The organism is Bradyrhizobium sp. USDA 3650 (assembly GCF_054057395.1).
The window spans coordinates 6,320,387-6,431,222 of sequence record NZ_JBSRZG010000001.1 but is presented as its reverse complement, the minus strand read 5'-3'; the positions used below and the strand labels follow the sequence as shown (position 1 = coordinate 6,431,222).

Genomic DNA, 110,836 nt, shown 5'->3' with positions numbered 1-110,836 from the left:
GGCAGGCCGGCATTCCTGCGCTTGCGGCCGAGGTCGAAGGCACGAGCCGCGTACTCGACACGCCCGCAGCGCGCCTGATCACGCGCGGGCACGAACGGCCGTTACTGCTCGAGGAGGTCGAGGACCTCGCGACATCGGAGGCGCTCGTGGTGGACACGTTCCATCACGCGGTTCGCAGGCGAGGCATCCTCGTGCCGCTCGGAAGGCGGCCGGTACTGTTCGCGCTCGCCCGCATCCTGGCGCAGGCCTGGCCCGCCGATGTCTCGCGCGAAGCGTTGATCACCGGCGCGTTTCAGGCAAGGCATGTCGATGAATCGCATCGCGCCCGGCTGCGCGTCGAAATCGGGCGGCTCCGCACCAAGCTCGAGCCTCTCGCCGATGTCCGCGCGACCAGCCAAGGATTTGCGCTGACGCCGCGCAACACGCGGCAGGTTCTCGTCCTCGCACGCCCCGTCGAGGAAAAGCACGCCAATGTGCTCGCCTTCCTCTCCGATGGCGAGCCCTGGTCGAGCTCGGCGCTCGCGCTGGCGCTGGGAACGAGCGCGCGCACCGTGCAACGCGCCCTCGAAGAATTGGCACGATCGAACAAGGTGCAGTCCTTCGGACACGGGCGGGCGCGGCGCTGGATGACGCCGCCCGTCCCGGGTTTCCCGACAGGCTTGTTACTCCCCGGACCGCTCATGAAGACGTAAGGTGGAATCCACACCACAGGGACCGAGCAGATGAAACGTTCAGCCGCCGAGATCGTCAGGGAATACGGGCCCTATGCCGGCGTCGAAGCCGTGCACGGCGTCACCTATGACGGCGCCCATGTGTGGTTCGCATCCGGCGACAAATTGAATGCGGTCGATCCGGCCGATGGCAAGATCGCTCGCTCCATCGATGTCGCCGCGCATGCGGGAACGGCGTTCGACGGCCGCCACCTGTTCCAGATCGCCGAGGACCGCATCCAGAAGATCGACGCTGCGAGCGGCAGGGTGCTCGCCACCATCCCCGCACCCGGCGGCGGCGGCGACTCTGGATTGGCATGGGCCGAGGGCTCGCTCTGGGTCGGACAGTATCGGGAACGCAAGATCCATCAGGTCGATCCCCAGACGGGAAAAATTCTCCGCACCATCGAAAGCAAGCGCTTCGTCACCGGCGTGACCTGGGTCGACGGCGAGCTCTGGCACGGCACCTGGGAAGGCGAGGACAGCGACATCAGGCGGATCGACCCCGAGACGGGCAAGGTGCTGGAGCAGCTCGACCTGCCCGCCGGGACCATGGTGTCAGGGTTGGAGTCCGATGGCGGCGACCGTTTCTTCTGCGGTGGCGGAGATCGCGGCAATGTGAGAGCGGTCCGCCGTCCGAAGCGCAGCTAGGGTGTGCCATGACGAATGCGCGGCAATTGCGCGTTCGCAGCCGTTAATTTGTTTGCCCCAATTCCACCCCATCGGTGGGCTCTAGCGCCCTCCTCGCCTGCCCTGTAGACTTCTGCCCGGGCGGCCTGGGGGATTGATGCGACTGACGCTGAACTTGAAAACTGTCCTGATCGCCGTCGCGGTGCTCGCGGCGTCGTTTTTCATCAGCCTGAAGGCGATGGACTGGCTGTCGCCGCGAGCGACGAATTCCGCACCGCCGGTCGCGCAATTGCCGCCGCTGCCGCCGGTTTCGAAGAGCTCGATCGTGGTGGCACCGGTCGCCATCGCTCTGTCGGCGATCCGCGAGCAGGCCGAGAAGGCCGCTCCGCGCAATTTCGCCGGCAAGGCCGAGAACCCGATCTCGCAAATCCTGGAGAACGCCGACATCGGCTGGTCCGCCGTACGCGGGCCGATGGCAACTGCCGGCGACAGGGACGTGCTGACAATCTCGACGCCGCTCACGGGCAAGCTGAACGTGACGGGCTCGCTCTCGTCGAAAGCCACCGGCGCGCTCGGCGAGGCGCTCGGCAGCGTGCTCGGCGGCAATGCCGCGAAACAGATCGGCGCGGTCAACATCAAGAATTTGAACGCCAGCGCCGAGATCAAGGGCAACGTCGTCGTCACCTCGCGGCCGAAGATTGCGGCCAACTGGCATCTCGAGCCCAATCTCGGCGCCCAGGTCAACCTTGGCGACACCAACCTCAACATCTCGGGCGCCAAGGTCAACGTGCCCGCGCAGGTGAAGCCGCTGATCGACAAGACCGTCGGCGAACAGATCAACGCCGTCTCCGAACGCATGCGCAATGATCCGACCTTGCGGGAGAACGCGAAGCTGCAATGGGCCAAGGCCTGCCGCTCGATCCCGCTGCAAGGCTCGGGCTCCTCGGCCGCGCTGCCGCCACTCTGGCTGGAGATGAAGCCGATCCGCGCCATCGCGGCGCAGCCGCGCGTCGACGCGCAGGCCGTGACCCTGCTGATGGGCCTGGAAGCCGAGACGCGCGTCACCTCCACGCCGACCAAGCCCGACTGCCCGTTCCCCGACAAGATCTCGATCGTGCCGCCGACCGGCACCGGTGTGAACATCGGCGTACCGATCGACGTGCCTTTCACCGAGATCAACAAGCTGATCGCGGCGCAGATGGTCGGCCACACCTATCCCGAGGACGGCTCCGGTCCGGTGGACGTCACCGTCAAGAGCGTCAACGTGATCCCGTCGGGCGAGCGCCTCCTGATCTCGCTGCTGGTGCGCGCCAAGGAGAAGAAGAGCTGGCTTGGTCTCGGCGCCGAAGCGACCGTGCACATCTGGGGCCGGCCGATGCTCGACCAGGCGCAGCAGACGCTGCGGCTCGCCGACATCCAGCTCGCGGTGGAGTCCGAGGCGGCCTTCGGCCTGCTGGGTGCCGCGGCGCGCGCGGTGGTGCCGCAGATGCAGCAGGCGCTGGTTCAGAAAGCGACGGTCGATCTGAAGCCGATTGCCGCCAATGCACGCGAGAAGATCGCCGCCGCGATCGCCGACTTCCAGAAGAGCGAGGACGGCGTCAAGGTCGATGCGAAGATCGACAGCCTGACGCTGGCCGACATCGCCTTCGACTCCAAGACGCTGCGCGTGATCGCGGAAGCCGGCGGCTCGCTGAATGTGTCCGTGACGAAATTGTCGGGAATGTAGCGCGCCGCCTTCCCTCGACGGCCCGCGTCGCCGCTTGCGCCGCTGGCAATCTGGTCGGAGGATGCTAAGCTGTTCCTCGCACCCCGGGGACGAGGTGCTGACAGCACTGGTGCTGACAACGCGAGGACGACATGGAAGCCGGCATGGTCACGCCTGCGCCGGCGCTGGTGCGCTTTTCCGGCATTCAGAAAACCTACGATGGCGAGCACCTCGTGGTGAAGAACCTCGATCTCGACATCAGGAAGGGTGAGTTCGTCACCCTGCTTGGTCCGTCGGGCTCGGGCAAGACGACCACGCTGATGATGCTGGCCGGCTTCGAGGTTCCGACCCATGGCGAGATCTACCTCGCGGACCGGCCGATCAAGAACGTGCCGCCACACAAGCGCGATATCGGCATGGTGTTCCAGAACTATGCCCTGTTTCCGCACCTGACCATTGCGGAAAATATCGCCTTCCCGCTTTCAGTTCGCAACACGAACAAGGCCGAAGCGCAGGATCGTGTCAAAGCGGCATTGCGCATGATCAAGATGGAAACCCTGGCGCAGCGGCGGCCCGGGCAGCTGTCCGGCGGTCAGCAGCAGCGCGTGGCGCTGGCCCGCGCTCTGGTTTTCAATCCGCAACTCGTGCTGATGGACGAGCCGCTGGGCGCCCTGGACAAGCGCCTGCGGGAGCAGATGCAACTGGAGATCAAGCAACTGCACGAGACGATGGGCATCACCGTCGTCTACGTCACCCACGATCAAAGTGAAGCGCTCACCATGTCGGACCGCATCGCCGTGTTCAACGACGGCATCGTGCAGCAGATCGACAGGCCCGACGCGCTGTATGAGCATCCGGTGAACAGCTTCGTCGCCCATTTCATCGGCGAGAACAACGTGCTTTCCGGCACCGTCGAGACGGTCGAGAAACAATATTGCCGCGTTGCGCTGGCGGGCGGCGGCGCCGTGACCGCACGAGCGGTCAACGTATCGGGCGCAGGCGCATCGACCTCGCTGTCGGTGCGGCCGGAGCGGATCGCTATTATCCCGAATGGCACCTCCAGCGACGAACCGAACCGACTGCCGGCCAAGGTGCAGAACACCATCTATCTCGGCGACCACGCGCTGGCCGTGCTCGACGTCGCCGACAACAGGGAGTTCATGGTCAAGCTTCAACCGGGGACTCATGACAGCCTTAGACATGGCAACGTAAGAGCTGGCAGCCTTACACCCGGCGATGACGTATTCATTACCTTCCGCCCGGAGGACTGCCTGGCGCTCGATCCCGTCTGATCCAACCATGCAGCGTCTCGCCAATGCGGGCGGACCTGCATCGACCAAGCTCAACGCAAGTCACGTGAAGAAGGAACAAAGACCATGCTGAAGCGCAAGATTGTCCTGGGTTTCGCCGCGGCACTCACCGCCAGCGCGGCGCTGGTCACGGTCGCGCAGGCGCGTGACCTCACAATCGTGTCGTGGGGCGGCGCCTATCAGGATGCCCAGAAGAAGGTCTATTTCGAGCCGTTCAAGAAAGCGGCCGGTGTGCCCATGAACGACGAGTCCTGGGACGGCGGCGTCGGCGTATTGCGCGCCAAGGTGCAGGGTGGTGCCGCCACCTGGGACGTCGTCCAGGTCGAGAGCGACGAACTGGCGGTCGGCTGCGAGGAAGGCCTGTTCGAAAAGCTCGACTATTCGAAGATCGGCGGTGAGGCCGCCTATATCCCACCGTCAGTCAATCCTTGCGGCGTCGGCGCCATCCTCTACGATTTCGTTCTCGGCTACGACAAGGACAAGCTCAAGGAGGCTCCCAAAGGCTGGGCCGACTTCTTCGACACCAAGAAGATTCCGGGTAAGCGTGCCTTGCGTCAGGGCCCGAAGACCACACTCGAGATCGCCCTCATGGCCGACGGCGTCGCGCCAAAGGACGTCTACAAGGTGCTGGCGACCGACGAGGGCGTCGAGCGCGCCTTCAAGAAGCTGGACACCATCAAGGGCGACATCGTCTGGTGGAAGGCCGGCGCTCAGCCGCCGCAATTGCTCGCCTCCGGCGAGGTGGCGATGACCTCGGTCTACAATGGCCGCATCGACACCGCGAACAAGAACGAGAAGAAGAACTTCGGCATGGTGTGGGACGGTGCGCTGTTCACGCTCGACACGTGGGTGATCCTGAAAGGCAGCCCGAACAAGGACGCGGCCTATAAGTTCCTGGATTTCGTCGGCAAAGCGGAGAACCAGTCGAAACTGTCGGAGAACATTGCCTACGGCACCTCGAACAAGGACGCAGCCGCTTTGCTCGCACCTGCCGTTCTGAAGGATTTGCCGACAGCGCCCGACAACATCAAGAATGCGGTCGAGATCAACGTTGCCTTCTGGCTCGAGAACATCGACCGCCTGACCGAGCGCTTCAACAAATGGGCCGCGAAATAGCGCGCTCCGCAGGGCTCGACCGAAGGTAACACCAATGACGGATGCGCTCTTGACCGGCGCCGATGCGTCGACCGAGGTGCCGCTCAAGCGCCGATTGCGGCGGGCGGAGCGAGCACGCCAGGTCAAAGCATTGGCGCTGGTTCTGCCGCTTCTCGTCTTCCTGCTCTTCACCTTCGCTGGGCCCATCGCCGGCATGCTGTGGCGTGCCGTCGATGACCGCGAGGTGCGTCTGGTTCTGCCTCAGACCATCGCGGCCCTCGCCGGTTGGGACGGCAAGGATCTGCCGGACGAGAAGGCCTACGCGGCGCTGGCGGTCGACATCATGGCGGCGCGCGCTTCCGGCACCATTGCGATTGCGGCCAAGCGGCTCAATTACGCGCTGAACGGCTTCCGCACGATCCTGACCACCACCGCACGCAATCTGAAGACGGCGCCCGAGCCCGGCACGGCCAGGGAGACGCTGGACAAGATCAATCCCGCCTGGCGCGAACGCGCCACCTGGACCACGATCAAGGAAGCCAGTGGTCCCGTGACCGGCTTCTATCTTTTGTCGGCGCTCGACCTGACGCGGAACGTGGACGGCACGATCGTCGCAGCTCCGCCGGATCAGGCCATCTACCGCGACGTGTTCGCCCGCACCTTCCTCATCAGCCTCAGTGTCACAGTGCTTTGCCTGATCCTCGGCTTCCCGGTCGCTTACTTGCTGGCGGCGCTGCCGCCCGGCCGGTCGAATCTGCTGATGATCTTCGTCCTGCTGCCTTTCTGGACGTCGCTGCTGGTCCGCACCTGCGCCTGGATCGTTCTGTTGCAGGGCAAAGGCGTCGTGAACGACAGCCTGCTCTGGCTTGGCATCATCGACGAGCCGTTGCGCCTGATCTACAACCGCTTCGGTGTCTGCGTCGCCATGACCCACGTCCTCCTGCCGTTCATGATCCTGCCGCTGTACAGCAGCATGAAGGCGATCTCGCCTGCTTACATGCGTGCCGCCGCCTCGCTCGGCGCGCCGCCGCTCACCGCGTTCCTGCGGATCTACCTGCCGCAAACCCTGCCCGGCATCGGCGCGGGAAGCCTGCTCGTCTTCATCCTGGCGCTCGGCTATTACATCACGCCGGCACTGGTCGGCGGCGCCGCCGACCAGATGATCAGCTACTTCATCGCGCTCTACACGACCGAGACGGCCAATTGGGGCCTTGCGTCGGCGCTGGGTGCGGTGCTGTTGCTCGCCACTATTCTGCTCGCGCTGGTCTACGGAAAGCTCGTGCAGGGACAGCAGGTGACGGGAGGGATGAAGAATTGAGCGACAATTCCTCCATCCGGACGCCGAGCCAGCGTATCGCGTGGACCGCGACCATCGTGATTTCCACGCTGGTGTTCATCTTCCTGATCGCGCCGATCCTTGCGATCATGCCGCTGTCCTTCAGCTCGGGCTCGTACCTCACCTATCCGCTGCCGGGCCTCTCCCTGCGCTGGTACGACGACTTCATCAATTCGCCGCGCTGGATGAATTCGCTGAAGAACAGCATGATCATCGGTGTGGCCTCGACCCTGCTGTCGATGGTGCTCGGCACGCTGGCGGCGCTGGGGCTGGCGCAGTGGAAGAGCCGGTTCAAGCCGCTCGTGCTGGCTTTCGTGCTGTCGCCGGTCGTTGTGCCCGGCGTCATCACCGCGGTCGGCCTGTATTTCTTCTTCGCGCCGATCGGACTGACCGGCAGTTATCTCGGCTTGATCCTGGCTCACACCGCGCTGGCGACACCCTTCGTGGTGATCACGGTCGGCGCTACGCTGCAGAGCTTCGACACCAATCTGGCGCGCGCCGCCGCCTCGCTGGGCGCCTCGCCGCTTGATGCGTTCCGCCGCGTGATCCTGCCGCTGATCCTGCCCGGCGTGGCGTCGGGGGCGCTGTTCGCCTTCGCGACCAGCTTCGATGAGGTGGTGATCGTGCTGTTCATGGCAGGTCCGGAACAGCGCACCCTGCCGCGCGAGATGTTCAGCGGCATCCGCGAGAACATCAGCCCGACCATCACGGCAGCGGCGGTGATCCTGACGACGGTATCGGTCATCCTGCTCGCCACATTGGAAGGCCTGCGCCGGCGCAATGAACGGCTGAGGGGCAGCGCGTGACTTTCTTCCTTCTCCCCTTGCGGGAGAAGGTGGCGCGAAGCGCCGGATGAGGGGTTGCTTCAGCGAGTTCAAATGCATGAGATGTACGCGCGGAGAGAACCCCTCACCCGTCTCCCCGCTTGCGGGGAGAGGGTAAGAACACCGCCGCGCCCTGCTTATTTCTCAACCCTCCTCGCGCATTCCGGGCTTTGCTCCCGCGACCGATTGTCGTTAGAACGGCTCCCGCAACAAAGCCCAAACAACAACGCTGAGGGAGAAAAACAAAATGCAAAAACTCATCGCCGCGGTCGCGGCCGGACTCGCTCTCGCCGCCACGTCAGGCGCCGCCCAGGCGCAGATTTCCGACGACGTCGTCAAGATCGGTGTGCTCACGGACATGTCGAGCCTCTATGCGGACGCGACCGGCAAAGGCTCGCTCGCCGCAGTGGAGATGGCGGTCGCCGATTACGGCGCCAAGGTCGCGGGCAAGCCTGTCGCAGTGGTCTCCGCCGATCACCAGAACAAGCCCGACGTCGGCGTCAACATCGCCCGCAACTGGTACGACAACGACAAGGTCGACGCGATCTTCGACGTGCCGACCTCGTCGGTGGCGCTGCCGATCTCGGCGCTGACGCGCGAGAAGAACAAGATCCACATCAATTCCGGCGGCGGCTCATCCGACATCACGGGCGTCGCCTGCTCGCCCAACACGGTGCACTGGACCTACGACACCTATGCGCTGTCGAACGTCGCCGGCAAGGCCATGGTCAAGCGCGGCGAGGACACCTGGTTCTTCGTCACCGCCGACTACGCCTTCGGCATGGCGCTGCAGCGCGACGCCGCCAACGTTGTCAAGGAAACGGGCGGCAAGGTGCTCGGCGAGGTTCGCCATCCGCTCAACTCGTCGGACTTCTCGTCCTTCCTGCTCCAGGCCCAGGCCTCCAAGGCCAAGGTGGTCGCGCTGGCCAATGCCGGCGGCGACACTACCAACGCGCTGAAACAGGCGGCCGAGTTCGGCCTGACGGAGGGCGGCCAGAAGATGATCGCCTTGCTCATGGAGATCACCGACGTTCATTCGCTCGGCATCAAGTCTACGCAAGGCCTGATCATCACCGACGCGTTCTACTGGGACACCGACGAGGAGACGCGCGCGTTCTCCAAGCGCTTCAACGAGAAGGTCGGCCACATGCCGACCATGATCCAGGCGGGGCTCTATTCGGCGACCATGCATTATTTGAAGGCGATCGACGCCATCAAGACCGACGAGGCACCGAAGGTGATGGAACAGATGCGCAAAACGCCGGTCAACGACTTCTTCGCCAAGAACGGCAAGATCCGCATCGACGGCCGCATGGTCCACGACATGTATCTGTTCGAGGTCAAGAAGCCCGAGGACTCCAAGGGCGAGTGGGACCTCTACAAGCTGATCGCCACCGTGCCCGGCGACGAAGCCTTCCGCCCGCTCGACAAGGGCGGCTGCCCGCTGGTGAAGGGAAATTAGGGATAGATAACGGGCCGGCATCAATTCCTCATCCTGAGGAGCGCGTCTTCGCGCGTCTCGAAGGATGAAGGCCCGGCCGGTGGCCTCGCCCTTCGAGACGCGCGCAAAAGCGCGCTCCTCAGGGTGAGGGTCGACACCTCGCAATGACGGAAGGCGAAAAAACACACGACAGCGCGCCCGGCAAAAACCGGGCGCGCTTCGTTTAGCCGTTCAGAACCGCATTACTCCGAGTACTTGAACTCGGGCATGTTCTTCAGCTCATCCTTGCTCGCATTGAACACGGCGTGGTCCGGATACCATTTCGACGAGGACGACGCGGTCGTTGTCGTCGCGGGCTTGTTGTCGGTGCCGGTCGCGGCACCCGTCGTGGTGGTCGCCGCGGGCCGGTTGGCTGCGCTGTTCGGGTTGTTCCCAGCAGCGCCGGTATAGGCCACCGCCTCGTTGACGAACTTCAGCTTCTCATAGGGCACGGCAACCAGATGCTCGCCCAAGCCGAGGAAGCCGCCGACGCCGATCACGGCGATCTTGATGTTGCCGCTCTTGTCCATCAGCAGATCGTTGATCGAGCCGATGTTCTCGTTGGCGTCGTTATAGACCTTGATGCCGTCCATCTTGGACGTACGCCACTGTCCCGACGCGGTCGTGGTGGTCGTTGAGGCGGCGGCAGCCGGCGCCTTGTCGGTTGTGGCGGTCGGATTTTGCGCGAACGCAACGGTTGCGAGCAGTGCGGTACCGGCGAGACCGGCCGCGATCGATTTCATCAACATATTGTCCTCTCCTTCAGCAGAAAACTCGTGCGGAGAAAACAGCTCGGATCAGTCCCAGTTCCGCGCGTGCTGCAATTTCGTCGCGTGCTGCGCGAGCATCGGAGCCGCGTGCGATGGTTCCTAAGTCACTCAGGAACATTTTGCAGCGCACGATTCCCCTCGACGATCACGCGGCGCGCGATCGCGATCGCGCATGGCGGCGAGATCCGGAAAATTGTGCAGCGGTTTTCCGAATGATCCTGCCCGAAGAATAAACCTCAGGCCGCGAGCGGCGGGTGCTCGAGGGCGGCCTCGTCGAAGATCGCAATCGCCTCGAAGCGATAATTGCAGGCGTGGCACGTCCAGAGATAGGAGACGCGCCCTTCGCCCGGCTCGATCCAGTCGGGCGTCGGGATCAGCGTGCCGCATTGGGCACAGGGGTTGTTTCTGGGCAAATCGTGTTCTGACATGTCGCCGCTGTGGGCTTTGACCATGGTTGATTTTGTCATGGCACCTCTCCCGATTCGCTGGCCGTGACATACTCGCTTTCGTGCGCCCATGCGAATAGACAGGCTTGCTGTCGCGAGTTGTCCGCCTGAGGAAACTCTGGCGCCAGCATTGAGCCGTCACAGCGGCTTGGCGCCGCGAAAACGTTAAAGGCGGCGTTTGGTCACATCATCGCCGCGTTCGCGAGGCCTAAACGGCAGCCGGGCGCAGGCCTTCAATCAGTCTCAGGGACCTCCGGGATATCTGATGAAAATTTTACATGTTGCCGCGCTGCTCGCGGCCGGACTGACATTGCCGCAGGCCGCATTCGCGGGCCAGGCGGAGTACGCCGAGATGGTGGCGGCCCATGCGCGCGCCAACGGCGTGCCGGAGGCGCTGGTGCATCGCGTCATCATGCGCGAGAGCCGCTATCAGCCCGGCCTGGTCGGCCATGGCGGCACCATCGGACTGATGCAGATCAAGCTCGCGACCGCCCGCGGGGTCGGCTACACCGGCGACGCCGCCGGCCTGCGCGATCCCAACACCAACCTCACCTATGCCGTGAAATATCTCGCCGGCGCCTATCACGCCGCCAATGGCGACCATAGCCGCGCCGTTCGTTATTTCGCCGGCGGCTATTACTACGCCGCAAAGCGGCAGCGGCAGGAGGCCGTGCAGGTCGCCAACATGGGCGAGGCCAATATGGGCGGCCCTTGGCTCGAGCCAAACGGCAATCCGCAGCCGATGTTCGGCAGCGTCCCACATCGCAAGCTCGCCCAGCGCGTCCGCAACGCCCGGGCCCAGGCGCCCAAGTAAACGCCCAGGTAAACGCCCAAGTAAGCGCGGTTCCCACCAAGCGCGTTGACCACCCAGCCCTGCTGGCATACATTAGAGCCGTTCCGAGGGGTGCTCCGAGGAGGAGCTGAGATACCGCTAAATGGGCAAATCCGCCCAGGACCGCGGTGACCCTTTGAACCTGATCCGGGTCATGCCGGCGAAGGGACAGGGATGTTGCAGACGACCAAGCGACCGGATTCCCCGGTATCCATCATCGGCGCAGGCATTGCCGGCGCCTGGCAGGCCTTGCTGTTCGCGCAGGCCGGCCACGCCGTCACCCTGCACGAGCGCGGTGACGCCGACATGACCGATGCCACCAGCCATTGGGCCGGCGGCATGCTCGCGCCCTATTGCGAGGCGGAAGTCTCCGAACCCATCATCAGCCGCCTCGGCCTGCGCTCGCTCGACATCTGGCGGCGCGAATTGCCCGACACGCCCTTCAACGGCTCGCTGGTCGTCGCCCACCCGCGCGAGCGCAACGACTTCGAGCGTTTCGCCCGGATGACCGAAGGCCATCGCCGGCTCGATGCCGCCGGCCTTGCCGAGCTCGAGCCGTCGCTCGAAGGCCGCTTCCGCGACGCGCTGTTCTTCCCGACCGAGGGCCATGTCGAGCCGCGCCGCGTGCTGCCGAAACTGCACGAGCGCATCCGCGCCGCCGGCGGCACCATCAAATTCGAAAGCGACGTCGCCGCGGCCGAACTCGCAAAACTTGATCCTAAAGGCATCGTGATCGACTGCCGCGGCCTTGCTGCGCGCGACGAGCAGCCGGAGCTTCGCGGCGTCAAGGGCGAGATGATCCTGATCGAAACCGCCGAGGTGCAGCTCGCGCGCCCGGTGCGGCTGATCCATCCGCGCTGGCCGCTCTATGTGATCCCGCGCGAGGACAATCTGTTCATGCTGGGCGCGACGTCGATCGAGGCCGAGGACACCGGCGTCAGCGTGCGTTCCGCGCTGGAGCTGTTGGGCGCGGCCTATGCCGTGCACCCCGCCTTCGGCGAGGCCCGCATCGTCGAATTCGGCTCCGGCCTGCGCCCCGCTTTTCCGGACAATCTGCCGCGCATCGGCATCCGCGGCAACACGATCAACGTGAACGGCCTCTACCGCCACGGCTTCCTGATCGCGCCGGCGCTGGCCGAACTGACGCTTGGCTTTGTCGAGCGCGGCCAGATCGACAATGAGGTGATGCAATGCGCGTGATCGTGAACGGCGAGCAGCGCGAGATCAATTCGGCCAGCGTGGACGCGCTGCTCAGCGAGCTCGACTACGAGGGCACCCATTTCGCGATCGCGCTGAACTACGATGTCGTGCCGAAGAGCCGCTGGGCCGAAACCGCGCTGAAGGCCGGCGACGAGATCGAGATCATCACGCCGCGGCAGGGAGGGTGATGTGAACGATGCAATCGCCTTTCTTCACCTCGCCCCGCTTGCGGGGAGAGGTCGAAATTCGCGCGAGCGCGAATTTCGGGTGAGGGGGACTCTCCGCCAGTCCGTCTCTCACCTCCTTTGCGGATACAGCCCCTCACCCCAACCCTCTCCCCGCAAGCGGGGCGAGGGAGCAAACCGCGAAGCGCGGAGACACTGATGGTCAATTTTTACGGCAAGACCTTCCCCTCCCGCCTCCTCATCGGCAGCGCGCTCTACCCCTCGCCTGCGATCATGCAGGCGGCGATCCGCGCCTCGGGCTCGAACATCGTCACGGTGTCGCTGCGGCGTGAATCCGCCGGCGGCAAGACCGGCGATGCGTTCTGGAATCTGATCCGCGAGCTCGACGTCACCGTGCTGCCGAACACCGCCGGCTGCCGCAGCGTGCGCGAGGCGGTGACGACGGCCAAGCTGGCGCGCGAATTGTTTGCGACATCCTGGATCAAGCTCGAAGTCATCGCCGACAACGACACGCTGCAGCCCGACGTGGTCGGACTCGTGGAAGCAGCAAGCATCCTGATCAAGGACGGCTTTGAAGTGTTCCCCTATTGCACCGAGGATCTCTCGGTCGCCAACCGCCTGGTCGACGCCGGCTGCAAGGTGGTGATGCCGTGGGCCGCGCCGATCGGCAGCGCAAAAGGCATCACCAACCGTGACGCGCTCAAGCTGATGCGCGAGCGGCTGCCCGATATCACGCTGGTGGTCGATGCCGGCATCGGCGCGCCCTCGCATGCGGCGCAGGCGCTCGAGCTCGGCTACGACGCCGTGCTGCTCAACACCGCCATCGCCAAAGCCGCCGATCCCGTCGCCATGGCCAACGCCTTCCGCCTCGGGATCGAGGCCGGCCGCGCCGCTTACGAAGCCGGGCTGATGAACGCCCGCGATTTCGCCTCCCCTTCCACCCCTGTCGTTGGGACACCGTTCTGGCATGCCGTATCCTGATCGCAACGCGTATCCTGATCGCTTTTATCCCGTCGTCGACAGCCTCGCCTGGGTCGAGCGCTTGACCAGGCTCGGCGTCGGCACCATCCAGCTGCGCGCGAAAGATCTCGACGATTCGCAATCGCTGCAGATGGTCACCGACGCGCTGGCGATCACCGCGGGCACGCCGGCTAAGCTGGTCGTCAACGATTATTGGCGCGCGGCGATCGTCGCCGGCGCAAAGTATCTACATCTCGGTCAGGAGGACCTGGCCGACGCCGACCTCGCGGCGATCCGCGAGGCCGGCCTGTCGCTCGGCGTCTCAACCCATGACGAGGACGAGCTGGACACCGCGCTCGCCGCCGAGCCCGATTATGTCGCGCTGGGCCCGATCTTCTTCACCACCCTCAAATCGATGCGCTTCGAACCGCAGGGCATCCCAAAGATTACGGAATGGAAGAAGCGCATCGGCACCATCCCGCTGGTCGCGATCGGCGGCATCAAGTTCGAGCACGCCGCGGAGATCTTTGCCGCGGGCGCGGATTCCATCGCCGTCGTCAGCGACGTCACCCAGAATGCCGACCCCGATGCGCGGGTGCGGCAATGGCTCGGCCTCTCCGCGGAGGCGGCGTGATGCGCACTCTCTCGACCCCTCATTGCGAGGAGCACTTGCGACGAAGCAATCCAGACTGTCTCTGCAGAGAGATTCTGGATTGCTTCGCTGCGCTCGCAATGACGGAGCAAGAATTCACCGCCCTCGCCCAGACGCACACACATACGAATTAAACCGGAGGATCCCATGAACATCCGCTCCAATCCCGACAAGACCGTCCCCGCCGTCACCACCGGCCCGCTGCCCTCGTCGCGAAAAATCTTCGCCTCGCCCGATGCCGCCCCTGATCTGCGCGTTCCGCTGCGCGAGATCATCCTCTCTGAGGGCGCCGGCGAGCCGAACCTGCCGGTGTACGACACTTCCGGCCCCTACACCGACCCGAGCGTGACCATCGACGTCAACGCCGGTCTCGCGCGCGGCCGCAAGGCCTGGGTGCTAGAGCGCGGCGGCGTCGAGGAATATCAGGGCCGGCAGATCAAGCCGGAGGACAATGGCAGCGTCTCCACCGACAAGGCCGCGCGCGCCTTCTCGGCCTATCACCAGCCGCTGCGCGGCCTCGACGGCCACAAGATCACCCAGCTCGAATTCGCCCGTGCCGGCATCATCACCAAGGAAATGATCTACGTCGCCGCGCGCGAAAATCTCGGTCGCAAGGAGCAGCTCGAACGCGCGGAAGCGGCCCTTGCCGATGGCGAAAGCTTTGGCGCCGAAGTCCCCGCCTTCATCACCCCGGAGTTCGTCCGCAGCGAGATCGCGCGCGGCCGCGCCATCATCCCCTGCAACATCAATCACAGCGAACTCGAGCCGATGATCATCGGCCGCAACTTCCTCACCAAGATCAACGCCAATATCGGCAACTCGGCGGTGACGTCATCGGTCGAGGAAGAGGTCGAGAAGATGGTGTGGGCGATCCGCTGGGGCGCCGACACCGTGATGGACCTCTCGACGGGCCGCAACATCCACACCACGCGCGAATGGATTTTGCGCAACGCGCCGGTGCCGATCGGCACCGTTCCGATCTATCAGGCGCTGGAGAAGTGCGACGGCGATCCGGTCAAGCTGACCTGGGAGCTCTACAAGGACACGCTGATCGAGCAGTGCGAGCAGGGCGTCGACTATTTCACCATCCACGCCGGCGTGCGCCTGCAATACATCCACCTCACCGCCAGCCGCGTCACCGGCATTGTGTCGCGCGGCGGCTCGATCATGGCGAAGTGGTGCCTGGCGCATCACAAGGAAAGCTTCCTCTACACCCATTTCGACGAGATCTGCGATCTCATGCGCAAGTATGACGTCTCGTTCTCGCTCGGCGACGGCCTGCGTCCGGGGTCGATCGCGGACGCCAACGACCGCGCGCAATTCGCCGAACTGGAAACTCTCGGCGAACTCACGAAGATCGCGTGGGACAAGGGCTGCCAGGTCATGATCGAAGGCCCCGGCCACGTGCCGATGCACAAGATCAAGATCAACATGGACAAGCAGCTCAAGGAGTGCGGCGAGGCGCCGTTCTACACCCTAGGGCCCCTGACCACCGACATTGCGCCGGGCTACGACCACATCACCTCCGGGATCGGTGCGGCCATGATCGGCTGGTTCGGCTGCGCCATGCTCTGCTACGTCACCCCGAAGGAGCATCTTGGGCTACCCGATCGCAACGACGTCAAGGTCGGCGTCATCACCTACAAGATCGCCGCCCACGCCTCCGATCTCGCCAAGGGCCATCCGGCCGCCCAGCTGCGCGACGACGCGCTGTCCCGCGCCCGTTTCGACTTCCGCTGGAGCGACCAGTTCAACCTCGGCCTCGACCCCGACACCGCCAAGAACTTCCACGACGAAACCCTGCCGAAGGAAGCCCACAAGGTCGCGCATTTCTGCTCGATGTGCGGCCCGAAATTCTGCTCGATGAAGATCACGCAGGACGTGCGGGACTACGCGGCGACGCTGAATGATCCGAACGGCGTGGGAATGTCGATGAGCGGCACGGCCGAGGACGGCATGGCCAAGATGAGCGCGAAGTTCAAGGAGATGGGCAGCAGCGTTTATCTGGATGCGGAGAAGGTGAAGGAGAGCAATCGGGTGTTGTGAGCGGGCCCGTGCGAATTCTGGGGGCGACGGTCGTCGCCCCCAAAGTTGGAAACGCAATACGAACAGCCCATGCGGTTTGAAATACTACCAGGACTACCACCGTACGGACCTCCGGCCATCTCTCTGACCGGGCGCGGTGAGCGCGAATTTCGGGAAGGTTTGGTAGTCCGCTTCTATCCCAACGATTCCGATCCATGGATCGGCAATTTCGTGGGAGGCATCTTCGATTACACCACTGTGCTCGATCATCCCAACGGAAGGGACGTGATCGTTGTCGCTCGCGGCGATACTTGCATTATCGATCCGGAACACCACGCCATTCGAGATCGCATTGCAAGTGACACTGCGCGTGCAATTGCCCTACCGGCTCTTGGATTAGTCGTTTTCCAAGGGTCGGTCGATTTCAGCGCGGTTCGGTCAGATAATTGGCGATGGAATAGTCCGCAGATTTCGTGGGATGGCTTCCGCAAGATAGATGTTCAAGAAACCATACTCACCGGCGAGGCATGGTCTCCCATTGGAGACTCTTGGATATCATTCAGCCTCGATCTTTTGACAGGACACTGCACCGACGGAGTTTATGAATTGGATGCGGCTCGGGCGGTGCGTGTGACGCGCAAATCGGACTAGCACGCGTAGCCCGGATGAGCGCAGCGACATCCGGGTCTTCTGTCCCGCATATCGCTCCGCTCATGCGGGCTACAGCTACGGATAATTGACGTGCCCGCTTCCACCCTCCACCGCCTCCCCGACCAACTCCGCCCCAACCTCCGCCTCGTCTTCGTCGGCACCGCCGCCAGCACGCGCTCGGCGGAGCTCGGGCACTATTACGCCCATCCCGGCAACCGCTTCTGGCGCGCGATCCATGAGGCCGGCATCACGCCGCGGCGCTATCAGCCCGGCGAGTTTGCGGCGCTGATCGAGCTCGGGATCGGCTTCACTGATCTGTCCAAGTCGGGCGCCGGAATGGATCACCAGATCGCGGCTGACACGATCGACGTGCCGGGGTTCAGGGCCAAGATCGAAAAATGCCGGCCGAGGGCGATTGCGTTCACGAGCAAGAAGGCGGCGAGCTTGTTTTACGGCAGGCCGTCGGCCGCGATTGCGCTGGGGCGGCAGCCGCGGGATGAGAGTTTGCCTGAGGTGTTCGTGCTGCCCTCGCCGTCCGGCGCTGCGTCCGGGCATTGGACATTGGAGCCGTGGCAGGATTTGGCCGAGTGGATCGGCGAGCTTCAGGAAAACGATCTCAACACCGGTTGATAGGTTTTGAGACTCACATCGTACCCTGCTTCCCAAGGAAACCGTCCCTCGCGATCCGGCCATACGATCTGAAGGCAGGGAAACGGCCGCAGCAATCTTGCATAGAACCAGATCGCCGTGCCGAGATAGGCTTCGTAGGCCCCGAGCGGCACCTCGACGAAGCAGACCTTACGCTCGAGCGGAAGGTCGTCGCAGACGTCGCCCGCGACGTAGCGCCGTCCCGCCGCGGCTCGGTCGCGAACGGCGTTGATGACGGCGCAAGCGTCTTTGGAGTCGAGCCCGAACAAGACGAGTGCGGCGTGCGCGTAGTTGAGGTAGAGGCCAATCGAGAAAACATAAGCCGGCGTGTGCGCCTCAGCGGCGATGCCCATCAGATGGCAGCCGTGTTCCCGAACGTTGCGGAACAGTATCTCGTCGGGAGCCCCGTCCGGCTCGGGCCATACGAAACTATCCAGCATGGGCGGGGTCTCGCACCTGGCGTTCGCGGGGTGGGTGGGCGCAGCGTAACCCACCACCTCGCGTCTGCAAACGACATCCTTCAGCGCCTCACCCCGCATACGCCTTGTCCAGATCCGCAATCACGATCTTTCTCATCTGCATCATCGCCTGCATGACGCGGTTCGCCTTGCTGCGGTCGGGGTCGCCGAGGTAGCGGCCGAGCGCTGATGGGATCACCTGCCAGGACAGCCCGAACTTGTCCTTGAGCCAGCCGCAGCGGGATTCCTCGCCGCCGTCGGCGGTGAGCCTGTCCCAGAAATAATCGACTTCCGCCTGCGTCTCCACGCTGATGAAGAACGACACCGCCTCGTTGAACTTGTATCGCGGCCCGCCATTGAGCGCATTGAAGCGCTGGCCTTCGAGCTCGAACACCGCCATGAAGTCGCTGACGGTCTCAACCTTGGCGTTGGGGAACACCGATTTGTAGAAGGCGACGGCCTCCGGCACGTTGTTGTCGAACCAGAGAAACGGCGTGATGGAGGTCATGAATGGATATCCTTTTGCCTCGGGCGGGCGCGCGGGGCGGCGCGCCGATGTTCCAAGGACGAGGCAGGAGGCAACGATCCGACGGTGGCGGCGGGATTTTCTTGTAGCCCGGATGAGCGACAGCGACATCCGGGGCCGGCGGCTGCCCCGCATATCGCTATCGCTCATGCGGGCTACGGGGTCCACGAAACGCATTAACCTGTCGGAATCCACTCATTCCATTCGTCCTCCGAACGCAAAACGCGATCAACCCCGGAGCCCCTACATGCCCACCATCACCGCCTTCGCAAACTCGCCCGACCGCGGCAAGGGACAGGCGCGCGACATCCGGGTGCGCTGGGCGCTCGAGGAGGTCGGCCAGCCGTACGACGTGCGTCTGATTTCGTTCGCGGACATGAAGGCGCCCGCCCATCTCGCGCTACATCCGTTCGGGCAGATTCCGACCTATGAGGACGGCGACCTCATCCTGTTCGAGTCCGGCGCGATCGTGCTCCATATCGCGGAGCGCCATACCGGGCTGCTGCCGACGGAGCCGAACGCCCGGGCGCGCGCGATCGCGTGGATGTTTGCCGCGCTGAGCACGCTGGAGCCGCCGATCGTCGAGCTCGGGATGGCCATGCTGTTCGAGCGCGACAAGAGCTGGTACGCGGAGCGGCTGCCGATGCTGCAGGATCGCGTCCGCGTCAGGCTCGGCGAATTGGCTCGTCGCCTCGGCGATGCCGACTGGCTCGACGGTGCGTTCAGCGCCGGCGATCTCATGATGGTGACGGTGCTGCGCCGGTTGAACGCGTCAGGCCTGCTGGAGGAATATCCAGATATCGCCGCCTATGTGGCTCGCGGCGAAGCACGGCCCGCGTTCAGGCGGGCATTCGAGGCACAATTTGCGGTGTTCACCGCCGCATCGCGTTCGTAGGGTGGGTTAGCCCCGCGGCTGCGTCGTCATCGGCTAACCCACCGTCGCACCGTCACGTCTCTCAGGGCACCTTGAACTGCTTGCGCGACGTCGCACCGATCACCTCGATGCCAATGGTGCCGCGCAGATGGGAAATATCCAGGCTGACGTGATAGGGGGCTTGCCTGGGCAATCCGATGCCGCTTTGACATCCGACGACCTCGATGCCCCAGTATTCCGGTTGTCGGATGTAGATCAGCGGCACCAATTCGACCTTCATCGTCACCCATGGCTTCACGCCGCTGACGATCAGGATGAACGTATTGGGCACGATACCGGGAACCACCTCTGCATCCGTAAACGATATGAGCCTGCAAGTGCTTGAATGAGGTAGCGCTTCCAGCTCCTTGAGATCACTCTCTTTCATGGAAAGCTCCTGCTGAAATCGATGACCATCGGCTGTCATCGCCTCACAGTCTAATTCAATCTTTGATTGTATACAATGGGCGCCGCGCCTCGAACAGCTTTGAGCAGTTCATCGCGTCACACGGTGAGATCCCGATAGTTGGGGAACGCCGCCCTACAGAGCATCTCGAATGTGAGGCCGAGCAAATTCGTGTACTGATCGGGCATTGCTTCTGCCGCAAAGCCCCCGCATGCTATCTCCGCAGATCGATGGGGAGCCGCCCATGCTGACCCTCTACTCCTATCCAGAGCTGTTCGGCGTCGCCGACAACAACGGCTACGGCCTCAAGGTCTATGCCTTCCTGAAACTCGCGGGCGTGCCGTTCGTGCATGAGCACGTGTTCGATGCCTCCGCCGCGCCGCGCGGGCAGCTGCCCTATATCGTGGATGAGGGCAAGACGATCGGCGACAGCGAGACCATCATCGCGCACGCGACGGCGAAATACCGCCTGACCATTGACGCGGGGCTTTCACCGGAGCAGCGCCGCACCAATCATTTCGTCACGCGCATGCTCGACGATCTCTATTGGGTGATGTCGTATTCGCGCTGGAAGGACGAGCGCTATTATCCCGCGTTCCGCGACGCCTTCATCGCGCAGCACAAGCAGATCGACGCGGCGGGGTTCGAGAAGGCGAAAGCGTATAATGCGCAGCGTTATCATTTCCAGGGCATCGGCCGCTACACGCCCGAGCAGGCCTATGCGCGAGGGCTCGCCGATCTGCAGGTACTGGCGGAGATCGTGCCGGCGAACGGCTTCGTGCACGGCGCGGCGCCTGCTAGTTACTTTCCGATCCCGACGCCGCTGAAGGCCTTTGTCGATGCGCATGAAAACCTCGTCGCGCATTGCGAACGGGTGCATGCGATGGTGACGGGAACGTAGCTCGGATGAGCGACAGCGACATCCGGGGCTGAGGGTTGACCCGCATGTCGCTCTCGCTCATGCGGGCTACGAATTGAGCTGATCGCCCTACCGCATCGTGATCGCAAGCCCGCTGAGATCCGCATTCGCCATCAGGCCGACCTGCGTGCCGGACAGCTCGAGCACGGCGCCCTTCTGGTTGGTCAGCACGATCGCACGGGCGCCGCGCCCCACTGCGATGCCCGCACCGGCGGCGCCGTAGACGCCGGCGATGTCGGAGGGCCGGTTGATGTTGGAAACGCGGCCGCGCAGCACGGTCTTGGAGCCGCCGAAGACGAGGCCGTAATCGAGCCCGCCGGTCGAGAGCGAATAGGCGCGCCCGCGGTAGTTCAGCACGCCCGAGCCGCCGGAGCCGCCGATGATCCAGCCCGCCTTGTAGATCGTCAGCACCACGGTGCCGCCATCGGCCAGCGCCGAGGTCGAGAGGCCGGCAAGCGCGGCAATGCCGACCAGCGCGGCGCGAAGGGTCGATGCGAACTTCATGGGGGTCTCCGGGGGCTATTCTTCAAGGAGGGAAACGAATCAGACGCAGCGAATGTATCCGATGCATCGCGGCGGCAACATGATGGGCTGCGCGTGAGTCGCGGTCTGTAGCAACGCGCTCAAATGTCATCGCCCGGTTTAACCGGGCGATCCAGTATTCCAGAGAGAGCGATGGTGAACCGAGACGCCGCGGCGTACTGGATGCCCCGGTCGAGCCGGGGCATGACGGCAGAGTCTGCTCACGCGCCATCATGCCATTCTGCCCCTGTTTTGCCCGACGGAGCAACGATTATTTTGCTTTTCCCGAAGTTAAAAAGAAAGCTCAATGGTTTCCGCCGGATGCCTACTGTGCATGGGGTTGTTTTCGCGTTTTTTGTTGGAGGCGCCCCGAGCTGCCGTTACGCTGGCGCGTCCAGCCGTCCATCCGAGGTGATCCCATGCCGATCCAGCATTTCGCACCCCCGCCGCACGTCAAGGCGCCGCCGCTATCCTTTGCCACGCGCGCCGGCGATCTCCTGTTCGTCTCCGGCATTCCCGGCTTCGACGCCAGTGGCGCGCTGCCCGATGGCTTCGAGGCGCAGTTCGCCAACGTCGCCGTCAACATCAAGCGCGTGCTGGCGGAGGCCGGCGCCGAGATCCGCGATCTCGTCAAGGTCAACGTGCTGCTGACCCGCGCCTCGGACGTCGCCGCCATGAACGCGCTCTATGCCGGCGCCTTCGGCCCGCCGCCCTATCCCGCCCGCACCACCTGCGTGGTCCACGCGCTGCCCGATCCGAAGATGCTGATCGAGATCGAGGCGGTGGCGTCGCTGGCCAAGGGGTAGACGTGTGCTCGTCCGGCGATAGTCAAGGAATAAGGATCGTTCGAACAGCCGACCAACGGCTGACATATCCGTGAACGGTCGCCGCCCCGCTTGCCAGCCGCACCATTTTGCCGCACCAGTTTCCGTGTCACGTTCCCATCAGGAGATATTTCATGCGTCGCGTTCTCGCCCTCTGTGCCGTTGCCGGCATCGCCACCTCCGTGTTCGCCGTGCCGGCCTCCGCGGCGGTCGGCTATTACGTGATCCGCTGGGACAACACCGGCATCTGCCAGGTCTGGAACGAGGACCTGAAGTACAAGCCGTTCCAGTGGGGCGTGTCGACCTACAAGGTCGTCAGCAAGCCGCTCCCGACCTTCACCGCCGCCTCGGAGCTCCAGATCAAGCTGCGCGGGGAGCGCCGCTGCACGCTCTAGGCGTGAGGCGACAGACCGGATTTCAAGGGGCGGATCGCGCGAGCGAGCCGCCCTTTTCTTTTTGGACGCGCCATTGGTTGTTTGGCCGAGATCGCGCATTTCCGCGCACCCGCTTTGAACCTGGCCAGCTGGCGGACCTACTCACATCTTGTTCGGGGCGCCCCCCATCCTTGCCCGCTTGTTTTGCCCACTCGTTTTTTCACCTCGCGGCCTTGGAGCCAATCGATGCGCGCACCGACGACAGCGACGGTTCTGGCCGCATCGCTGCTGATCGCCGCAACGGCGAACGCACAGGCCCCGCAATCCTTCCGCGTGATCTCGCCGGTGTTCGGCCAGTTGGTCAGCTTCGCGATGCCGTCGAATTTTTCCGCGGTGTTCGAGAACACCAAGGGCGGCCACTACATCCGCGAGGCCGTGCTGAAGGGTGAGACGCCCGACCGCTGGACCGAGATGATCACCGTAACAGGCGAGAAGGGCATGACGACCACTCCCGGTTCATCGCCGGAGAAATTCGCGGGCTCGATCGCAGGCGGTTTCAAATCCGCCTGCCCCGACAGCTTTGCGGCAAGGTCGCTTGGCGCCACCGCGTTCGGCCGCTTCGAAGGTTTCGTCGCCGTGATCGGCTGCGGCCGTGTCGACAGCGGCCCGACCCGGCACAGCGAGACCGCGCTCCTGGTCACGCTGAAGGGCACGACCGATTATTACACGATCCAGTGGGCCGAGCGCGGCCCCGAAACCGACGAGCCGCCGGTGAACAACGACCGCTGGCAAGTGCGTTTGCGCGCGCTCGGCCCGATCGAGCTCTGCCCGATCGTAGCAGGCGAAGCCGCGCCCTATCCAAGCTGCGTGAACAAGAGCTGAGCCCTCTCGACTCCAAGTCCGACGTCCGTAGCCCGGATGAGCGAAGCGATATCCGGGAATTCAACCTCCGCCGGGTCAGCCTCCCTCGGCCCGCTCACCGAAAGCAATCCCACTTTCGCCGGCATCACCCGCCCAGTCTTCCGACAGCAATCCCGCCCGCACATATCGGGTGAAAGGACGAATGCGGCCAATCACAAACGCGCTGGACGTAGCGATGCTTGACGGGGTTGAAGTGAATGTAATCCACGTGGCGGGCGAAATCATCTTCGCCGCGAACCGTGTGCTCCCAGTAGCGTCGTTGCCACAGAGCCAATTCTCCATTGGAGTGGCGGGCGACGTCGATACCCGCATGCAGTAGTGTGCTGCTGAAATGCCCCTTGATCCTTCGCCAACGGCCCGCGAAATCGGCGTCATGCGGCGGGAGGCTCATGACGACGTGCAAATGGTCCGGAAGGATCACGATCGCATCGACCTCAAACGGGCGCTCCCTGCGAGCGGCCCGGAAGGCATCGCGCAGGGCGTCAACGTTTTCGGTCAAAATGGTCGATCGGCGGTCGAAGAGCGCTACAGTGAAAAAATAGGTACCGCCGGGAAGAAAGTTTCTGCGATACAGAACCATGGGCTAGACCCGTCCCGGATGTCGCTTCGCTCATCCGGGCTACAGGGTAGCACATGTGCCCTCACGCGTCCTTGTACGCGCGGGGATGGATCAGGAGATCGCGCGCGGCGGCGAGATCGATGAAGGCTTGCGCGCTGCCGCCATGGTCGGGGTGCATGCCCTTGGCGGCGCGGCGATAGGCCTGGTTGATGTCCTCGCAGGTGAGCTGCACCGCGAGCGGCAGGCCGAGCACCTTGCGGGCGCGATCCTCGCTGGACAATTTTTTCGGCGCAGCATTGCGGCGCCCGAAGCGCGGCGCGGTCAGATCGTGAACGACATCGAGCACCACGCCGAGACGGCGCCGTGCCGCCAGCGTGACGCTGTGATCGTCATTGTCCACGGCCTGGCGCAGCACAGGAAGCGCCTGCTCGGCAGCCTGACGCAGCATGGTATCGGTGCTCATCCGCGCGATCTCGGTCACGAGACGGCCGGCCTCGGCCCAATCGGCGCCGTCCGCCGACCGCAGGCGTTCGAGTGCGAGTTTCCAGGATTCAAGCCGTTCCATCATGCGCGCAACGTTTAGCAAGCAAGATCATTATGCCAAGGCCGCCGTTTCCGACCCCTTAATTTCGAGTTAGCCTTTCATGAAACTTCGAAACGAATCCTGAAGGAAATTGTCACAGCTGCGCGCAGACCGCATCGCGGTCGTTACGCCCCCGCCGCCAGACCCGGCACGGATCAGTTGAACTGATAGGCGAGACCGAAAGTCGCAACGTGGGTGCGCAGTGTGACATCGAAAGTATCGACGGTGTTGCTGGGCGCGAAGTGCGACGTTCGGCCGATTGCGTAAGTCGACGTGCCGAAATCGGCGAAGCGGTATTCGGCGCGCGCCAGCCAGTGATGGCCCAGCGCCCTCTCGAGGCCACCGCCGAGGGTCCAGCCCAGTTTCGTCGTGGAGTTCGCTATCACCGACGGCGATAAATTAAACAAGGTCCGGCAGGGCGTGCTCCCGCAGGTCGAGATCACCTCGTCATGCTGCCACGCCGCACCGCCGCTCGCGAATAGCAGCGTCGCCGGCGTGACCAGGAAGCCGAGACGCGCGCGCAGGCTCGCGTCCCATGTTGACTTCACCACAAGGGAATCGGCGCTCTCGTGGAAGGTGCCGAACGCCGGCGACACCGGATATCCGCTCAGCGTGACGGTCCGGTCGGCAAAGCCGGCGTCGCCCTCGATGCCGGCGACCCATTTGGGCGCGAATTGCCAGTTGACGCCGGCATAGGGACTGGTGCGGAAGGCGGTGCCGTTGAACGGCACGGTGTTCTTCTCGAGCGGGATCAGTGCAACGCCAAACAGTTCCGACGTTGCCGCCGTATCCACCTGCTGCGCGCGGGCACCGAGACCAAGACCGAGATAGGGGCCGGTCCATGACATCGCGATCGGCGCTGCCTTGGTGATCATCGCTGCCTGCGCTCCTGCCACGATCGGGTCGCCGAACTTGTAGGCCAGGCCGAACGAGGCGGCGTGAGTCTGGATCTTGAGATCGAATTTGTCCTCGGTCGAATTGAAGCCCGAAGCGGGCACGGCAGTTCGAGCAATGGTGAACGGTGCAGCGCCAAAATCGGCGTAGCGATATTCGGCGCGCGCAAACCAATTGCCACCCAGCGCGGTCTCGATGCCGCCACCGACGGTCCAACCAACCTGGATAGACGATGCGGAAATCACGGCGGGCGAAAACGTGAAGCCGGGACAGTTGGCGCAGTTCGAATTGATGTAGCTACGCTGCCAGGCGATGCCACCGGTCGCATAGGCCAGCGTGGCAGGTGTGAGCAGGAAGCCGAGACGGGCACGTAGGCTGGCGTCCCACTCGGTCTTTGCGGTCAGGCTGTCGGGCGGCAAGGCGAAGCGGACGAAGCCGGGGGAGAAGGCCAGCGACTGGCGCGTGGTGGACTGGTCGGCGAAACCGACATCGCCTTCGAGGCCCCCAATCCATTGCGGCGCCAATTGCCAGTTGAAGCCGCTAAAGGCACTGGTGCGGAAGCCCAGTCCGTCGAAGGACGCGCTTGTCGGCCGGCCGTCCGCCAGATTTTGCGGGGCGCCGGCGGCCGTCTCCGATGTCGCCGTGGCGTCCGTGCGCGAACCACGGAAACCAAGCCCAAGACCTGCATAAAATCCACCCCAGAGCGACGTGACCGCCGATGGGACCTTGTACGTCGGCGCGCCCCCGATATCCGCCGCCAAGGCAGGCACCGTCGCTGCGAACGCGATCAGAGCCGCGCTTGCGCCCCTCAGTTTCTTCATGCCCAATATCCCCGTCCGCGCGGAATCGCCGCCGCCCCAAATATTCGAGACAGATGTGACGCTGACGGCGCCAGATTTCTTGGACCCAAGCGACGGCGGATCAGACAAGAACGAACTGGCGATGTTCGTGCCGTGCCGTGGCATCTTTGCCACGTCCATCGGAAGTCACCGCGCTCCCCCGATTGCATAAGGCGTCAGCGCGGCATGGCGTTTCTGCCGCCTTCGTTTTCAACTAGTCTTGCCGGCAACGTTGAAAAACCCCAGCCAAGGAAACGCCCATGCCTCTCCTCCAAAACCATCTCGCCGTCATCACGGGCGCCGGATCCGGTATCGGCCGGGCCATCGCTGCCGGCTACGCCCGCGAGGGCGCGCAGGTGGTGCTGCTCGACGTCAACGCCGACACGGTCGCGGAAGCCGCCGAGGAGATCCGCAAGTCCGGCGGCAAGGCCGAGAGCTTTGCGCTCGACGTCACCAAGCGCGACGACTGCTTTGCGCTCGCCAGGCAAGTCGCCGACAAGGTCGGGCAGGTCTCGATCCTCGTCAACAATGCCGGCATCACTCGCCGCAATGCCTTCACCGCGGAGCCCGAGACGGTGGCGAAGGACTGGAACGACATCATCTCGCTCAACCTCAACGGCGTCTTCAACATGACGCAGGCGTTCCTCAGCCCGTTGCGCGCAGCCAAGGGCCGCATCGTCAATATCGGCTCGATCCAGTCCTTCGTGCATCTGCGCACGCCGAGCTCGGCGGCCTACACCACCTCGAAGCACGGCGTGCTCGGGTTCACCAAGGCGCTCGCGGTCGAGCTCGGCAAGGAGGGCGTGCGCGTCAACGCGATCGGGCCGGGCTTCATCGAGACCAACATCAATGCCAATGTGCGCGCGACCAATCCGGCGCTGGTGCAGGCCTTCGTCGATCACACCCCGCTGGCGCGCACCGGCAAGCCCGAGGACATCGTGGGTCCCGCGATCTTCCTTGCGTCGGACATGTCGGCCTACGTCACGGGAACGATCGTAATGGTGGACGGCGGATACCGGACGGTGTGAGCGGGATGATGCCTGCTTGGTAACGCGGGGTATGCTCGCAGGAACATGCAATCCGTGCCAATCGCGGCGATGCGGCGGCATTCCCAAGGTCAATTGGTGCGATCGCCCCGCGGTTAACCTTTCGTTAACCAAACCCGCCCACCGTAGATTTACGGCTTGGGGGTCGTTTGTTCTCGATCCGCTTCCAAAGAGGGAGGCGGGCGTTGATCGGGGAGTGTGTCGATGACCACTGTTCATGTCGCTGCGTCCGAGCCGGGCGCATATTTCCTTTCACCGAACCAGATCGTTCCGCTGCTGATCGGCGCGACCGTCGACGAGGTCGAGCGTGAGCTCGTGCTGCAGACGCTCGCCCGTTGCGACGGCAATCGCACGCGCGCCTCGCGCGTGCTCGGCCTCTCGGTGCGCACACTGCGCAACAAGATCAGGCTCTACGCCGCCTCCGGCATCGAGGTCCCCGCCTATCACGACTAGCGCGTGACGTGCGGCCGATTGGTGTTGATCATGCCCAGGCGCGAGCCCGGCGGAATTGCCGCTGTCGTCAAACGCCGCTAATTAGCTTGCTTCCGGTCAAGGGAGCAGCGGCGTGGCAGACGAACAAAAACGGCAGGGACCTCAGGGACCTCAGGGACCGCGCGGACGGCAGGGCGAACCGGGGCGGCCGGGACCGCAGGGTCATCCGGGCAAGCGCGGGCCGGATGGGGCGCGCGGCAAGCCAGGACCTCAGGGCAAGCCGGGGCCGATCGGGAAGGCCGGACCGCTGGGCAAGCCCGGTCCGCAAGGCAAGCAGGGCGAAGCCGGACCGCGCGGGGCGGCCGGTGCACAGGGACCTGTCGGACCGCAAGGGCCGGCGGGGCCGCAAGGCCCGCGTGGCGAACCGGGGCCGCCCGGCCCATTGCCGTCGATCGAGCAGGTGCTGCCCTGGCTCGATCAGCTGTTCGACGCCTGGGACGAGCGGCGCCGCCAGCGCGAGCATGAAGCCGCCGAGCGCGAGGCGCTGGAGGCCGCGGTGCAGGAGACCGACGACGCGCCCCTCGGTGACGAAGACGAGGACAGCGAAGGCGATCACAGGAAGAAGAAGAAAAAGAAGAAGCACGGCCACAAGGAGTGACAGACGAATCTATTTCGTTCCGTTCTCGCGTCGCGGCAGCATGCCCATGCGCTCGAACTGCCAGCGCATGGCGCGGTACCAGAGATAGCCGACCGCTGCGCCGCACAAGGCCAGGATCACGACGTTCGCGCTCGAGAACGAGCCGCTCCACCACGTCATCCACGCGGTCCACAGCAACGTGAAAACGATGGCACCTGCTTTCAGCGGAAGAAGGGGGCGGGTCATGGTGGTGCTCCGGCGTGTCAAAAGCCCGGCGAACATCATCGCGCGTTGCGACCGCTTTCACCGTGAGCCAGATCACGGAACGGACCTTCGAGCCGCCTAGCCGAACCGCAGCCGCGAACGCTCCTTGGCCTTTTCCGCCTCGACCTCACGGTCGCGCGCCGGGGCATGGGTGTGCAGCGACGTCAGGAGTTTTCGCGCAGCCTCCGAGACCTCCGCCACCGCACGATCGAAGGCCGCCTCGTTGGCCTGCGACGGCTTGTTGAAGCCGGACAGCTTTCGAACGAACTGGAGCGCGCTGGCGTGGATCTCATCCTCCGTCGCCTCCGGCTCGAAGTTGAACAGCGTCTTGATGTTGCGGCACATGCAGTCTCTCCTGACCTTTCCCTCGAGGACGAATGGCGAAAACGAAATCCTACATCCTTCCGGACGGTTCTGCTAAGTTCCGCCGCAACGCGGCCGCCGACCAGAGCCGCACGGGGGAAATAGACATGAAAGCTTCCTGCGCGGCGCTGTCAGCCATCCTGTTCTCCGTCTCGTTGACGGCCATCTCGACGTCCGCATGGGCGGCCGATTATCCGGCGCCGAAGCAGGGCGACTGGATCGCCAGGGATTTCAAGTTCCACACCGGCGAGACCATGCCGGAGCTGAAGCTGCACTACACCACCGTGGGTGAGCCGAGCGGCCAGCCGATCCTGGTGCTGCACGGAACCGGCGGCTCGGGCGCGAGCATGCTGTCGCCCGCCTTCGCCGGCGAGCTGTTCGGCGCGGGGCAGCCACTCGATGCCTCCAAATATTACATCATCATCCCCGACAATATCGGCCATGGCAAATCGTCAAAACCGTCCGACGGGATGAAGACGAGCTTCCCGAAATACGATTACGACGACATGGTCGAAGCCCAGTATCGCCTGGTCACGGAAGGGCTCGGGGTCAAGCACCTGCGGCTGGTCATCGGCAATTCGATGGGCGGCATGCACACCTGGCTGTGGGGCGAGAAATATCCGAAGGCGATGGACGCGCTGATCCCGATGGCCTCGCAGCCGACCGAGATGGCGTCGCGCAACTGGATGCTGCGGCGGATCATGCTCGACACCATTCGCAGCGATCCCGACTACAATGGCGGCAATTACACCGGCCAGCCACGCATGATGAAATACGCCATCACCGCCTACGGCATCGCGAGCATCGGTGGAACGCTGGCCTATCAATCGCAGGCGCCGACGGCGGCGAAGGCCGACAAGATCGTCGACGAGCGGCTGGCCACGCCGATCGCGGCAGATGCCAACGACTTCGTCTACCAGTGGGAGTCCTCGCATGACTACAATGCCGGCGAGAAGCTCGAGGCCATCGAAGCGTCGCTGCTGCTGATCAATTCCGCCGACGACGAGCGCAACCCGCCCGAGACCGGCATCACGGACGCTGCGATGACGCGGGTGAAGAACAGCAAACTGTATCTCATCCCTGCCAGCACCGAGACGCGCGGCCACGGCACCACCGGAAACGCCAAATTCTACAGCGAGCAGGTCCGGCAATTTCTGCAAGCCGCGCCGCAGCAAACGATCGAATCTGCACGCCGCTGATTTTGCATCGCATCAACGGCCGTCTGGCCCGCATATTATTTGAGCATGCATTACGCTGACGGCTCGGGCTTAATCGCGTCGATATCCGAATCGACGCGCGGCACAATCGCACGCCGATGGCACGACACGCGATGAGGAGGATCGCATGCACAGGCTCGCACTGTGCGTTTGGCTGGCCACGCTGACGAGCGCCGCGTTCGCGTTCGACAACGGGCAATATGATCACGTCCCGCCCGACATCCGCGCCTGGTTTAAGAGCGTGATCGCACCGAACGGTGTGCCCTGCTGCGACGTCTCCGACGGCCATCGCACGGAGTACGACGTGCGCAGCGGTGCCTATTGGGTGCCGATCGAGGGACAATGGATGGAGGTGCCCGAGCGCGCCATCATCCGCGACCGCGGCAATCCGGTCGGCGAGGCCGTTGTGTGGTACGTTCGTCACCGCGGCGCCGTCATCATCAGTTGCTTCGTGCCGGCCGATGCGGTGTAGCGCGCGATAGCGCCTTGGCACCGCGCGTGCTAGTTCGGCCGATGGCTCCTGCGAACGACCGAACGCGCGCGATCATGCGCTTTGTGCTGGCAGCGTTCTACATCGCGGCCGGCATCGCGCATCTCCGGGTCCCCGACAAGCTGCTTGCGATCACGCCGGCCTGGGTTCCGTTTGCAACACAGCTGATCCTCATCACTGGCGTTTGCGAGATCGCAGGAGCGGTTGCGCTGGTGACGAAGCCGCTGCGCTGGTGGGCGGGCGTGGCGCTCGCGCTCTATGCGCTTTGTGTGTGGCCGGCCAACATCAAGCACGCCCTGGAGGGCATCGACCTTTCGCCCGTCCCCAACAGCTGGCTCTATCACGGGCCGCGGCTGGTGCTGCAGCCGGTGCTGATCTGGTGGGCTTTATATTGTGCCGGCGTGATCGATTGGCCGCGGCGGCGTGACAAGGGGGATAGCGATCGCGCCGGGAGATGATATTCTCAGACATTCCACCAGGGAGACCTTCGTGACTGATCTTTGCGCCGAAGACCTCGCCACCATCTATGCCCGGCCGAGCCCGCGCGTGATCGCGAAAGCGCGCCCCGCGATCGATGCGCACGCGAAAAAATTCATCGAGATGTCGCCGTTTTGCGTGCTCGCGACGTCGGGAGCCGATGGCAGCGTCGATGCCTCACCGCGCGGCGGCGGCGTTGGCTTCGTCCACGTCGCCGGCCCCAACCAGCTGCTGATGCCTGATCGCTCCGGCAACAACCGGATCGACAGTTTTCGGAATGTGGTGGAGGGCTCGGGCTTCGTGCATCTGTTGTTCTTCGTCCCCGGCATCGACGAGACGTTGCGCGTCGGCGGCCGCGGTACGCTGTCGGCGGATCCGAACCTGCTCGCCTCGATGGTGGAGTTTGGCAAGGCGCCGCGCGCGGTGCTGAACGTCGCCGTCAGCGAAGTCTATTTCCACTGCGGCAAGGCCCTGATGCGCTCGAAGCTGTGGTCATCCGAGAAAGTGCCGCGCTCGGTGATGCCGAGCATCGTCGAGGTGGTCCACGAGCAGACCGGCCTTGGTGAACCGCAGAGTCAGGACGTGGTGGAAGCGCTCTACAAGACGCAGTTGTAGCTGGCGTCCTGGACTGTCGTCCCGGCCTGGCGCGCAATTGCGCATCAGACCGGCACGGAGTTTGTGGCAGCGCTAACGCGCCGAACTAGTGCCCCTCGCCCTCGAGCCCGCCAACGTGCTTCTGGGTATAGAGCTCGAGGCCGATGCGGCCGATCAGGTCGAGCTGGGTCTCGAGGAAGTCGATGTGGTGCTCCTCGTCGCTCATCAGTTTCTCGAACAGGTCGCGTGTGACGTAGTCCTTGACACTGTGGCAGTAGGTCGCCGCTTCCTGGTAGAGCGCCCGCGCGCTCATCTCGGCGGCGAGATCGCACTCGATGATCTCCTTGACGTTCTGGCCGATACGCAAGGGATCGAGCACCTGCATGTTCGGGAAGCCGTCGAAGAACAGGATCCGCTCGGTGAGCTTGTCGGCGTGCTCCATCTCCTCGATGGACTCCTTGCGCCAGACCTTGGACATATCCCGCAGGCCCCAATTGTCGAGGAAGCGGTAGTGCAGCCAGTACTGGTTGATCGCAGTCAGCTCGTGACGCAGTGCCTTGTTGAGATAGTCGATAACTTTTGCGTCGCCCTGCATGATTCACTCCAGCTCTTGCAGTCCAAATCGGCCGTAAACCGAATTTAGAACGCTTCTAAATGAGTTTGAAGACTGGAGCAACCGGCTACGGGGACGCAGCCGGGGAAAAGCTCAGTCAGGGTTGCGGAAGATTTCAGCAGGCCGCGAGGGCGAACTCGGCCGGCTGGGCCGTCTCGTCCTTGGCAGCCACACTGTGGTTGTGCGGGCAGCCGGAGCAGCAGGACGAGGCACAGGGGCCGAGCGCTTCGTCGATAATGGTCTTGATCGTCCGGGCGCAGCGGCCGCATTCGGCGCTACAGCCGAGACATCCATAGACCTGCTTGGCATGGCGCACGGCGTCGTCGGACTCGGCGACGGCGGCGCGGATGTCGTCATCGCTCAGCACGTTACAGGAACAAACGATCATGGAAGCGGCAGGCCCTTTGGTGATGCGTCATCATCGATATTTAAGGGGCCCGCCGGATGCAAAAGGAAAAAGCGGAATTTGAAGCTATTCCAAACTAGCCCGGAAACAGCCTAGAACTGCTCTAAAATAGGTCATTGCGCTGGATCAAGATTGCGGCGGACCTAATCGCCCCCGCCTCCTCCGCCACCATCGCCGCCGCCGCAATCCCCGCCACCACTGCCGCTATCGCTGCTGGAACAGCTGCCGCCGTCGGTCGCGCTGCCGGAACTGTCGCTGGAAAACCAGCTCCCGAACGAGAAGCCGTCGCTCGTCCCCGTGGAGGTGTCGCCGCCGCCATCGCCCCCGGCGCGGGAGCGCCGCTGGCCGCGGTTCTGGAGATGGGTGATCCAGCCGTAGCCAATCGCGGAGACGATCCCGGCAGCGATCAATGCATTTATCATCGCGTTGCCCATCATCACCCTCCCCTGGCTGAGCTGCGGTCCACGTTAATTGGTCGCCCCCGGCAAAGGTGCCGTTCATTGATCATTCAATCGAAATATGGAACTTTACCCCCAAAGAGCTCCCGCGTGTTTTGCTCGAAAGGTCAGTCAATGAAGAAGTCGCTCCTAGCAATCGCTGCCGTCGCCGCTCTGGCCCTTAGCGCCGTCACACCAGCCCAGGCGCAACGCGGCGTCGCCGCGGGCGTGGCGGCCGGGATCATCGGCGGCGCCATTGTCGGTGGGGCGCTGGCCTCTCCGCACTATTACGGGCCCGGCCCTGGCCCCGGCTACGCATATGGTCCGGGATATAGCCCGGGCTATTATCCGCCGCGCTACTACGCGCCGGGCCCGGGCTACGTCGCCGACGAGTATTACGGCGACGGCTGCGTCTGGCAGAAGCAGCGCTTCTGGGACGGTTATGCCTGGCGCGTCCGCCGCGTCAGAGTCTGTGGCTGAAGTCGCCCCAAGCCGGCTCATTCCAGATGCGCCGTTCATCTCGGGGCCTGAAAAAGACCGCTTTTTCTCGTCACAGCTCCGTGCGCGTTTACCGCGGATTGACCATTTGCGCGCTTCCTAGCTGCAAGGCCAATTCCATCAGAGTCTGCGTGAACCTTTGAACCCCGGACGCTCCTAACAAGGAGCATCCATCTCTCAGGAGAGCCAAGAGTATGAAGAAGACTTTAGTTGCCGCCCTCACGGTTGCGACGATCGCCGGTTCGCTGGTGACCGCCACGCCGTCCGCCCAAGCCCATGACGGCGTCGGCGCCGGCATCGCAGCCGGCCTGATCGGCGGCGCGATCGTCGGCGGTGCCATCGCATCGAGCCGTCCCGCCTACGGCGGACCGGTTTATGTGGCCGAGCCTGGCCCGCCGCCCCCGCCCTGCTACTGGCAGCGCCAGCGCTACTGGGATGGCTACGGCTGGACCGTCCGCCCGGTTCGCGTTTGCTACTGATCTGATCGCACGGCGCTCATGAGCACCGCGATCGAAGCCCGGCCGAGCACCTCGGCCGGGCTTTTTTCTTTTGGCTGGCCCTGCGCCTATCGCGTCGCCTGGATCGAGCGCAGCACCTCTTCGCTCGGCCAGCAATCGACCTTGAGGCCTGCGGACTTCTGGTAGGCACCGAGCGCAGCGCGCGTCTGCATGCCGGCCTTGCCATCGATCTTGTCCTTGTAGAGCCCGACGCGCGTGAGCCCGCGCTGCATCGCCTCGACGTCCTTTGTCCGCAATTGCTTCGAGGCAGACCATGGTGTCGCGAACGGTTGCGGGCTCGTCATGCGGTCGGCGAGATGGCCGACGAACAGCACGTAGAGATCGGAGAAATTGTACTCCTTGATGACGAAGTAGTTCTTCGTGGTCAGGAAGGACGGGCCGTAGATGCCTTCGGGTTGCAGCAGCGAGGCAGGCTGCGCCTGCTCGGCGGCAGTGAGCTTTTGTCCACGCACCGGCACAAAGCCTTCGCGCAGCCACTGTCCGATCGGCTTCGTCACCTCGGGCACGCCAGCGGTGCAATCGACCTTGGCCGGTGCCTGCACCTCGTAAGCCCAGCGCACGCCGCTCTGCCAGCCCTTGTTGACGAGCTGCTGCGCGGCGGAAGCCAGCGCATCGGGCACCGAATGCCAGATGTCGATGCGGCCGTCGCGGTCGAAATCGACGCCGTGCTTGTAATATTCGGACGGCAGGAATTGCGTGAGCCCGGTCGCGCCGGCCCAGGACGAGCGCATGTCCTTGCGTGTCACTACGCCGTCGCCGAGAATTTTCAGCGAGAGGATGAACTCGTTGCGATAGGTGTCCTTGCGGCGGCCGACATAGGCCTGCGTCGCCAGCACACGGACGAGATCGTAGGGAAGTGTGTAGCGGCCATAGTCGGTCTCGCGGCCCCAGATCGCCAGCATGACGGTGGCGGGCACGCCCGAGCTCTTCTCGATCTCGGTCAGGGCCTGACGATATTTTTGCAGCAGCCGCTGCCCCTCGCCGGCGAGCCGCGCGATCGAGGCTTCCCTGACGTAATCGGCCGGCACCTGCACGAACTCGGCCTGCGACGGCGCACCGGTCGCTGGGCGCCCCGGCAGGATCAGATCCGGCAGCTTGTAGTCAGGCTCGAGGCCGCGCGTCTCTCGCTCGAACGTCGCGCGCGACACGCCGGCGGCCTCCGCCTCCGGCCACAGCGAGGCGATGAACTGCGTGAAGGCGGCGTCGGCAGCGCGGGCGGGCGACAGGCCGCAGGTGATAGCGATCACCGCAGCTATGAGCACCCGCCGCATCATGCTGAGATCACCGCGTCAGCTTCTTGTACTTCACGCGATGCGGAATGATGCTGTCCTGGCCGAGGCGGCGCATCTTGTCCTTCTCGTAGTCCTGGAAGTTGCCCTCGAACCATTCGACATGGCTGTCGCCTTCGAAGGCCAGGATGTGGGTCGCGATGCGGTCGAGGAACCAGCGATCATGGCTGATGATGACCGCGCAACCGGCAAAGTCTTCCAGCGCCTCTTCGAGCGCACGCAGGGTGTCGACGTCGAGGTCGTTGGTCGGCTCGTCGAGCAGCAGAACGTTGGCGCCGGATTTCAGCATTTTCGCAAGGTGCACGCGGTTGCGTTCACCGCCGGAGAGCGCGCCGACTTTCTTCTGCTGGTCGGCGCCCTTGAAGTTGAACGACGAACAATAGCCGCGTGAATTGACTTCCCTCTTGCCGAGCAGGATCAGCTCGTTGCCGCCGGAGATCTCCTCCCACACGTTCTTGCTGCCATCGAGCGCGTCGCGCGACTGGTCGACGTAACCGAGATGAACGCTCTCGCCGACCGTGATGGTGCCCTTGTCCGGCTGTTCCTGCTTGGTGATCATCCTGAACAGCGTGGTCTTGCCGGCGCCGTTGGCGCCGATCACGCCGACGATACCGCCGGGCGGCAGCTTGAAAGTGAGATCGTCGATCAGCATGCGATCGCCGAAGCCTTTGCTGAGCCCTTCGAAATCGACCACGTTCTGACCTAGGCGCTCGGCCACCGGAATCGTGATCTGCGCGGTCTGTGTCTGCTTTTCGCTCGCCTGTTTCAGCAGTTCGTCATAGCGCTGATAGCGGGCTTTGGATTTGGCCTGGCGGGCTTTCGGGGAGGACGCGATCCATTCCTGCTCGCGGGCGAGCGTCTTCTGATGCGCCGCGTCCTCGCGGCCCTCCTGCTCGAGCCGCTTCTGTTTCTGCTGCAGCCAGGACGAGTAATTGCCCTCGTAGGGAATGCCCTTGCCGCGATCGAGCTCGAGAATCCAGCTCGTGACGTTGTCGAGGAAGTAGCGGTCATGGGTGACGATCAGGATCGCGCCGGGATAGTTGCGCAGATGGCCTTCCAGCCACGACACCGATTCCGCGTCGAGATGGTTGGTCGGCTCGTCCAGCAGCAACAACTCAGGTTGGTCGAGCAGCAGCTTGCACAGCGCGACGCGGCGGCGCTCACCGCCGGAGAGTTTCGACACGTCGGCATCGTCGGGCGGACAGCGCAGCGCGTCCATGGCCTGGTCGACCTTGCTGTCGAGATCCCAGAGGCCCTGGGCCTCGATCTCGTCCTGCAGCTTGGTCATCTCGTCGGCGGTCTCCTCGGAGTAGTTCATCGCCAGCTCGTTGTAGCGATCGAGGATGGCCTTCTGCTTGGCGACGCCCAGCATGACGTTCTCGCGCACGCTGAGTGCCGGATCGAGATGCGGCTCCTGCTCGAGATAGCCGACGCGGGCGCCCTGGGCGACCCAGGCCTCGCCGTTGTACTCCTTGTCGAGGCCGGCCATGATCTTGAGCAGCGTCGACTTGCCCGAACCGTTGACACCGAGCACGCCGATCTTGGCGTCCGGGTAGAAGCTCAGATGGATGTTATCGAGCACCTTCCGGGTCGGGTAGCTCTTGGTCAGGCCCTGCATGAAATAGATGAACTGGCGCGCCATCGGTCCCGAAAACCTTCGATTTGAGGAAATTTGCTTGCCGCCGATGTAGCGATCCCGCCCCCAAAGGGCAATGTTTTCCCTCCGTTCACCACGGATCAATACGGGACGGACACCATCCCGCCGCCGATCGGGACAATTGAAACCATCTTTTAATAAATCAGGCCAAAGCTCGTTTTCGCGCGGAAACAGCGCCACCCGCTCAGAATGATCGGGGAGCACAGCGAGACAGCGTCATGGCCATGATCGAGACCCATTCCCTTCCCGTTCCGGCGGAAGCCGGCAGCGCCTCCGCATTTGCCTCGGAGATCAAGGGCTTCTGGAAGCGTTTCTTCGCCACCGCTTTCAATCCCTACCGGCCCGAACTGCACTACATGCGCGGCCCCGGCCCCGCCTGGCGCGCCAAGCACGGCATGAATGCGCCGTTCCGGCTCAAGCCCCGCGACCTCTGAGCCTTTATCAGCTGTCGGATTTTTGAAGACGCGAACGGCTTGCGCACGGTCCTGATTGCGCGCAACCATGGCCCGGTTCCACCTCTCGCCATGGAAGAACGCTGATGACGCGGCTGCGCTGTGCAATTCTCGACGACTATTTCAACCTCGCCCTCGACGTCGCCGATTGGCAAAGCCTGTCCGACCGGATCGACGTCACCGTGTTCAGCCATCCCTTCGCCTCCGAGCAGGCCGCGGCGAGCGCGCTGGCCGACTTCGAGATCGTCTGCGCGATGCGCGAGCGCACCGCGTTCCCGAAGAGCCTGTTCGAGAGCCTGCCGAAGCTGAAGCTGCTGCTGACCTCAGGCATGCGCAACGCCTCAATCGACATGGAGGCCGCCACGGCGCGGGGCGTCACGATCGGCGGCACGCAATATTCACGCGATCCGACTGCGCCCCTCACCATGGGCCTGATCCTGGAACTGACCCGTGGGATCGGCCGCGAGAACGCGCGCATGCATGCGGGCGAGCCCTGGCAGACCTTTGCCGGCGTCGAGATCGAGGGATTGACGCTCGGCGTCGTCGGGCTCGGCAAGCTCGGCAGCAAGATGGCTGGCATCGCGAAGGCGTTCGGCATGAACGTGATCGCCTGGAGCCCGAACCTGACCCCGGAGAAGTGCAAGGACGCCGGCGTCGGCTACGCCACCAAGGAGGAGCTGTTCGCCAAGGCCGATATCGTCAGCATCCATGTGGTGTTGAGCCAGCGCTCGCGCGGGCTGGTCGGGGCTGCCGATCTCGCGCGGATGAAGCCGACGGCCTTCCTCGTCAACAGCGCGCGCGGGCCGATCGTGGACGAGCAGGCGCTGCTCGAGGCGTTGCAGCAGAAGAGGATTGCAGGCGCCGGCATCGACGTGTTCTCGGTCGAGCCACTGCCGACGGACCATCCCTTCCGCAAGCTCGACAACCTCGTGCTGACGCCGCATCTCGGCTACGCCACCGAGGACGGCTTGCGCATCCATTACGGCCAGATGGTCGAGGCGATCGACGCCTTCACCAAAGGCAGAGAGCTGCCGCGCAAGCTGGCTTGAAGCCTCAGGCCGCCGAGCGGTGACCGGCGGGCTGCTGTGCCGCATCGGCAAAGCCATCGCGCCAGGAGGCATGCGCCGGCAGCCAGCCGAGCTCGCGCTTGGCCTTGGCGTTGGATGCTCCGCGCACCTCCGTCATCATCACAACCATATGCTCGCCCGCAAGCAGGCGCCCGAGCCAGGCGGGAATGTGACGCGGCGGCTTGGCACCAAGCAATTCGGCCAGCGCGGGCAACCAATCCTTCACCTGCGCCGGATGATCGTCGACGATATTGTAGATGCTGCCGGCGCGTCCGCGTTCAAGCGCGGCGAGCGTGGCAGAGGCGGCATCTTCGGTGTGAATGAATGACCACGTGCCGCTGGCATCGCCGATCACCGGCACACGCCGATGGCGTAGCTGGTCGATCATCGCCGGCGAGAGCGTGCCGGTGCCGCGTCCATAGAAGAATCCATAGCGCAGCACGACGCCTTCCGGCTTCGTTGAAGCGGTGACGCTTCGCTCCAGATACCGGATTGCCTCAAGCGTGCGTCGCAACTCTCGCGGCGGATGCGGGTCGAACTCATCGGTCTCGGTCTTCACCGTTCCCCCGGCGCGACTGAAGGTCCAGCCGCAGAAGCTTTGCGCGATGAAGCGCTTGGCGCCGGCCTCGCGTGCGGCATTCAGCAGAATGTCGGTTCCGCGGGTGCGGAGCTCGTTGGTTCGCGCGAAAGTCCGGTCGAAATGCCGGAGGTCCGTGGCGGCCGCGAGATCCGTCATCTGGTGGATGACGGCGTCGGGCTTTGCCGCAATCACCGCAGCGCGCATGCTGCCGGCATCGAGGCCGTCGGCCACGACCGGCTCTGCACCCAATCGCCGCACAAGGTCTGTTTTTGCCGCACTCCGTGTCGTGCCGATCACCGAATGACCCGCGGCGACCAGCGCCGGAACAAGATACTGACCGACCGCGCCGGTCGCGCCCGCAACAAAGATGCGCATCCTGTGCTCCTCAATTCGTTGCAATCCTCCCGGACGTAGTCGAGGTGCGGAGCGGTTCAAGCAAGGCATGCACATGCGCAAGCGAGACATGCGCGCATGCGTCAAACGACGACGGCGCGTGACCGAAGTTCACGCGCCGTCATCAGATCAATTCTTGCTAGATCAATTCTTGCGAGGCCGGTTCAGCGCACGGTGACGGGCGCGGGCAGCGGCGGCACCACTGTCGGCTGGGTGCCTCCGACCGGGCCGGCCTGCGCGGCCATTGGCGCGGGGCCGGCAGCGCCGGGCACGGGCGCGGCGGATGCGGTCGCAGTTCCCGGCGGCGGACCACCCGGCATCACGACCACGCGGGTGCCGACCTTGACGCGATCGAACAGGTCGGAGACGTCCTCGTTCAGCATGCCGATGCAGCCGGACGACACGAACTTGCCGATCGTCGAGGGCTGGTTGGTGCCGTGGATGCGGTAGACGGTCGAGCCGAGATACATCGCGCGGGCGCCGAGCGGATTGCCGGGACCGCCGGCCATGAAACGCGGCAGATAGGGCTGGCGCTCGATCATCTCGGTCGGCGGATGCCAATCCGGCCACTCGGCCTTGCGGGTGATCTTCTGCACGCCGGTCCAGGTGAAGCCGTCGCGACCGACGCGGACGCCGTAGCGGATCGCACGGCCGTTGCCGAGCACGTAATAAAGGTAGGTATTCGGGGTATCGACGATGAGCGTTCCGGCCGGCTCCTTGGTCGCCAGCGAGACTTCCTGGCGGCGCAGATTCTGCGGCAGCTGCGCCGGAGCAGCGTCAGGCTGCTCCTCGGGCGGGAGCGAGGCGATCGCCATCGGCCGGCCGTCGGCACCCACGGGCGGCTGCCCGGCCTGGACCGTTCCGGTCGCGCCGGGACCACCGACCGCCTCGGGCGGACGCAGGCCGTCACTGCCGGGCGCCTGTGCCGGACGATCGGCGTAGATCACCGCGGGCGGGCCGGCGGGGCGGCCATAGCGCGGATCGTCGGGCGACGTCACGGGACCCTGCGGCGCGGCCGAGTAGACGGGGGCGCCGGCCGGACGGCCATAACGGGGATCATCGGGCGACATCACCGGCCCCTGCGGCGGCGCGGCGGAATACACCGGGGGAGCGCCTGGCGGACGGCCGTAGCGCGGATCCGGGCCGGGCGGCGGCAGCGCTGCCTGCGGCATCGCATCGTCTTCATCGTCCATAGCGTCGAAATTCGGCGCGCGGTCGCCGGGCCGATATTCGGCCGGCGCGCCGTAGCTCGGCGCCTGCTGGACCGGATAGCTCTGGGCCTGCGCGAGCGAGGTTCCCGCCGCAGCGACTGTTGCGGCAGCGCATATCGTCAGAAAATGTTTGATCATCATCGCTCTTGTATAGTCCCCGGGCCCCGTCCGGACCGTTAATGGCCAGATGACGGAAGATAGCGGCACATTCAAGACATGACAGGCGGATTTGTGCCTGATTTGCCGATTTGTGATCCGCAAGACTACCGTTGCCTGCTTGCATCAGGGGACGAAAATCAGCCCACGCCCGAGATCGCTGGACTAGTCGGCTCCGTTTTTTACGGAACGGCACGGAATCGTTGCGGTATGTTCGAATCAGCCTGATTCGCCTCCGCTTTGAGCTTCGATCCCCGCGTGGCGAACGCGGCAAGCAGTACCGTCACCGCGTTCAGATGGCTCATGGGCCCTGGCCACTTCGCCGCCGGGGCGGAAATTCGCAATCCCTCGATGCTTCCCGGCTTTCGCTTTCTGTTTGCCGCGATCCTGCTGTCAGCCTCCATCCTGGTATTCGGCCTGGGCGCCGCCGCGCTGCTGCGGGGCGAGCCACGAGCAGTATGTCAGCAACCCCTCCTGGCGGAATGGTCCGCAGGAGCAGGTGTTTGCACAAGCTCCCGAGCCGGCCCAGCCGGTGCTCGCGGTCCTGCGCGCCGAGCCGGAAGCAGCCACCGATCCGACACCATCGCTGCGCGATCAAGTCCCGACCATCGCGCTGCCGATGAGCGAGCCCGAACAAGTGGTCGCGCTGACGACTGAGACCGACGGTCAGCCGCAGGCCGCTGCACCTCCGGCCGACGTCCCGGCCGAACCGGCCAATGTCGAGGCCGAGACCAGGGCCGAGAGGACGACGGACGCCGCGGCGCCGGCCTCAAGCAACACGCTTACTCCGGCCGACGCCAGCGCATTCATCGCAGAGACCAAGCCGGTTTCGATTGCTCTCACGAACAAACCAGCACCTGCCGCCCCCAGCGGAGCCTCGGCTTCGTCCACGTTCGACATGGCGAGCGCGAAGTTCGCCGCATTGAACGACCCGGCGACCACGGCCTGGAAGGATCCGCCGGCGAAGGCCAAGGCCGACTCTAAGGCCGACAGCAGTTCGCAGGAGAAGGCGACCAAGCCGCGGGCGCATCGCGTGAAGAAGCGCCGCCGCATTGTCCGGCGTCCGCCGCCGCCGGTTCAGCAACTCGATCCGTTCGGGCAGCCGCAACCCACGCTCGCCGCAACGATGCCCCGAGCGCGCTGACCCCTCTTCACCTCTCCCCGCTTGCGGGGAGAGGTCGGAATTCGCGCGCAGCGCGGATTCCGGGTGAGGGGGTTACAGGTCCCTCGAGAATGTCATGGTGTGGAGAGAAGCCCCTCACCCCAACCCTCTCCCCGCAAGAGCGGGGCGAGGGAGCGCACCGTCCTCGCGGCTTTACGCCGGCCCCGTCGCGACCGGCGGTCCCTTTTCCTGCCCCCATTCCGACCATGAGCCGTCGTAAAGCGCGGTGTCGGTGATGCCGAGGCGATAGAGCGCCAGCGTCAGCACGCCGGCAGAGACCCCGGAGCCGCAGCTCGTCACGATCGGCGCATCGAGCCTGACGCCGGCGTTGGTGAAGGCAGCGCGGAGATCATCGAGCGGCTTCATCGTGCCGGTCGCGGCGTCGAACAGGAGATTGTAGGGTACGTTGCGCGCGCCCGGGATATGGCCGGAGCGGATGCCCGCGCGCGGCTCCGGCGCCCGTCCCTCGAACCGGTCGGCGGCGCGGGCGTCGATCACCTGCTCGGCCTGGCTTTCGACGTTGGCGATCAATTGCTGCATGCTGCGCACGCGCTTGGAATCGTAGCTCGCCTTGAATGTCGCGGGCTTCGGCTTCGCCTCGCCGCTCTCGACCGGACGCCCCTCGGCGCGCCACTTCTTCAGGCCGCCATTGAGGATGCGCACATTGCCGTGGCCGAAAGCCAGGAACATCCACCACGCGCGGGGAGCGGCGACCCAGCCGCCGGCATCGTAGATCACGACGGTGTCGGCATTGGAGATGCCGAGACGACCGACGTCGCGGCCGAACTGCTCGGCGCTCGGATACATGTGCGGCAGCGGGTTGGAATGGTCCGAGACCGCGTCGACGTCGAAGAACACCGCGCCCGGCAGATGCGCGGCGAGGTAATCATCCTTCGGCAGCGGCAGCACGCCCGGCAGCTTGAAGCTGGCGTCGAGCACCTTGACGTTGGCATCGTTGATGTGGGCGGCGAGCCATTCGGTGGAGACGAGGGGATCAGTGGGGGTGGTCATTAGGGTGCTCCGGCGGTTGTCCCAGTCGTCATGGCCGGGCTTGTCCCGGCCATCCACGTTCTTCTTGCGGCGAAGACGTGGATGCCCGGGTCATCTAGCGCGAAGACGCGCTTCGCGCTTTTGCCCGGGCATGACGGAGTGTGTGGCGAGAGAGGTATTCACCTCACCCCTTCTTCTTCGGCTCCCACTGCTCGACGGGGCCGCCGGCGTCGCGCCAGGCGGCGTAGCCGCCGGCGATGTGGGCGACGGGCTTGAGGCCCATGTCCTGCGCGGTCTTGGCAGCGAGCGCAGAGCGCAAGCCGCCGGCGCAGTGGAAGACGAACTTCTTGTCCTCCTGGAACACCGGCTTGGCATACGGGCTCTGCGGATCGATCCAGAATTCGAGCATGCCGCGCGTGCAGGCGAACGCGCCGGGGATGCGGCCGTCGCGCTTGATCTCGCGGGGATCGCGGATGTCGACGATGACGACGTCGCCGTTCTTGGAGATCTCGATGGCGTCCTTGGCGGTGAGCGTCTCGATCTCGGCATTGGCCTCGTCGATCAGCGCCTTGATGCCGCGGGTGATGGTCTGGGGCACGTGGTTCTCCCTCTTGTTGTCATTCCGGGGCGCGCGGAGCGCGAGCTAGTGCGTCAATTCCTTCATCGCACCCTCGAGCCCCTCGATCGTGATCGGGTACATGCGGTTGGCGAAGATGCGTTTGATGATGGTGGTGGATTCCGAATAGTCCCAGTGCTTCTGCTGCACGGGATTGAGCCACACCGAATGCGGATAGGTGCGGATGATGCGGTCGAGCCAGACCGAGCCGGGCTCCTCGTTGACGTGCTCGACCGAGCCGCCGGGCACCATGATCTCGTAAGGGCTCATCGAGGCGTCGCCGACGAACACGATCTTGTAGTCGTGCGGGTATTTGTGCAGCACGTCCCAGGTCGGGGTGCGGTCGGTGAAGCGGCGCTTGTTCTGCTTCCACACGCCCTCATAGAGGCAATTGTGGAAGTAGAAATACTCCATATGCTTGAACTCGCTCTTCGCGGCCGAGAACAACTCCTCGACCTGCTCGATATGCGCGTCCATCGAGCCGCCGATGTCGAAGAACACCAGCAGCTTCACCGCGTTGCGTCGCTCGGGCCGCATGTGCACGTCGAGATAGCCGTGATTGGCGGTCTCGCGGATGGTGGTGTCGAGATCGAGCTCGTCAGGCCCGCCGGTGCGCGCGAACTTGCGCAGGCGGCGCAATGCCACCTTGATGTTGCGGATGCCGAGCTCGACATTGCCGTCCAAATCTTTGAACTCGCGCTTGTCCCACACCTTCACGGCGCGGTTGTTGCGGTTCTTGTCCTGGCCGATGCGAATGCCTTCGGGATTGTAGCCATGGGCGCCGAACGGCGAGGTGCCGGCCGTGCCGATCCACTTGCTTCCGCCCTGATGGCGGCCCTTCTGCTCCTCGAGGCGCTTCTTCAGGGTCTCCATGAGCTTGTCCCAGCCCATGGCCTCGATCTGCTTCTTCTCTTCGTCGGTCAGGTATTTCTCGGCGAGCTTCTTCAGCCACTCCTCGGGGATCTCGGCCCCCTCCATGGCGTCGAGCAGGCTTTCCAGCCCCTTGAAGACGGTGCCGAAGACGCGGTCGAACTTGTCGAGGTTGCGCTCGTCCTTCACCAGCGAGGTGCGCGAGAGATAGTAGAAATTCTCGACCGAGTAGTCCGCGAGGTCGGCGTCGAGCGCCTCCATCAGCGTGAGGTATTCGCGCAGCGTCACGGGGACCTGCGCATCGCGCAGAGAAGTGAAGAATTGCAGGAACATGGGTAACAGATCGCCCGTCGGGGGGAGAACGTCAAGGGGCGGAGGCCACGGCTCTGCGCTGGACCGGGAGGCTTTTTGCTCTAGAATTGGCGGTCTCACGGGGTTGTTTTGGGGACGTTTGCAATGGGAATTCTCGCAGCGCTCATCATTGGCGCGATCGCAGGCTGGCTTGCCGGCAAGATTGTCCCTGGGGCGGGATTTGGGCTGATCGGCAACATCGTCGTCGGCGTCATCGGTGCGCTCGTGGCGAGCTGGATTCTGCCTCAGCTGCATATCCAGCTCGCAACCGGCACGGTCGGGGCCATCGTGGATGCCACGATCGGCGCGGTGATTGTGCTCGTCATCCTTTCGCTGATAAAACGGGTCTGAAAGCCTGACCGAACCAGGAACGGCCGCCACGCGCGGCCGTTCCCATGTCGCGACCGGAGCCATGTCTCGGCCGGCGACCAACAAGGACGCGCAATGAAATTTACCGGCACCAAGGACTATGTTGCGACCGACGATCTCAAGGTCGCCGTCAATGCCTCGATCGTGCTGGAGCGCCCGCTGCTCATCAAGGGCGAGCCCGGCACCGGCAAGACGGTGCTGGCGGAGGAAGTGGCGAAGGCGCTGAACGCTCCGCTTCTGACCTGGCACATCAAGTCCACCACCAAGGCGCAGCAGGGCCTCTACGAATACGATGCGGTCTCGCGCCTGCGCGACAGCCAGCTGGGCGATGCGCGCGTGTCCGACATCAAGAACTACATCAAGCGCGGCAAGCTGTGGGATGCCTTCACCGCCGAGCAGCGCCCGGTGCTGCTGATCGACGAGATCGACAAGGCCGACATCGAATTCCCGAACGATCTTTTGCTCGAGCTCGACCGCATGGAATTCCATGTCTACGAGACCGGTGAGACGATCAAGGCCAAGCAGCGCCCGATCATGATGATCACCTCCAACAACGAGAAGGAGCTGCCGGACGCTTTCCTGCGCCGCTGCTTCTTCCACTACATCAAGTTCCCCGATGCCGACACCATGACCCGGATCGTCGACGTCCACTTCCCCGGCATCAAGAAGCGGCTGGTCGAGGAAGCCTTGCGCATCTTCTTCGAGGTCCGCGAGGTGCCCGGGTTGAAGAAGAAGCCCTCCACCTCGGAGCTCCTGGACTGGCTCAAACTGCTGCTCAACGAAGACATGAGCGTCGAGCAGCTGCGCGAACGCGACCCGCGCAAGCTGATCCCGCCGTTGCACGGTGCGCTGCTCAAGAACGAGCAAGATGTGCATTTGTTTGAACGGCTGGCGTTCCTGAGCCGACGGGAAGTATAGGCGCTAGCCCAATCCGCATTGCGGGCGAGCCATCGGACAATCAACCGGTGTCGTCCTGGCGAAGGCCAGGACCCATACCGCGTGATCTATCGAAAAGACACCGGCGCATGTACCGCCCACCACACCACTTCCTGGGGTAATGGGTCCTGGCTTTCGCCAGGACGACGGTGGAGAGACATTTCCTCAACCTTTCCGCATCGTCATTGCGAGCGCAGCAAAGCAATCCAGAATCCCTCCGCGGTGACAGACTGGATTGCTTCACTGCGCTCGCAATGACGGAGCAAGACAACGCGCTCAGGTGCCCCGGACGCGCTGCAGCGTGAAGCGCTGCTGCGCAGAGCCGGGACCTAAGAGGCGAACCAAGGTCGCGTGAGATGGGCCCTCCGGCTCTGCAGTGCACAGCTGCACCGGGCGCTGCTTCGCATCGCTGGGGAAGCGGTGCGCTGCGTCCGGGGCACGAGACCTTGCTACGCCACCGCCGCATCCGGCACGCGCGCGGCTTCCATTGGCTGCTTGCCGCGGATCAGGTCCGAGGCGCGGTCGGCGATCATCATGGTCGACGCATTCAAATTCGCCGAGATCATGCGCGGCATCACGGAGGCGTCGATGACGCGCAGGCCTTGCAACCCGTGGACGCGGAGCTGGTCGTCGACCACCGCCCAGGTCGAATCCGCCGGGCCCATGCGGCAGGTGCAGCCGGGGTGGAAGGTGGTGGTGCCGCGTTCGGTGGCGGCGGCCAAAAACTCGTCGTCGGTGTTGATGTCAGGACCCGGGAAATCCTCGTAGGCGTAATAGGGCGACAGCGGCGCACTCTTCAAAAGCCGGCGCGCCAGCTTCATGCCGCCGACGATGACGCGGCGGTCGAGCTCGGCGTCGAGATAATTGGTCTGGATGATCGGCGGCGCGAACGGATCAGACGAGCGGATTCGGACATAGCCGCGGCTCTCGGGGCGCTGCTGCCAGGAGGCCACCGTCATGCCGGGTTCGTCCTCGAGCTGGCCCTGTACGCCTTCCTTGTAGCTCGCCGGTGTGAAGGTGAGCTGCAAGTCGGAGCTGTCGGCGCTCTCGCCGGAATGCCAGAAGCAATAGACCATGGTCGGCGACAGCGACAGCAGGCCTTTGCGCGCGGTCGCCCATTTCATGGCCTCGACCCAGAGACGCCAGCCGCGACGAAGCTCGTTGATGGTCCTGATGTCTTTGACGCGCGCGACCGTTCGCGGGGCGTAATGATCCTGCAGGCCTTCGCCGACCGGAAGCGCGTGACGCACGGCGATGCCGTGGGCCTGCAACAGATCCGGCGAGCCGATGCCGGAGAGCTGCAAGAGCTGCGGCGAATTATAGGTGCCGCCGGAGAGGATCACTTCCTTGTTGGCGCGCACTTCCACCGGCGTTCCGCCAGAGCCGCCCTTCATGTAGCGCACGCCGACGGCGCGCTTGCCCTCGAAGATGATCTCGGTGGCGTGCGCGTGAGTGTGGACATGCACGTTCGGCCGCTTCATCGCGGGCTTGAGGAAAGCGGTGGCGCCGGAGACGCGCAAGCCCTTGTCGATGGTGCGCTGGCAATAGGAGACGCCTTCCTGCTTCGCACCGTTGTAATCGGTGTTGCGGGGGATGCCGAGCGAGACCGCGCCTTCCATGAAGGCTTCGCAGAGCGGATCGCGCCAGTTCATGGTGGTAACGGTGAGATTGCCGTCGCGGCCGCGGTAGACGTCCTCGCCCCCGCCGACGCGCTTCTCCAGCCGCCGGAAGTAGGGCAGCACGTCGGCATAGCCCCAGCCGCGATTGCCCATCTGGGCCCAGGTGTCGAAATCCATGCGCTGGCCGCGATTGTAGATATGGCCGTTGATCGAGGACGAGCCACCGAGCGTCTTGCCGCGCGGCGCGTAGATGCTGCGCCCGCCGGTCCAGGGCCCGACCTCCTGCTGGTAGGCCCAGTTGATGCTCTTCATGTGGAAGGTCTTGATGAAGCCGGCCGGCAGATGGATGTAGGGATGCCAGTCGCTCGGGCCCGCCTCGAGTACGCAAACGCTGGTAGCAGGGTCTTCGCTCAGCCGGCTGGTGAGCACGCAACCGGCGGAGCCCGCGCCGACGATCACATAATCAAATCTGTCCATGGTGCCTCGGCCGCCTCTAGCGCGGCTTGTCGTTGAGTTGATAATTCAAATGCATTCGCACGGTCGGCCATTCGGCCGCGGTGATGCTGTAGACCACGGTGTCGCGGAGCGTGCCGTTGGGCGCGACCTGGTGGCTGCGCAGGATGCCGTCCTGCTTGGCGCCCAGACGCTCGATGGCGCGGCGGCTCTGGTGATTGAAGAAGTGGGTGCGGAATTCCACCGCGATGCAGTCCAGGGTTTCGAAGGCGTGGGTGAGCAGCAGCAGCTTGCACTGCGTGTTGAGCGGGCCGCGCTGCGCGCTCTTGCCATACCAGGTCGAGCCGATCTCGACGCGACGGTTGGCGGCATCGATGTTCATGTAGGTCGTCATGCCCACGATCGTGCCGCTGCCATCGAACACGGTGAAGGGGAGCATCGAGCCCGCAGCCTGAAGACCGAGCCGGCGGTCGATTTCCTTGCCCATGTTGTCCGGCGTCGGAATCGCGGTGTACCAGATGGTGGAGAGCTCGCCGTCCTTCACGGCCTCGATCAGCCCCTCGCGGTGCTGATGCGACAACGGCTCCAGACCGGCATGCTGTCCGCGCAGGGTGATGGGATCAGGCCAGGGCATTGCGGGTCTCTCTCTGTTGTCATTGCTAGCGGAGCGAAGCAATCCAGGCAGTCAGCTCCTCATCCTGAGGAGCGCGGCACCGCGTCTCGAAGGATGAAGGCCCCGCTGGTGGCCTCGCCCTTCGAGACGCGCGCAAAGGGCGCGCTCCTCAGGGTGAGGGTCTGCCGGATTGCTTCGCTCCTCGCAATGACGGCTTGGCTCACTTGTTCAAAAAGTTCAACGGCAAACCGCCACGCGGCCAGTCCATGGCGATCAGTTCGCCCTTGCCTGAGAGCGTGATGTAGGCGGTCTTGAGCTCGGGGCCGCCGAAGGCGATGTTGGTGGTGACGCGGTCGCCGGTCGGGACCTGCTCGACCAAGATGCCATCGGGCGCGATCACCGAGATGCAACCGGAGACGAGGGTGGCGACGCAGACATTGCCGTTCGCTTCGACCGCCAGCGAGTCGAACATCTGGTAGCCGCCGAGGCCGCAGATCGGCTTTCCCCGCTCGCCGCGATAGATCACGTCGCGCGGCTTCAGCGTGCCGGGCGCGGAGAGCTCGTAGGCCCAGAGCCGGCCGGTGGGCGTCTCCGCGATGTAGACGGTGGCCTCGTCCGGCGACAGGCCGATGCCGTTTGCCGGCAACACGCCATGGACGATTTCGACGATCTCCTTCATGCCGGGCTTGAGATAATACATGCCGCCGACGTCCATCTCGCGCGCGCGGCGCTTGCCGAGATCGGAGAACCAGAGGCCGCCCTGCTTGTCGAACACCAGATCGTTCGGCCCGCGCAGATCGTGCTCGCCGCATTTCGTCACGACGGTCTCGATCTTGCCCGATTGGAGATCGACGCGCTGGATCGAGCCGCCGAGATAATCGTCGGGCTGCGGACCCGGCATGATCATGTTGCGGGTCGGGATCCAGGAGAAGCCGCCATTGTTGCAAATGTAGATCTTGCCGTCGGGGCCGAGGGCTGCGCCGTTCGGGCCGCCCGGAATCTTCGCGACGATCTCCTTGCGGCCGTCGGGATGGATTCGGGTCAGGCGCTGGCCGCGGATTTCCACCAGCACCACCGAGCCGTCCGGCATCACGACCGGCCCTTCGGGAAATTCGAGGTCGGTGGCGAGAACGCGGACGTTGGACATGGGGGACCCTCCCGGCTGCTTGTTATGACTTGCACGGGATGTCCGTAACGGCCCCACACGCAAGATTGCCTGCGGTTATGACAAAGTCGCCGGGGCTTGCCAAGCAAGCGGGATGGTATGCCAGCGTTGCGCGCTAATCGCGCACGGGTATCCAAATCTCCAGGCCGCCATTGCCGGTGGCGGAATCGAATTTCTCGTCGTAGCATTCGAAGTTCGGCGCATCGGCAGCCTTCAGGCCGGAGGCCGGCAGCCACTGATTCCAGATCGCGTTGACGGTGCGTCTGATCGAGGCGACGTGGTCGGCGTGGGTGAACACCGCATAGCGCTGCTCGGGGATACGGATACGGCCGAAGCGGCGGGGCAGCTCGGAGAAATCGCCCACCTCGACGCCGGCAATGTAGTCGAAATTCCCAGCATCGTCGCCGTTGCAGCAGACGCCATAGGCGACCGGTCCAACGCGCGCGGGAATGTCGGCGACCTCCTGGTGGAAGCGCTGCCACAGTCCAGGAATGGCCGCGCCGTTGTCGCAGGAGATGCGCTCATTGATGCCTGCGACGAGGAAGGCCTTTGTGGTTTCGAAGCGCGGGGCGGCGAGTTTGTCTGCGATGGTTGAATCCATGAGGATCGGCTCCTGAAGCTCGAGATGGCCGGTGCATTGCGCGGCGCGCACCGCTTCGGGCGTGGTGCCGAACTGGTCGCGGAACGCGCGAGTGAATGCTTCGTGCGAGCCGTAATCCGCCTCCAGCGCCAGCGAGAGGATGTCCGGCGCGCCGTTCGCAAGGCTGCGCGCCGCTTCGCTCAGCCGCCGCGCACGCACGTACCGCATCACCGGCACGCCGGTGGCTGCGGCAAACGCGCGCACGATGTGGAACCGCGACACGCCCGATATCGCAGCGATCTCGTCGAGCGTCATCGGCTCGGCCAGATGGCTCTCGACGTACCAGAGCGCGCGCTGGGCTGGGTTCATGGCGTTTCTCGTTCGAAGCGCGACCATGATGCACGGAAGTCCGCGGGCTTCGCTTGATCGGCGTTGCGGTCCCGCAAGAGGATAACGCCGGATCAGCCACTGGCAACCTCCGGGCGTTCATGGCTACACTCGGGACGTCCTTGAAACCGCTCACGAGAAAGCTGGAGGAACCGCGTCATGAAGATCACCGATGTGCGGGCGCACCATATCCGCATCCCCTATGACGCCGGTGTCGCGAGCTTCCGTCAGGGCGCCTCCGCCATCACCGCCCTCGACATGGTGATGGTCGAGGTCAGCACCGACGCCGGGCTGACCGGCTGGGGCGATGCCTTCGCCTATGTCTGCCCGCGCACCACGCGCAGTGCCGTCGAGGAAATGATCGCACCGCAGGCCCGTGGGCTGGAGGTTCCCGATGCCGCCGGCATTCCTGCGGTGATGGAGCAGATCCAGCGTAATCTGCATCTGTTCGGGCGTTACGGCATCACCATGTTCGCGATCTCCGGGCTCGACATCGCGCTGTGGGACCTCGCCGCCAAGATCAAGAGCGTGCCGCTGCACCGCCTGCTCGGCGGCACCCGGCGCCCGGCCATTCCGGCCTATGCGAGCCTGTTGCGGATCGGCTCGCCCGACAATATCGCCGCCGAATGCAAGAAGGCGCTCGCGCTCGGCTACGGCGCCATCAAGCTGCACGAGACCACGGCGCCGGCGGTGTTTGCCGCACGCGCGGCGATCGGACCCGGCATTCCGCTGATGGTGGACATGAACTGCCCGCTGTCAGGCGAAGAGGCGATCGCGTTCGCCAGGACATGCCGGGACGCGCAGCCGATGTTCCTGGAGGAGCCGGTCTGGCCGCCGGAGGATTTTGCGGCGCTCGCCGAGGTCCGCAGCAAGGGCGGGCTCGGCGTCGCCGCCGGCGAGAACGCCTGCACGGAATATCAATTCCGCCAGATGATGGATGCGGGCGCGGTCAGCCACGCCCAGCCGTCGGTGACCAAGGTCGGCGGCATCACGGAATTCCTGAAGGTTGCGGCGCTCGCAGATTGGCTCGGCGTCAAGATCGTTCCGCACTCCCCGTATTTCGGCCCCGGCCTGCTGGCGACCTTGCATCTGCTGGCGGGGCGCGACGACGGCTTGGTCGAGATGTTTTACCTGAAGCGCGAGGCCTGCCTCTGGGGCGGCCGCGCCGATGTCGATGCCACCGGCCATGTCGCGGTGCCGACCGGACCTGGGCTCGGCTATGAGCCCGACCGCAGCGTGATGGAGCGATATCGCGTCGCCTGAGCACGGCGCCTATTTCGCCGCATCCTTCGGCGGCGGCGCATCCTGTTTCTTCTTCACATCCTCCGCGGTCTTCGCCTGCGCGGCTTGGAGATCGCCGAGCATCTTCTGCAAGCCGGCCACGGTCGTCTTCAACGCATCGATCTGGCGAGCCGCGGCGTCCAGCTTTTGCTGGTGATCGAGGTTCAGCTTGGTGATCGTCTTCTGCAGGAAATCGACGTTGCTCTGGAGGCAGCTGGTGCGGCGCTCCATGGTCTTCTCGACGGTGCAGATCTCGATGCCGGGCACGTCCTGCGCGCGGACCGGCGCGATCGCCAGCGTGGCGAGCAGCAACATCGCAAAACAAACGCCGGTGCTTCGAAGCAGCATGCAGGTTCCTCGTCAAATCAATCACGGCAATGTGCGCTTTTTGCACGTAGCCTGTCGAGGCTACCACACTGGCACCGCATTCTCGCGTTGAGCTTGCAGCTGTTCCCTCGGACGGGGAGCGATGATCTGCACGCGGAGGAAATGGGCGCTCCTTCCGCGGCTTTGTTTAGGGGAGTTTTTGATGGCAACGCGCGACAGACGACTGGCGGAATTCGACGGCGCCGGAGAACCGCCGCCTGGCCTTGCAGTCGAAGTGCTGTGCGAGGACCACAGCGGGACTTATCAGCTGCCGTTCGCCTGCCGCTATGTCGAGGGACGCTGGCAGAACCACACGGCCGGTGTCGCGGTCGAAGCTACCGTCATCGGCTGGCGCGTCCCACGCATGAAGCATTCGGGCGTGGCCTGAGCACTGATTTCTGTCTCAAAATGCAACGGGGCCGCGTCCCGGCTTAACCTTCGGAACGCGGCCCGAACGAATCACGTCCGAATCAGCCGTAGGGCCCCGTACGCGCCTGTTCACGGCTAGATGTCGCAACCAGCCAGCGCGCGCACACAATATCTGCGCAGCGCGTGAGCCAGCCCAGCCGGCCACGGGCGTCAAAAGTTAACGGCTTCAATGACATGACTGCGGGGGTGCGGCGGTTGGATGCTCGCTCCCAAAACAGGCAGATGGCGCCCGGCCTGCCTAATATTCGACCTCGAGCTCCTCGATCTCAGCCGGCTCGTCCTTTGCCGCCGCGATCCATTCCTTCATCTCCGGCATGGCCATGATGGTATCAGCATAGGCCTGAAGCTGCGGCTCGAGCTTGACGTTGTAGGTCACGAAGCGCGTCACCACCGGGGCGTACATCGCATCAGCCATGGTGCGGGTCTCGCCGAACAGGAAGGGCCCGCCCGATTTGTCCAGGCAGTCGCGCCAGATCGCCCAGACGCGATCGATGTCAGCCTGCGCGCGCGACCAGATCTTGAAGCCGGGGAAGTGGCCCTTCAGGTTGACGGGCAGCGAGGCGCGCAAGGTGGTGAAGCCGGAATGGATTTCACCGCAGATCGAGCGGCAATGCGCGCGCTGGACGCGATCCGCGGGCAACAGCCCGGCATCCGGCATCGCCTCGTTGAGATATTCGGCGATCGCCAGCGTATCCCAGACGATCGCGCCGTCGTGCCGCAGGCACGGCACCAGGATCGACGACGACAACAGCAGGATTTCGGCGCGCACCGACGCGTCGTCCGGTGCGGTGACGATCTCCTCGAAATCGAGCCCGGAAAATTTCGTCAGCAGCCAGCCACGCAGCGACCAGGACGAATAGTTCTTGCTGCTGATGGTCAGTGTCGCCTTCGCCATATGGCCTTCCCTCACGCCTGTGACTTGCACCCGCCCGGACTCCGGAGTGCGCACCGCCTGTGCTTCCCGCGAAAAGAGCAGCAAGCGACGTGCCAATCTCGAGGACAGCCCATCTCCGGTTTGGCTCCGATATTGCATAGCAGCACGGGGACAGGTGGGCGTTTCAGTATGATGTCGATGTATTATCAGGCCTTTCAGAACCATATGGACCTGACGGCGCCGTGGCGGTCGGGAGCCTCCTCCGCGCTCAAATTCCTCAATCTGGTGCCGCAGGGCTTGTCGGATCAGGTCGTCGGCCGTCTCTCGGCCGCGCTGGAGCTGATCTCCCGCTCCACCCTCACCTACCACCGCCCCGCCTACGGCATCGACAGCGTCATGGTCGGCAATCGCGAGGTCGCCGTGACCGAGGAGATCGCTTACGCGACCCCGTTCGGCTCGCTGTTGCGTTTCAAGAAGGAGGGCGTGGGCGAGCAGCCGCGCATGCTGCTGGTGGCGCCGATGTCCGGCCATTTCGCGACACTGCTGCGCGGCACCGTGAAGACGCTGCTGCAGGATCACGACGTCTACATCACCGATTGGCACAATCCGCGCGACATTCCCCGCAGCGAGGGCCGTTTCGGGCTCGACGACTACACCGAGCATCTCATCGACTTCCTCGGCCAATTGGGCCCGCGCCCGCATATGGTCGCGATCTGCCAGCCCTCGGTCTCGGCGCTCGCGGCCGCCGCGATCATGTGCGAGGGCAACCACCCTTCGCGGCCGGCGACGCTGACGCTGATGGCCGGGCCGATCGACACGCGCATCCTACCGACCAGGGTCAACGAATTCGCTAAGAGCAGGCCGATCGATTGGTTCGAGCAGAACCTGATCAACTACGTGCCGATGCAGTGCCGCGGCGCGCTGCGGAAAGTCTATCCCGGCTTCGTGCAGCTCACCGCCTTCGTCTCGATGAATCTCGAGCGCCACATCAAGCAGCACATCGATCTCGCCGATCACATCGCCAAGGGCGAGAAGGAGAAGGCGGCCAGCATCAAGACCTTCTACGACGAATATTTCGCCGTGATGGACCTGCCGGCGGAATTCTACATCGAGACCGTGCGCGACGTGTTCCAGGAGCATCTTCTGCCCCAGGGCAAGCTGATGCATCGGGGACGTCCGGTGGACACCAAGGCCGTCAGCCGCATGGGGCTGATGACGGTCGAGGGCGAGAAGGACGACATCTGCTCGATCGGCCAGACGCTGGCCGCGCAAGACCTCTGCACCGGCGTGCGCGCCTATCGCCGCGTCCACCACATGCAGGCCGGCGTCGGCCATTACGGCGTGTTCTCGGGCAAGCGCTGGAACAACGAAATCTATCCGCTGCTGCGGGATTTCGTGCACGTGAACTCCTAAAGCCGCGCCACATTTCTTCAGCAGGATCGGACAAGGCAGCGCGGCTTTGGGAAAGACGCCGGCGCTGCACCAGCCCTAACACACGGACATGCCGCTCGCGCCGGAGGCCAAGCCATGTCCGAACTCCCCCTCGCTGTAACACCCGCCGCGATCGTCGATGCATTGAAGGCGGTCGCAGGCAATCCGCCAAAGGTGCGTGCGAGCTTCGCCAAGGGTCGATGCGTGCGCGGGACCTATGCCCCGTCCGACCGCGCCGCAGAGATCACGCGATCGCTGAGCTTCACCAAGCCCTCGCGCGTGCTGGCGCGCTTCTCCGTTGGCGGAGGCAATCCTGGGGTGACCGACACCAACGACCTCGTGCTGCGTGGCTTCAGCTTCAGGCTTGGCGACGACGCGCATCGCTCGGACATCCTGTTGGAAAGCGCTCCGGTGCATTTTGCGCGGACACTCGACCAGATGCTCGCCTTTCTCGAGGCGCGCATTCCGGGCGCGGACGGCGAGCCTGACATCGAGAAGGTCCGGGCTTTTTCCGCGGCCAATCCTGAAACGCTGAACCAGGCGAATTACATCGCGGCACACCGGCTGCCCGGCAGTTTTGCCGGCACGACCTATTGGGGCGTGCACGCCTTTCCCGCGACGAACGCGAACGGCGAGACCCGCTTCATCAAGTTCAAGGTCGCGCCTGTCGGCGGCGACGTCACCTTGAGCGAGGACGAAGCGAGGGCGAAGTCGGCCGATTTCCTGCATGACGATCTTGCGCGGAGGATCGCAGCCGGCGATGTCCGCTTCAACGTGATGGCCTTGCTCGACTGTCCCGGCGATCCCACCATGGACGTGACCCTGCGATGGCCGGACGAGGACAACCGTGAACAGGTGCGGCTCGGGACCATCGTCATCACCAGCCTCGAGGCCGATGAGGCCTGCGACGGCTCCATCTTCAATCCGGTCAATCTTGCCGACGGCATCCGCCATCCGCCGGACGAGATCTTTGCGGCGCGCCGCACGGCCTACACGATCTCGCTGGCGAAGCGCCGGTAAATCTAAGCCTTGTCCCGTCCGCCATCCGTTTCGCGGCGCCACGCGCCCGGACTGACGCCGACGATGGACGAGAACACGCGGGTGAAATGGCTCTGATTGGCAAATCCGGCCGAGATGGCAATCTCGGACAACGGCAGGTCGCGGACCGACATCAGTTGCTTGGCCGCCTTGACGCGCTGCTGGAGCAGCCATTGATGCGGCGGCAGGCCGGTGGAGATCCGGAATGCGCGTGAGAAGTGGCTGACTGACAGGCCAAGCTCGGTTGCGATCAGCTGTAGCGCGATCTTGCCCGAGAGATCGGAATCGAGCCGGTCACATGCACGCTTCACCTGCCATGGCGCGAGACCGCCGCGGCTGGGTTCTGCGGCTGGCTTCAGCCCACCATAGGTCTGGGCCACATGGGCGGTGAGCGCGAGCATCATGTGATCGACGAAAAGCTGGTTGGTCTCGTCGGGCCGACGCAGTCCGTGCTGCAACGAGGCGCCAACATGTCGAACGACCGCGTCGTCATGACCGACACCGGGCTCGTAGCTGAGCTCGCCAACCCGCGGCCCGCCCGGATGCATGGCAACACCGTTGAGCGCCGAGCGCGGCAAATAGAAGAAGAGCGAGTGAAACGGCTTGTCGATCACATAGCGCGGGTCGCGCTTGAGGTCGTACAGATAGGTCGCACCTGCGCGAACATCCGCCTTGGTGACACAGCGGCCCTCCTCCCAGCATTCGCAATCCGGATAGTCGCGGAGTTTCAGGCTGAGGAGATAGGCATCTTCCGCAGCCAGCGAGCCGGAAATATCCGGTGTCGGATCGTCGTTGCGGACTTCGGTGACCGCGAGCTCGGCGCTGTGCAGCGAACGCGTGATCAGGACCGGTGCTTGCTCCGAGCGAAGGCCCTGCCCGAGCCTCTGCCCGTAGACGCCTGCTTGTGTCATTTCAGTAAATCCATCCGTAAAGGCACGTCTTCGCCGGCCTTCCCGAGATCCGCGCATTATCGGAGATCGCCGGCCGACGGTCCAGCTGCAGCGCATAACACGAAGCTGCTGCGGTCGGCCGTCGCACCGGGTCGCGACGCGATGATTTCATTGTGATTTCAGCGTGATGTCACAGGCCGGGCTGGGCGAAGGACAACACCGTTGACCTGCCCGACAGATTGCTGCACGATTCCATCGTGCATTTTGGAAATGATTTTACGGCCTGCGCACGTCAGTTGGACCATTCCTCGCCCCAGACCTGGACGACGTGGCCCGGCGACACCTCGCGATATTGTCGAACGGGCGGCTGGTAGTCGGGCGCGCGTACCGGGCTTCTGATCTCGTCGTTCGCTACCTCGCGCCTGGTGCCGCGGCGCGCTGGATCGGGCACCGGCACGGCCGCCATCAGCTTCTTCGTATAAGGATGCTGCGGATTTCCGAACAGGGCCGCGCGCGGACCGGTCTCGACGATCTCGCCAAGATACATCACCGCGACGCGATGGCTCATCCGCTCGACCACCGCGATATCGTGGGAAATGAAGAGATAGGCAAGGCCCATGCTGGCCTGAAGGTCCAGCATCAGATTGACCACCTGCGCCTTCACCGAAACGTCGAGCGCCGAGACCGCCTCGTCCGCGACGATCAGCTTCGGTCCGAGCGCGAGCGCACGAGCAATGCAGATGCGCTGGCGCTGACCACCGGAGAATTCGTGCGGAAAGCGCGCGGCCATGTCGGCGGTGAGACCAACGCGAACGAGCAGGTCGGCGACCTTCTCCCGCGCCTGCGACGCCGTCGCGAGCCCGTTGGCGAGCAATGGGGCCGCAATCGCCGTACCCACCGACATGCGCGGGTTGAGGCTCGCGAACGGATCCTGGAACACGATCTGCATCTGCTTGCGAAAGTCACGCAAGGTGCGGGCATTCATCGCCAGCACATCCTGCCCGTCGATCAGAACGGTGCCACTGTCCGGCTCCGTCAACTTGAGAATGGAGCGGCCCGTCGTCGATTTGCCGCAGCCGGATTCGCCAACCAGCGCAAGCGTCTCGCCGGCGCGCAAGGTGAAGGAGACGTTCTCGACCGCATGGACGCGGCCCGAAACCTTGCCGAACAGGCCCGAGCGAATTGGAAAGCGCGTCGTGAGGTTGGAGACTTCGAGCAGCGGTCGCTCGGCAATCGAGACCGTATCGGGCGTCTCCGCCGGCTCGTCCGAGGTCCCCGTCATCTTGTCGACGATCGGAAACCGCATCGGCCGCGTCCGCCCGTCCATCGAGCCGAGGCGTGGCACGGCCGCGAGCAGTGCCCTTGTATAGGGATGCGAAGGGGCTGCGAAGATGCGCGAGGTCACGTCGGTCTCCACCGCCTGGCCGCCATACATCACCACGGTGCGGTCCGCGATCTCGGCCACCACGCCCATGTCGTGGGTGATGAAGAGGATCGACATCCCCTCTTCCTGCTGAAGCTCCTTCAGAAGCTCCAGGATCTGGGCCTGGATCGTGACGTCGAGCGCGGTGGTCGGCTCGTCCGCGATCAGCAGCCTCGGCTTGCAGGCCAGCGCCATCGCGATCATCACGCGCTGGCGCATGCCGCCGGAGAAGCGATGCGGATGCTCGTGGAAGCGCGATTTCGCCGCAGGTATCCGCACGCGATCGAGCAGGCGAATGGTCTCGACCTCCGCCGCCGCGCGCGACAGGCCGCGGTGCTGGATCAGTGCTTCCGCAATCTGGAAGCCGATGGTCAGCACCGGATTGAGGCTCGTCATCGGCTCCTGGAAGATCATGGCGATGTCGTTGCCACGAACATCCTTCATGCTCGCCTCGGGCAGCGTCAGCAGGTCGCGACCGGCAAGCCGGACGCTGCCTTCGACTCGGCCGTTCTCCTTCGGAATGAGCCGCATGATCGAGAGCGCGGTGACGCTCTTGCCCGAACCGGACTCGCCGACGATCGCCACGGTTTCCCCCGAGGCAATATCGAACGACACGTCGCGGACGACGGGACTCCATTCCCGCTCACGTAGGAAGGACGTCGTCAGGCCGGAAACCGACAGCACCGGCGACTGCGCGTTGGCAGCGACTTGATCAGCTCCGCTTGCGCCCATGCTCATGCCGGTGTCCTAATAGCCACGACTACGATCGACACGCCCAGGCAGCTCCTCGCCGCGACGGTGGCGCGCAATCACATCCAGCACGAAATCGACCGCCGTATCCGGCGTGGTCATGCTGGCATTGTGCGGCGTGACCAGGATGCGCGGATGGCTCCAGAAAGGGTGACCCGCAGGCAGCGGCTCCGGCTCGGCGACATCGAGGACGGCACCCGACAATGCGCCACTGTCGAGCGCCGCGAGAAAGTCGGCTTCGACCAGATGCGGGCCACGCCCGACGTTGACGAGCGACGCGCCGCGCGGCAGGCGCGCGAACAGATCCGCATCCAGGATGCCGCGGGTCTCGTCGGTCAGAGGCAGCAGGCAGACGAGAATGTCGGTCTGCGCAAGGAAATCCGGCAACGTCTCCATGCCCGCATAACAGGTGACGCCGTCGATCTCGCGCGGCGAGCGGTTCCAGCCGAGAAGCGGAAAGCCGAACGCCGTGAGGCGTTCGAGCACGGCCTGGCCAAGCTGGCCAAGACCCATCACGCCGACGCGACGACGTTTGGCCGGCGTGATCCGGATCTCGCGCCAGACTTGCGCCTTCTGCTGGCCGATGAAGTGCAGGAGATCACGATGCAGGGCGAGCACCGCCATGGTGACGTATTCGACCATGGTCTCCGCGATGCCCGGCTCCAGCATGCGCACCAGCGGAATGTGCGGCGGAACTTTTGACGCGTCGAACTGGTCCACACCCGCACCGACCGAGAAGACGAGCTCGAGGTTTGGGAACGTCGTCGCGATGTCGTCCGGCGGCACCCACGCCACGAGATAGCGGACGTCGGCGGGATCGCCGATGTCGGGCCAGAGCCGGAATGGCACTTCGGGCGCGCGCTCGGCGAAGAAGCCCGCCCACTCCGCGCCGCGAACCATGTTGGCCTTGTACAGAACCGTCATGCCGCAAGATCCTCAGAACGGGCTGACCGGCGCGAGCCGGCGGCCGTCGATCAGGCGCTTGTGGCTGTAGGCCGCGGGATCGACCAGCGGCGTCGCGCCCGTCACGATGTCGGCGGCGAGCTTGCCGGCCGCGGGACCGATGCCAAAGCCGTGGCCGGAGAAGCCGGTGGCCAGGAAGAAGCCGGGCATGGCGTCGACCGGCGAGATGACCGGAATGGTATCTGGCGTGCAGTCGATCGTACCGCCCCAGGCTTCCGCGATCTCGATGTCCTTCAATTCAGGGTTCGACTTGATCAGCGAAGCCAGCGCGGCATTGACCAGCGACATGTCAGGCGCGGGATCGCGCACCCGCTCGGTCTCGAACGGTGACGGCTTGTCCAAGCTCCAGCTCGTGCCGCGCATGAGCTGGTCGAAGAAGGATTTGCCGAACGACAGTTTCAACCCGTTCTTGCGATGACGATAGGTCGGCCAGAAGGTCCGCGCGTAGCGGAACAGATCGGGCGACAGTTCGACCGTGCCGCGATTGCGCAGCGCCAGTGTAAAGCCGCCGTCGAGGCGGCGGCGGATGCAATAGAAGTCGGTGCCGAGCGCGCCGGAGGTGATCTCCGGCCCCGGTGTGGTCCGGCACGCGGTGGCGTTGACGAGGCCGATCGGCAGCTCGATGCCGTGGCGTCGGCAGAACAGCGACGACCACGCTCCGCCGGACAGCAGCACCGATTGCGTGCGAATAGTGCCCTTCTCGGTGACGACGGCGCTCACCCGTCCGCCTTGCGTCTCCAACCCACGCGCGGCGCAGCCCTGATGAATGGTGACGCCGTGTTTTCGCGCGGCGGTCGCAAGCGCCGGCACGGCCATCGAGGGCTCGGCGCGCCCGTCGCTCGGCGTGTGCAGGCCGCCGACCCATGTCTCGGCATTGCCGGGCAGACGCACGGCGACCTCCGCCGGCGTCAGGACCGTGGAGTGCACCTGCATCTCGCGCGCCGTTGCAGCCCATCGCTCCCAGCTGGCGAGTTCGTCCTTGCTCTTGGTCAGGAACAGCACGCCGGTACGGCGGAAGCCGGCATCGACACCGGCATCGTTCTGCATGTCTTCCCACAGCCGCAGCGCCTCACGGGCCAGCGGGATCTCCTCGCGCGCGCGGCCCTGCTGGCGGCACCAACCCCAATTGCGGCTCGACTGCTCGCCGCCGACATGGCCCTTCTCGACCAGGGCGACGGAGAGGCCCTTCTTCGCGAGATGATAGGCCGCGGAGACGCCGATGACGCCGCCGCCGATGACGACGACATCCACCTGCGCCGGCAGGCGTTCGTCACTGTTTATACGGGTGAGCGGCGGGGACATGGGACACTCCGGAGATTCAGTTCGATCGAGACAGCTCGGCTCGTCGCTCGTTTGCAGATCATGGGATGTTCATTCGCGGATCGAGCGCGTCGCGCAGGCCGTCGCCAAGGAAGTTGAAGCTCGTCACCGCCAGCGTGATGGCGAGGCCCGGCGCAATCGCGAGCCAGGGCGCGCTGGTGAGATAGATCTGCGCGTTGTTAAGCATGTTGCCGAGGCTCGCGGCCGGCGGCTGGATGCCGTAACCGAGATAGCTGAGATAGGATTCCAGCAGAATTGCCTTGGCGACGTTCAGCGTCGCCGCCACCACGATCGGCGCGACCGCGTTGGGCACGAGCTCGCGGAACATGATCCGCAGGTTCGAAGAGCCGAACGCGAGTGCAGCAACCGCAAACTCACGTTCCCGCAGCGAGCGCACCTGGGCCTCGACGACGCGGGCCACCCACATCCAGGCGGTTGCCGCGATCAGCACGGTGGTGGTGACGAAGCCGGGCTCGATGAGCGCCGCGAGCGCGAGCAGCAGGAAGATGGTCGGAAAGCACAGCATGGCATCGACGAGCCGCATCAGCACCGCGCCGACCACGCCGCCATAGAAGCCGGCGAAGGCGCCGACGACGATGCCCACCGCCATCGCGATCACCATCGCTACGAAGCCGATCGACAGCGAGACACGCGCGCCCATCATCAGCCGCGCCAGCACGTCGCGGCCGAGCTCGTCGGTGCCGAGGATGTGCGCGCCCGACAGCGGGGGTGCGAACCGCTTCATGACGTCGATATAGGTGTCGTCGAACGGCAGGAGGTACGGGCCGAATGCCGAACCGAGGATGAGAAGCAAAATGATCAACGCGCCCGCGAGCGCAAGGCGATGCCGGCGGAAGCGCCGCCACGCCGCCTGGCCCGGCGCAACTTGATCGGTGGAGAGGGCGGCAGTCGTCATCCCTAGCCCACCCGAATGCGCGGATCGACGACGGCATAAAGGATGTCGGCGAGCAGCGACCCGATCAGCACCATGATCGCCGAGAACATCAGGATGCCCATCACTACCGGATAGTCGCGGTAGCCGATCGAATCGAGGAACAGTCGGCCCATGCCGGGCCAGGTGAACACGGTCTCGGCGACCAGTGCACCACCGAGCAGCGTCGGAAACTGAAGGCCGCCCACCGTGATCATCGGCAGCAGCGCGTTGCGCAAGGCGTGAACCGTAAGGATGCGCCATTCCGGCATGCCCTTGGCGCGCGCGGTGCGAATGTAGTCCTGATTGATGACTTCGAGCATCGAGGAGCGCATGAAGCGGCCCCACATCGCGGTCTCCACCAGCGCCAGCACCAGCGCCGGCGCAATGAGATGATGGAGCAGATCGAGCGGCGAGCCGTCGCCGACGGTCTGCCGGTTGCCGGCCGGCAGCCAGCCAAGCTTCACGGAGAACACGTAGATGGTGACGAGGCCGAACCAGAAGGTCGGGATCGACAATGCGATCATGGCGCCGACGGTCGCCAGCGAATCGAACAGCGAATACCGGCGCAGCGCACCGAGCACACCGATCCAGCAGCCGAGCAGCACCGCGATGATGGTCGCAGTCGCCATCAGTTCCAGCGTGGCGCCAAGATGCGAGGAGATCACCGCCAGCACCGGCTCGCCGTCGCGATACGAGCGGCCCCAATCGCCCCGCAGCATCCGGCCGAACCAGTCCAGATACTGGATCGGCAGCGAACGATCGAGGCCAAGCTGCCGGGTGACGCGATCGAGATCCTCCTGCGTCATCTGCGCGGACGCGGCGAATTGCGAGAGCGGGCCGCCCGGCGCCAGATGCAGGATGGCGAAGCCGATCGCGGACACGATCACCAGCAGCATGATCGCCTGCGCCAGGCGATTGGCGACGTAAGGGGCCATCTCAGGCGATCTCGCGCACCTGAACCATCAGGCCCAATACCATTCGCGGATGTTCCAGCAGTTGATCGACATGTTGATGTTGGGGCGGAAACCTTGCAGCCCTTCCTTCACGCCTTCGGCGATGAAGCCCTGGAACAGCGGCAGGATCGCGAGGTCGTCGCGGACGAGCTTTTGCAGATTGCCATAGGTCGTCTTGCGCTGCGCCAGATCGAACTGCTTGGCACCTTCGGCGAGAAGCCGATCCGCCTCCGGGTTGCGATACTGATAGGTGTTGTAGCCGCGGCCACCCTTGGCAGGGATGGCGCCGGAGCCGAAGCGGGGCGTCACGTCGGGGTCGCTGCCGAGCATGAAATTCACCCCCACGATCACCGAGTTGAATTTCGATTGCTGCCAGAAGTCGCCCCAGATCACGGCGGCCGGCATGTTGTTGACGCGCATCGCGGCACCGATCGCGCGCCAGTCCTGGATCAGCAGCTGCTGGGTCTGCTCGCGCACCGCGTTCCCCGACGTCGTGGAATTGGCGAATTCGAGCTTGACGCCGCCCTTCTCGCGCACGCCGCCGGCGCCGCGGACCCAACCGGCCGCATCGAGCAGCGTGTTGGCCTTGGCCGGATCGTATTTGTGCTGCGGCAGTCCCTGCTGGAACGACCAGGCCTGTTGCGGCACGAAGCTTTCGGTCTGCGTCGGCAGGCCGTAGTTCAAGGCATCGATGATCGCCTGCTTGTTGATCGCGAGATACAGCGCCTCGCGCACGGTGCGGTCCGCCAACGCGCCGAACTCCAGATTGGGCGCAATGTGCTCCACCGACGACGTCGAGGAGACGAAGATCTTGCGCCCCTTCAGCGTCTTCGCCTCCTGGACGAAATTCGGCAGAATGCCTTGCAGGCCGGTGTAGTCGACCTGTCCGGTGCGGAACTGGGTGTAGAGCACGGTCAGGTCCGGAATGTACTTGAACACCACCCGTTCGACGTACGGCCCCTTGCCGTGATAGCCGGTGTGAGCATTCAACTGAATGTGGTCGCCCGGCACGCGCTCGCCCCAGCGGAACGGTCCGGTGCCGACGGGTGCATTGTGGAACGGCGAGGCGTTCGGATCGGTCACCTTCTCCAGGATGTGCTTGGGCACGATGAAGGTCAGCGATCCCAGGATCGACATGTAGGGCGAATAGGGAGCTTCCATGCGCCAGTGAATCTCGTCGGGCGCGACGACCTTGATGTCCTTCACGAGGCTATGGCCGACCCGGCTGCGCGCGCGGAAATCGGGATTGTTGATCAGCTCGAGCGAAAACTTCACGTCCTCGGCCGTGAACGACGTGCCGTCGTGCCATTTCACGTCGCTGCGGAGCTTGATCTTCCAGGTCAGGCCGTCGGCCGACAGGCCGCCGTTCTCGAGGGTCGGGACTTCGCGGGCGAGGTCGGGAACGAACTTGCCGTCGGGATCGATGAACCAGAGCGGCGAGAACACCTGCCACCAGATACCCTGATCGACTTCGATGCCCGGCATCAGGGGATGAAAGACCGTCGGCTCCTGCGACAGCGCCGCGATCACCTGCCCGCGCGGCTTGTCGGGCGGATTGGTCGGGCGTTCGGTCTGCGCAAATGCGGCGCCCGAAAGCGTCCATCCCGCCGCGGCGCCTGCGCCGAGCTGAAAGATCTGACGGCGATTCGGATTGCCGAGATGCAGTGCTCCAACGCCGAACTTCCCGGTGTCGTCCGCCATGACCACTCTCCGTTTTCGCACGCGGCACCGTCTCCCGCGCCCCGAGATCCCCGGCAAAGGGACAGGAGTGGGCTTTAGTGCTTCTAAATTTTTCTATCAAAAGTTCATCACGACTAAATACAGCTGTCAATCGTATTGCTAGGATGCGCGACCTTTTCACTCCGACTGAAGCTTCGGACCATCGTTGTCCGGGGCTGAGATGATGCACGGGAGAGCGACATGGATGGTCGCGGCGAGATCAACGATCCGAAGGATGCTCCGGCGATCGAGGCCGACGATGCGGTCGACCAGCGCCTCGGCGAGACCGTGCGGCTGCTGCGGCAACGTGCAGGCCTGTCGATCCAGGACGTCGCCAACAAGACCGGCCTCTCCAACGGCATGATCAGCCAGCTCGAACGCGCGCGTGCCATGCCGTCGATACGCACGTTGCGCCTGCTCAGCATCGCGCTCGACGTTCCCATCTCCTATTTCTTCGAGACCACCGATCCCGCCGACGTGCAGCGCTACATCGTGCGCAAGAACAGCCGGCGCCTGCTGCGGCTCACCGCCAGCGGCGTCGTCAAGGAAGCGCTGACGCCGGCAGACAAGGGCCAGCTCGAACTCTACGAGCTCACGCTCAATCCCGGCGCCTCGTCCGGCACCGACTTCCTGCAGCACACCGGCGAGAAGGCGGGCTATATCCTCTCGGGCAGCCTGCGGCTGTGGCTCGACAACCAGGCCCATCTGCTCGAGGCCGGCGACAGCTTTCGCTTTCCGAGCATCGTGCCACACATGTTCGACAATCCGACCCAGCAGACGGCCCGCGTGATCTGGGTGACGACGCTGCGCCAGACCGATTCGCCGGCAGGTTGAAGCGCCGCCAACCCGGCACCACCGCAAATTGCCCCTCGACGCCGCCGCGCGGAATCTGTAGCTCACATCTGTCGCTGACGTGGAGCCGGACATTGACAGGGCGGACACGGGGGGCCGCGACTGACGCGTTGGTGTGAGACCATGAAACTCAGGGGGCTTCTGACACTCGCGATGACCGCGCAGGTCATCGTGACCGCGGCGGCTCTCCTCGTCTCCTATGCCGCGACCGGAACCGGGTTCGGCATTGCCCAGATCGTCGCCCTGCTCGCAAGCGGCGCCATTGCCGTCCTGCTCGCTCGTCTGTGCACGCGCGCGATCGAAACCGCGCAGGAAAAACGTGCCGCCGCGCAATTGGCCGAGCAGGCGCAGGCCAGCGCACAGATGACGCAAGCCGTCATCAAGACCGCGCTCGACGCCTTCATTCAGACCGACCAGAGCGGCGTCGTGCTGGAATGGAGCCTTCAGGCCGAGGCCCTGACCGGATGGACGCGCAAGGAGGCGGTCGGCACCGACGTCGTCAACCTCCTCATCGCCGAACCGCTGCGCGACGGCTTCAGGCAACGCATGATGCGGCTGCTGCCGGAATTGTCGGATACGCCGATCGGCATCCGGTTCGAAGCGACCCTCGCTGCACCGGGACGGCAACGAGATCCTGATCGAGGCCTCCAGCACGGCGCTGCGCATCGGGGAGCGCACCCTCATCAACAATTTCGTCAAGGACGTCACCCAGAAGCGCGCCGCCGCGGAGCAGCTGATCCAGGCCCAGAAGATGGAGGCGATCGGCCAGCTCACCGGCGGCATCGCGCACGAATTCAACAACATGCTCACCGTGATCACGGGCACCATCGAGATCCTCGCCGACGCCGTGAAGGACAATCCGCCGCTTGCGACCATCACCAAGCTGATCAGCGACGCCGCCGACCGCGGTGCCGCGCTGACGTCGAGCCTGTTGTCCTTTGCCCGCAAGCAGGCGCTCAAGCCGGCCGAGAGCGACATCAACGAACTGCTCGGAGAGCTCGCAAAGCTGCTGCTGGCAACCTTCGACAAGAAGATCGAGATCGTGACCCGGCTCGACGGCAACATCTGGCTCGCCCTGGTCGATCGCGGCCAATTGAGCTCGGCACTTCTCAACCTCGCGATCAACGCCCGCGACGCGATGCTGGACGGCGGCAGACTGACATTGACGACGCGCAACGTCGTGTTCGGCGTCCGCGAAGCCGTGGCGGTCGGGGCCGGCTATGCCGGCGACTATGTCGAGATCGAGATCGCCGACACCGGCACCGGCATTCCGCCGGCCATTCTGGAGCGGATCTTCGATCCCTTCTTCTCGACCAAGGACGTCGGCAAGGGCACGGGGCTTGGGCTCAGCATGGTGTTCGGATTCATCAAACAGTCCGGCGGCGGCATCAAGGTCGCTTCCGAAGAAGGACGCGGCACGATTTTCACGATCTACCTGCCGAAGGCGGAGGCGAGCACGCTTCGCCCCACCGGCTATGACGAGCGCAAGGTCGTGGGCGGGACGGAAACCATCCTCTGTGTCGAGGACGACGGCGACGTCCGCCAGTACGTTGCGGTCCAGCTCGAAAGCCTCGGCTACAAGGTCATCCCGGCCGCCAATGCGGCCGAGGCACTCGCCATCGCGGCCGAAGGCACGCCCTTCGACCTGCTCTTCACCGACATCGTGATGGCCGGCAGCTTGAATGGACGAGAGCTCGCCGACGAGATGGTGGCAGCGCGCCCCTCGCTGCGGGTGCTATTCACGTCGGGCTATGCCTACGACGCCCCGCATGCGCAGGGACGTGCCACCAAGGGCGCGCCGCTCCTGATAAAGCCCTATCGGAAGGCCGAGCTCGCGCGCATGCTGCGCCGCTCTCTCGACACCGCCGTCGACGCGGTTGGCGATCCGATCCCGACGCCCTATTCGGTGCAGGCCGATCTCGAAGGGTTTTTGCGCAGGCAGGCGGCTGAACGCGACAGGCGTTAGGGCGCGTCTTGCGCATGGACAGCGCATGGCTGCTGCGCAACACTCCGTCTCAGTTACAATCCCATTGGAGGCGAGCCATGACGTCACTCGAAAAAGGCATCACCGCGAACGGTACAGGCTATGGCGGCAAGACCTGGAACATCCTCGGCCAGGTCTACTTCCCGAAGGCCGTCACCGAGTCCACCTTCGCGTTCGAGACCAACAGCGATCCCGGCCAGTTCGTGCCGGTGCACATCCATCCGACCCAGGACGAATTCATCCTGGTGCAGGAGGGCACGCTCGACCTCAAGCTCGACGGCAAATGGGTCAAGGCCCATGCCGGCGACCTCGTGCGCCTGCCGCGCGGCATCCCGCACGGCTATTTCAACAAATCCGACAAACCGGCCCGTGCGTTGTTCTGGGTCTCGCCGATGCAGAAACTGGAGGCGCTGTTCAATCAGCTCCATGACCTGACCGACCCGGCCGAGGTCGTGCGCATCTCGGCGCTGCACGAGGTCGACTTCCTGCCGCCCGAAGCCAACGACTAGGCTACGATCCCCCGACCGACGAATCGTTGGGGGAACCGGCCATGCCTGCACGACGTCAACTCCTCGCCATCATCGCAGCACTTGGGCTGCTCCTTACGACGTTGGTCCCGAGCCGGGCGCAAACGCTCACCGCCAGGCAATCGGAGGCGGTTGCGACCTACGAGCGAGCGCTCGGCGACTTCAAGGCGATTCTGGCCGAGCGGCGCCGCCAGATCGACGCCAGGCAGCCGCTGCCGAACCTGCCGGGCCAGGCGCTGTATCTGGCACGCGTCGCCGTGATCAGTGCTTACAAGGATCTCACCGACGCCATGCCCTCTCGGATCGGCAGGCCCAACAAGTTCGAGATACCTCCGGCCTATTTCGACGCCGATATCGAACCGCTGGTCGACGAATACTCAAAACTGTTCGAGATCATGGAAGCGCCGCCGGCCGGCGCGCAGAACTCGGCGACGCCGTTCAAGGACGTGGTCGATCTCGCGGTCGCGATCGCGCGCGCCAAGGGGCTTGCGCCTGACCACGCCGAAGCCGCGGGCCGGATCAGCCTCGGGCTGTTCTTCGCCGAGACCAACGGCAAGCAGAACGTCCGCAACGGGCGCTCGAACACCTATATGGGCAGCTTCCAGACCGGCCCGTCCGAGGACCGCAACGGCCGCAGGAAATGGGAAGCCATCAAGGGCGAGATCGCGGCGGCCGATCCCGGGTTGAGCGCGCGCGACGACAAGGAGGAGGCGCGGGCCAGCGGCACCGATCATCGTTTCAATCACTGGACCAACGTGCGCGACGGCCTGATGAACGCGCATGCGGATGTTTTCCGGGAGATCCCGGCAATCGTGAAGACGCTGCCCGACCCGATCGACCAGATGAAGCTGTTCGAGCTGATCCAGATCGTTCCGACCCCGACGCGGTCGGCGCTCAAGTCCGGCGATCTCCTGAACTACAGGGTGTCCAGTCCGACGATCATGAAGCACCTGCGCAACAACAGCATCTTCGCATTCGGACAGGCCGACCGGGCGCGCACCTCGGCAAGCTTCCGGGAAATCCTTGGCGCGATGTGGCTGTTCAAGCGAAAATTCGAGAAGGCGATGACGAAGTATGCGGAGATCAAGCCGCGCTGAGGGGCCTCGCCGCGTGGCACGCGGGTGAGAGCTAGCTCCCGCCTTGTAGCCGTCCGTCGGCGTCTTCGATGGCAAACGTTCGCCGCCTGGTCATTGCGTCCTGCGCCCGGTGCATTTAGCTTCTTCGGACAAAAACAAATCCAGGGGGGACACATGACAGCCGCTCTTCGCAAGCGCACGCACCGTGCCGCATGGGCCTTGATCTCAACATCGCTGGCGGGCCTCGCCAATCTCGCCGCGCACGCCGAGATCGTCGTCACGGCCAATGACGGCAAGATGGTGCTGGAGAACGGCAGCGCCGTGGTGCGCAAGCAGCCGCTGCCCGACACGGTGAGCGTCATCGACTTCACCGACGGTGCCTTGAAACTTCTCGGCGAGGTGCCCGCCCCCGCCAGCGTCGTCGGCCCGCCGCCGAGCGTGGCCATTGCGCCGGATGGCGCGTTCGCCCTCGTCACCGGCGCGATGAAGCTCGATCCTGCGGATCCGGCCAAGACGGTGCCCGACGACAAGCTCTCGGTCATCGACCTGAAATCCACGCCGCCCAAAGTGCTGGCGACCTTGCAAGCAGGCGCCGGCGCTGCCGGCGTTTCGATCAACCGCGCGGGCACGCTGGCACTGGTCGCGAACCGCAGCGAAGGCACGGTCTCGGTCTTCACGATCAGCGGGAGCACGCTGACGCCGGCCGGCAAGATCCAGCTCGGCGACGCCAAATCAGGACCCAGCCACGCGGTCTTTTCCCATGACGGAGCGACCGCGCTGGTCACCCGCGACGGAGACAGCAAGATCTCGCTTCTGACCGTGGACGGGAGCAAGGTCGAGTACGCCAAGCGCGATCTCTCCGCGGGCATCCGCCCCTACGACATCGATCTCACCGGCAGCGCTACGGCAATCGTCGGCAATGTCGGCGCCAGCAGCGGTGACAACGACTCGATCAGCCTGATCGACATGACGGCGAAACCGATCCGCGTCGTCACGACAGTCACCGTCGGGCAGACGCCGGAAGCCGTGAAGATGTCCCCGGACGGCAGCCATGTGGCCGTGACCGTCATGAACGGTTCGAACAAGCCGTCTGCCTCGCCGTTCTTCAACGATTTCGGACTGCTCAAGATTTACAAGATTTCGGGCACTGACCTTACGCCGGTGACGGAAGCGAAGATCGGCCATTGGTGCCAGGGCATGGTGTGGTCGAAGGACTCCAAATATGTCGCGGCCCAGTGCATGGTCGAAAACGAGCTGATCGCCTTCTCGTTCGACGGCAAAGCGCTGAACAAGACATCCACGCTCAAGATGCAGGTGAGCCCCGCGGGCATCCGCACCGCGGAACCGTAGGGCCGCAGCGCGGCGCAGCGATCTTGCGCCGCCGTCCTATTCGGTGCGGATCGGCGTGTCCTTCAGGCCATTGTTGTCATAGGCCTTGCGCAAGGTGCCGTTCGTCACCGCGTCGTTCATGAATTTGCTCACGAACGCCAATGCATGGCTATGGCCGAGCGGGACGGCGACGGCGGTGACGGTCTTCTTGAAGGTCTCGTCGAGCACGCGCGTGCCCGGGATCTTCTGCGCCATCTTGTTGAGCTGATCGCGCGACAGCGCGAAGGCGTCGATCTCGCCGCTGCTGAGGAGCGCGAAAATCTCGTCATAGGTTTGGTAGCCCGTGACTTTCGCATTCTTCAAATGCGCGACCGCGCCGCGCATGGTGGTGGTGGCGTTGACGGCCGCGACCTTGATGCCCACTTGGTCGAGCGTGGCAAAATTGGTCACGTTCGAAGCGGCCTTGACGATATAGGTGGCGTCCGCGACCTCGTAGATCGGGCCGAACATCATCCTGGTCTCGCGCTCGGGATCCTTCGGGAGCCAGGTGACGTCCCAAGCACCTTTTTCAAGAGTGCCTTTTGATGCCGCATCGGTGATCTGGCCGGAATTCTGATGCACGACATATTCGACGGGCACGCCGAGCTGGGCGGCCATCTCCTTGCCGAGATCGACGGGAACGCCGGCATAGCCGGCTTCGGTTTTGGTGGACCAGAACGCGCCGCCCGCCGGGCTGATCGCGATCGCGACCCGCAGCTTGCCGGTCGGTGCGATCTCGTCCTTCAGACCATCGGCTAGCGCGGGCATGGCAACCGCCGCGGCGAGAACGAGGCCGGCAAGCACCGACTTAAGGACCGACTGGAGAGACGTGGGCATGTCATGATCTCCCGACCTTTTCTTCTTGTATTCTTCTCTGGTTCGTCCCGACTGCTTCGCGTGCCGCCGCAGGGCCTTTGACATAATTCTGGTCGATCGTGCGCGCGATGAAAAGCGGTTTCTGATGGCAAAACTGCCAAAGGCCACAGCGCAGTCTGCAGTGCAAGGCCGACGACTGCCATGGCTATGGTGTTCCACGTCCGGGCATTTGTTGATAGCCTTCCGCCCCGACAGACAGTAACCGGGGGCCACCGAATGACCTGCGCGAATCCTGCATCTCCCGCACGACGCAACGCAGCGCGGAGACATGTCGGGCGGGCACTGGCCGCCGCGATGGCCGTGGCCGCGCTCGCCGGCTGTGAGGACAAGAATACGTTCGTCGCCCCGCCGCCGCCCAAGGTGGACGTCGCCGCGCCGGTGCAGCGCCCGGTGACGCGGTATGTCGAGGCCACCGGCAACACCGCGCCGGTCAAGAATGTCGATCTCGTCGCGCGCGTGCAGGGATTCCTGCAATCGATCGATTACCAGGACGGCGCCTTCGTCAAGCAAGGCACCCAGCTGTTCACGATCGAGCCCGAGACCTACAAGCTCAAGCTCGACCAGGCGCAGGCGGCCGAGGCCGGCGCGCAGGCCTCGCTCCGGCAGGCGGAAGCCGACTACAAGCGGCAGAGCGATCTCGTGCAGCGGCAAGCGGTCTCGCAAGCGACTTTGGACAGTTCGACCTCGAACCGCGACAACGCACAGGCCAACCTCCAGCAGGCCCAAGCCAACACCCGCCTCGCCGAAGTCAACTACGGCTACACCAAGGTAAGCGCACCATTCGACGGCGTCGTCAGCGCGCATATGGCCTCGATCGGCGAACTCGTCGGGGTCTCCTCGCCCACTCAACTCGCCTCCATCGTCGCGATGGATCCGATCTATGTGAACTTCACCGTCAACGAGCAGGACGTGCTGCGCATCCGTGCCGAGGCCGCTCGCCGCGGCCTCACTGCCGCCGACATGAAGCAATTCCCGATTCAAGTCGGCCTGCAGACCGAGGCCGGCTATCCGCATGAGGGCAAGCTCGACTATGTCGCTCCGACCCTCACCCAATCGACCGGCACGCTCGCGGTGCGCGGTCTCGTGCCCAACGACAAGCGCGTCCTGCTGCCCGGCTATTTCGTCCGCGTCCGCGTGCCCTTCACCCAGGAGAAGGACGCCCTGCTCGTGCCCGACACCGCGCTCGGCAGCGACCAAGGCGGCCGCTATCTCCTCGTCGTCAACGGCGACAACGTTGTCGAGCAACGCAAGGTGCAGATCGGTCCCGTCGACAACGGCCTGCGCGTGATCGAAAGCGGCTTGAAGCCGGAGGACCGCGTGGTGACCGCAGGGTTGCTGCGGGTGATTCCGGGCCAGAAGATCGATCCGCAGGTGACGAAGATCGAGCAGCCGCAGGCGTCTGCCAAGTAAGATCCGCAAGTAGGAGCGCCGGCTATGATCTCAAAGTTCTTCATCGAGCGGCCGGTCCTCTCGAACGTCATCGCACTGCTGATGATCCTGATCGGCGGCGTCGCGCTGTTCAACCTCGCGATCGCGCAATATCCCGACGTGGTGCCGCCGACGGTGCAGGTCACGACCCGCTATCCCGGCGCCAGCGCCAAGACTGTGATCGACACCGTGGCACTGCCGATCGAGCAGCAGGTCAACGGCGTCGAGGATATGCTCTACATGCAGTCCTACAGCGGTTCGGACGGCACCTATACGCTGACGGTGACGTTCAAGATCGGCACCGACCTCAACTTCGCGCAGGTGCTGGTGCAAAACCGCGTCTCCAGCGCGCTGTCGCAACTGCCCCAGTCGGTGCAGAACCAGGGCGTCACCGTGCAGAAGCGATCGACGTCGATCCTGCTGTTCGTGACGCTGACCTCGCCCGACAAGACCTTCGACAGCCTTTATTTGAGCAACTACGCCACCATCAACCTCCGCGACGAACTCTCGCGCCTGCCCGGCGTCGGCAACGTCACCGTGTTCGGCGCCGGTCAGTATTCGATGCGGGTGTGGCTCGATCCGAACAAGCTGCAGGTCCGTGGTTTGGTACCGCAAGACGTCATCCAGGCGATCCAGCAGCAGAGCCAGCAGGTCTCCGCCGGCCAGGTCGGCGCACCGCCGACACCGTCGGGACAGGCGTTTCAGTATACACTCAACGTCAACGGCAGACTCGACGACACCGCCGAGTTCGAGAACATCATCGTCAAATCGGGCACCAGCGGCGACGTCACGCGGGTGCGCGACGTCGGCTGGGTCGAATTGGGCGCGCAGACCTACAGCCAGATCTTCTCCCTGAACAAGCAGCCGGCCACCGGCATTGGCGTATTCCAGTCGCCCGGCGCCAATGCACTCCAGGTCGAGCAGGCGGTCGAGAAGAAGATGGCGGAGCTCGCGAAGGCCTTCCCGCAGGGCATGAAGTACGACACGCCGTTCGACACCACCAAATTCGTGCAGGCCTCGGTGCACGAGGTCTATATGACGCTGATCGAGGCCGGCCTCCTGGTGCTGGTCGTGATCCTGGTATTCCTGCAGGACTGGCGCGCGATGCTGGTGCCGGCGACGACCGTTCCCGTCACCATCATCGGCGCGTTCGCCGCGATGGCCGCGCTCGGTTTCACCATCAACATGTCGACCTTGTTCGCGATCGTGCTCGCGATCGGCATCGTCGTCGACGACGCCATCGTCGTGGTCGAAGGCGCGGCTCACAACATCGAGCAGGGCATGAACGGCCACGACGCCGCGATCAAGGCGATGGACCAGCTGTTCGCGCCGATCGTCGGCATCACGCTCGTGCTGATCTCCGTGTTCTTGCCAGCCTCGTTCCTCGCGGGCCTCACGGGCCGGATCTATTCGCAATTCGCACTGGTGATCGCGGCAACCGCGCTTCTGTCCGCCATCAACGCCGCGACGCTGAAGCCGACGCAATGTGCGCTCTGGCTGCGGCCGACCGTGCCGCCGGAGCAGCGCAACTTCTTCTACCGGGGTTTCAACGCGGTCTACAACCGTGTCGAGCGCGCCTACACAAGGCTGATCGGCGTGCTGTGCAGGAACAGCGGGATCTCAGTCGCGATCGCGCTGGTGCTGATCGTGATCGGCGGCTATGGACTGTCGCGGGTGCCGACCGGCTTCCTTCCGATCGAAGATCAGGGCTATCTGATCGCCGCCGTGCAGCTGCCCGACGGCGCCGCATTGGAGCGGACCCAGAAGGTGCTCGACAGAGCGAGCGAGCTCATCAAGGACACGCCGGGAGTCCAGCAGGTCATCACCATCGCCGGCATCTCCGCGCTCGACAACAGCGCCAGCCTTGCCAATGCCGGAGTCGCCTACATCATCCTGAAGGACTGGGACGCGCGCAAAGGACCAGGCGAGGATCTGCGCTCGCTGGTCTACGGGCTGAACGACAAGCTCGCGGTGATCATGGAGGCGCGCACGCTGGTGCTGCCGCCGCCGCCGATCCAGGGCATCGGCAACGCGGCCGGATTCTCGATGCAGGTCGAGCTGCGCGACGGCAACAGCGATTTCGCCAAGCTCCAAGCCATCACCGGCGCGATGGTCAGCAACGGCCAGAGCCAGAGCGCGCTGCAGCGCGTCCAGTCCTCGTTCCGCTCCTCGGTGCCGCAATTCAACGTCGAGATCGACCGCATCAAGACCCAGACCCTGCACGTCACGACGGACCAGGTGTTCGCGGCGCTGTCGACCTATCTCGGCTCGTCCTATGTCAACCAGTTCAACAAGTTCGGCCGCGTGTTCCAGGTCTACACCCAAGCCGATCCCGCCTTCCGCGTCACCGAGCGCGACATCGCCAACATGATGGTGCGCAACTCGAACGGCGACATGATCCCGATCGGAACGGTTGCCACGATTACGCCGGCCACCGGTCCCTCGCTGATCAGCCTGTACAATCTCTATCCGTCCTCGACCGTCATCGGCCTGCCGGCGCAGGGCTACTCCTCCGGCCAGTCGCTGAAGCTGATGGAGGAGATCGCGGACAAGACGCTGCCGCCGGGCACCGGCTTCGAATGGACCGCGATGTCCTATCAGGAGAAGGCCGTCTCCAACCAGATCTACTGGGTGTTCGGTCTGGCCATGCTGCTGGTCTATCTCGTGCTCGCCGGCCAGTACGAGAGCTGGTACGCACCGATCTCGGTGATCCTGGCGGTGCCGCTGTCGTTGCTCGGGCCCATGCTGATCCTCAACGCATTGAAGATCGACAACAACCTCTATTGCCAGATCGGCCTGATCCTCTTGATCGCGCTGTCGGCCAAGAACGCCATCCTGATCGTCGAGGTCGGGCTCGAGCTGCACGGCCGCGACGGCAAGCCGGTGCTGGAATCCGCCATCGAAGCCGCGCGCGCCCGCTTCCGCCCGATCCTGATGACGTCGTTCGCCTTCATCCTCGGTGTGGTGCCGCTGGTGATCGCGACCGGCGCCGGCGCCAGCGCGCGCAAGTCGATCGGCATCACCGTGTTCTCGGGCATGCTGGCCTCCACCTGCCTCGCGGTGCTGTTCGTGCCGGCGTTCTTCGTGGTGGTGCAGCGCTTCGAGAACTGGCGTGCGTCGAAAAGGACGCCGAAGGCGGTGGCAGTGGCCGAGGTGAAGTCCTAGGCCTTCTCCGAAGGGACCTGCCGCGCCTCGCCGCTCGAGACCAGCAGGACCGAGACTTTCGCCTGCCTGAGCACGGCGTCGGCGACGCCGCCGAAGGAGAGGTGATCGGCCTGGATGCGGTCGACGCCCATCACCACGAGATCGACGTCGGTGGTCTCGATCTCGCGCAGGATCGCCGCTTCGGGCGACCGGTTCGCGCGCAAGGTCGTGGTGATGTCGACCTCGTAGCGGGCGGCGAGATCGCTGGCGTCCTTCAGGATGCCAGCCTCGTGGCTCAGACCACGAGAGGCGCCGCGCTGCGCGCCCTTGTCGCGCGTCGTCGCGACATAGATCACCCGGAGCGAGCCTGATCCCGCCTGCGCCAGCGCGACCGCGACCTCGGCGCCGCGCTTGGAGACGCCGCTGCCGGAGACCGGAACGAGGATGTTGAGCGCCTCGGGCATCGGCTGCTTCAGGTGCTTGCCCTTGGCCGCCACGATCGCGAGCGGTCCTTCGAACTTCGCTGCGATGTCTTCGATCCGCCGATCGAAGCGATCCTTGGCGGCAGCAACCTTGTCGACGCCGATGACCAGAAGATCGAAGCCCTTGCGCGCTTCGTCGGCAATTGACTCGCCGAGCTCCGCACGCCTTGCCCGGGTGACGACATCGACGCTGCCGACATCGCCATCGCCCTGCGCCGACACGGTCTCGGCGGCCTTCTTCACCACGGTTTCGGGGCTTTCCTCTTCGTCGCGGCCCTTCTCCTGTTCCTTGGCGCGCTTGCCTACGTGCAGCACCGTGATCGGCAGGCCGCGCATGCCGGCGATCAGGCCGGCGATGTGGGCGGCGAAGGTGGCGTTGACGCTCTCGTCCACTGCCAGCAAGGGACGTTCGAGGTTGGCGACGAAGCCGCGCCTCTCGAACTCTTCGCGCTCCAGGCGCTCTTGCTCCTCCTTGTTCATCGGCAGCTTCGCCAGCGCCGCACGCAGCATCGGCGGCATCGCCATCGTGGTCACGATCGCCATGGTGACGATCATCGTGAACAGGTTCTGGCTGAGCACGCCGATCGAAAGACCGATGGTGGCGATGATCACCTCGGTCGAGCCGCGCGCGTTCATCCCGCTCGCGAGCGCCAGCGACTCCCGTGTGTGCAGTCCGCCCACGGTTCCGCCGACGAAAGCGCCGCCGAACTTGCCGACACTGGCGATCATGACCAGCAAGCCGGTGAGCATCAGCAGGTGGGGATCGCGGAGCACCGTGAGGTCGGCGCTTAGGCCGGCCAGACCGAAGAACACCGGCATGAAGAAGCTGGATATCAACCCGCGCAGACGCTCGTCGATCTGCCGCGTCAGGATCGGGGACTCGCCGACCAGGATGCCGGCGACGAAGGCGCCGAGCACGGTGTGGACGCCGATCAGATGCGTGATCAGCGCCATCGCACACATCATCAGCAAGATCACCGTGATGACCGGCGCGGTGCTGACGAGAGTGTCGTTGGCCCATCGAATGAGCTGGAACGCGAGGCGGCGGCCGATGGTGAAGCTGATGGCGAGGAAGGCCAGCGTGCCCAGCACGGCTTTCGCCACCGAGGCGATATCCAGCGTGCCGTGCGAGGCCAGGCTGAAGATGACGGCGATGATGATCCAGCCGATGGTGTCGTCGATGACGGCGGTGGCGACGATGATCTGGCCGACATTGCGGCGCATGAAATTCATCTCGCGCACGACCACCGCGACGATCTTCACCGAGGAGATCGACAGTGCCGTGCCCATGAACAGCGACGCCACCAGGCGGGCTTGCGGATTCGGCAACAGCGCATCCGGCAGGAACTCGCCGAGCGCAAAGCCGCAGGCGAAGGGCACGAGGATACCCGCGACCGAGATCGCGATCGCGGCCTTGCCGACCTTCCTGACCAGCTTGAGGTCGGTCTCCATGCCGGTCAGCAGCAACAGCAGCAGGATGCCGAACTGCGCGATGCCGTCGATCATCGCTTTCTGCTCGGGCGTCCTGGGGAAGATCGCGTGCTGTGCGTCAGGCCAGACCCAACCGAACAGCGAGGGACCGAGCAGGATGCCGGCGAGCAATTCGCCGATCACCGAGGGCTGGCCGAGGCGCTGCATGATCTCGCCGAGACCGCGGCCGACCGCGATCAACAGCACGATCTGCGCCACCAGCAGGAATTCCGAGGGACCGGCCGATTTGCCGCCCTCGGCACTGGCCGCAACGGTGGTGAGGACGAGAGCTGCGGCGACAAGGCCGACCGGTCGGAGCAGGCTCCACTGCATGCAGGAATTTTCCCCCTTCATCTGCCCCGGCGAGGTGCCGGGATGACGGGGATAGAACCCGCGGTGGGCTACAGGAGTTCCTTGAGTTCGCGGCCGGGTTAGGGAGGCAACACCAAAAGCGCGAAAACAACCCCATGCACAGTAGGGATGAGGTTGAAAAGGCTGGAGAAAAATTTTGTCTTTGCCGAAATCATATTTCGTCTTTGCCGAAACAGCTTGCTCCGTCGGGCAAAACACTGGCATGATGGCATCATCGGCAGACTAAGCGAGCCGCCGCCACCTCCCCGTCATTGCGAGTTTCTCCGTCATTGCGAGCGAAGCGAAGCAATCCAGAGTCCCTCCGCGGAGGCGGTCTGGATTGCTTCGTCGCTGCGCTCCTCGCAATGACGGGGAGAGAGACTAGACCGCCGCCGGTGTCCTGATCTCGCGCGGGAGAATGATCGCGGCTGCGATCGCGAGCAGGCAGAGGGCGGCGAAGGCATGCAGCATGGTGACGAAGCCGCCCTGCTCGTAGAGCCAGGCGACCAGGCCGACCGAGGCGCCGGCTGCGGTGAAGCCGATGAAATAGCGCACGGCATAGGCGCGCGAGCGCCATTCCTCGCTGGTGTATTTGCCAACCATGGCGTCGTTGACCGTGACCTGCCCGAACGCGCCCATGACGATGCCGATCGAAACCAAAATCAGCGGCAGATTGGACAGGCTCGCGGCCAGATACAGGAACGGTGCCAGCATGAAGGACAGCGGCAGCGCCACCGTCTTCAGCGAATAGCGGTCGAGCAGCCGGCCGATCGTGTATTGCGTCATCGCACCGAACACGTAGACACAGGCCGCGATGACACCGAGCAGCGCCGGGCTTTTGGTGAGATCGGCAAGCCGCTCCGCGAACAGCTTTGGCAGCGCGACGGTGACGGCATTGAAGGTCGTCGAGATCGCGATCACCACGATCAGCAGCGACAGGATCACGCGCCACATATCCTGCTTGGCGACCCGCGCTTGCGCTGCCGCCTGCTTCGAGCCCTTGCGATCCTCGTGCACGACCATCATCGCAAACGCGATGCCGATCAGAATGGTGACGATGCCCGGGACAATGAAGGCGAAGCGCCAGCCGAGATACTGGCCGATCACGCCGGTGACCAGCGCCGACGATGCGACGCCGAGATTGCCCCAGACGCCGTTGATGCCCATCTCGCGGCCGAGCCTGTCGGCGTAGGACACGATCATGGCAGTGCCGACGGGATGATAGATCGAGGCAAAAATGCCGATCGCGAACAGCGCCGCGCCGAGTTGGGCTGGGGTCTGCACGAAGCCGACCGAGATCATGGAGGCGCCGATGCCGACGAAGAAGATCAGCATCATGTGGCGGCGGCTCCAGCGGTCGCCGAGCCAGCCGGTGAGCAGCGAGCCCGCGCCGAAGGCGACGAAGCCCGGCGTCGCATAAGGCAGGAGTTCCGAATAGGCCATGCCGAGCGCCGGTCCCATGATGATCACCGCGGCGGCGAAAATCAGCATCGCGTAATGGTCGATGAAATGGCCCGCGTTGACGAAACTGATCACCCGGCTGGGGCTGTTCATTCCGAATCCTCTCCTGCTCCGAAATGAGTTATATGTCTTGGGCATGACGGGATGCCGCCAATGACTGTCGTCGAGACGCCAATCCTCCGGGCGGTCCGGAGCAACCATCGTTCGCCCGCGGGCGTGCATCTGGTCGCGCGCGACTACCCCAAGGGCATGCGGATCGCTCCGCATATGCACCGGGAGGCGCAGCTGATCTATGCCGCCAGGGGCACCATGCAGGTAACGACTCCCGGGGGACGCTGGCTGGTGCCGCCGGACCGCGCAGTCTGGGTCCCTGCCGGGCTCCAGCACGCCATCGATCTGCTCGCCGACATCGAGATGCGGACGCTCTATTTCGACTTGGCCTGGCTGAAGCGCGAGCAGCGCCATGAGGGACTGACCAGGGAATTCGTGGTGCGGGTGTCGCCGCTACTGAACCAGGCGATCCTCGCGCTGTTCGACGCGCGCAATACCGAGGAGCGGACCGATCTGCTGGTTCGCCTGGTGATGCTGGAATTGGTCCAGGCCGAGGATTCCGCAACCTTCGTGCCGCTGCCGCACGAGCCGCGCTGCCGGCGCGCGGCCATGATCGTGCTCGACGATCCCACCGGCCTGCACGACATCGACACACTGGCGCGCGAGGTCGGAACCTCCGCGCGCACGCTGTCGCGGCTGTTTTCGACAGAGACGCAGCTGAGCTTCAAGAGCTGGTGCCAGCGCGCAAGAATCGCGGCAGCGATCCAGCGGCTGTCGACCGATGCCAACGTGTCGGTGAAGCAGCTCGCGACCCAGCTCGGCTATGCCAGCGTGCCGGCGTTTTCGGCGGCGTTTCGCCAGGTGACGGGGCGGACGCCGACGGAGTTTGCCACACACTCAGTGTCATCGCCCGGCTTGACCGGGCGATCCAGTACTCCGAGGCGACGCGACTAGAACCGAAAAGCCGCGACGTACTGGATGCCCCGGTCAAGCCGGGGCATGACAGCTTTCTTTGGGCTTTCGAACGCACGCCCCCAGTAAACTTGCCAAAATCCCCCGCTTGATTGTGATCGGCTTCCGCCCAAATTCCGTGTAAGATTCCCGCACCGCACAAACTGACACGAAAGCCCCGATGGCCAACGCTTTCTTCTCCGACCTGCTCACCACCATCTCCGAGCGCGGCCGCACGCTGCTCCGGCGCGGGGATTCTGCCGACACCAAGCCGGACGCCGATGGGCTCATCGAGCTCTGCGGCGCGCTGCTGTCGGGTCGGGGCGAAGCTTCGGGCACCGCCATGGCGCGTGAGGTGCTCGATATCTACCAGGATTTGGATGCGGCGGGACGTCGCGCCTTTTTCGAAGCCCTGGTCCGCGATTTCGGCCCGGATCGGGAACGCCTGTCCAAGGCGATCGAGACATGGCGCGCCAAGCCGGCCGACGAGGATGCCAGCGCGCTTCATTTCGCCTCCGAGCCGCGCCGGCAGGAGCTGATCCGCCGCCTCAACCGCGCGCCCGGCGGCACGGGCGATCTCGTCAAGATGCGCGCCGACCTGCTCGACATGAGGAACGGGCACACCGATCTCGCCGCACTCGATCGCGACGTTTCGCATCTTCTCTCGTCATGGTTCAACAGGGGGTTTCTCGTGCTGCGCAGGATCGACTGGTCGACCCCGGCCAACATCCTCGAAAAGATCATCCGTTACGAGGCCGTGCACGAGATCAGCGACTGGGACGATCTGCGCCGCCGCATCGATCCGGTCGACCGCCGCTGCTACGCCTTCTTCCATCCCGCCATGGTGGACGAGCCGCTGATCTTCGTCGAGGTGGCGCTGACCGAGACGATCCCCGGCGCGATCGCGCCGCTGCTCGCCGTCGACCGCCCCTCCGTCCCGATCGATCGCGCCCGCACCGCCGTGTTCTACTCGATCTCCAACACCCAGCGCGGTCTGGGCGGCATCTCCTTCGGCAGCTTCCTGATCAAGCAGGTGGTGGAGGAACTGCGCCGCGAATTGCCCAAGCTCGACAATTTCGTGACGCTGTCGCCGGTGCCGGGCTTCATGCCATGGGTGAAGCAGGACAAGGATTTGCCGCTGTCGGACGAGGACCGGGAGATCCTGAAGCGGCTCGACGATCCCAAATGGTTCGAGAACCCCGAGACGACCACGCTGCTGCGTGGCGTGATCGAACCGCTCGCCACGCACTACTTCCTCAAGGCGCGCACGCCGAAAGGCAAGCTGATCGATTCCGTCGCGCGCTTCCATCTCGGCAACGGCGCCCGCCTCGAGCGCATCAACTGGTTAGGGGACCTCTCGCCGAAGGGCGTGCGCGAGTCCGCCGGCGTGATGGTCAATTACCTCTACCGCCTCGACGACATCGAGAAGAACCACGAAGCTTATGCGAATGACGGCGAGGTCGTGGCCTCGAGCGCCGTGAAGAAGCTCTTGAAGGGCGAAGGGCGGCGGCTGCTGGATATGCGGTTGTCGTAGGGGACGTCCGGGGCTTGGAATTGCAGTGAAGTGCTATAGCTTCGAAGAAACTCTCGTTATTCTCGGTGGGCTGGCAGTCGCGTTCATTGCGTACAAATTCTTCAAGATAGGATTACTTCCATCCGGTGTCCTTGGGCTATTGGCAGCAGCGACCATCGTCTACATCACATTTGTCGAGCTCACTTTCGACGGCACGACTCTCAGCCATCGCAGTCTCTACAAGGAAAACAGCTTCCCGATCGCATACGTTGAAACCGTGGGCATGAACACGTTCTGGAGCGGCCTTCCCGGGCACACCTTTATGTTCGTGCTCAGAAGTCCGCCGGCCTCTGTTAACGGTTATTTCCTGAGGACCGGACTCGTTTCATGGCCGAGCGCGACCCTCTGGGTCGCTGCCGTGAACTCAGCGAGCCTGAGAGCAAAAGAGACGCCGGCTCAAAAACCGACGCCGTAAACGGCTCGCCGAGACGATCAGCTCCCATTCGCAGAGCCCGTAGGGGCAGCGCCGCGAAACAATCCAGACCAAGCCCGCGGAGGGATCCTGGATTGCTTCGCTGCGCTCGCAATGACGGAGTGTGTGGCGCGGCCGTCGCGCCTAACATGCGCCTCCTACTCCGCCAGCGCCTTCATCTCCTTGTAGAGATCCGACTTGCCCTCAAAACCGATGCCGGGGAGATCGGGCATGGTGATGTGGCCGTTCTCGACGCGGACGCCGTCGGGGAAGCCACCGTAGGGCTGGAACAGATCGGGGTAGCTCTCGTTGCCGCCGAGGCCTAAGCCGGCTGCGATGTTGAGCGACATCTGGTGGCCACCGTGCGGGATGCAGCGGCTCGGCGACCAGCCATGAGTTTTCAGCACCTCGAGCGTGCGCTGATATTCGCACAGGCCGTAGGACAGCGCGCAGTCGAATTGCAGCCAGTCGCGGTCAGGCCGCATGCCGCCGTAGCGGATCAGATTGCGGGCGTCCTGGTGGCTGAACAGGTTTTCGCCCGTTGCCATCGGTCCCGGATAGAATTCGGCAAGCGCTGCCTGCAGCGCGTAGTCGAGGGGATCGCCGACCTCCTCGTACCAGAACAGCGGATAGTCGCGCAGCATTTTTGCGTAGGCGATCCCGGTCTCGAGATCGAAGCGGCCGTTGGCGTCGACGGCGAGCTGCGCGTCCTTGCCGATCTCCTTCAGCACCGCCTCGATGCGGGTGCGATCGTCCCCGATATCAGCGCCGCCGATCTTCATCTTCACGACGTTGTAGCCGCGATCGAGATAGCCGCGCATCTCGCCGCGCAGCATCGAGAGGTCCTTGCCGGGATAATAATAGCCGCCGGCGGCGTAGACGAACACGCGCGGATTGGCTTTGACGCCGTGACGCTCGGCCAGCAGCCGAAACAGAGGTTGGCCGGCGATCTTCGCTACCGCATCCCACACCGCCATGTCGATGGTGCCGACCGCGACGGAGCGCTCGCCGTGACCGCCCGGCTTCTCGTTGGTCATCATCGCGCCCCATACCTTGTCGGGGTCGAGATTGTCGCCGACCGCGTTCAGCAGCGATTTCGGATCGGCCTCCAGGATGCGCGCGGCAAAGCGCTCCCGGATCAGGCCGCCCTGCCCGTAGCGGCCGTTGGAGTTGAAGCCGTAGCCGACGACGCGCTTGCCGTCGCGCACGACGTCGGTGACGACGGCAACCAGGCTCGTCGTCATCTTGGTGAAATCGATATAGGCGTTGCGGATCGGCGAAGAGATCGGCTTCGTGATCTCGCGGACGTCGACGATGCGGACGGACATGGGGTTTTGGCCTTTCACTTTCGTCATTGCGAGCGTAGCGATCCGGCAGACCCTCACCCTGAGGAGCCTGCGAAGCAGGCGTCTCGAAGGGCGAGGCCACTGGCCGGGCCTTCATCCTTCGAGACGCGCGTTCCGCGCTCCTCAGGATGAGGGACTAAGAGTTGAGCTCGCTCCTCGCAGTGCCAGTACTTACTTCTTATCCCTGAAATACGGCTCGACCGGGCCGTGCACCTTGATGGTCAGCGGATTGCCGTGGCGGTCCTTGGCGTTGCCGGCGGTGACGCGAACCCAGCCTTCACTGATGCAGTATTCCTCGACATTGGTCTTCTCGACACCCTTGAAGCGGATGCCGACGTCGCGCGCCAGGATGTCTGCATTGTAAAAGGGGCTGTTCGGATCGACCGAGAGGCGGTCCGGAAATTCGTCGCTCATGATTGTCTCGCTCATAACAGGGTCTCGATTTGCTGCCGCAATCCTTCGGGCCGCGCGGTCGGCGCATAGCGCGAAACCACCTTGCCGGCGCGGTCCACCAGGAATTTGGTGAAATTCCATTTGATGGAGGCGCCCAGCAGGCCGGATTGCTGGCGTTTCAGGTACTCATACAACGGATGCGCGTTGCTGCCGTTGACGTCGATCTTCTCGAACAGGGGAAAGGTGACGTCGTAATTGGTCGAGCAGAACGCCTGGATCTCGCTCGCCGGTCCAGGCTCCTGCGCACCGAACTGGTTGCAGGGAAAGCCGAGCACCGAGAAGCCGCGCGGACTGAGGTCGCGATGCAGATCCTCCAGGCCGCGATATTGCGGCGTGAAGCCGCATTTGCTCGCGGTGTTGACGATCAGCAGCACCTGTCCCTCGAAGCTGCGCATCGGCACTTCTTCGCCGAGAAGCGAGTTGGCCTTGAAGTCGTAGATCACCGACATCGCTAACCCACGGGATCGATCGGCGACGGCGGCACGCCGCCCGCCTCGATCGCCTCGCCTGCGAGCAGGCAGAGATCCTCGCGATAGCGGCCGGACACGATGTGTACGCCGACCGGGGCCTTGCCGACGAGGCCGGTGGAGACCACGAGGCCCGGCAGGCCCATGAATGGAATGGCGATCTGCGGCAGCTGTGCTTCCCAGACGCGTTTGAAGGAAGACTCGTCCTTGCGGTCGAGATGATCGGGGAACGGCAATTCGCCGGAGACCGGCGTCAGCAGCACGGCATAGGTCTCGAAAAACAGCATCCAGTCGCGGGTCAGCGTGGCGCGGCGGGTCAATGCCTTGGCGTAATTGGCCTGGTCCATCGGCGTGACCCTGCCGCGGTTGCCGTTGAGGCACGCCAGCGCGCCGGGATCGCCCTCACGCTCGGCCATCTCGAGTTGCGCCTCATAGCCGTCGCCCAGCCACAGCTTGATCTGCCACTCGACCGCTTCGCGCATCGGCGGGGTGTTCTCGATTGTCTCGACGGTCCAGCCGGCACGCTCGAGCCGCTTGCCGGCGTCGATGACGGCGGCCTTCACCTCGGGCGCCGTCGCAAGGCCGTCCGGATTGAGACACAGCGCGGCGCGCTTGGGACGCGCCGGGCCTTCCAGCGGCGCCGGCACGAACCAGGGATCGCGGACATCGCGGGCCGACATCGCCGCGAGCGAAATCCTGATGTCGTTGACGGTGCGCGCCAGCGGCCCCGACACCGCCATGATCTGCGGCCCGATCGGGCGCTCCGGCAGGGCCGGATTGAAGGCCGGGATACGGCCGAGCGTCGGGCGCAGGCCATGCACGCCGCAGGCATAGGCGGGATAGCGGATCGAGCCCGCAATGTCGGTGCCATGGGCGATATGGCCGATGCCGGCCGCGACCGCCGAGCCGGCGCCGCCGGACGAGCCGCCCGGCGTCAGCGAGGCATCGCGCGGGTTCTTGGTGTCGCCGTGGACCAGATTGGTGGTGAACCAGCGATAGGAGAAGGCCGGGCAATTGGTGCGCCCCAGCAGAACGGCGCCGGCTTTGCGGAAATTGGCGACCACCGGATTGTCCTCGCGCGCGATCAGGTCGCGCTGGAGCTTGAGGCCGTTGGTGGTGGCAAAGCCCTCCTGATCGACATTGGCCTTGATGGTGACGGGCACGCCGGCGAGCGGGCCTGGGTCCTCGCCCCGCGCAATGGCGGCATCGACGGCGTCGGCCTGCTTGAGCACGTCCTCCGGGCGGTGGTCGATCACGGCGTTGAGGCTGGGATTGACGGCGTCGAGCCGGGCCAGGCCGGCCTGCGCGGCCTCCCTGGCGGAGACCTTCTTGGTTTTGACGAGGTTGGCGAGGTCGGCCGCCGACAGGCGCCAGAGATCTTGCATGGCTTGCTCCGTTTAACCGGCGTCTTTTAGCCCCGGGAACGCGGCAAAGCCATGCGGATTTCGCAGGGGCGAAGGGCGGGGGCTGCCGGGTGAGGCTCATTCTCCGTCATTTCGAGCGAAGCAAAGCAATCCAGATGGCCTCCGCGGAAGCAGCCTGGATTGCTTCGTCGCAAGGGCTCCTCGCAATGACGGGGAGAGAGTCGGGGGCTAGTGCCGCGTCGCGGATTGGTCCGGGATGTCCAGCAATGCCTCGGTGAAGGGGAATTCGAGCACGATCTCGCCTTCGCGGTCGGTGACCTCGATGACGGCCTCGAGCAGGGCCGGCTGGGTGCCTTCCGATCTCAGCACCTCCAGAATCATCTGGCGGGCAACCTCCCAGGCGCGGTCGGGATTGCGCAGATCCTCTCCCTCGGGATCCACGATCAGTTCGTCGCCGATACGGGTGTTGAAGAAATATCTGGGCATCACGAAGTTCCAGTTGGGTCGCCTGTACCGGATTGAAAGCTGCACCGCACTCACAACTGCTTTATCAGGACAGGGTTCGCGACCGAATGCGCCGGGCGCAAGGCAGCATCACCAGCAAGTATCGTTCCGGCAGCATTTTTCGCGCCGCAACATGGCTTTCTCGGGAAAATTTCACTGGCGAACTTTTCCACCCGCACTAACTTAAGGGTTGGGCGGATACGTCCGAATTCTCGAAAATGGAGAGCCGAAATGGCCTGGAAAGCCCCGAAGATCGTCGAAGTGCCCTGCGGCATGGAAATCAACATGTATGTGAGCGCCACCCGCAAGTAAGTGGCTGGCGATCTGCGTTCAGCGCAGGTGGGTCTTTCGGTCACGGCAGGTTTCCGAACGACGGAAACTGTGTTGGCCTGAGACCCACCTCGCAGCGTTCCCTCCAGGAGACGGATCATGCTTCGCGTCGTCGTCCTGGGCGCCGCAGCCGGCGGCGGAGTGCCGCAATGGAATTGCGGCTGCGAGGGCTGCCGGGCGGCCCGTGGAAACGGCCAAGAGCTGCAACGGACCCAAGCCTCGGTCGCCTTCAGTGGCGACGGCGAGCATTGGTTCTTGATCAACGCCTCCCCCGACCTGCGCCAGCAATTGAATGCCACGCCGCAGCTGCATCCGAAGGCAGGCGCGCTGCGCCATACGCCGATCGCAGGCGTAATCCTGACCAACAGCGAAGTGGACGCGGTGGCAGGCCTGCTGTCGATGCGCGAGGGCTCGCCCTTCACGGTCTATGCGCATGAGAAGGTGCTGGCGATCCTGAAGGCCAACAGCATCTTCAACGTGCTGAACGAGAAGAACGTGCAGCGCCAGCCGGTCGACATCAACGAGCCGTTCGAGCCGCGGCTGCCGGACGGGGCGCGCTCAGGACTTGAGGTGCTGCCCTTCGCGGTCTCGGGCAAATCGGCCTGGTATCTGGAAGGCAAGGCGCATCCGGGCGGCGACGCCGGCGAAGGCGATACGCTGGGGCTGAAGATCACCGACAAAGCGACCGGCAAATGCTTCTACTTCATCGCCGCCTGCGCCGAGGTCACCGACGCGCTCAAGGCCGAGATCGACGGCGCTGCGCTGGTGTTCTTCGACGGCACGGTGTGGCAGGACGATGAGATGATCAAGACTGGGCTTAGCCACAAGACCGGCAAGAGCATGGGCCATGTCGCGATGTCCGGCGACCACGGCGCCATCGCGCGGCTCGCCGACCTCACGCTCGACAGGAAGATATTTCTGCATATCAATAACTCGAACCCGGCGCTGCTGCCCGCTTCCCCCGAGCGCAAGGCCGCTGAAGCGGCGGGCTGGCAGATACCCGCCGACGGAACGGAGATCGTGCTGTGAATGCCGCGTCACTGACTGGAATGACCGCGCTCTCGGTCGGCAAGGACATCAGGCTCACGAGCGCCGAGGAGCTGGAGGCGGCGCTGCGCCATATCGGTGCGACGCGCTATCACAGCCTGCATCCGTTCCATAAGATGCTGCACGGCGGCAAGCTGAACAAGGGCCAGGTCCAGGCCTGGGCGCTGAATCGCTACTATTACCAGAGCACGATCCCGATCAAGGACGCGGTGGTGATCTCGCGCTTCCGCGACCGCGCCACGCGCGTGGAATGGCGCCACCGCATCGAGGATCATGACGGCGATATCGGCTCCGAAGGCGGGATCGAGCGCTGGCTGAAGCTGACCGACGGCCTCGGGCTGGACACGGCCTATGTGGAATCGACCGAGGGCATCCTGCCCGCGACGCGCTTTGCCGTAGAAGCCTATGTCCATTATTGCCGCGAAAAGTCGCCGCTGGAGGCGATCGCCTCCTCGCTCACCGAATTGTTCGCGCCGAACCTGCACGAAGAGCGCATTGCCGGCATGCTGGAGCACTATGACTTCGTCAATCCAGACATCATGAGCTACTTCAAGCGCCGGCTGGCGCAGGCACCGCGCGATGCCAATTTCGCACTCGACTACGTCAAGGCACATGCCACCACCCCCGAGCAACGCGCATCCGTCTGCAACGCGCTGATCTTCAAGACCAACGTGCTATGGGTGCAGCTCGACGCGCTCCAACACGCCTATGTCGAGGGCCACATTCCGCCGGGCGCGTTCGTGCCCCAAGAACACCAAAAAGCGAGCTGAGGAACAAGCGATGGCCGGGCCGCGTCACATCAGCGTCAGCGAGACCAGCCGGCCGGTGCTGCCGCGGCACGCCAAGCTGAAATATGACGAGACGCGAAAAGTCTGGGTGATCCTGGCGCCCGAACGCGTGCTGGCGCCGGACGAGATCGCGGTCGAGGTCTTGCAGCTCTGCGACGGCGAGCGCAATGTCGGCGAAATGTCCGACCAGCTCGCGGCAAAATACGCCGCGCCGCGCGAGGCGATTTTGGCCGACGTCATCGTCATGCTGCAGGATCTCGCCGACAAGGGCTTTCTCACGGAGGCCCGGGAGAAGACGTCATGAGCGATGTGCTCGGCAACCCCACCATCCCGCCCGACGCCAGCGACAGCCTCGCGGTGCTGGAGAAGAGCCGCTCGACGGCGGAGACGTTCGGCATTCCGCTCGCCGTGCTGCTCGAGATCACCCATCGCTGCCCGCTGCAATGCCCCTATTGCTCCAACCCGGTCGAGCTCGACCGCTCGGGCAAGGAGCTGACCACCGAGGAATGGAAGAAGGTCCTGAGCGAGCTCGCCGAGATCGGCGTGCTCCAGGTGCATTTCTCGGGCGGCGAGCCGACCGCACGCAAGGACCTCGTCGAGCTGGTCAAGCATGCGAGCGACGTCGGCCTCTACACCAATCTCATCACCTCGGCGGTGCTGCTGACGCGCGAGCGGCTGAGCGAGCTGGCCGATGCCGGGCTCTGCCACGTCCAGATCAGTTTCCAGGGTGTTGAAGAAGCCCTCGCCGATCGCGTCGGCGGTTACAAAAACGGGCACCGCAAGAAGCTCGAAGTGGCAAAATGGACGCGCGAGCTTGATTTGCCGCTCACCGTGAATGCGGTGATGCACCGGCAGAACCTGCACCAGCTGCCCGAGATCATCCAGATGTCGGTCGATCTCGACGCCGACCGGCTCGAGGTTGCCAATGTGCAATATTACGGCTGGGCGCTGAAGAACCGCGCCGCGCTGATGCCGACGGTGGCGCAGCTCGACGAGTGCACCCGCATCGTCGAGGACGCGCACGAACGGCTGAAGGGCCGGCTGACGATCGACTATGTCGTGCCCGACTACTATGCGCTGCGGCCGAAGAAATGCATGGGCGGCTGGGGCCGGCAGTTCTTCAACATTTCGCCGGCCGGCAAGGTGCTGCCCTGCCACGCCGCCGAGAGCATCACCGGGCTCGACTTCGAATCCGTGCGCTCCAACCATTCGATCGCCTGGATCTGGCAGAACTCGGAGGCCTTCAATCGCTATCGCGGCACCGGCTGGATGAAGGAGCCGTGCAAGAGTTGCGAATTCCGCGAGATCGATTTCGGCGGCTGCCGCTGCCAGGCCTTTGCGCTGACCGGTGACGCCGCCAACACCGATCCTGCCTGTGCGCTATCGCCGCTGCACGAGACCATCTTCAAGCAGGCCGAGCGCGAGGCCGAGGGCGACACCAACCGCTTCGTCTATCGCAATTTCGCCGGCGGCACTCTGGAATCCGGCGAATGACGCCTGACGCCGACGCGGCCAGCTCAGTCAAGCGCGCCGATCCCTTTGCACCGCTGACCTCCGAAATGCTCGACGTCGGCAACGGCCACGAGCTCTATGTCGAGAGCGTCGGCCGCACCGACGGAATCCCGGCGGTCTATCTGCATGGCGGCCCCGGCAGTGGTTGCCAGCCCGACCATCGCCGGCTGTTTGATCCCGACCGTTTCCATGCCGTGCTGTTCGACCAGCGCGGCTGCGGCCGCAGCCGGCCGAAGGGATCGCGCCAGCACAACACCACGCAGCATCTGATCGCGGACATGGAAAAGATCCGCGAGAAATTCGGCATCGCGCGCTGGATGGTGGTCGGCGGATCCTGGGGCGCGACGCTGGCGCTGGCTTATGCGCAGGCCCATCCCGAGCGCGTCTCCGGGATTGCGCTCCGCGCGATGTTTCTCGGCACGCGTGCTGAAGTCGAGACCGCCTTCACCTCACGCCTGTCGCAATTCTACCCCGCGCTCTATGAGGATTTTCTCAGCGTGCTGCCGGTCGAGGAACGCGCGCGGCCGGTGGAAGCCTACTATCGCCGCATCCTCGATCCCGATCCGGCCGTGCATGGCCCGGCATCGCGCGCCTGGCACGACACCGAGCGCGCGTTGTCGGAGCACAAGGCGGCAAAGACGCGGATCGACCTGGCGTCGCTGAACGTCTGGCGCACATTGCCGGCGACGCCGTTCATGGAGGCGCATTATTTCATTCACGACAGCTTCATGACGGAGAACCAGTTGTTGCGGAATGCCGGCAAGCTCGACGGCATTCCCGGCATCATCGTCCAGGGACGCTACGATCTGTTGTGCCCTCCCGAGACATCGCAGGCGCTCGCGAAAGCGTGGCCGGGTTCCGAGATTCGTATCGTGGAAGAAGCCGGCCATTCGCTCTATGATACCGGCGTGCGGGACGCGGTCATGAAGTCGATCGCGGATATCGCCTCGAAGATCTCGCGATAACAGGACAACACGAAAATGCCATGCGCCGGGAAGGGCATGCTGCTGACGTCGATGAATATCGACGTTTCAGATGAAGCCGATTTCAATCGCTGGTACGATCGCGAGCATCTGGAAGAGCGCGTTGCGATCGAGGGCTTTCTGGAGGCGCGGCGCTATGTCGCGCACGCCGCCAATCCCAAATATCTCTCGTTGTATTCGACCGCGACGCTCGACGTGCTCGACAGTCCCGCCTACCGGGCGCGGCTCACCATCAGACCGAATGGTCGCGGCGGAGCATGGCGCATTTCAAGGACATGCTCCGCGTGGTCGCGCGCATCACGATCAGCAATGGCACCGGCCGCGGCGCGGCGCTCGGTGTGATCCGGCTGCGGCCGACGCCGGACAATGCAGCCGCATGGCGTGACGCACTGCAAGAACGGCTGGCGCCGGAACAGCACGACGGCATCATCTCCATGCATCTGCTCGAGAGCGAACCGGAATTGTCGGGCGCAACGGCGGACATTCCGGCGGTGCGCAACGAAGGCGCGCGCGACTGGTTCGTGCTGATCGACGGCACGCATGTCGGCGCGGTCTCGGCCGTGATCGCCGCGCGCTTCACCGGCCCTGCCGCCTCGCCATTCCCGCTTCCCGTGTCGGTCGGCACCTACAGCCTGATGTGGGACCTCGCGAAGAGCGACATCGCGCGGGGCTGACCTGGGGACATTGCTGCGCTGCCGCCAACGCCGTCATTGCGAGCGCAGCGAAGCAATCCAGAGTCTTTCCGCGGTCGCAGCCTGGATTGCTTCGTCGCAAGGGGTCCTCGCAATGACGAGGATTGGGCAAAGTATATATGTTGCATCGCACGCATCTCGCGCGGCCATTAATGATGTGCGCGCTGGGCTCCCATGAAAGCCGGTGATCCCCCAAATTTGCCGTTGTACTTCGGAGCCGTTCTAATAAGCTAACCCAATGACGTCATTCAGAAACCAGATCGCCGCGCGTTAGCGTTCGCAAGCTCAAGAAAAGGCCGCCGGGTCTTTGAGCCTGCGCGGACAGGGTAGGAATGAAACCGACCGATATTGCGGCCCCCGACTACTTTCACAAAGTAGTCGATTGCCAATGGGCCTGTCCTGCGCACACTCCCGTTCCCGAATACATCCGACTGATCGCCCAAGGCCGCTACAGCGACGCCTATATGATCAATTGGAAATCGAACGTGTTTCCCGGAATTCTGGGACGCACCTGCGATCGTCCATGCGAGCCGGCGTGCCGCCGCGGGCGCGTCGAGGAGACGCCGGTCGCGATCTGCCGCCTCAAGCGCGTCGCCGCCGACTTCAAGGACGACATCACGCAACGCCTGCCGCGGCCCTTGGCCAAGAACGGCAAGCGCGTTGCCTTCGTCGGCGGCGGTCCCGCTTCGCTGACGGTGGCGCGCGATCTCGCGCCACTCGGCTATCACTGCACGGTGTTCGATGCCGATCCGAAAGCCGGCGGCATGATGCGCTCGCAGATCCCGAAATTCCGCCTGCCCGATTCGGTCATCGACGAGGAGACCGGCTACATCCTGGGTCTCGGCGTCGACTTCAAGGGCGGCCACCGCATCGAGAGCATGAAGGCGCTGCTCGCGGAGAAGTACGACGCGATCTTCGTCGGGTCCGGCGCACCGCGCGGCCGCGAGCTCGACATCCCCGGACGCAAGGAAGCCGCCGCCAACGTCCATATCGGCATCGACTGGCTGTCCTCGGTCTCGTTCGGCCATACCGACAAGATCGGCAAGCGCGTTATCGTGCTCGGCGGCGGCAACACCGCGATGGATTGCTGCCGCACCGCGCGCCGCCTCGGCGGCGAAGAGGTGAAGGTCGTCGTGCGCTCCGGCTTCGAGGAGATGAAGGCCTCGCCCTGGGAGAAGGAAGACGCGCTGCACGAGGACATTCCGATCCTCAACTTCCTCGTCCCCACGGCTTTCGTCCATGACAACGGCAAACTCACCGGTATCACCTTCCAGAAGGTGAAGGCCGAATACGATGCCAAGGGCCGGCGCAACCTCGTGCCCTCGGGCGAGCCGGACCAGACCATCGAATGCGATGACGTGCTGGTCGCGGTCGGCCAGGAGAACGCCTTCCCCTGGATCGAGCAGGACTGCGGCATCGAGTTCGACAAATGGCACATGCCCAAGGTCGATCCGAAGACGTTCGTATCCACAAATCCAAAAGTGTTCTTTGGCGGCGACGCCGCGTTCGGGCCGAAGAACATCATCTGGGCGGTAGCGCAGGGCCATGACGCTGCGCTGTCGATCCACAAGATGCTTTCGGGCGAGGACGTCACCGAGCGTCCATTGCCGGAGGTGCACATCTCCTCGCAGAAGATGGGCATCCACGAATGGAGCTATGACAACGACATCTCCAACGACAAGCGCTACAAGGTGCCGCATCGCGACAAGGTGATCGCGCTGAAGGACATCCGCACCGAGGTCGAGCTCGGCTACGACGTCAAGCTCGCGCTGGGCGAAGCTCACCGCTGCCTGAACTGCGATGTCCAGACCGTGTTCTCGACCTCGCTCTGCATCGAGTGCGACGCCTGCGTCGACATTTGTCCGATGGACTGCATCACCTTCACGGACAATGGCGAGGAAGGCGATCTCCGTCAGCGCCTGAAAGCGCCCTCGCTGCATCCGGACCAGGATCTGTATGTGTCCAGCGACCTCAAGACCGGGCGCGTGATGATCAAGGACGAGGACGTCTGCCTGCATTGCGGGCTGTGCGCCGAGCGTTGTCCCACCGGCGCCTGGGACATGCAGAAATATTTGATCGAGATGACTCAAGCGGGTTCGACATGTCCGACAAAAAGCCGATCAGCAGCGTAAACGACTTCGTCGTCCGCTTCGCCAACGTCAACGGATCGGGCTCGGCCAGCGCCAACGAGATGTTCGCGCGCGCGATCCTGCGCCATGGCGTTCCGGTGAGCCCCCGTAACATCTTCCCCTCCAACATCCAGGGGCTGCCGACCTGGTACGAGGTGCGGGTGACCGAAGACGGCCATCTCGGCGCCCGCGGCGGCGTCGACATGATGGTCGCCATGAACCCGCAGACCTGGGACAAGGATGTCGCCGGCATCGAGCCCGGCGGCTATCTGTTCTACGATTCCACCAAGCCGATGCCGTCGACCAAATTCCGCGACGACATCACCGTGATCGGCGTCCCCCTGACCGCGATCACCAACTCGACTTACACCGATCCGCGCCAGCGCCAGCTGTTCAAGAACATCATCTATCTCGGGGCGCTCTCGGCGCTGCTCGATATGGATCCGAAGCTGATTGAGCAGCTGATCGGCGAGCAGTACAAGGGCAAGGAGAAGCTCCTGTCCTCCAACGTCCACGCGCTGCATCTCGGCCGCGACTGGGCGCTGCAGAACCTGAAATGCCCGACCGGGCTGCGGGTGAAGAAGTCCGACAAGGTCGGCGACCGCATCTTCATCGAAGGCAACAGCGCCGCCGCGCTTGGCGCCGTCTATGGCGGCGCCACCGTGTGCGCCTGGTATCCGATCACGCCGTCCTCGTCGGTGGCGGAGGCTTTTACCGCCCACTGCAAGAAGTACCGACACGATCCCGAGACCGGCAAGGCCAAATACGCCATCGTGCAGGGCGAGGACGAGCTGGCTTCGATCGGAATCGTGATCGGCGCCTGCTGGAACGGCGCGCGCGCCTTCACCGCGACCTCCGGGCCCGGCATCTCGCTGATGACCGAGTTCATCGGACTTTCGTACTTCGCCGAAATCCCGGCCGTGATCATGAACATCCAGCGCGCCGGCCCCTCCACGGGCATGCCGACCCGCACCCAGCAATGCGACATCATCGCCTGCGCCTATGCTTCGCATGGCGATACCAAGCATGTGCTGCTATTCCCCGAGGATCCCGCCGAGGCGTTCGAGTTCGCGGCCGCGGCCTTCGATCTCGCCGAGCGGCTCCAGACCACCATCTTCCTGATGCTCGACCTCGACATCGGCATGAACCACCGGCTCTGCCGTCCGCTGAAATGGGACGATTCCAAGCAATATGACCGCGGCAAGGTGATGACTGCGGAGATGCTGGACGAAGGCCGCGATTTCGGCCGCTATCTCGACGTCGACGGCGACGGCATCCCGTACCGAACCTATCCCGGCACGCATCCGACCAAGGGCTCCTTTTTTACCCGCGGCACGTCGCGTGACCGCTATGCGCGTTACTCCGAGGAAGGCTCGGTCTACGCCGACAACATGCAGCGGCTGATGCGCAAGTTCGAGACCGCGCAGGATCTGGTACCGCGGCCGCTCCAGGCCAATGCGGAACGGCCGACCAAATACGGCGTGATCTATTTCGGCTCGACCACGCCGGCGATGGACGAGGCGATCGGACTTTTGGAGGCACGGGGGCATCAGCTCGATCGCCTACGCATCCGCGCCTTCCCGTTCCATTCGAGCGTAGCGAGCTTCCTCGCCGAGCACGATTTCGTCTACGTCGTCGAGCAGAATCGCGACAGCCAGCTGCGCCAGCTCATCGTCAACGAGAACGGCATCGACCCGGTGCGGCTGGTGCCGATCGTGCACTACGACGGTTCGCCGATCACCGCCCGCTTCATCGCAAAAGCCATTGGCGACCACCAGGATCACCTCAAGGTGACCCCGCTCCGCAAGGCCGTGTCATGATGACCGGTTATTTACTCTCTCCGTCATGCCCGGGCTTGACCCGGGCATCCACGCCTTTCTTCCGTGCCGCCAAGACGTGGATGGCCGGGACAAGCCCGGCCATGACGCCGCGGAAGCTTCAGGTGCTCGCATGACCTACATTGCAAAGCCGAAATTCCACCATCCCGGGCTGAAGAAGAACGAGCTCGGCTACACCCATCGCGATTACGAAGGCAAGATCTCGACGCTGTGCGCCGGCTGCGGCCACGACTCGATCACGGCCTCGATCATCGAGGCCTGCTACGAGCTTTCGATCGAGCCGCACCGGGTCGCCAAGATCTCGGGCATCGGCTGCTCGTCGAAGACGCCCGACTATTTCCTCGGCAATTCGCACGGCTTCAACTCCGTGCACGGCCGCATGCCGTCGGTCCTGACCGGCGCCAATCTCGCCAATCGCGATTTGATCTATCTCGGCGTCTCCGGCGACGGCGATTCCGCCTCGATCGGCTTCGGCCAGTTCGCGCATTCGATCCGGCGCGGCGTCAACATGACCTATATCGTCGAGAACAACGGCGTCTACGGCCTGACCAAGGGCCAGTTCTCGGCGACCGCCGACCGCGGCTCGAAGTCCAAGAAGGGCGTCACCAACACCGACAATGCCATCGACCTCGTCGCCATCGCGCTGCAGTTGGGCGCGACTTTCGTCGCGCGCTCTTTCTCCGGCGACAAGACCCAGCTCGTGCCGCTGATCGCGGCCGCGATCCGCCACAAGGGCGCGTCGTTCATCGACGTCATCAGCCCCTGCATCGCCTTCAACAACCACGCCGGCTCGACCAAGAGCTTCGACTATGTCCGCGAGCACAATGACGCGGTGAACCGGCTCGACGTGCTGGTCGGCCGCGATCCGATTGCGGTGGATTACGCACCCGGCACGGTGCAGATGGTCGAGCAGCATGACGGCAGCAGGATCGCGCTGCGCAAGATCGACGCCGACTACGATCCGCACGACCGGCTCGGCGCCCAGACCTTTCTGCAAAAGCACGCCGCCAAGGGACAGATCGTCACCGGCCTGCTCTATGTCGACCCTGATGCGGAAGATCTGCACGAGCATCTCAACACGGTCGAGACGCCGCTCAACACGCTGGAAGCGGACACGCTCTGCCCGGGCTCGGCGGCGCTGGACAAGTTCAACGCCAGCCTGCGGTGACCGACTACCGCGCCGCGGCCGGCGGCCGGACGCGTATGGTGATTTTCTCCGACACGATGGGCGGCTCGAACGGATAGTGCCTGGCATCGCCCAGCACGAGTTGAAGCGTGTGCGTTCCGGGCGGAAGCTCGAGCAGCGTTTCGGTCTGCCCTGCCCCGAAATGCAGATGCGACTTGTCCTGCAGGATCGGCTCCTTGGGATCGATGGGGTCGTTGACGTCGATCAGCAGATGATGGTGACCGGCGTTCTGGTACTCGTCGCCGGCATGGGTCACTCCCATGTTGCGCAAGCCGAACCGGACCCAGAATCCGCCGCGGACCTTTTGCCCGTCATGCGGGGTGATGAAATAGAGCTTTGCGTCCTTGGGCGCTGCCTTGCCTTGTGAAAAGGCTCCCCCCGGGAGCAATGCGAGCGCCGCCGCCAGCGCGACGCAACGAAATATCTGCATCAAACCAACTCCACCACTTAGGGACTGAGCGCCACGCGGAATCCGTGCGTGGGATAGCGAACATTGGTGTCGTAGCCGTCGCGGTTGGACGGCCGCACATATCTCGAATCGTTCTTCCAGGAGCCCGAGCGCAGGACATGAGCGCTGCAGTCCCCGCTGCTCCATGCCGAGCCGTCACCGGGCGCGCCCTGATAGGTCTTGTGCCAGCAGTCCTCGACCCACTGATCGACGCCGCCGCCCATGTCGTGGAGCCCGAACGGATTCGGCCTGAAGCTGCCGACCTTCGCCGGCTGCTCGGCCGCGAGATCACCGCAATCCTTGCAACCGGCCATGCCCGGCTGCAGCTTGTCGCCCCACCAATATTTGGTCTGCGTTCCGCCACGCGCGGCATATTCCCATTCGGCTTCGCTCGGAAGCCGATAGGTCTTCTTCGTCGCCTGCGCGAGATAGGCCGCATATTGCTGCGCGTCGGTCCAGCTCACATTGCTGACCGGTGCATCGTCCTTGCCGATCGCCGTGAAGCCGCACGCCTTTGCAGCGGCGCACTCGTTCCATTCCTGCACGGTCACCGGATATTTGCCGATCGAGAACGGTCTGACCGTCACCTGATGGACAGGACGCTCGGTCGGGTCGTCATTGCTTCCCATCGCAAAGCTGCCGCCGCGAATGGCGACCATCTCGGGTTCGCGGACGGCAGTTGTCGATTGAGTTGGCGCTGGAGCGGGCGACGGAGGTAACGAAGCCGACGAAGGAGAAGGCTGCGGCGTCTGCGGCGCGGCTTCGCGCAGAGGCTGCGGGCTTGGCGATGCGGCAGAAGAAGCGTTAGGAGAAACGGTAGTGACGGCGGCCTGCTCGCCCACCCTGCCCGGCGCCTGAGCCAGCAGATACCACAGCACGCCGGCGGCCATCACCGACAGCGTGATTCCCAGGAGAAAGATCAGAGCATTCTCGCGCCGTCCCCGCGTCCTGCCGACCGCGTCTGCATCCGGCAGCACTTTATAGACGCGCACGGGATCGGTGATGTTCTTGACTTTGCGGTCCCCGAGCGACTCGTAACCGCACACGACCTTGTGCTTGATCTGCTCGTAGATCGCGCCGGAGATAAAGACCTGGCCTGGCTCGGCGATGCCCTCGATGCGCGTCGCGATGTTGACACCATCGCCGTAGACGTCATCCGGCTCCACGATGACGTCACCGAGATTGACACCAATCCGGTACTCGATCCTCGTCTCCTTCGGAAGCGAGGCGTTGCGGCCGATGAGATTCTGCTGGATGACGATGCTGCATCGCACGGCCTCGACCGGACTGTCGAAGATCGCGATGAAGCCATCGCCCGTCGTCTTCACCAGATTTCCATGGTGTTCGACGATGCTGGGCTGGATGAGATCCCGCTCGATCCGCTTGACGCGGACGTGCGTGCCCTCCTCGTCGGCCTGCATCAGGCGGCTGTAGGAAGCGATGTCACCGACAATGATGGCCGCGAGACGACGAGGCATCGGGCCGTGCGTGGGCGGCTCGTCATTCCCGGATCTGAAGTTGCGAATTTCGCCCATCGCGGGGGGACTCCACAAACTTACAAGGCAGGCCCCCAGCCTACAACCGCCAGAGGCGATCGTCTGTGAAGGCTATCACATCGATGAAGTCGGGCAATGTCGGAAGAACCGCAGGCGTCGAGTTCCGAAAGGCGAAGACGTCACGTCGATTGAACCTTCATGACCCCATCGACGACTAATGCCCGGCGTGGAACCAGTCACCTCGCTCCGCCGATGATCGTGTCCGTGATGTGCGGACCATGAACGCGTCGCACCTGGGCGGCGTCTACAGCGTACAGCTCAGCTGCTGCACGCGAGGCCATCATGAAGTTTTTTCTCGTTGCTGCCGTCTTCCTCGCCGCGTTTGCCGGCGCGGCCCACGCCGAAGAGGCCGACGATATCCGTGAGGCCAGCAAGGCCGAAGCCGAGACCTTCAACGCGCGCATGTATGCGGGAGCACCCGGCAACAAGGCCTATGCCTGCTTCGTGCGGCGCTACGATGCCGAGCATCTGGCGCGCCATCCGAAGCAGAAGGTCGCCTCGATGAAGCTACTGATCTCGGCGGAGATGGACACGGAGGACAAGCAGTTCCACAATTCCTTCCGCCTCGGCTTCAGATATCGTCACCGCTCCGGCGATTTCGACTCCAGCGGCTCCTGTCATCACGCCGTGTTCACCAAGGACGGCACCGAGATCCGCCTCGGTTGCGGCGTCGACTGCGAGGGCGGCGGCATCGGCGTCGCGCTCTCGAAGGACGATAAATCGGCGATCGTGCGGCTCGCGCGGGTCAGGGTCTGGCAGAACAACAAGCCGGATGAGGATGCCGAACTGTCACTGGTCGCCGGTGCCGACGACGGAATTTTCCGCCTAGATCGAACGGACAATAAGGAATGCGCCTCGCTCGTGACCGACCGCAAGGAACTCGCCGCGCTCCGCCACAAATGATATGTGTCCGGCGCAATCGAGGGAGATCGTCATGAACCGCCGGAACATGTTGTGGAGCGCCGTCTCGGGCTTGGGCGCGGCGCTTGGCGCCTCCAGCGCCAAGGCCGCGACCGAGGCCGCGACCGAAGCCGGCACAGGCAACAAGCTGAAGGTGGTCTATCATTTGAGCGATGCCGAAAAAGTCAATTTCGTGCTCGGCAACATCCAGAACCATATCGACGGCGTCGGCGGTCCGGAGCATGTGACGATTGCGCTAGTGATCCACGGGCCGGCGCTGAAGGCGTTTCACTCGGCGCAAGCCAACCCTGACATCAGCAAGCGCGTCGGCGATTTCTCCAAGGATGGCGTCGAGCTTGCGGCCTGCGGCAACACGATGAAGGCGCAGAACGTCACGCTCACGGATCTCCTGCCGGGCTTCGTCAGCGCGGAGAAAGGCGGCGTGGTCCGTTTGGCCGAGCTCCAGTCGCAGGGCTATCTCTATCTGCGGCCGTAGGGGCGCGGGAGGCGCCGCTACATTGTCCGTCATTGCGAGCGCAGCGAAGCAATCCAGTCCCTCCACGGAGGCAGACTGATTGCTTCGTCGCAAGGGCTCCTCGCAATGACGGCGGAGCGGGTTGCGCGAGCGAGTGCCACAGCGTCGCAACGCGCTTGACTTACCCATAACTCCAGGGTTATGAATACATCCATAACTTACAGGTTATGGATTATATGCCCGTCGTCGCTCACGACCTTCTGTTCAGGACGCTCGCCGACCCCACCCGTCGGGCGATCTTCGAGCGACTGTGCCGCGAGGGCGAACAGACGGTCGGGGCCCTGACGGCACTGTCGGGCGTGTCCCAGCCGGCGGTCTCAAAACATCTCGGCGCGCTGAAGCAGGCTGGCCTCGTGCGCGACCGGCATCAAGGGCGGCAGACGCATTACAGCGCCCAGCCCGGCGCGCTCAATCCGCTGATCGACTGGACCAGCCAGATGGCCGGATTCTGGCAGAACCGGCTCGACGCGCTCGACGATCTCCTGAAGAGGATGGACCAATGAACGAATCCGCGACCGAAACCCGATCTGTCGTCGTCGAGCGCGAATTTGCCTTTCCGGCAGAGCGGATCTGGCGCGCGCTGACGCAGCCCCATCTGATCGAGGAATGGCTGATGAAGAACGACTTCAAGCCGAGCGTGGGCCACCGCTTCAACCTTCGCGGCGAGTGGGGCGGCGTGCTGGACTGCGAGGTCCTCACGATCGAGCCGCAGAAGACGCTCGCCTACACCTGGAATTTCTCGCATGACGACGCGGCGTTCGATCTCAAGAGCGTCGTGACCTTCACGCTGACGCCCACGGGTGCAGGCACGCATCTGCGTGTCGAGCAAGCGGGCTTCAGCCCGACGCAGAAGCAGGCTTTCGGCGGCGCGCATGCCGGCTGGAAGCAGTTTTTCGCCAAGCTGGACGAGCTGCTGGCAAGGGCAGATTAGCTCGGCCGCCGGCCTTCATTCGATCATCTCAAGAGGAGGTTTCATTGACCGGAAATATGTGGATTCGGCAGATCCATCGCTGGCTGTCGATCGCTTTCACGCTCGCCGTCATCGCCAACATCGTCGCCCTGACGCTGCAAATCCAGGCGACGTGGATCGGCTTGCTCGCCTTCGTCCCACTGATCCCGTTGCTCGCGACCGGGCTCTATATGTTCGCGCAGCCCTATCTCGGCCGCGGCCGCGGCGCCCGACAAGAGGCGTGAACATGAAGAAGGCCGTGACCGCGAAAAACAGCAGCACGACGAAGACGGATGGCGCTACTCCATCCAGGATGATCGACGGCAGGATCAAGGAGCTCGGCGACTGGCGCGGCGAGATGCTCGGGCGAATCCGCGGCCTGATCAAGGAGGCCGACCCTGATGTCGTCGAGGAATGGAAATGGCGCGGCGTTCCCGTGTGGGAGCACGACGGCATCATCTGCACCGGCGAGACCTACAAGGCCGTGGTGAAGATGACCTTTGCCAAGGGCGCGGCGCTGGAGGATCCCGCCGGCCTGTTCAACTCGAGCCTCGACGGCAACGTGCGCCGCGCGATCGATATTCGCGAAGGCGAAAAGATCAACGAGAAGGCGTTGAAGGCGCTGATCCGCGCGGCGGTGGAGCTGAATGCGTCCAAAGCCAAGAAGAAGCCGGCCAAACGTTCCGGATAAAACAGCCGTTGTGGAGCCACGAACGCTTTCCTTCTCCCCTTGTGGGAGAAGGTGGCGCGAAGCGCCGGATGAGGGTCTCTATCGACACGGAAATGTGGAGAGATACCCCTCACCGCAGTGAGCTTGTGTCTCCCGGCGTCGCCGCCCTCTCCCACAAGGGGCGAGGGCACATCAATGCGCATCTCGCCGTATTGCTCCGAATAATCAGCCGCCCTCAGGCCACCGCCGAGATCGGGCGCGGGCTCACGACATATTCGCGCAGCACCTTGTCGTTGGCGTCGACCTCGATCAGCGCCACGTCGTAGGTCCAGAGATCGGCCAGATGCTGGAGCACGCGCTTGGCGTCGGTCTCGTTGAGCTGCGCGCCCTTGATGACATGGTGATGCAGGATCAGCCGCCGGTCGCCGGAGAGATCGACGTCGACCACCTCGATATTCGCGTCGATGTAGCCGACATCGTGCTGCCGTGCCAGCTCGCGCCGGACGCGGCGGAAGCCGCGCTCGTCGTGGATGGCATCGACGCGAATGCCGGCGCGTTCCTCGGGATCGTCATGCAGGTGGAACATGCGGAGGTGCCGCATCAGCTTCGGGCTCAGGAACTGGGCGATGAAGCTTTCATCGCGGTAGTTGGCCCAGACGTCGCGCAGCACGCCCATCACGTCGTTCTTGCCGGCGATGTCCGGGAACCACTCGCGGTCCTCGTCTTCCGGCCGGGTGACGATGCGCTCGATGTCCTGCATCATGGCGAAGCCGAGCGCATAGGGGTTGAAGCCGGAAAAGCGCTGGTCGTCGAATTCAGGCTGGAACACGACGTTGGTGTGCGACTGCAGGAATTCGAGGAAATTGCCGTCGCTGATGCGGCCTTGCTGATGCAGCTTGGTCATGATGCGATAGTGGACGTAGGTCGCCGTCCCCTCGTTCATCACCTTGGTCTGGCTCTGCGGATAGAAATATTGCGCGATGTGGCGCACGATGCGCAACAGCTCGCGCTGCCAGGGCGCCAGCCGCGGCGCGCTCTTCTCGAGGAAATACAGCAGGTTCTCCTGCGGCAGGCCGAGCAGCTTGCGGCGGCGTTCGATGCTGAGCGCGGACCGGGTCTTGCTCTTTCCCGCCGGCACGGTGCGCCAGAGGTCGTTGAAGACCTCCTCCTCGTGCTGGCGGCGGCGCCCTGCCCGCTTCTCTTCGGCGCGGAGATCGAGCTTCTTCTTGCCGGGATAGCGGTCGATCCCGTGCGACATCAGCGCATGCGCGGCATCGAGGGTGCGCTCGACCTCGACCCGGCCGTAGCGATCCTCGCATTGCATGACGTAGTTCTTGGCGAAATCCAGATAGTCCAGGATGCCGTCGGCGTCGGTCCACTGCTTGAACAGATAGTTGTTCTTGAAGAAATGATTGTGCCCGAAGGCGGCGTGCGCGATCACCAGGGTCTGCATCGTCGCCGTGTTCTCCTCCATCAGGTAGGAGATGCAGGGCGAGGAGTTGATCACGATCTCATAGGCGAGACCCATGAGGCCCTTGCGGTATGAGGCCTCGTGATACGCAAAGTGCTTTCCGAACGACCAGTGCTTGTAGAACAGCGGCATGCCGACGGACGAATAGGCGTCCAGCATCTGCTCGGCGGTGATGACCTCGATCTGGTTCGGATAGACGTCGAGCCCGAGATCTTTCGTCGCCACCTCCTCGCAGGCATCCGTGATGCGCTGCAAGGTGTGAAAATCCCAATCGGCGCCTTCGAACAAGCGTTCCGTCATGGAGCGGCTTTCTCCTGGGCAGTGTCGCGGCGCTGAAACAGATCGTGGAACACCGGAAAAATCTCGCTGCGCTCGCTGACCTTGCGCATCGAGAGCGGTGCGCCGCTGTTGCGCAGGCGCTCGTAGAGGGTCCAGAGCGAGGAGTCGGACAGATCGAAGGCACTGCCGCCGGACTCGCCGACCTCGAGATAGGCGAAGAACTGGCAGACCGGCAGGATCTTGTCGGTCAGCAGCATGCCCGCGAGCTCGCCGTCGGAATAGGAATTGTCGCCGTCGGAGGCTTGCGCGGCGTAGATATTCCAGTCCGACGGGCTGAAGCGTTCGCGCACGATCTCGTGCATGGCCTGCAGCGCGCTGGAGACCAGCGTGCCGCCGGAAGCCGGGCCGTAGAAGAAGGTCTGCTCGTCCACCTCCTCGGCGCGATCGGTGTGGCGGATGAAGACGATATCGACGTGCTTGTAACGGCGCTTCAGGAACACGTAGAGCAGCATGTAGAAGCGCTTGGCGAGATCCTTCATGTGCTCGGACATTGAGCCCGACACGTCCATCAGGCAGAACATCACGGCCTGGGCAACGGGCTTGGGCACCGTCTCGAAGCGGCGGTAGCGGATGTCGATCGGATCGATGAAGGGAATGCGCTTGGACTTCGCCTTCAGTTTTTCGAGCTGGGCCAGCAGCAGCAGGCGCTCGTCCTCATCCGCGCATGCGGCGATGGCGGATTCCAGCTCTTCGATCTCCTCCTTGCTGGGACGCTTGAGCGCGATACGGCGCGCCATTGCGCGCCGAACCGTCCGGCTCACCGAGATGTTGGATGGCGAACCCGACGTGGTGTAGCCGGCGCGCTGGATGCCCTCGCTCTCGGTCTGCGCGATCTTGCGTTTGGCGAGATCAGGAAGTTCGAGATCATCGAGGAAGAGATCGACGAATTCGTCGCGACTGAGCACGAAGCGGAAGGCGTCCTCGCTGTCGCCTTCGCCCGGACCGGAATCCTTGGCGCTGCCCTGGCCGGAGCGCTGGAGATAGTCGCCCTCGATGAACTTCTTGTTCCCCGGCAACACCATGTCGCGCGTTCCGCCGTCGCGGCGGAAACGCGGCTCGTGCATGCCGTCGAGCGGAATCGTGACCTCGCCACCCTCCAGGACGTCCTTGATGTCGCGTTCCTGCGAGGTCTTCTTGACGGCGCCCTGCACCAGGGATTTGGCCCGACGCAAGAACCGCTGCCGGTTCTCGAGACTCTTGCCGCCTGGGTTCAGGCGCCTGTCAATAATGTGAATCGGCACTTTTCCATCCGCCTCAACCGGCCTGCTTCACGCGCATGTACCATTCGACGAGCCGGCGAACCTGACGCTCGGTGTAGCCGCGCTCCACCATGCGTGCGACGAACTCGCCGTGCTTCTTCTCCGTCTCGCCGTCCTTCTTCGACCCGAAGGAGATGACCGGAAGCAGGTCCTCGACCTGGGAGAATATCCGCTTTTCGATCACATCGCGAATCTTCTCGTAGGAGATCCAGGTCGGATTCTTGCCGCCGTTCTGGGCGCGCGACCGTAACGAGAATTTGACCACCTCGTTGCGGAAATCCTTCGGATTGGCGATGCCCGCCGGTTTCTCGATCTTGGTCAGCTCCTGGTTCAAGAGTTCGCGATCCAGCAGCTGGCCGGTGTCGGCGTCCTTGAAATCCTGGTCCTCGATCCAGGCATCGGCGTAGTCGACGTAGCGGTCGAACAGGTTCTGGCCGTAATCCGAGTAGGATTCGAGATAAGCCTTCTGGATCTCGTTGCCGATGAACTCGGCATAACGCGGTGCAAGGTCCGCCTTGATGAATTCGAGGTAGCGCTTCTCGACTTCCTCGGGCAGCTGCTCGCGCTTGATCGATTGCTCCAGCGCGTACATCAGATGCACGGCGTCGGCGGCGACTTCCTGCGGATCGTGGTTGAAGGTCGCAGCCAGGATCTTGAAGGCAAAGCGGGTGGAGACACCGTCCATGCCCTCGTCGACGCCGGCGGCATCGCGATATTCCTGGACGCTGCGCGCCTTCGGATCGGTCTCCTTCAGGCTCTCGCCGTCGTAAACCCTCATCTTGGCGTAGGTCGTGGAATTTTCGTGCTTGCGCAGCCGAGACATCACCGAGAACCGCGCCAGCGTCTCCAGCGTCGCGGGCGCGCAAGGCGCGGCCGCGAGCTCGGAGCCCTGGATCAGCTTCTCGTAGATCTTCTGCTCTTCCGTGATCCGCAGGCAATAAGGCACCTTGATCACGCAGATGCGGTCGATGAAGGCCTCGTTGTTCTTGTTGGCCTTGAAGCTCGACCACTCGGCTTCGTTGGAGTGCGCGAGGATGACGCCGGTGAACGGAATAGCGCCGATGTTCTCGGTGCCGATGTAGTTGCCTTCCTGCGTCGCGGTGAGCAGCGGGTGCAGCATCTTGATCGGCGCCTTGAACATCTCGACGAACTCGAGCACGCCCTGGTTGGCGCGGTTGAGGCCGCCGGAATAGCTGTAGGCGTCGGGATCGTTCTGCGCATAGGTTTCGAGCTTGCGGATGTCGACCTTGCCGACCAGCGAGGAGATGTCCTGGTTGTTCTCGTCACCCGGCTCGGTCTTGGCGATTCCGATCTGGCGCAGCCGCGACGGCTGGATCTTTGCGACCCGAAACTGGGAAATGTCGCCGCCAAAGGCTTCCAGCCGCTTGTAGCACCACGGGCTCATCAGGCCGGTGAGACGGCGGCGCGGAATGCCGTATTTCTCTTCCAGCATCGGGCCGAGCTGATCCGGATCGAACAGGCTGAGCGGGCTTTCGAACACGGGCGAGAGCTCGTCGCCGGCCTTGAGCACGTAGATCGGGTGCACTTCCATCAGCGACTTGAGCCGCTCGGCGAGCGAGGATTTGCCGCCGCCGACCGGACCGAGCAGATACAGGATCTGCTTGCGCTCTTCGAGGCCCTGCGCCGCATGACGGAAGAAACCGACGATGCGCTCGATGGTTTCTTCCATGCCGTAGAAGCCGGCGAAGGCGGGATAGGTGCGGATCGTGCGGTTCAAAAAAATACGGCCAAGGCGTGGGTCCTTGGCCGTGTCAATCGTCTGGGGCTCACCGATCGCTGCTAGCAGTCGTTCGGCCGCGTTCGCGTATTTCATGGGATCGCTTCGACACGATTCCAGATATTCCGCCATCGACATGTCGTGTTGGCTTCTCGCCTCGAACGACTTAGCGAAAGCGTTGAATAGAGAATCGTTGTACATGATCCCTCTCCGCGTGAGTTCCGCTACACAATTGAACGAAAGCAGCGACCGGACCGTTCCTTAGCGCCACTCTCGAATCAGCGTGAGCACATGACGATCATTCGACACCCGGGCGCCTTCTCGGCGCAACGCACAACGTAGGCACAGGGTGAGTTACGAACAGGCACCTGCCTGATATTTGAGCGAATCTTTGTCTATATTGGCTCATTTCCAGAAAATGTCACTCGCTCGCAACATCCGGGCGTTACCGGGGATGCGTTCATCCGGCGCCCCATCATAGCGATCTGCGAACGGCGATCTTATGACGCTTGTACGGCGAAGCCTTGGGTGCCGCGTTCATCTTCCTGCTGCAATGCGGTGCGTGGACCGCCGGCGGCGTGACAGTCGCGGCAAGCGCGCAGCAGTGTATCAAAATCGGTCGCCAGGCCCTCCGACCGGATGACGATGCGGTCGTTCTGCCGATCGTCCTGGGCACAACGGGCCAAGCCGCGGATGGTGCAGAGCTGCCGCTGCAAGGCCGGCGTCGGCGTCAGCACGATCACCTTGCGCCCGCGGCGTTCTTCCGCCGAAATTTCCGCGATCGAGTCCCACAGCAGAAATTCATTGCCGATGCGGAGATCGCGGATGCCATAGGGGGTGACGATCACCACCGATCCCCGTTCGGCGGGGAGCATCCAGATCAGCCGACCGGTCATCAGCGCGAACACCATCACGCCAGCAGAGCCGACCGTCGTGTCGTAATCGCCAAAAGCATCCCACCAGCCCAAGGCGAGTGTCGCGCTGAGCAGCGTCGTGGCGAAGCCCGCTACGACCAGCAGCCGGGTTTGGGTCGTACATGGACCGATTTCGAGATCATGGGACGCATCGACGCTTCCGGTCGACGGGGCCGATTGCGGACTGTCTGTGACAGCGAGCGCCAGACGGTCATGATGTGCTTGCATGCTTTCCCCCAGCATGGCCATTCGCGACCGAGCCACGACGCATCAGGCGGACCGGAATCCGCTGATGAGTACTCCGCGCAGCCACTAGCGACGAGCCGAGGCAGCTGACGTTACGCAACGAGACCAGGCCGATTTCTCACGGCCAACGACCTTTTACGCAACTCGGCTCCCTCTACGCGGATCGCCATGACCGCGACGGAGTTACACTGGAGGATATGACGCCCATACCCTTGATTGGTTCCCTCAAGGATGCATGTAAGCTAGAGGATAGCGCGTCAGGACCGGCGCGGAAACCCCTCGCCCGCAGGCTTGGAGATAAATTAGCATCATGAATCCCGTCAAAGAACTGGAAAAGCACGGACAAGCCGTCTGGCTGGACTTCCTGGCCCGCGGCTTCATCGCCAAGGGCGACCTGAAGCGGCTGATCGACACCGACGGCGTCAAGGGCGTCACCTCCAACCCCTCGATCTTCGAGAAAGCGATCGGCAGCTCGGACGAATACGACGCGCCGATAGGCAAGGCATTGAAGCGCGGCGATCGGTCGGTCGCCGACCTGTTCGAGGCCGTCGCGGTCGAGGACATCCAGAACGCCGCCGACGTGCTGCGCCCGGTCTACGACCGCCTGAAGGGCGGCGACGGCTATGTCAGCCTGGAAGTCTCGCCCTATCTGGCGATGGACACCGGTGAAACGGTCACAGAGGCGCGGCGGCTCTGGAAGGACGTCAACCGCAAGAACCTGATGGTGAAGGTGCCGGCAACGCCTGAGGGCCTGCCGGCGATCGAGACCCTGATCGGCGACGGCATCAGCATCAACATCACGCTGCTGTTCTCCAGGGACGTCTATCTGCAGGTTGCCGAGGCCTATCTCGCCGGTCTGGAGACATACGTCGCAGGTGGCGGCGACCCCTCGCACGTGGCGAGCGTGGCGAGCTTTTTCGTCAGCCGCATCGACTCGGTGGTCGACAAGCAGCTCGACGAGAAGATCGCCCGCGCCAACGACCCGAGCGAGAAGGAACGGCTCGCCGCGCTGAAGGGCAAGGTCGCGATCGCCAATGCGAAGGTCGCCTACCAGGATTACAAGCGCCTGTTCTCAGGTCCCCGCTGGGACAAGCTCGCGGCCAAGGGCGCCAAGCCGCAGCGCATGCTGTGGGCCTCGACCGGCACCAAGAACAAGGATTACAGCGACGTCCTCTATGTCGAGGAATTGATCGGTCCCGACACCATCAACACCGTGCCGCCGGCGACACTGGATGCGTTCCGCGACCACGGCACGCCGCGCGACAGCCTGGAAGAGAATGTCGACGACGCCAGGCGCGTGCTGGAAGAGCTGGAGCGCTCCGGCGTCTCGCTCGATGCCATCACCGAGGAGCTCGTCAAGGATGGCGTCAAGCAATTTGCCGACGCCGCCGACAAGCTCTATGGCGCGGTCGCCCACAAGCGCGCCACCGTGCTTGGGCCCGCGATCGACCGCCAGCTTCTCTCGCTCGGCGACGGTCTCGGCAAGGCCGTGGCCAAGAGCACCGAGGAATGGCGCGCGTCGGCAAAGATCCGCCGGCTGTGGCAGCGCGACAAATCGGTCTGGACCGGCACCGACGAGGACAAATGGCTCGGCTGGCTCGACAGCGCCGCCAAGGCCGACGTCGCCGACTATGAGGACTATGCCAGCCGCGTGAAAGGCCAGAAATTCTCCGACGCCGTCGTGCTCGGC

General features: G+C 64.1%; 110 protein-coding genes, 4 pseudogenes and 1 riboswitch (2 of these 115 cut by a window edge). Of the genes and pseudogenes, 66 read left to right on the top strand and 48 right to left on the bottom strand.

Annotated features, from left to right (window positions below):
- From ACVIN2_RS30210 to ACVIN2_RS30175, 8 genes are all read left to right on the top strand, one after another.
- Positions 1–692: the 3' portion of a helix-turn-helix domain-containing protein gene (locus ACVIN2_RS30210; RefSeq protein ID WP_456768377.1), read on the top strand. It extends 529 nt beyond the left edge of the window; 692 of the gene's 1,221 nt are visible here — the last part of the coding sequence; its start codon lies beyond the left edge, outside the window; it ends in the stop codon at positions 690–692.
- A 30-nt stretch (positions 693–722) separates the two neighbouring features.
- Positions 723–1,361 (top strand): Vgb family protein, encoded by a 639-nt coding sequence (locus ACVIN2_RS30205; protein WP_456768376.1) that lies wholly within the window; start codon positions 723–725, stop codon positions 1,359–1,361.
- A gap of 136 nt (positions 1,362–1,497) precedes the next feature.
- Positions 1,498–3,066 (top strand): DUF4403 family protein, encoded by a 1,569-nt coding sequence (locus ACVIN2_RS30200; RefSeq protein ID WP_456768375.1) that lies wholly within the window; start codon positions 1,498–1,500, stop codon positions 3,064–3,066.
- 131 nt (positions 3,067–3,197) lie between these two features.
- The gene (locus tag ACVIN2_RS30195) at positions 3,198–4,337 is read left to right on the top strand and encodes an ABC transporter ATP-binding protein (RefSeq protein ID WP_456768374.1); all 1,140 of its coding nucleotides are present in this window, start codon (positions 3,198–3,200) and stop codon (positions 4,335–4,337) included.
- Between the two features lie 84 nt (positions 4,338–4,421).
- A complete protein-coding gene (locus ACVIN2_RS30190) occupies positions 4,422–5,471 on the top strand; it encodes an ABC transporter substrate-binding protein (RefSeq protein ID WP_456768373.1) in 1,050 nt (349 codons plus the stop codon).
- Positions 5,472–5,505: 34 nt separating this feature from the next.
- A complete protein-coding gene (locus tag ACVIN2_RS30185; RefSeq protein WP_456768372.1) occupies positions 5,506–6,768 on the top strand; it encodes an ABC transporter permease in 1,263 nt (420 codons plus the stop codon).
- Entirely contained in the window at positions 6,765–7,592 is an 828-nt protein-coding gene (locus ACVIN2_RS30180; protein WP_456768371.1) for an ABC transporter permease, read from the top strand. The genes ACVIN2_RS30185 and ACVIN2_RS30180 overlap by 4 nt, the downstream gene beginning before the upstream one ends.
- A 265-nt stretch (positions 7,593–7,857) precedes the next feature.
- Positions 7,858–9,072: an ABC transporter substrate-binding protein gene (locus ACVIN2_RS30175; protein WP_456768370.1), complete on the top strand. Its 1,215-nt coding sequence runs from the start codon at positions 7,858–7,860 to the stop codon at positions 9,070–9,072.
- 221 nt (positions 9,073–9,293) lie between these two features.
- Here the strand turns inward: ACVIN2_RS30175 and ACVIN2_RS30170 are convergent, their stop codons facing one another.
- Positions 9,294–9,839, bottom strand: a complete 546-nt coding sequence (locus tag ACVIN2_RS30170; RefSeq protein ID WP_456768369.1) for a PRC-barrel domain-containing protein — start codon at positions 9,837–9,839, stop codon at positions 9,294–9,296.
- A 257-nt stretch (positions 9,840–10,096) separates the two neighbouring features.
- A complete protein-coding gene (locus ACVIN2_RS30165) occupies positions 10,097–10,327 on the bottom strand; it encodes a hypothetical protein (RefSeq protein ID WP_219685491.1) in 231 nt (76 codons plus the stop codon).
- Positions 10,328–10,571: 244 nt separating this feature from the next.
- On the opposite strand from ACVIN2_RS30165, the gene ACVIN2_RS30160 reads away from it, so the two are divergent.
- The 8 genes from ACVIN2_RS30160 (at position 10,572) to ACVIN2_RS30125 (ending at position 17,441) form a co-directional block, all read left to right on the top strand.
- Positions 10,572–11,120 carry a transglycosylase SLT domain-containing protein gene (locus tag ACVIN2_RS30160; protein ID WP_456768368.1) on the top strand — a complete coding sequence of 183 codons (549 nt, stop codon included), beginning with the start codon at positions 10,572–10,574 and terminating at the stop codon, positions 11,118–11,120.
- Positions 11,121–11,196: 76 nt separating this feature from the next.
- A riboswitch (TPP riboswitch) is annotated at positions 11,197–11,325 on the top strand.
- Positions 11,313–12,338, top strand: a complete 1,026-nt coding sequence (locus tag ACVIN2_RS30155) for an FAD-dependent oxidoreductase (RefSeq protein WP_456768367.1) — start codon at positions 11,313–11,315, stop codon at positions 12,336–12,338. (Overlaps the previous riboswitch by 13 nt.)
- On the top strand, positions 12,329–12,526 hold the full coding sequence (gene thiS, locus ACVIN2_RS30150; protein WP_007600772.1) for a sulfur carrier protein ThiS: 198 nt from the start codon (positions 12,329–12,331) through the stop codon (positions 12,524–12,526). Before ACVIN2_RS30155 ends, thiS begins: the two co-directional genes overlap by 10 nt.
- A gap of 195 nt (positions 12,527–12,721) precedes the next feature.
- Positions 12,722–13,504 carry a thiazole synthase gene (locus tag ACVIN2_RS30145; RefSeq protein ID WP_456768366.1) on the top strand — a complete coding sequence of 261 codons (783 nt, stop codon included), beginning with the start codon at positions 12,722–12,724 and terminating at the stop codon, positions 13,502–13,504.
- Positions 13,491–14,117: a thiamine phosphate synthase gene (locus ACVIN2_RS30140; protein WP_456768365.1), complete on the top strand. Its 627-nt coding sequence runs from the start codon at positions 13,491–13,493 to the stop codon at positions 14,115–14,117. The genes ACVIN2_RS30145 and ACVIN2_RS30140 overlap by 14 nt, the downstream gene beginning before the upstream one ends.
- Positions 14,118–14,282: 165 nt before the next feature.
- A complete protein-coding gene (gene thiC / locus ACVIN2_RS30135; RefSeq protein WP_456768364.1) occupies positions 14,283–16,181 on the top strand; it encodes a phosphomethylpyrimidine synthase ThiC in 1,899 nt (632 codons plus the stop codon).
- A 69-nt stretch (positions 16,182–16,250) separates the two neighbouring features.
- Entirely contained in the window at positions 16,251–16,811 is a 561-nt protein-coding gene (locus ACVIN2_RS30130; RefSeq protein WP_456768363.1) for a hypothetical protein, read from the top strand.
- 90 nt (positions 16,812–16,901) lie between these two features.
- On the top strand, positions 16,902–17,441 hold the full coding sequence (locus ACVIN2_RS30125; RefSeq protein WP_456768362.1) for a mismatch-specific DNA-glycosylase: 540 nt from the start codon (positions 16,902–16,904) through the stop codon (positions 17,439–17,441).
- Here ACVIN2_RS30125 and ACVIN2_RS30120 read toward each other — a convergent pair.
- Positions 17,414–17,998, bottom strand: a complete 585-nt coding sequence (locus ACVIN2_RS30120; protein ID WP_456768361.1) for a DUF4262 domain-containing protein — start codon at positions 17,996–17,998, stop codon at positions 17,414–17,416. The genes ACVIN2_RS30125 and ACVIN2_RS30120 overlap by 28 nt on opposite strands.
- On the bottom strand, positions 17,988–18,425 hold the full coding sequence (locus ACVIN2_RS30115) for a VOC family protein (protein WP_456768360.1): 438 nt from the start codon (positions 18,423–18,425) through the stop codon (positions 17,988–17,990). The genes ACVIN2_RS30120 and ACVIN2_RS30115 overlap by 11 nt, the downstream gene beginning before the upstream one ends.
- A 265-nt stretch (positions 18,426–18,690) precedes the next feature.
- Between ACVIN2_RS30115 and ACVIN2_RS30110 the strand changes: the two genes are divergently transcribed.
- On the top strand, positions 18,691–19,338 hold the full coding sequence (locus ACVIN2_RS30110; RefSeq protein WP_456768359.1) for a glutathione S-transferase family protein: 648 nt from the start codon (positions 18,691–18,693) through the stop codon (positions 19,336–19,338).
- A gap of 61 nt (positions 19,339–19,399) precedes the next feature.
- On the opposite strand, the gene ACVIN2_RS30105 is transcribed toward ACVIN2_RS30110, so the two are convergent.
- Positions 19,400–19,744, bottom strand: coding sequence for a hypothetical protein (locus ACVIN2_RS30105; protein ID WP_456768358.1), 345 nt, complete (start codon positions 19,742–19,744; stop codon positions 19,400–19,402).
- 262 nt (positions 19,745–20,006) lie between these two features.
- On the opposite strand from ACVIN2_RS30105, the gene ACVIN2_RS30100 reads away from it, so the two are divergent.
- A complete protein-coding gene (locus ACVIN2_RS30100; protein WP_456768357.1) occupies positions 20,007–20,663 on the top strand; it encodes a Tom37 metaxin N-terminal-like domain-containing protein in 657 nt (218 codons plus the stop codon).
- A gap of 87 nt (positions 20,664–20,750) precedes the next feature.
- Here the strand turns inward: ACVIN2_RS30100 and ACVIN2_RS30095 are convergent, their stop codons facing one another.
- Complete coding sequence (locus tag ACVIN2_RS30095) at positions 20,751–21,185, bottom strand: hypothetical protein (protein WP_456768356.1); 435 nt, start codon at positions 21,183–21,185, stop codon at positions 20,751–20,753.
- Positions 21,186–21,622: 437 nt separating this feature from the next.
- Between ACVIN2_RS30095 and ACVIN2_RS30090 the strand changes: the two genes are divergently transcribed.
- The 3 genes from ACVIN2_RS30090 to ACVIN2_RS30080 all read left to right on the top strand — a co-directional run bounded on the left by ACVIN2_RS30090 (position 21,623) and on the right by ACVIN2_RS30080 (position 23,283).
- Positions 21,623–22,009: a RidA family protein gene (locus ACVIN2_RS30090; RefSeq protein ID WP_247287926.1), complete on the top strand. Its 387-nt coding sequence runs from the start codon at positions 21,623–21,625 to the stop codon at positions 22,007–22,009.
- 152 nt (positions 22,010–22,161) lie between these two features.
- Positions 22,162–22,422, top strand: coding sequence for a hypothetical protein (locus tag ACVIN2_RS30085; protein WP_007600739.1), 261 nt, complete (start codon positions 22,162–22,164; stop codon positions 22,420–22,422).
- 225 nt (positions 22,423–22,647) lie between these two features.
- Entirely contained in the window at positions 22,648–23,283 is a 636-nt protein-coding gene (locus ACVIN2_RS30080; RefSeq protein ID WP_456768355.1) for a hypothetical protein, read from the top strand.
- Between the two features lie 75 nt (positions 23,284–23,358).
- Here ACVIN2_RS30080 and ACVIN2_RS30075 read toward each other — a convergent pair.
- The 3 genes and pseudogenes from ACVIN2_RS30075 to ACVIN2_RS30065 form a co-directional block, all read right to left on the bottom strand.
- Positions 23,359–23,902: pseudogene (locus tag ACVIN2_RS30075) on the bottom strand (REP-associated tyrosine transposase).
- Positions 23,903–23,963: 61 nt separating this feature from the next.
- Complete coding sequence (locus ACVIN2_RS30070; protein WP_456768354.1) at positions 23,964–24,449, bottom strand: J domain-containing protein; 486 nt, start codon at positions 24,447–24,449, stop codon at positions 23,964–23,966.
- 170 nt (positions 24,450–24,619) lie between these two features.
- Positions 24,620–26,179, bottom strand: coding sequence for an outer membrane protein (locus ACVIN2_RS30065; RefSeq protein ID WP_456768353.1), 1,560 nt, complete (start codon positions 26,177–26,179; stop codon positions 24,620–24,622).
- A 278-nt stretch (positions 26,180–26,457) separates the two neighbouring features.
- Here ACVIN2_RS30065 and ACVIN2_RS30060 point away from each other — a divergent pair, with 278 nt between their 5' ends.
- The 3 genes from ACVIN2_RS30060 (at position 26,458) to ACVIN2_RS30050 (ending at position 28,333) form a co-directional block, all read left to right on the top strand.
- A complete protein-coding gene (locus ACVIN2_RS30060; RefSeq protein WP_456768352.1) occupies positions 26,458–27,225 on the top strand; it encodes an SDR family NAD(P)-dependent oxidoreductase in 768 nt (255 codons plus the stop codon).
- Positions 27,226–27,447: 222 nt separating this feature from the next.
- Positions 27,448–27,696, top strand: a complete 249-nt coding sequence (locus tag ACVIN2_RS30055) for a helix-turn-helix domain-containing protein (RefSeq protein ID WP_027519697.1) — start codon at positions 27,448–27,450, stop codon at positions 27,694–27,696.
- A 112-nt stretch (positions 27,697–27,808) separates the two neighbouring features.
- Positions 27,809–28,333 carry a collagen-like protein gene (locus ACVIN2_RS30050; RefSeq protein WP_456768351.1) on the top strand — a complete coding sequence of 175 codons (525 nt, stop codon included), beginning with the start codon at positions 27,809–27,811 and terminating at the stop codon, positions 28,331–28,333.
- A 9-nt stretch (positions 28,334–28,342) separates the two neighbouring features.
- Here ACVIN2_RS30050 and ACVIN2_RS30045 read toward each other — a convergent pair whose 3' ends face one another.
- Positions 28,343–28,558, bottom strand: a complete 216-nt coding sequence (locus ACVIN2_RS30045) for a hypothetical protein (RefSeq protein ID WP_027519699.1) — start codon at positions 28,556–28,558, stop codon at positions 28,343–28,345.
- A gap of 96 nt (positions 28,559–28,654) precedes the next feature.
- Positions 28,655–28,921 carry a DUF2277 domain-containing protein gene (locus ACVIN2_RS30040; protein WP_018454139.1) on the bottom strand — a complete coding sequence of 89 codons (267 nt, stop codon included), beginning with the start codon at positions 28,919–28,921 and terminating at the stop codon, positions 28,655–28,657.
- A 125-nt stretch (positions 28,922–29,046) separates the two neighbouring features.
- Here ACVIN2_RS30040 and ACVIN2_RS30035 point away from each other — a divergent pair, with 125 nt between their 5' ends.
- The 4 genes from ACVIN2_RS30035 (at position 29,047) to ACVIN2_RS30020 (ending at position 31,738) form a co-directional block, all read left to right on the top strand.
- Positions 29,047–30,138: an alpha/beta fold hydrolase gene (locus ACVIN2_RS30035; protein WP_456768350.1), complete on the top strand. Its 1,092-nt coding sequence runs from the start codon at positions 29,047–29,049 to the stop codon at positions 30,136–30,138.
- A gap of 145 nt (positions 30,139–30,283) precedes the next feature.
- Positions 30,284–30,628 carry a hypothetical protein gene (locus tag ACVIN2_RS30030; RefSeq protein ID WP_456768349.1) on the top strand — a complete coding sequence of 115 codons (345 nt, stop codon included), beginning with the start codon at positions 30,284–30,286 and terminating at the stop codon, positions 30,626–30,628.
- Positions 30,629–30,702: 74 nt separating this feature from the next.
- Positions 30,703–31,104, top strand: a complete 402-nt coding sequence (locus ACVIN2_RS30025) for a DoxX family protein (RefSeq protein ID WP_456768348.1) — start codon at positions 30,703–30,705, stop codon at positions 31,102–31,104.
- A 31-nt stretch (positions 31,105–31,135) separates the two neighbouring features.
- Positions 31,136–31,738: an MSMEG_1061 family FMN-dependent PPOX-type flavoprotein gene (locus ACVIN2_RS30020; protein WP_456768347.1), complete on the top strand. Its 603-nt coding sequence runs from the start codon at positions 31,136–31,138 to the stop codon at positions 31,736–31,738.
- Positions 31,739–31,823: 85 nt separating this feature from the next.
- Here the strand turns inward: ACVIN2_RS30020 and bfr are convergent, their stop codons facing one another.
- The 3 genes from bfr to ACVIN2_RS30005 all read right to left on the bottom strand — a co-directional run bounded on the left by bfr (position 31,824) and on the right by ACVIN2_RS30005 (position 33,173).
- Positions 31,824–32,312: a bacterioferritin gene (bfr, locus tag ACVIN2_RS30015; RefSeq protein WP_007600720.1), complete on the bottom strand. Its 489-nt coding sequence runs from the start codon at positions 32,310–32,312 to the stop codon at positions 31,824–31,826.
- Positions 32,313–32,445: 133 nt separating this feature from the next.
- Entirely contained in the window at positions 32,446–32,718 is a 273-nt protein-coding gene (locus ACVIN2_RS30010; RefSeq protein WP_456768346.1) for a (2Fe-2S)-binding protein, read from the bottom strand.
- A 161-nt stretch (positions 32,719–32,879) separates the two neighbouring features.
- Entirely contained in the window at positions 32,880–33,173 is a 294-nt protein-coding gene (locus tag ACVIN2_RS30005) for a hypothetical protein (protein ID WP_456768345.1), read from the bottom strand.
- 135 nt (positions 33,174–33,308) lie between these two features.
- Here ACVIN2_RS30005 and ACVIN2_RS30000 point away from each other — a divergent pair, with 135 nt between their 5' ends.
- Together ACVIN2_RS30000 and ACVIN2_RS29995 are read left to right on the top strand one after the other, a co-directional pair.
- Complete coding sequence (locus ACVIN2_RS30000) at positions 33,309–33,653, top strand: hypothetical protein (RefSeq protein ID WP_456768344.1); 345 nt, start codon at positions 33,309–33,311, stop codon at positions 33,651–33,653.
- 212 nt (positions 33,654–33,865) lie between these two features.
- Complete coding sequence (locus ACVIN2_RS29995; protein ID WP_007600714.1) at positions 33,866–34,150, top strand: hypothetical protein; 285 nt, start codon at positions 33,866–33,868, stop codon at positions 34,148–34,150.
- Between the two features lie 86 nt (positions 34,151–34,236).
- On the opposite strand, the gene ACVIN2_RS29990 is transcribed toward ACVIN2_RS29995, so the two are convergent.
- Positions 34,237–35,463, bottom strand: a complete 1,227-nt coding sequence (locus tag ACVIN2_RS29990; RefSeq protein ID WP_456768343.1) for a lytic murein transglycosylase — start codon at positions 35,461–35,463, stop codon at positions 34,237–34,239.
- A 7-nt stretch (positions 35,464–35,470) separates the two neighbouring features.
- The gene (gene ettA, locus ACVIN2_RS29985; protein ID WP_027519709.1) at positions 35,471–37,120 is read right to left on the bottom strand and encodes an energy-dependent translational throttle protein EttA; all 1,650 of its coding nucleotides are present in this window, start codon (positions 37,118–37,120) and stop codon (positions 35,471–35,473) included.
- Between the two features lie 233 nt (positions 37,121–37,353).
- Between ettA and ACVIN2_RS29980 the strand changes: the two genes are divergently transcribed.
- Positions 37,354–37,569 (top strand): hypothetical protein, encoded by a 216-nt coding sequence (locus ACVIN2_RS29980; protein ID WP_027519710.1) that lies wholly within the window; start codon positions 37,354–37,356, stop codon positions 37,567–37,569.
- Positions 37,570–37,673: 104 nt separating this feature from the next.
- Entirely contained in the window at positions 37,674–38,636 is a 963-nt protein-coding gene (locus tag ACVIN2_RS29975; RefSeq protein ID WP_456768342.1) for a D-2-hydroxyacid dehydrogenase family protein, read from the top strand.
- A 4-nt stretch (positions 38,637–38,640) separates the two neighbouring features.
- Here the strand turns inward: ACVIN2_RS29975 and ACVIN2_RS29970 are convergent, their stop codons facing one another.
- On the bottom strand, positions 38,641–39,609 hold the full coding sequence (locus tag ACVIN2_RS29970) for an NAD-dependent epimerase/dehydratase family protein (protein WP_456768341.1): 969 nt from the start codon (positions 39,607–39,609) through the stop codon (positions 38,641–38,643).
- A 182-nt stretch (positions 39,610–39,791) separates the two neighbouring features.
- Complete coding sequence (locus ACVIN2_RS29965) at positions 39,792–40,976, bottom strand: L,D-transpeptidase family protein (RefSeq protein ID WP_456769829.1); 1,185 nt, start codon at positions 40,974–40,976, stop codon at positions 39,792–39,794.
- A gap of 321 nt (positions 40,977–41,297) precedes the next feature.
- Between ACVIN2_RS29965 and ACVIN2_RS29960 the strand changes: the two are divergent.
- A pseudogene (locus ACVIN2_RS29960) lies at positions 41,298–42,138 on the top strand (hypothetical protein).
- A gap of 171 nt (positions 42,139–42,309) precedes the next feature.
- Here ACVIN2_RS29960 and sseA read toward each other — a convergent pair.
- From sseA to ACVIN2_RS29945, 3 genes are all read right to left on the bottom strand, one after another.
- The gene (gene sseA / locus ACVIN2_RS29955) at positions 42,310–43,167 is read right to left on the bottom strand and encodes a 3-mercaptopyruvate sulfurtransferase (RefSeq protein WP_456768340.1); all 858 of its coding nucleotides are present in this window, start codon (positions 43,165–43,167) and stop codon (positions 42,310–42,312) included.
- A 163-nt stretch (positions 43,168–43,330) separates the two neighbouring features.
- A complete protein-coding gene (locus tag ACVIN2_RS29950) occupies positions 43,331–43,744 on the bottom strand; it encodes a rhodanese-like domain-containing protein (protein ID WP_456768339.1) in 414 nt (137 codons plus the stop codon).
- Between the two features lie 45 nt (positions 43,745–43,789).
- The gene (locus tag ACVIN2_RS29945; RefSeq protein ID WP_456768338.1) at positions 43,790–44,965 is read right to left on the bottom strand and encodes a vWA domain-containing protein; all 1,176 of its coding nucleotides are present in this window, start codon (positions 44,963–44,965) and stop codon (positions 43,790–43,792) included.
- Positions 44,966–45,088: 123 nt separating this feature from the next.
- On the opposite strand from ACVIN2_RS29945, the gene ACVIN2_RS29940 reads away from it, so the two are divergent.
- Together ACVIN2_RS29940 and ACVIN2_RS29935 are read left to right on the top strand one after the other, a co-directional pair.
- Complete coding sequence (locus ACVIN2_RS29940; protein ID WP_456768337.1) at positions 45,089–45,334, top strand: GlsB/YeaQ/YmgE family stress response membrane protein; 246 nt, start codon at positions 45,089–45,091, stop codon at positions 45,332–45,334.
- Positions 45,335–45,427: 93 nt separating this feature from the next.
- On the top strand, positions 45,428–46,270 hold the full coding sequence (locus tag ACVIN2_RS29935) for an AAA family ATPase (protein WP_007600695.1): 843 nt from the start codon (positions 45,428–45,430) through the stop codon (positions 46,268–46,270).
- Positions 46,271–46,737: 467 nt separating this feature from the next.
- Here the strand turns inward: ACVIN2_RS29935 and ACVIN2_RS29930 are convergent, their stop codons facing one another.
- From ACVIN2_RS29930 to ACVIN2_RS29915, 4 genes are all read right to left on the bottom strand, one after another.
- Positions 46,738–48,384: a GMC family oxidoreductase gene (locus ACVIN2_RS29930; protein WP_456768336.1), complete on the bottom strand. Its 1,647-nt coding sequence runs from the start codon at positions 48,382–48,384 to the stop codon at positions 46,738–46,740.
- A gap of 16 nt (positions 48,385–48,400) precedes the next feature.
- Positions 48,401–48,994 carry a GNAT family N-acetyltransferase gene (locus ACVIN2_RS29925; protein WP_456768335.1) on the bottom strand — a complete coding sequence of 198 codons (594 nt, stop codon included), beginning with the start codon at positions 48,992–48,994 and terminating at the stop codon, positions 48,401–48,403.
- Between the two features lie 199 nt (positions 48,995–49,193).
- Entirely contained in the window at positions 49,194–50,120 is a 927-nt protein-coding gene (locus ACVIN2_RS29920; protein WP_456768334.1) for an SMP-30/gluconolactonase/LRE family protein, read from the bottom strand.
- Positions 50,121–50,253: 133 nt separating this feature from the next.
- On the bottom strand, positions 50,254–51,087 hold the full coding sequence (locus ACVIN2_RS29915) for a GyrI-like domain-containing protein (protein WP_456768333.1): 834 nt from the start codon (positions 51,085–51,087) through the stop codon (positions 50,254–50,256).
- Positions 51,088–51,264: 177 nt separating this feature from the next.
- Between ACVIN2_RS29915 and ACVIN2_RS29910 the strand changes: the two genes are divergently transcribed.
- On the top strand, positions 51,265–52,368 hold the full coding sequence (locus ACVIN2_RS29910) for a mandelate racemase/muconate lactonizing enzyme family protein (RefSeq protein WP_456768332.1): 1,104 nt from the start codon (positions 51,265–51,267) through the stop codon (positions 52,366–52,368).
- 9 nt (positions 52,369–52,377) lie between these two features.
- Here ACVIN2_RS29910 and ACVIN2_RS29905 read toward each other — a convergent pair whose 3' ends face one another.
- Positions 52,378–52,734: a hypothetical protein gene (locus ACVIN2_RS29905; protein ID WP_456768331.1), complete on the bottom strand. Its 357-nt coding sequence runs from the start codon at positions 52,732–52,734 to the stop codon at positions 52,378–52,380.
- Positions 52,735–52,915: 181 nt separating this feature from the next.
- Between ACVIN2_RS29905 and ACVIN2_RS29900 the strand changes: the two genes are divergently transcribed.
- A complete protein-coding gene (locus tag ACVIN2_RS29900) occupies positions 52,916–53,140 on the top strand; it encodes a hypothetical protein (protein ID WP_007595594.1) in 225 nt (74 codons plus the stop codon).
- A gap of 279 nt (positions 53,141–53,419) precedes the next feature.
- Here the strand turns inward: ACVIN2_RS29900 and ACVIN2_RS29895 are convergent, their stop codons facing one another.
- Entirely contained in the window at positions 53,420–54,076 is a 657-nt protein-coding gene (locus ACVIN2_RS29895; RefSeq protein WP_456768330.1) for a glutathione S-transferase family protein, read from the bottom strand.
- Positions 54,077–54,244: 168 nt separating this feature from the next.
- Here ACVIN2_RS29895 and ACVIN2_RS29890 point away from each other — a divergent pair, with 168 nt between their 5' ends.
- Positions 54,245–55,468, top strand: a complete 1,224-nt coding sequence (locus tag ACVIN2_RS29890) for a polyhydroxyalkanoate depolymerase (protein ID WP_027519727.1) — start codon at positions 54,245–54,247, stop codon at positions 55,466–55,468.
- 114 nt (positions 55,469–55,582) lie between these two features.
- Complete coding sequence (locus ACVIN2_RS29885) at positions 55,583–56,506, top strand: catalase family peroxidase (RefSeq protein ID WP_456768329.1); 924 nt, start codon at positions 55,583–55,585, stop codon at positions 56,504–56,506.
- A gap of 2 nt (positions 56,507–56,508) precedes the next feature.
- On the opposite strand, the gene ACVIN2_RS29880 is transcribed toward ACVIN2_RS29885, so the two are convergent.
- From ACVIN2_RS29880 to ACVIN2_RS29850, 7 genes are all read right to left on the bottom strand, one after another.
- Entirely contained in the window at positions 56,509–57,435 is a 927-nt protein-coding gene (locus ACVIN2_RS29880) for a helix-turn-helix domain-containing protein (protein ID WP_456768328.1), read from the bottom strand.
- 271 nt (positions 57,436–57,706) lie between these two features.
- Complete coding sequence (locus ACVIN2_RS29875; protein ID WP_456768327.1) at positions 57,707–59,575, bottom strand: ABC transporter ATP-binding protein; 1,869 nt, start codon at positions 59,573–59,575, stop codon at positions 57,707–57,709.
- Positions 59,576–59,584: 9 nt separating this feature from the next.
- Positions 59,585–60,511, bottom strand: a complete 927-nt coding sequence (locus tag ACVIN2_RS29870; RefSeq protein ID WP_456768326.1) for a 2-hydroxyacid dehydrogenase — start codon at positions 60,509–60,511, stop codon at positions 59,585–59,587.
- Positions 60,512–60,523: 12 nt separating this feature from the next.
- A complete protein-coding gene (locus ACVIN2_RS29865) occupies positions 60,524–61,852 on the bottom strand; it encodes an NAD(P)/FAD-dependent oxidoreductase (protein WP_456768325.1) in 1,329 nt (442 codons plus the stop codon).
- Between the two features lie 58 nt (positions 61,853–61,910).
- Entirely contained in the window at positions 61,911–62,786 is an 876-nt protein-coding gene (locus ACVIN2_RS29860) for an ABC transporter permease (protein ID WP_456768324.1), read from the bottom strand.
- Between the two features lie 2 nt (positions 62,787–62,788).
- Entirely contained in the window at positions 62,789–63,739 is a 951-nt protein-coding gene (locus tag ACVIN2_RS29855) for an ABC transporter permease (RefSeq protein ID WP_456768323.1), read from the bottom strand.
- Positions 63,740–63,766: 27 nt separating this feature from the next.
- The gene (locus ACVIN2_RS29850) at positions 63,767–65,458 is read right to left on the bottom strand and encodes a peptide ABC transporter substrate-binding protein (RefSeq protein WP_456768322.1); all 1,692 of its coding nucleotides are present in this window, start codon (positions 65,456–65,458) and stop codon (positions 63,767–63,769) included.
- 219 nt (positions 65,459–65,677) lie between these two features.
- On the opposite strand from ACVIN2_RS29850, the gene ACVIN2_RS29845 reads away from it, so the two are divergent.
- The 5 genes and pseudogenes from ACVIN2_RS29845 to ACVIN2_RS29825 all read left to right on the top strand — a co-directional run bounded on the left by ACVIN2_RS29845 (position 65,678) and on the right by ACVIN2_RS29825 (position 71,265).
- Positions 65,678–66,310 carry a cupin domain-containing protein gene (locus tag ACVIN2_RS29845; protein ID WP_007595614.1) on the top strand — a complete coding sequence of 211 codons (633 nt, stop codon included), beginning with the start codon at positions 65,678–65,680 and terminating at the stop codon, positions 66,308–66,310.
- Positions 66,311–66,451: 141 nt separating this feature from the next.
- A pseudogene (locus ACVIN2_RS29840) lies at positions 66,452–68,294 on the top strand (ATP-binding protein).
- 77 nt (positions 68,295–68,371) lie between these two features.
- Positions 68,372–68,821, top strand: a complete 450-nt coding sequence (locus tag ACVIN2_RS29835) for a cupin domain-containing protein (RefSeq protein ID WP_027570597.1) — start codon at positions 68,372–68,374, stop codon at positions 68,819–68,821.
- Positions 68,822–68,862: 41 nt separating this feature from the next.
- Complete coding sequence (locus tag ACVIN2_RS29830) at positions 68,863–69,936, top strand: hypothetical protein (protein ID WP_456768321.1); 1,074 nt, start codon at positions 68,863–68,865, stop codon at positions 69,934–69,936.
- A 153-nt stretch (positions 69,937–70,089) separates the two neighbouring features.
- Positions 70,090–71,265, top strand: coding sequence for a YncE family protein (locus ACVIN2_RS29825; RefSeq protein WP_456768320.1), 1,176 nt, complete (start codon positions 70,090–70,092; stop codon positions 71,263–71,265).
- Between the two features lie 36 nt (positions 71,266–71,301).
- Here the strand turns inward: ACVIN2_RS29825 and ACVIN2_RS29820 are convergent, their stop codons facing one another.
- Positions 71,302–72,120 (bottom strand): ABC transporter substrate-binding protein, encoded by an 819-nt coding sequence (locus tag ACVIN2_RS29820; protein ID WP_456768319.1) that lies wholly within the window; start codon positions 72,118–72,120, stop codon positions 71,302–71,304.
- A gap of 255 nt (positions 72,121–72,375) precedes the next feature.
- Between ACVIN2_RS29820 and ACVIN2_RS29815 the strand changes: the two genes are divergently transcribed.
- Complete coding sequence (locus tag ACVIN2_RS29815) at positions 72,376–73,569, top strand: efflux RND transporter periplasmic adaptor subunit (protein ID WP_456768318.1); 1,194 nt, start codon at positions 72,376–72,378, stop codon at positions 73,567–73,569.
- 24 nt (positions 73,570–73,593) lie between these two features.
- Positions 73,594–76,752 carry an efflux RND transporter permease subunit gene (locus tag ACVIN2_RS29810; RefSeq protein WP_456768317.1) on the top strand — a complete coding sequence of 1,053 codons (3,159 nt, stop codon included), beginning with the start codon at positions 73,594–73,596 and terminating at the stop codon, positions 76,750–76,752.
- Here ACVIN2_RS29810 and ACVIN2_RS29805 read toward each other — a convergent pair.
- Both ACVIN2_RS29805 and ACVIN2_RS29800 read right to left on the bottom strand, forming a co-directional pair.
- On the bottom strand, positions 76,749–79,016 hold the full coding sequence (locus ACVIN2_RS29805; RefSeq protein WP_456768316.1) for a cation:proton antiporter domain-containing protein: 2,268 nt from the start codon (positions 79,014–79,016) through the stop codon (positions 76,749–76,751). The genes ACVIN2_RS29810 and ACVIN2_RS29805 overlap by 4 nt on opposite strands.
- Before the next feature lie 399 nt (positions 79,017–79,415).
- Positions 79,416–80,588: an MFS transporter gene (locus tag ACVIN2_RS29800; protein WP_456768315.1), complete on the bottom strand. Its 1,173-nt coding sequence runs from the start codon at positions 80,586–80,588 to the stop codon at positions 79,416–79,418.
- A 60-nt stretch (positions 80,589–80,648) separates the two neighbouring features.
- Between ACVIN2_RS29800 and ACVIN2_RS29795 the strand changes: the two genes are divergently transcribed.
- The 3 genes from ACVIN2_RS29795 to ACVIN2_RS29785 all read left to right on the top strand — a co-directional run bounded on the left by ACVIN2_RS29795 (position 80,649) and on the right by ACVIN2_RS29785 (position 83,485).
- Complete coding sequence (locus tag ACVIN2_RS29795) at positions 80,649–81,500, top strand: AraC family transcriptional regulator (RefSeq protein ID WP_456768314.1); 852 nt, start codon at positions 80,649–80,651, stop codon at positions 81,498–81,500.
- A gap of 178 nt (positions 81,501–81,678) precedes the next feature.
- Positions 81,679–83,031: a malonyl-CoA decarboxylase gene (locus tag ACVIN2_RS29790; protein WP_456768313.1), complete on the top strand. Its 1,353-nt coding sequence runs from the start codon at positions 81,679–81,681 to the stop codon at positions 83,029–83,031.
- 25 nt (positions 83,032–83,056) lie between these two features.
- Positions 83,057–83,485, top strand: a complete 429-nt coding sequence (locus ACVIN2_RS29785; protein WP_456768312.1) for a hypothetical protein — start codon at positions 83,057–83,059, stop codon at positions 83,483–83,485.
- A 155-nt stretch (positions 83,486–83,640) separates the two neighbouring features.
- On the opposite strand, the gene tarD is transcribed toward ACVIN2_RS29785, so the two are convergent.
- The 5 genes from tarD to ACVIN2_RS29760 form a co-directional block, all read right to left on the bottom strand.
- Positions 83,641–84,810 carry a D(-)-tartrate dehydratase gene (gene tarD, locus ACVIN2_RS29780; protein WP_456768311.1) on the bottom strand — a complete coding sequence of 390 codons (1,170 nt, stop codon included), beginning with the start codon at positions 84,808–84,810 and terminating at the stop codon, positions 83,641–83,643.
- Positions 84,811–84,999: 189 nt separating this feature from the next.
- Positions 85,000–85,257, bottom strand: coding sequence for a DUF3297 family protein (locus ACVIN2_RS29775; protein ID WP_007613756.1), 258 nt, complete (start codon positions 85,255–85,257; stop codon positions 85,000–85,002).
- Positions 85,254–85,730 carry a glutathione peroxidase gene (locus ACVIN2_RS29770; RefSeq protein WP_456768310.1) on the bottom strand — a complete coding sequence of 159 codons (477 nt, stop codon included), beginning with the start codon at positions 85,728–85,730 and terminating at the stop codon, positions 85,254–85,256. Before ACVIN2_RS29770 ends, ACVIN2_RS29775 begins: the two co-directional genes overlap by 4 nt.
- A 2-nt stretch (positions 85,731–85,732) precedes the next feature.
- A complete protein-coding gene (locus ACVIN2_RS29765) occupies positions 85,733–87,133 on the bottom strand; it encodes an amidase family protein (RefSeq protein WP_456768309.1) in 1,401 nt (466 codons plus the stop codon).
- 207 nt (positions 87,134–87,340) lie between these two features.
- Positions 87,341–87,598: a DUF6894 family protein gene (locus ACVIN2_RS29760; RefSeq protein WP_007613759.1), complete on the bottom strand. Its 258-nt coding sequence runs from the start codon at positions 87,596–87,598 to the stop codon at positions 87,341–87,343.
- A 249-nt stretch (positions 87,599–87,847) separates the two neighbouring features.
- Here ACVIN2_RS29760 and pqqA point away from each other — a divergent pair, with 249 nt between their 5' ends.
- The 10 genes and pseudogenes from pqqA to ACVIN2_RS29710 all read left to right on the top strand — a co-directional run bounded on the left by pqqA (position 87,848) and on the right by ACVIN2_RS29710 (position 98,103).
- Positions 87,848–87,928, top strand: coding sequence for a pyrroloquinoline quinone precursor peptide PqqA (gene pqqA / locus ACVIN2_RS29755; RefSeq protein ID WP_007595659.1), 81 nt, complete (start codon positions 87,848–87,850; stop codon positions 87,926–87,928).
- Between the two features lie 117 nt (positions 87,929–88,045).
- The gene (pqqB, locus tag ACVIN2_RS29750; protein ID WP_456768308.1) at positions 88,046–88,975 is read left to right on the top strand and encodes a pyrroloquinoline quinone biosynthesis protein PqqB; all 930 of its coding nucleotides are present in this window, start codon (positions 88,046–88,048) and stop codon (positions 88,973–88,975) included.
- The gene (gene pqqC / locus ACVIN2_RS29745) at positions 88,972–89,763 is read left to right on the top strand and encodes a pyrroloquinoline-quinone synthase PqqC (RefSeq protein WP_456768307.1); all 792 of its coding nucleotides are present in this window, start codon (positions 88,972–88,974) and stop codon (positions 89,761–89,763) included. Before pqqB ends, pqqC begins: the two co-directional genes overlap by 4 nt.
- Positions 89,764–89,773: 10 nt before the next feature.
- Positions 89,774–90,085, top strand: a complete 312-nt coding sequence (gene pqqD / locus ACVIN2_RS29740; RefSeq protein ID WP_007613770.1) for a pyrroloquinoline quinone biosynthesis peptide chaperone PqqD — start codon at positions 89,774–89,776, stop codon at positions 90,083–90,085.
- The gene (gene pqqE, locus ACVIN2_RS29735) at positions 90,082–91,275 is read left to right on the top strand and encodes a pyrroloquinoline quinone biosynthesis protein PqqE (protein ID WP_456768306.1); all 1,194 of its coding nucleotides are present in this window, start codon (positions 90,082–90,084) and stop codon (positions 91,273–91,275) included. The genes pqqD and pqqE overlap by 4 nt, the downstream gene beginning before the upstream one ends.
- A complete protein-coding gene (pip, locus tag ACVIN2_RS29730) occupies positions 91,272–92,258 on the top strand; it encodes a prolyl aminopeptidase (protein ID WP_456768305.1) in 987 nt (328 codons plus the stop codon). Before pqqE ends, pip begins: the two co-directional genes overlap by 4 nt.
- Positions 92,259–92,273: 15 nt before the next feature.
- Positions 92,274–92,950: pseudogene (locus ACVIN2_RS29725) on the top strand (hypothetical protein).
- A 350-nt stretch (positions 92,951–93,300) separates the two neighbouring features.
- Positions 93,301–95,100: an FAD-dependent oxidoreductase gene (locus ACVIN2_RS29720; protein ID WP_456768304.1), complete on the top strand. Its 1,800-nt coding sequence runs from the start codon at positions 93,301–93,303 to the stop codon at positions 95,098–95,100.
- On the top strand, positions 95,070–96,917 hold the full coding sequence (locus ACVIN2_RS29715; protein ID WP_456768303.1) for a 2-oxoacid:acceptor oxidoreductase subunit alpha: 1,848 nt from the start codon (positions 95,070–95,072) through the stop codon (positions 96,915–96,917). The genes ACVIN2_RS29720 and ACVIN2_RS29715 overlap by 31 nt, the downstream gene beginning before the upstream one ends.
- A gap of 130 nt (positions 96,918–97,047) precedes the next feature.
- The gene (locus ACVIN2_RS29710) at positions 97,048–98,103 is read left to right on the top strand and encodes a 2-oxoacid:ferredoxin oxidoreductase subunit beta (RefSeq protein WP_018454076.1); all 1,056 of its coding nucleotides are present in this window, start codon (positions 97,048–97,050) and stop codon (positions 98,101–98,103) included.
- 4 nt (positions 98,104–98,107) lie between these two features.
- On the opposite strand, the gene ACVIN2_RS29705 is transcribed toward ACVIN2_RS29710, so the two are convergent.
- The gene (locus ACVIN2_RS29705) at positions 98,108–98,551 is read right to left on the bottom strand and encodes a DUF4399 domain-containing protein (RefSeq protein ID WP_456768302.1); all 444 of its coding nucleotides are present in this window, start codon (positions 98,549–98,551) and stop codon (positions 98,108–98,110) included.
- A gap of 17 nt (positions 98,552–98,568) precedes the next feature.
- Positions 98,569–100,104, bottom strand: a complete 1,536-nt coding sequence (locus ACVIN2_RS29700) for an SUMF1/EgtB/PvdO family nonheme iron enzyme (protein ID WP_456768301.1) — start codon at positions 100,102–100,104, stop codon at positions 98,569–98,571.
- 303 nt (positions 100,105–100,407) lie between these two features.
- Here ACVIN2_RS29700 and ACVIN2_RS29695 point away from each other — a divergent pair, with 303 nt between their 5' ends.
- The 6 genes from ACVIN2_RS29695 to ACVIN2_RS29670 all read left to right on the top strand — a co-directional run bounded on the left by ACVIN2_RS29695 (position 100,408) and on the right by ACVIN2_RS29670 (position 103,200).
- A complete protein-coding gene (locus tag ACVIN2_RS29695) occupies positions 100,408–101,028 on the top strand; it encodes a hypothetical protein (protein WP_456768300.1) in 621 nt (206 codons plus the stop codon).
- 31 nt (positions 101,029–101,059) lie between these two features.
- The gene (locus tag ACVIN2_RS29690; protein WP_456768299.1) at positions 101,060–101,521 is read left to right on the top strand and encodes a DsrE family protein; all 462 of its coding nucleotides are present in this window, start codon (positions 101,060–101,062) and stop codon (positions 101,519–101,521) included.
- Positions 101,522–101,736: 215 nt separating this feature from the next.
- Entirely contained in the window at positions 101,737–102,063 is a 327-nt protein-coding gene (locus tag ACVIN2_RS29685) for an ArsR/SmtB family transcription factor (protein WP_456768298.1), read from the top strand.
- Positions 102,060–102,491 carry an SRPBCC family protein gene (locus ACVIN2_RS29680; RefSeq protein ID WP_456768297.1) on the top strand — a complete coding sequence of 144 codons (432 nt, stop codon included), beginning with the start codon at positions 102,060–102,062 and terminating at the stop codon, positions 102,489–102,491. The genes ACVIN2_RS29685 and ACVIN2_RS29680 overlap by 4 nt, the downstream gene beginning before the upstream one ends.
- Before the next feature lie 44 nt (positions 102,492–102,535).
- Positions 102,536–102,754 carry a hypothetical protein gene (locus ACVIN2_RS29675; RefSeq protein WP_456768296.1) on the top strand — a complete coding sequence of 73 codons (219 nt, stop codon included), beginning with the start codon at positions 102,536–102,538 and terminating at the stop codon, positions 102,752–102,754.
- A 2-nt stretch (positions 102,755–102,756) separates the two neighbouring features.
- Positions 102,757–103,200, top strand: a complete 444-nt coding sequence (locus tag ACVIN2_RS29670) for a DUF1801 domain-containing protein (RefSeq protein ID WP_456768295.1) — start codon at positions 102,757–102,759, stop codon at positions 103,198–103,200.
- Positions 103,201–103,414: 214 nt separating this feature from the next.
- Here the strand turns inward: ACVIN2_RS29670 and ACVIN2_RS29665 are convergent, their stop codons facing one another.
- The 4 genes from ACVIN2_RS29665 to ACVIN2_RS29650 all read right to left on the bottom strand — a co-directional run bounded on the left by ACVIN2_RS29665 (position 103,415) and on the right by ACVIN2_RS29650 (position 109,149).
- Positions 103,415–104,950 (bottom strand): SpoVR family protein, encoded by a 1,536-nt coding sequence (locus tag ACVIN2_RS29665; protein WP_007613791.1) that lies wholly within the window; start codon positions 104,948–104,950, stop codon positions 103,415–103,417.
- Positions 104,947–106,224 carry a YeaH/YhbH family protein gene (locus ACVIN2_RS29660; RefSeq protein WP_456769828.1) on the bottom strand — a complete coding sequence of 426 codons (1,278 nt, stop codon included), beginning with the start codon at positions 106,222–106,224 and terminating at the stop codon, positions 104,947–104,949. Before ACVIN2_RS29660 ends, ACVIN2_RS29665 begins: the two co-directional genes overlap by 4 nt.
- Positions 106,225–106,243: 19 nt before the next feature.
- Positions 106,244–108,187, bottom strand: a complete 1,944-nt coding sequence (locus tag ACVIN2_RS29655) for a PrkA family serine protein kinase (RefSeq protein WP_007595704.1) — start codon at positions 108,185–108,187, stop codon at positions 106,244–106,246.
- 299 nt (positions 108,188–108,486) lie between these two features.
- On the bottom strand, positions 108,487–109,149 hold the full coding sequence (locus ACVIN2_RS29650) for a hypothetical protein (RefSeq protein ID WP_456768294.1): 663 nt from the start codon (positions 109,147–109,149) through the stop codon (positions 108,487–108,489).
- Between the two features lie 307 nt (positions 109,150–109,456).
- Between ACVIN2_RS29650 and ACVIN2_RS29645 the strand changes: the two genes are divergently transcribed.
- On the top strand, positions 109,457–110,836 hold the start of the coding sequence (locus tag ACVIN2_RS29645) for a bifunctional transaldolase/phosoglucose isomerase (protein ID WP_456768293.1). It continues 1,470 nt past the right edge of the window; the window shows 1,380 of its 2,850 coding nt (coding positions 1–1,380); it begins with the start codon at positions 109,457–109,459; the stop codon falls past the right edge of the window.

Bases quoted from the DNA above. Each gene is read 5' to 3' on its own strand.
- ACVIN2_RS30155 (WP_456768367.1), top strand. From the start codon at position 11,313: ATGTTGCAGACGACCAAGCGACCGGATTCCCCGGTATCCATCATCGGC.
- ACVIN2_RS30170 (WP_456768369.1), bottom strand. From the start codon at position 9,839: ATGTTGATGAAATCGATCGCGGCCGGTCTCGCCGGTACCGCACTGCTC.
- ACVIN2_RS29710 (WP_018454076.1), top strand. From the start codon at position 97,048: ATGACCTACATTGCAAAGCCGAAATTCCACCATCCCGGGCTGAAGAAG.
- ACVIN2_RS29655 (WP_007595704.1), bottom strand. From the start codon at position 108,187: ATGTACAACGATTCTCTATTCAACGCTTTCGCTAAGTCGTTCGAGGCG.
- ACVIN2_RS30110 (WP_456768359.1), top strand. From the start codon at position 18,691: ATGCCCACCATCACCGCCTTCGCAAACTCGCCCGACCGCGGCAAGGGA.
- ACVIN2_RS29850 (WP_456768322.1), bottom strand. From the start codon at position 65,458: ATGGCGGACGACACCGGGAAGTTCGGCGTTGGAGCACTGCATCTCGGC.
- ACVIN2_RS29770 (WP_456768310.1), bottom strand. From the start codon at position 85,730: ATGTCGGTGATCTACGACTTCAAGGCCAACTCGCTTCTCGGCGAAGAA.
- pqqE (WP_456768306.1), top strand. From the start codon at position 90,082: ATGAGCGATGTGCTCGGCAACCCCACCATCCCGCCCGACGCCAGCGAC.
- ACVIN2_RS30160 (WP_456768368.1), top strand. From the start codon at position 10,572: ATGAAAATTTTACATGTTGCCGCGCTGCTCGCGGCCGGACTGACATTG.
- pqqA (WP_007595659.1), top strand. From the start codon at position 87,848: ATGGCCTGGAAAGCCCCGAAGATCGTCGAAGTGCCCTGCGGCATGGAA.
- ACVIN2_RS30030 (WP_456768349.1), top strand. From the start codon at position 30,284: ATGCACAGGCTCGCACTGTGCGTTTGGCTGGCCACGCTGACGAGCGCC.
- ACVIN2_RS29975 (WP_456768342.1), top strand. From the start codon at position 37,674: ATGACGCGGCTGCGCTGTGCAATTCTCGACGACTATTTCAACCTCGCC.
- ACVIN2_RS29970 (WP_456768341.1), bottom strand. From the start codon at position 39,609: ATGCGCATCTTTGTTGCGGGCGCGACCGGCGCGGTCGGTCAGTATCTT.
- bfr (WP_007600720.1), bottom strand. From the start codon at position 32,312: ATGCAGGGCGACGCAAAAGTTATCGACTATCTCAACAAGGCACTGCGT.
- sseA (WP_456768340.1), bottom strand. From the start codon at position 43,167: ATGACCACCCCCACTGATCCCCTCGTCTCCACCGAATGGCTCGCCGCC.
- ACVIN2_RS29720 (WP_456768304.1), top strand. From the start codon at position 93,301: ATGAAACCGACCGATATTGCGGCCCCCGACTACTTTCACAAAGTAGTC.
- ACVIN2_RS30005 (WP_456768345.1), bottom strand. From the start codon at position 33,173: ATGATGGGCAACGCGATGATAAATGCATTGATCGCTGCCGGGATCGTC.
- ACVIN2_RS30095 (WP_456768356.1), bottom strand. From the start codon at position 21,185: ATGAAGTTCGCATCGACCCTTCGCGCCGCGCTGGTCGGCATTGCCGCG.
- ACVIN2_RS29930 (WP_456768336.1), bottom strand. From the start codon at position 48,384: ATGGACAGATTTGATTATGTGATCGTCGGCGCGGGCTCCGCCGGTTGC.
- ACVIN2_RS30165 (WP_219685491.1), bottom strand. From the start codon at position 10,327: ATGACAAAATCAACCATGGTCAAAGCCCACAGCGGCGACATGTCAGAA.
- ACVIN2_RS30065 (WP_456768353.1), bottom strand. From the start codon at position 26,179: ATGAAGAAACTGAGGGGCGCAAGCGCGGCTCTGATCGCGTTCGCAGCG.
- ACVIN2_RS29935 (WP_007600695.1), top strand. From the start codon at position 45,428: ATGAAATTTACCGGCACCAAGGACTATGTTGCGACCGACGATCTCAAG.
- ACVIN2_RS29775 (WP_007613756.1), bottom strand. From the start codon at position 85,257: ATGAGCGAGACAATCATGAGCGACGAATTTCCGGACCGCCTCTCGGTC.
- tarD (WP_456768311.1), bottom strand. From the start codon at position 84,810: ATGTCCGTCCGCATCGTCGACGTCCGCGAGATCACGAAGCCGATCTCT.
- ACVIN2_RS29810 (WP_456768317.1), top strand. From the start codon at position 73,594: ATGATCTCAAAGTTCTTCATCGAGCGGCCGGTCCTCTCGAACGTCATC.
- ACVIN2_RS29825 (WP_456768320.1), top strand. From the start codon at position 70,090: ATGACAGCCGCTCTTCGCAAGCGCACGCACCGTGCCGCATGGGCCTTG.
- ACVIN2_RS29820 (WP_456768319.1), bottom strand. From the start codon at position 72,120: ATGCCCACGTCTCTCCAGTCGGTCCTTAAGTCGGTGCTTGCCGGCCTC.
- ACVIN2_RS30115 (WP_456768360.1), bottom strand. From the start codon at position 18,425: ATGACCTCCATCACGCCGTTTCTCTGGTTCGACAACAACGTGCCGGAG.
- ACVIN2_RS29665 (WP_007613791.1), bottom strand. From the start codon at position 104,950: ATGACGGAACGCTTGTTCGAAGGCGCCGATTGGGATTTTCACACCTTG.
- ACVIN2_RS29790 (WP_456768313.1), top strand. From the start codon at position 81,679: ATGGCCAACGCTTTCTTCTCCGACCTGCTCACCACCATCTCCGAGCGC.
- ACVIN2_RS29845 (WP_007595614.1), top strand. From the start codon at position 65,678: ATGGATGGTCGCGGCGAGATCAACGATCCGAAGGATGCTCCGGCGATC.
- ACVIN2_RS29685 (WP_456768298.1), top strand. From the start codon at position 101,737: ATGCCCGTCGTCGCTCACGACCTTCTGTTCAGGACGCTCGCCGACCCC.
- ACVIN2_RS29835 (WP_027570597.1), top strand. From the start codon at position 68,372: ATGACGTCACTCGAAAAAGGCATCACCGCGAACGGTACAGGCTATGGC.
- ACVIN2_RS29940 (WP_456768337.1), top strand. From the start codon at position 45,089: ATGGGAATTCTCGCAGCGCTCATCATTGGCGCGATCGCAGGCTGGCTT.
- thiS (WP_007600772.1), top strand. From the start codon at position 12,329: ATGCGCGTGATCGTGAACGGCGAGCAGCGCGAGATCAATTCGGCCAGC.
- pip (WP_456768305.1), top strand. From the start codon at position 91,272: ATGACGCCTGACGCCGACGCGGCCAGCTCAGTCAAGCGCGCCGATCCC.
- ACVIN2_RS29800 (WP_456768315.1), bottom strand. From the start codon at position 80,588: ATGAACAGCCCCAGCCGGGTGATCAGTTTCGTCAACGCGGGCCATTTC.
- ACVIN2_RS29875 (WP_456768327.1), bottom strand. From the start codon at position 59,575: ATGAGCATGGGCGCAAGCGGAGCTGATCAAGTCGCTGCCAACGCGCAG.
- ACVIN2_RS29860 (WP_456768324.1), bottom strand. From the start codon at position 62,786: ATGACGACTGCCGCCCTCTCCACCGATCAAGTTGCGCCGGGCCAGGCG.
- ACVIN2_RS29900 (WP_007595594.1), top strand. From the start codon at position 52,916: ATGGCAACGCGCGACAGACGACTGGCGGAATTCGACGGCGCCGGAGAA.
- ACVIN2_RS30090 (WP_247287926.1), top strand. From the start codon at position 21,623: ATGCCGATCCAGCATTTCGCACCCCCGCCGCACGTCAAGGCGCCGCCG.
- ACVIN2_RS30105 (WP_456768358.1), bottom strand. From the start codon at position 19,744: ATGAAAGAGAGTGATCTCAAGGAGCTGGAAGCGCTACCTCATTCAAGC.
- ACVIN2_RS29765 (WP_456768309.1), bottom strand. From the start codon at position 87,133: ATGCAAGATCTCTGGCGCCTGTCGGCGGCCGACCTCGCCAACCTCGTC.
- ACVIN2_RS29915 (WP_456768333.1), bottom strand. From the start codon at position 51,087: ATGAACCCAGCCCAGCGCGCGCTCTGGTACGTCGAGAGCCATCTGGCC.
- ACVIN2_RS29695 (WP_456768300.1), top strand. From the start codon at position 100,408: ATGAAGTTTTTTCTCGTTGCTGCCGTCTTCCTCGCCGCGTTTGCCGGC.
- ACVIN2_RS29830 (WP_456768321.1), top strand. From the start codon at position 68,863: ATGCCTGCACGACGTCAACTCCTCGCCATCATCGCAGCACTTGGGCTG.
- ACVIN2_RS30060 (WP_456768352.1), top strand. From the start codon at position 26,458: ATGCCTCTCCTCCAAAACCATCTCGCCGTCATCACGGGCGCCGGATCC.
- ACVIN2_RS30035 (WP_456768350.1), top strand. From the start codon at position 29,047: ATGAAAGCTTCCTGCGCGGCGCTGTCAGCCATCCTGTTCTCCGTCTCG.
- ACVIN2_RS30025 (WP_456768348.1), top strand. From the start codon at position 30,703: ATGCGCTTTGTGCTGGCAGCGTTCTACATCGCGGCCGGCATCGCGCAT.
- ACVIN2_RS30080 (WP_456768355.1), top strand. From the start codon at position 22,648: ATGCGCGCACCGACGACAGCGACGGTTCTGGCCGCATCGCTGCTGATC.
- ACVIN2_RS29700 (WP_456768301.1), bottom strand. From the start codon at position 100,104: ATGGGCGAAATTCGCAACTTCAGATCCGGGAATGACGAGCCGCCCACG.
- ACVIN2_RS29855 (WP_456768323.1), bottom strand. From the start codon at position 63,739: ATGGCCCCTTACGTCGCCAATCGCCTGGCGCAGGCGATCATGCTGCTG.
- ACVIN2_RS29925 (WP_456768335.1), bottom strand. From the start codon at position 48,994: ATGCCCTGGCCTGATCCCATCACCCTGCGCGGACAGCATGCCGGTCTG.
- ACVIN2_RS29805 (WP_456768316.1), bottom strand. From the start codon at position 79,016: ATGCAGTGGAGCCTGCTCCGACCGGTCGGCCTTGTCGCCGCAGCTCTC.
- ACVIN2_RS30190 (WP_456768373.1), top strand. From the start codon at position 4,422: ATGCTGAAGCGCAAGATTGTCCTGGGTTTCGCCGCGGCACTCACCGCC.
- ACVIN2_RS29690 (WP_456768299.1), top strand. From the start codon at position 101,060: ATGAACCGCCGGAACATGTTGTGGAGCGCCGTCTCGGGCTTGGGCGCG.
- ACVIN2_RS30195 (WP_456768374.1), top strand. From the start codon at position 3,198: ATGGAAGCCGGCATGGTCACGCCTGCGCCGGCGCTGGTGCGCTTTTCC.
- ACVIN2_RS29910 (WP_456768332.1), top strand. From the start codon at position 51,265: ATGAAGATCACCGATGTGCGGGCGCACCATATCCGCATCCCCTATGAC.
- ACVIN2_RS30200 (WP_456768375.1), top strand. From the start codon at position 1,498: ATGCGACTGACGCTGAACTTGAAAACTGTCCTGATCGCCGTCGCGGTG.
- ACVIN2_RS29680 (WP_456768297.1), top strand. From the start codon at position 102,060: ATGAACGAATCCGCGACCGAAACCCGATCTGTCGTCGTCGAGCGCGAA.
- pqqD (WP_007613770.1), top strand. From the start codon at position 89,774: ATGGCCGGGCCGCGTCACATCAGCGTCAGCGAGACCAGCCGGCCGGTG.
- ACVIN2_RS29715 (WP_456768303.1), top strand. From the start codon at position 95,070: ATGTCCGACAAAAAGCCGATCAGCAGCGTAAACGACTTCGTCGTCCGC.
- ACVIN2_RS29705 (WP_456768302.1), bottom strand. From the start codon at position 98,551: ATGCAGATATTTCGTTGCGTCGCGCTGGCGGCGGCGCTCGCATTGCTC.
- ACVIN2_RS30000 (WP_456768344.1), top strand. From the start codon at position 33,309: ATGAAGAAGTCGCTCCTAGCAATCGCTGCCGTCGCCGCTCTGGCCCTT.
- ACVIN2_RS29905 (WP_456768331.1), bottom strand. From the start codon at position 52,734: ATGCTGCTTCGAAGCACCGGCGTTTGTTTTGCGATGTTGCTGCTCGCC.
- ACVIN2_RS29890 (WP_027519727.1), top strand. From the start codon at position 54,245: ATGATGTCGATGTATTATCAGGCCTTTCAGAACCATATGGACCTGACG.
- ACVIN2_RS30070 (WP_456768354.1), bottom strand. From the start codon at position 24,449: ATGATGGAACGGCTTGAATCCTGGAAACTCGCACTCGAACGCCTGCGG.
- ACVIN2_RS30175 (WP_456768370.1), top strand. From the start codon at position 7,858: ATGCAAAAACTCATCGCCGCGGTCGCGGCCGGACTCGCTCTCGCCGCC.
- ACVIN2_RS29895 (WP_456768330.1), bottom strand. From the start codon at position 54,076: ATGGCGAAGGCGACACTGACCATCAGCAGCAAGAACTATTCGTCCTGG.
- ACVIN2_RS30205 (WP_456768376.1), top strand. From the start codon at position 723: ATGAAACGTTCAGCCGCCGAGATCGTCAGGGAATACGGGCCCTATGCC.
- ACVIN2_RS29670 (WP_456768295.1), top strand. From the start codon at position 102,757: ATGAAGAAGGCCGTGACCGCGAAAAACAGCAGCACGACGAAGACGGAT.
- ACVIN2_RS29650 (WP_456768294.1), bottom strand. From the start codon at position 109,149: ATGGCCATGCTGGGGGAAAGCATGCAAGCACATCATGACCGTCTGGCG.
- ACVIN2_RS29965 (WP_456769829.1), bottom strand. From the start codon at position 40,976: ATGATCAAACATTTTCTGACGATATGCGCTGCCGCAACAGTCGCTGCG.
- ACVIN2_RS29870 (WP_456768326.1), bottom strand. From the start codon at position 60,511: ATGACGGTTCTGTACAAGGCCAACATGGTTCGCGGCGCGGAGTGGGCG.
- ACVIN2_RS30045 (WP_027519699.1), bottom strand. From the start codon at position 28,558: ATGACCCGCCCCCTTCTTCCGCTGAAAGCAGGTGCCATCGTTTTCACG.
- ACVIN2_RS29865 (WP_456768325.1), bottom strand. From the start codon at position 61,852: ATGTCCCCGCCGCTCACCCGTATAAACAGTGACGAACGCCTGCCGGCG.
- ACVIN2_RS30040 (WP_018454139.1), bottom strand. From the start codon at position 28,921: ATGTGCCGCAACATCAAGACGCTGTTCAACTTCGAGCCGGAGGCGACG.
- ettA (WP_027519709.1), bottom strand. From the start codon at position 37,120: ATGGCGCGCCAGTTCATCTATTTCATGCAGGGCCTGACCAAGAGCTAC.
- ACVIN2_RS29880 (WP_456768328.1), bottom strand. From the start codon at position 57,435: ATGACACAAGCAGGCGTCTACGGGCAGAGGCTCGGGCAGGGCCTTCGC.
- ACVIN2_RS29920 (WP_456768334.1), bottom strand. From the start codon at position 50,120: ATGTCCAACGTCCGCGTTCTCGCCACCGACCTCGAATTTCCCGAAGGG.
- ACVIN2_RS30185 (WP_456768372.1), top strand. From the start codon at position 5,506: ATGACGGATGCGCTCTTGACCGGCGCCGATGCGTCGACCGAGGTGCCG.
- ACVIN2_RS29760 (WP_007613759.1), bottom strand. From the start codon at position 87,598: ATGCCCAGATATTTCTTCAACACCCGTATCGGCGACGAACTGATCGTG.
- ACVIN2_RS30010 (WP_456768346.1), bottom strand. From the start codon at position 32,718: ATGATCGTTTGTTCCTGTAACGTGCTGAGCGATGACGACATCCGCGCC.
- ACVIN2_RS30100 (WP_456768357.1), top strand. From the start codon at position 20,007: ATGCTGACCCTCTACTCCTATCCAGAGCTGTTCGGCGTCGCCGACAAC.
- thiC (WP_456768364.1), top strand. From the start codon at position 14,283: ATGAACATCCGCTCCAATCCCGACAAGACCGTCCCCGCCGTCACCACC.
- ACVIN2_RS30140 (WP_456768365.1), top strand. From the start codon at position 13,491: ATGCCGTATCCTGATCGCAACGCGTATCCTGATCGCTTTTATCCCGTC.
- ACVIN2_RS30120 (WP_456768361.1), bottom strand. From the start codon at position 17,998: ATGCGGGGTGAGGCGCTGAAGGATGTCGTTTGCAGACGCGAGGTGGTG.
- ACVIN2_RS30055 (WP_027519697.1), top strand. From the start codon at position 27,448: ATGACCACTGTTCATGTCGCTGCGTCCGAGCCGGGCGCATATTTCCTT.
- ACVIN2_RS30130 (WP_456768363.1), top strand. From the start codon at position 16,251: ATGCGGTTTGAAATACTACCAGGACTACCACCGTACGGACCTCCGGCC.
- ACVIN2_RS30145 (WP_456768366.1), top strand. From the start codon at position 12,722: ATGGTCAATTTTTACGGCAAGACCTTCCCCTCCCGCCTCCTCATCGGC.
- ACVIN2_RS29990 (WP_456768343.1), bottom strand. From the start codon at position 35,463: ATGATGCGGCGGGTGCTCATAGCTGCGGTGATCGCTATCACCTGCGGC.
- pqqB (WP_456768308.1), top strand. From the start codon at position 88,046: ATGCTTCGCGTCGTCGTCCTGGGCGCCGCAGCCGGCGGCGGAGTGCCG.
- ACVIN2_RS30085 (WP_007600739.1), top strand. From the start codon at position 22,162: ATGCGTCGCGTTCTCGCCCTCTGTGCCGTTGCCGGCATCGCCACCTCC.
- ACVIN2_RS29885 (WP_456768329.1), top strand. From the start codon at position 55,583: ATGTCCGAACTCCCCCTCGCTGTAACACCCGCCGCGATCGTCGATGCA.
- ACVIN2_RS29945 (WP_456768338.1), bottom strand. From the start codon at position 44,965: ATGTTCCTGCAATTCTTCACTTCTCTGCGCGATGCGCAGGTCCCCGTG.
- ACVIN2_RS29995 (WP_007600714.1), top strand. From the start codon at position 33,866: ATGAAGAAGACTTTAGTTGCCGCCCTCACGGTTGCGACGATCGCCGGT.
- ACVIN2_RS29795 (WP_456768314.1), top strand. From the start codon at position 80,649: ATGACTGTCGTCGAGACGCCAATCCTCCGGGCGGTCCGGAGCAACCAT.
- ACVIN2_RS29980 (WP_027519710.1), top strand. From the start codon at position 37,354: ATGGCCATGATCGAGACCCATTCCCTTCCCGTTCCGGCGGAAGCCGGC.
- ACVIN2_RS29815 (WP_456768318.1), top strand. From the start codon at position 72,376: ATGACCTGCGCGAATCCTGCATCTCCCGCACGACGCAACGCAGCGCGG.